General features: G+C 35.9%; 89 protein-coding genes, 1 tRNA gene, 4 pseudogenes and 1 CRISPR repeat array (2 of these 95 cut by a window edge). Of the genes and pseudogenes, 38 read left to right on the forward strand and 56 right to left on the reverse strand.

The annotated features are described in order from the left end of the window. The 5 genes from ACYIAM_RS03420 to hemA all read right to left on the reverse strand — a co-directional run. On the reverse strand, nucleotides 1–860 hold the 5' portion of the coding sequence (locus ACYIAM_RS03420) for a WCX domain-containing protein (RefSeq protein WP_483747251.1). It extends 82 nt beyond the left edge of the window; 860 of the gene's 942 nt are visible here — the first part of the coding sequence; the start codon lies at nucleotides 858–860; the stop codon falls past the left edge of the window. Nucleotides 861–1,350: 490 nt separating this feature from the next. Then, nucleotides 1,351–1,437, reverse strand: a tRNA-Leu gene (locus ACYIAM_RS03425). Nucleotides 1,438–1,535: 98 nt separating this feature from the next. Beyond that, nucleotides 1,536–1,778, reverse strand: coding sequence for a zinc ribbon domain-containing protein (locus ACYIAM_RS03430; protein ID WP_483747252.1), 243 nt, complete (start codon nucleotides 1,776–1,778; stop codon nucleotides 1,536–1,538). A 121-nt stretch (nucleotides 1,779–1,899) separates the two neighbouring features. Then, nucleotides 1,900–2,154, reverse strand: a complete 255-nt coding sequence (locus ACYIAM_RS03435; RefSeq protein ID WP_174797824.1) for a DUF1289 domain-containing protein — start codon at nucleotides 2,152–2,154, stop codon at nucleotides 1,900–1,902. Between the two features lie 36 nt (nucleotides 2,155–2,190). Further along, entirely contained in the window at nucleotides 2,191–3,462 is a 1,272-nt protein-coding gene (hemA, locus tag ACYIAM_RS03440) for a glutamyl-tRNA reductase (RefSeq protein WP_483747253.1), read from the reverse strand. A 163-nt stretch (nucleotides 3,463–3,625) separates the two neighbouring features. On the opposite strand from hemA, the gene lolB reads away from it, so the two are divergent. From lolB to ACYIAM_RS03470, 6 genes are all read left to right on the forward strand, one after another. Then, complete coding sequence (lolB, locus tag ACYIAM_RS03445; RefSeq protein ID WP_483747254.1) at nucleotides 3,626–4,246, forward strand: lipoprotein insertase outer membrane protein LolB; 621 nt, start codon at nucleotides 3,626–3,628, stop codon at nucleotides 4,244–4,246. A 12-nt stretch (nucleotides 4,247–4,258) separates the two neighbouring features. Further along, nucleotides 4,259–5,098: a 4-(cytidine 5'-diphospho)-2-C-methyl-D-erythritol kinase gene (gene ispE / locus ACYIAM_RS03450; protein WP_483747255.1), complete on the forward strand. Its 840-nt coding sequence runs from the start codon at nucleotides 4,259–4,261 to the stop codon at nucleotides 5,096–5,098. 261 nt (nucleotides 5,099–5,359) lie between these two features. Continuing rightward, entirely contained in the window at nucleotides 5,360–6,421 is a 1,062-nt protein-coding gene (locus ACYIAM_RS03455; RefSeq protein WP_483747256.1) for a bifunctional transcriptional activator/DNA repair enzyme AdaA, read from the forward strand. A 229-nt stretch (nucleotides 6,422–6,650) separates the two neighbouring features. Next, nucleotides 6,651–7,202, forward strand: coding sequence for an adenine phosphoribosyltransferase (gene apt / locus ACYIAM_RS03460; protein WP_065587320.1), 552 nt, complete (start codon nucleotides 6,651–6,653; stop codon nucleotides 7,200–7,202). A 269-nt stretch (nucleotides 7,203–7,471) separates the two neighbouring features. Continuing rightward, nucleotides 7,472–8,242, forward strand: a complete 771-nt coding sequence (gene ddaH / locus ACYIAM_RS03465; protein ID WP_483747257.1) for a dimethylargininase — start codon at nucleotides 7,472–7,474, stop codon at nucleotides 8,240–8,242. Nucleotides 8,243–8,294: 52 nt separating this feature from the next. Beyond that, a complete protein-coding gene (locus ACYIAM_RS03470) occupies nucleotides 8,295–9,695 on the forward strand; it encodes a basic amino acid/polyamine antiporter (protein WP_483747258.1) in 1,401 nt (466 codons plus the stop codon). 465 nt (nucleotides 9,696–10,160) lie between these two features. Here ACYIAM_RS03470 and ACYIAM_RS03475 read toward each other — a convergent pair whose 3' ends face one another. Beyond that, a complete protein-coding gene (locus ACYIAM_RS03475; protein ID WP_483747259.1) occupies nucleotides 10,161–10,907 on the reverse strand; it encodes a tRNA1(Val) (adenine(37)-N6)-methyltransferase in 747 nt (248 codons plus the stop codon). After that, complete coding sequence (gene nfi, locus ACYIAM_RS03480) at nucleotides 10,897–11,562, reverse strand: deoxyribonuclease V (protein ID WP_483747329.1); 666 nt, start codon at nucleotides 11,560–11,562, stop codon at nucleotides 10,897–10,899. The genes ACYIAM_RS03475 and nfi overlap by 11 nt, the downstream gene beginning before the upstream one ends. 60 nt (nucleotides 11,563–11,622) lie before the next feature. Between nfi and ACYIAM_RS03485 the strand changes: the two genes are divergently transcribed. Then, nucleotides 11,623–12,204: an IMPACT family protein gene (locus ACYIAM_RS03485; RefSeq protein WP_483747260.1), complete on the forward strand. Its 582-nt coding sequence runs from the start codon at nucleotides 11,623–11,625 to the stop codon at nucleotides 12,202–12,204. Nucleotides 12,205–12,366: 162 nt separating this feature from the next. Here the strand turns inward: ACYIAM_RS03485 and ACYIAM_RS03490 are convergent, their stop codons facing one another. From ACYIAM_RS03490 to ubiG, 5 genes are all read right to left on the reverse strand, one after another. Then, a complete protein-coding gene (locus ACYIAM_RS03490; RefSeq protein ID WP_174797833.1) occupies nucleotides 12,367–12,525 on the reverse strand; it encodes a hypothetical protein in 159 nt (52 codons plus the stop codon). 689 nt (nucleotides 12,526–13,214) lie between these two features. After that, on the reverse strand, nucleotides 13,215–13,493 hold the full coding sequence (locus ACYIAM_RS03495) for a hypothetical protein (protein WP_483747261.1): 279 nt from the start codon (nucleotides 13,491–13,493) through the stop codon (nucleotides 13,215–13,217). A 1,122-nt stretch (nucleotides 13,494–14,615) separates the two neighbouring features. Continuing rightward, the gene (gene guaB, locus ACYIAM_RS03500) at nucleotides 14,616–16,082 is read right to left on the reverse strand and encodes an IMP dehydrogenase (protein WP_483747262.1); all 1,467 of its coding nucleotides are present in this window, start codon (nucleotides 16,080–16,082) and stop codon (nucleotides 14,616–14,618) included. Nucleotides 16,083–16,293: 211 nt separating this feature from the next. After that, the gene (gntT, locus tag ACYIAM_RS03505; RefSeq protein WP_342354070.1) at nucleotides 16,294–17,634 is read right to left on the reverse strand and encodes a gluconate transporter; all 1,341 of its coding nucleotides are present in this window, start codon (nucleotides 17,632–17,634) and stop codon (nucleotides 16,294–16,296) included. Nucleotides 17,635–17,734: 100 nt separating this feature from the next. Further along, complete coding sequence (gene ubiG, locus ACYIAM_RS03510; protein ID WP_174797103.1) at nucleotides 17,735–18,439, reverse strand: bifunctional 2-polyprenyl-6-hydroxyphenol methylase/3-demethylubiquinol 3-O-methyltransferase UbiG; 705 nt, start codon at nucleotides 18,437–18,439, stop codon at nucleotides 17,735–17,737. A 306-nt stretch (nucleotides 18,440–18,745) separates the two neighbouring features. On the opposite strand from ubiG, the gene ACYIAM_RS03515 reads away from it, so the two are divergent. The 10 genes from ACYIAM_RS03515 (at nucleotide 18,746) to ACYIAM_RS03560 (ending at nucleotide 32,065) form a co-directional block, all read left to right on the forward strand. Next, nucleotides 18,746–20,107 carry a sodium-dependent transporter gene (locus tag ACYIAM_RS03515; RefSeq protein WP_202984970.1) on the forward strand — a complete coding sequence of 454 codons (1,362 nt, stop codon included), beginning with the start codon at nucleotides 18,746–18,748 and terminating at the stop codon, nucleotides 20,105–20,107. A gap of 307 nt (nucleotides 20,108–20,414) precedes the next feature. Then, entirely contained in the window at nucleotides 20,415–22,289 is a 1,875-nt protein-coding gene (gene htpG / locus ACYIAM_RS03520; protein ID WP_483747263.1) for a molecular chaperone HtpG, read from the forward strand. 185 nt (nucleotides 22,290–22,474) lie between these two features. Beyond that, nucleotides 22,475–23,311 (forward strand): BglG family transcription antiterminator LicT, encoded by an 837-nt coding sequence (licT, locus tag ACYIAM_RS03525; protein WP_483747264.1) that lies wholly within the window; start codon nucleotides 22,475–22,477, stop codon nucleotides 23,309–23,311. Between the two features lie 196 nt (nucleotides 23,312–23,507). Then, entirely contained in the window at nucleotides 23,508–25,403 is a 1,896-nt protein-coding gene (locus tag ACYIAM_RS03530) for a beta-glucoside-specific PTS transporter subunit IIABC (RefSeq protein WP_483747265.1), read from the forward strand. Between the two features lie 3 nt (nucleotides 25,404–25,406). Then, on the forward strand, nucleotides 25,407–26,801 hold the full coding sequence (locus ACYIAM_RS03535) for a glycoside hydrolase family 1 protein (RefSeq protein ID WP_483747266.1): 1,395 nt from the start codon (nucleotides 25,407–25,409) through the stop codon (nucleotides 26,799–26,801). A gap of 57 nt (nucleotides 26,802–26,858) precedes the next feature. Then, nucleotides 26,859–27,689 (forward strand): histidine phosphatase family protein, encoded by an 831-nt coding sequence (locus ACYIAM_RS03540; protein WP_483747267.1) that lies wholly within the window; start codon nucleotides 26,859–26,861, stop codon nucleotides 27,687–27,689. A gap of 162 nt (nucleotides 27,690–27,851) precedes the next feature. Then, a complete protein-coding gene (locus ACYIAM_RS03545; RefSeq protein WP_483747268.1) occupies nucleotides 27,852–29,180 on the forward strand; it encodes a hypothetical protein in 1,329 nt (442 codons plus the stop codon). Nucleotides 29,181–29,194: 14 nt separating this feature from the next. Next, complete coding sequence (locus tag ACYIAM_RS03550; protein WP_483747269.1) at nucleotides 29,195–29,959, forward strand: histidine phosphatase family protein; 765 nt, start codon at nucleotides 29,195–29,197, stop codon at nucleotides 29,957–29,959. A gap of 140 nt (nucleotides 29,960–30,099) precedes the next feature. Next, a complete protein-coding gene (locus ACYIAM_RS03555) occupies nucleotides 30,100–30,639 on the forward strand; it encodes a methylated-DNA--[protein]-cysteine S-methyltransferase (protein ID WP_174797111.1) in 540 nt (179 codons plus the stop codon). Nucleotides 30,640–30,976: 337 nt separating this feature from the next. Next, a complete protein-coding gene (locus tag ACYIAM_RS03560; RefSeq protein ID WP_483747270.1) occupies nucleotides 30,977–32,065 on the forward strand; it encodes a hypothetical protein in 1,089 nt (362 codons plus the stop codon). A 764-nt stretch (nucleotides 32,066–32,829) separates the two neighbouring features. On the opposite strand, the gene ACYIAM_RS03565 is transcribed toward ACYIAM_RS03560, so the two are convergent. The 9 genes and pseudogenes from ACYIAM_RS03565 to ilvI all read right to left on the reverse strand — a co-directional run bounded on the left by ACYIAM_RS03565 (nucleotide 32,830) and on the right by ilvI (nucleotide 45,344). Beyond that, nucleotides 32,830–33,738: a LysO family transporter gene (locus tag ACYIAM_RS03565; protein ID WP_483747271.1), complete on the reverse strand. Its 909-nt coding sequence runs from the start codon at nucleotides 33,736–33,738 to the stop codon at nucleotides 32,830–32,832. An 80-nt stretch (nucleotides 33,739–33,818) separates the two neighbouring features. Next, nucleotides 33,819–34,760, reverse strand: a complete 942-nt coding sequence (locus tag ACYIAM_RS03570) for a VirK/YbjX family protein (RefSeq protein ID WP_483747272.1) — start codon at nucleotides 34,758–34,760, stop codon at nucleotides 33,819–33,821. A 228-nt stretch (nucleotides 34,761–34,988) separates the two neighbouring features. Next, complete coding sequence (eno, locus tag ACYIAM_RS03575; RefSeq protein ID WP_160431532.1) at nucleotides 34,989–36,290, reverse strand: phosphopyruvate hydratase; 1,302 nt, start codon at nucleotides 36,288–36,290, stop codon at nucleotides 34,989–34,991. Between the two features lie 47 nt (nucleotides 36,291–36,337). After that, nucleotides 36,338–37,975: a glutamine hydrolyzing CTP synthase gene (pyrG, locus tag ACYIAM_RS03580; RefSeq protein ID WP_160431531.1), complete on the reverse strand. Its 1,638-nt coding sequence runs from the start codon at nucleotides 37,973–37,975 to the stop codon at nucleotides 36,338–36,340. Between the two features lie 679 nt (nucleotides 37,976–38,654). After that, nucleotides 38,655–40,772, reverse strand: coding sequence for a TonB-dependent receptor (locus ACYIAM_RS03585; protein ID WP_483747273.1), 2,118 nt, complete (start codon nucleotides 40,770–40,772; stop codon nucleotides 38,655–38,657). 314 nt (nucleotides 40,773–41,086) lie between these two features. Then, a pseudogene (locus tag ACYIAM_RS03590) lies at nucleotides 41,087–41,248 on the reverse strand (MFS transporter TsgA); the annotation flags it as partial. Between the two features lie 88 nt (nucleotides 41,249–41,336). Continuing rightward, nucleotides 41,337–41,990: pseudogene (gene deoD, locus ACYIAM_RS03595) on the reverse strand (purine-nucleoside phosphorylase). Between the two features lie 1,141 nt (nucleotides 41,991–43,131). Further along, nucleotides 43,132–43,626, reverse strand: a complete 495-nt coding sequence (ilvN, locus tag ACYIAM_RS03600) for an acetolactate synthase small subunit (protein ID WP_174797118.1) — start codon at nucleotides 43,624–43,626, stop codon at nucleotides 43,132–43,134. Next, nucleotides 43,626–45,344, reverse strand: coding sequence for an acetolactate synthase 3 large subunit (ilvI, locus tag ACYIAM_RS03605; protein WP_483747274.1), 1,719 nt, complete (start codon nucleotides 45,342–45,344; stop codon nucleotides 43,626–43,628). Before ilvI ends, ilvN begins: the two co-directional genes overlap by 1 nt. A gap of 283 nt (nucleotides 45,345–45,627) precedes the next feature. Between ilvI and ygfZ the strand changes: the two genes are divergently transcribed. Beyond that, nucleotides 45,628–46,503 (forward strand): tRNA-modifying protein YgfZ, encoded by an 876-nt coding sequence (gene ygfZ / locus ACYIAM_RS03610; RefSeq protein WP_174797120.1) that lies wholly within the window; start codon nucleotides 45,628–45,630, stop codon nucleotides 46,501–46,503. 70 nt (nucleotides 46,504–46,573) lie between these two features. On the opposite strand, the gene ACYIAM_RS03615 is transcribed toward ygfZ, so the two are convergent. The 5 genes from ACYIAM_RS03615 to ppdD form a co-directional block, all read right to left on the reverse strand. Then, nucleotides 46,574–47,731, reverse strand: a complete 1,158-nt coding sequence (locus tag ACYIAM_RS03615; protein WP_483747275.1) for a M20 aminoacylase family protein — start codon at nucleotides 47,729–47,731, stop codon at nucleotides 46,574–46,576. An 822-nt stretch (nucleotides 47,732–48,553) separates the two neighbouring features. Continuing rightward, nucleotides 48,554–49,303 (reverse strand): prepilin peptidase, encoded by a 750-nt coding sequence (locus ACYIAM_RS03620; protein ID WP_483747276.1) that lies wholly within the window; start codon nucleotides 49,301–49,303, stop codon nucleotides 48,554–48,556. Further along, on the reverse strand, nucleotides 49,303–50,478 hold the full coding sequence (hofC, locus tag ACYIAM_RS03625; RefSeq protein ID WP_483747277.1) for a protein transport protein HofC: 1,176 nt from the start codon (nucleotides 50,476–50,478) through the stop codon (nucleotides 49,303–49,305). Before hofC ends, ACYIAM_RS03620 begins: the two co-directional genes overlap by 1 nt. Further along, nucleotides 50,475–51,584 carry an ATPase, T2SS/T4P/T4SS family gene (locus tag ACYIAM_RS03630; RefSeq protein WP_483747278.1) on the reverse strand — a complete coding sequence of 370 codons (1,110 nt, stop codon included), beginning with the start codon at nucleotides 51,582–51,584 and terminating at the stop codon, nucleotides 50,475–50,477. Before ACYIAM_RS03630 ends, hofC begins: the two co-directional genes overlap by 4 nt. A gap of 40 nt (nucleotides 51,585–51,624) precedes the next feature. Beyond that, nucleotides 51,625–52,056: a prepilin peptidase-dependent pilin gene (gene ppdD, locus ACYIAM_RS03635; protein WP_065638689.1), complete on the reverse strand. Its 432-nt coding sequence runs from the start codon at nucleotides 52,054–52,056 to the stop codon at nucleotides 51,625–51,627. A gap of 201 nt (nucleotides 52,057–52,257) precedes the next feature. Between ppdD and ampD the strand changes: the two are divergent. Both ampD and ACYIAM_RS03645 read left to right on the forward strand, forming a co-directional pair. Further along, nucleotides 52,258–52,803, forward strand: a pseudogene (gene ampD, locus ACYIAM_RS03640) (1,6-anhydro-N-acetylmuramyl-L-alanine amidase AmpD); the annotation flags it as partial. Next, complete coding sequence (locus ACYIAM_RS03645) at nucleotides 52,786–53,109, forward strand: YqcC family protein (RefSeq protein ID WP_483747330.1); 324 nt, start codon at nucleotides 52,786–52,788, stop codon at nucleotides 53,107–53,109. The pseudogene ampD and the gene ACYIAM_RS03645, both read left to right, overlap by 18 nt. A gap of 64 nt (nucleotides 53,110–53,173) precedes the next feature. On the opposite strand, the gene mltG is transcribed toward ACYIAM_RS03645, so the two are convergent. The 3 genes from mltG to ACYIAM_RS03660 all read right to left on the reverse strand — a co-directional run bounded on the left by mltG (nucleotide 53,174) and on the right by ACYIAM_RS03660 (nucleotide 55,824). After that, nucleotides 53,174–54,196 (reverse strand): endolytic transglycosylase MltG, encoded by a 1,023-nt coding sequence (mltG, locus tag ACYIAM_RS03650; protein WP_483747279.1) that lies wholly within the window; start codon nucleotides 54,194–54,196, stop codon nucleotides 53,174–53,176. A 3-nt stretch (nucleotides 54,197–54,199) separates the two neighbouring features. After that, on the reverse strand, nucleotides 54,200–55,285 hold the full coding sequence (alr, locus tag ACYIAM_RS03655; protein ID WP_483747280.1) for an alanine racemase: 1,086 nt from the start codon (nucleotides 55,283–55,285) through the stop codon (nucleotides 54,200–54,202). 209 nt (nucleotides 55,286–55,494) lie between these two features. After that, nucleotides 55,495–55,824 carry a nitrous oxide-stimulated promoter family protein gene (locus ACYIAM_RS03660; RefSeq protein ID WP_174797128.1) on the reverse strand — a complete coding sequence of 110 codons (330 nt, stop codon included), beginning with the start codon at nucleotides 55,822–55,824 and terminating at the stop codon, nucleotides 55,495–55,497. 71 nt (nucleotides 55,825–55,895) lie between these two features. Here ACYIAM_RS03660 and ACYIAM_RS03665 point away from each other — a divergent pair, with 71 nt between their 5' ends. Further along, nucleotides 55,896–56,726, forward strand: a complete 831-nt coding sequence (locus ACYIAM_RS03665; protein ID WP_483747281.1) for a shikimate 5-dehydrogenase — start codon at nucleotides 55,896–55,898, stop codon at nucleotides 56,724–56,726. Nucleotides 56,727–56,779: 53 nt separating this feature from the next. Here the strand turns inward: ACYIAM_RS03665 and ycaO are convergent, their stop codons facing one another. Then, on the reverse strand, nucleotides 56,780–58,543 hold the full coding sequence (gene ycaO / locus ACYIAM_RS03670) for a 30S ribosomal protein S12 methylthiotransferase accessory factor YcaO (protein WP_483747282.1): 1,764 nt from the start codon (nucleotides 58,541–58,543) through the stop codon (nucleotides 56,780–56,782). 127 nt (nucleotides 58,544–58,670) lie between these two features. On the opposite strand from ycaO, the gene ACYIAM_RS03675 reads away from it, so the two are divergent. Continuing rightward, entirely contained in the window at nucleotides 58,671–59,027 is a 357-nt protein-coding gene (locus ACYIAM_RS03675; RefSeq protein WP_483747283.1) for a DUF4282 domain-containing protein, read from the forward strand. A gap of 97 nt (nucleotides 59,028–59,124) precedes the next feature. Here ACYIAM_RS03675 and tsaD read toward each other — a convergent pair whose 3' ends face one another. From tsaD to coaE, 4 genes are read right to left on the reverse strand one after another with little or no spacing between them, the layout of a single operon-like run. Continuing rightward, on the reverse strand, nucleotides 59,125–60,150 hold the full coding sequence (tsaD, locus tag ACYIAM_RS03680) for a tRNA (adenosine(37)-N6)-threonylcarbamoyltransferase complex transferase subunit TsaD (RefSeq protein WP_483747284.1): 1,026 nt from the start codon (nucleotides 60,148–60,150) through the stop codon (nucleotides 59,125–59,127). Further along, nucleotides 60,150–60,368, reverse strand: a complete 219-nt coding sequence (yacG, locus tag ACYIAM_RS03685) for a DNA gyrase inhibitor YacG (RefSeq protein WP_065638697.1) — start codon at nucleotides 60,366–60,368, stop codon at nucleotides 60,150–60,152. Before yacG ends, tsaD begins: the two co-directional genes overlap by 1 nt. A 36-nt stretch (nucleotides 60,369–60,404) precedes the next feature. After that, a complete protein-coding gene (zapD, locus tag ACYIAM_RS03690) occupies nucleotides 60,405–61,142 on the reverse strand; it encodes a cell division protein ZapD (protein ID WP_174797132.1) in 738 nt (245 codons plus the stop codon). 4 nt (nucleotides 61,143–61,146) lie between these two features. After that, entirely contained in the window at nucleotides 61,147–61,752 is a 606-nt protein-coding gene (gene coaE, locus ACYIAM_RS03695; protein WP_483747285.1) for a dephospho-CoA kinase, read from the reverse strand. A gap of 252 nt (nucleotides 61,753–62,004) precedes the next feature. On the opposite strand from coaE, the gene lexA reads away from it, so the two are divergent. Then, nucleotides 62,005–62,631, forward strand: a complete 627-nt coding sequence (gene lexA, locus ACYIAM_RS03700; RefSeq protein ID WP_160431509.1) for a transcriptional repressor LexA — start codon at nucleotides 62,005–62,007, stop codon at nucleotides 62,629–62,631. A gap of 86 nt (nucleotides 62,632–62,717) precedes the next feature. Then, nucleotides 62,718–63,104, forward strand: coding sequence for a hypothetical protein (locus tag ACYIAM_RS03705; RefSeq protein ID WP_483747286.1), 387 nt, complete (start codon nucleotides 62,718–62,720; stop codon nucleotides 63,102–63,104). 508 nt (nucleotides 63,105–63,612) lie between these two features. On the opposite strand, the gene ACYIAM_RS03710 is transcribed toward ACYIAM_RS03705, so the two are convergent. Then, complete coding sequence (locus ACYIAM_RS03710) at nucleotides 63,613–64,575, reverse strand: hypothetical protein (protein ID WP_483747287.1); 963 nt, start codon at nucleotides 64,573–64,575, stop codon at nucleotides 63,613–63,615. An 841-nt stretch (nucleotides 64,576–65,416) separates the two neighbouring features. Beyond that, nucleotides 65,417–65,804: a CRISPR direct-repeat array (repeat unit 28 nt; unit sequence TTTCTAAACCGCCTATACGGCGTTAAAG). A 401-nt stretch (nucleotides 65,805–66,205) separates the two neighbouring features. Here ACYIAM_RS03710 and yccS point away from each other — a divergent pair. Further along, on the forward strand, nucleotides 66,206–68,350 hold the full coding sequence (gene yccS / locus ACYIAM_RS03715) for a YccS family putative transporter (RefSeq protein WP_483747288.1): 2,145 nt from the start codon (nucleotides 66,206–66,208) through the stop codon (nucleotides 68,348–68,350). A gap of 298 nt (nucleotides 68,351–68,648) precedes the next feature. Here the strand turns inward: yccS and ACYIAM_RS03720 are convergent, their stop codons facing one another. From ACYIAM_RS03720 to yejK, 12 genes are all read right to left on the reverse strand, one after another. Beyond that, complete coding sequence (locus tag ACYIAM_RS03720; protein WP_483747289.1) at nucleotides 68,649–68,936, reverse strand: type II toxin-antitoxin system RelE family toxin; 288 nt, start codon at nucleotides 68,934–68,936, stop codon at nucleotides 68,649–68,651. After that, on the reverse strand, nucleotides 68,933–69,184 hold the full coding sequence (locus ACYIAM_RS03725) for a type II toxin-antitoxin system Phd/YefM family antitoxin (protein WP_483747290.1): 252 nt from the start codon (nucleotides 69,182–69,184) through the stop codon (nucleotides 68,933–68,935). The genes ACYIAM_RS03720 and ACYIAM_RS03725 overlap by 4 nt, the downstream gene beginning before the upstream one ends. A 280-nt stretch (nucleotides 69,185–69,464) precedes the next feature. After that, nucleotides 69,465–71,636 (reverse strand): hypothetical protein, encoded by a 2,172-nt coding sequence (locus ACYIAM_RS03730; RefSeq protein ID WP_483747291.1) that lies wholly within the window; start codon nucleotides 71,634–71,636, stop codon nucleotides 69,465–69,467. Then, entirely contained in the window at nucleotides 71,633–72,817 is a 1,185-nt protein-coding gene (locus ACYIAM_RS03735; protein ID WP_483747292.1) for a VWA domain-containing protein, read from the reverse strand. The genes ACYIAM_RS03730 and ACYIAM_RS03735 overlap by 4 nt, the downstream gene beginning before the upstream one ends. Before the next feature lie 9 nt (nucleotides 72,818–72,826). Further along, entirely contained in the window at nucleotides 72,827–75,382 is a 2,556-nt protein-coding gene (locus ACYIAM_RS03740) for a DUF5682 family protein (protein ID WP_483747293.1), read from the reverse strand. Between the two features lie 16 nt (nucleotides 75,383–75,398). Next, a complete protein-coding gene (locus tag ACYIAM_RS03745; RefSeq protein WP_174797143.1) occupies nucleotides 75,399–76,496 on the reverse strand; it encodes an ATP-binding protein in 1,098 nt (365 codons plus the stop codon). Continuing rightward, nucleotides 76,490–79,015, reverse strand: a complete 2,526-nt coding sequence (locus ACYIAM_RS03750) for a DUF4132 domain-containing protein (protein ID WP_483747294.1) — start codon at nucleotides 79,013–79,015, stop codon at nucleotides 76,490–76,492. The genes ACYIAM_RS03745 and ACYIAM_RS03750 overlap by 7 nt, the downstream gene beginning before the upstream one ends. A 19-nt stretch (nucleotides 79,016–79,034) precedes the next feature. Next, the gene (locus ACYIAM_RS03755) at nucleotides 79,035–80,234 is read right to left on the reverse strand and encodes a hypothetical protein (protein WP_483747295.1); all 1,200 of its coding nucleotides are present in this window, start codon (nucleotides 80,232–80,234) and stop codon (nucleotides 79,035–79,037) included. Beyond that, nucleotides 80,228–83,932, reverse strand: a complete 3,705-nt coding sequence (locus tag ACYIAM_RS03760) for a DUF4132 domain-containing protein (protein ID WP_483747296.1) — start codon at nucleotides 83,930–83,932, stop codon at nucleotides 80,228–80,230. The genes ACYIAM_RS03755 and ACYIAM_RS03760 overlap by 7 nt, the downstream gene beginning before the upstream one ends. Next, nucleotides 83,929–84,309: a hypothetical protein gene (locus ACYIAM_RS03765; RefSeq protein WP_483747297.1), complete on the reverse strand. Its 381-nt coding sequence runs from the start codon at nucleotides 84,307–84,309 to the stop codon at nucleotides 83,929–83,931. Before ACYIAM_RS03765 ends, ACYIAM_RS03760 begins: the two co-directional genes overlap by 4 nt. Nucleotides 84,310–84,441: 132 nt before the next feature. Then, a complete protein-coding gene (gene nfo, locus ACYIAM_RS03770; protein WP_483747298.1) occupies nucleotides 84,442–85,284 on the reverse strand; it encodes a deoxyribonuclease IV in 843 nt (280 codons plus the stop codon). 31 nt (nucleotides 85,285–85,315) lie between these two features. Further along, nucleotides 85,316–86,320, reverse strand: a complete 1,005-nt coding sequence (yejK, locus tag ACYIAM_RS03775; RefSeq protein ID WP_085247806.1) for a nucleoid-associated protein YejK — start codon at nucleotides 86,318–86,320, stop codon at nucleotides 85,316–85,318. Nucleotides 86,321–86,914: 594 nt separating this feature from the next. Here yejK and ACYIAM_RS03780 point away from each other — a divergent pair. Next, complete coding sequence (locus tag ACYIAM_RS03780) at nucleotides 86,915–88,300, forward strand: MATE family efflux transporter (RefSeq protein ID WP_483747299.1); 1,386 nt, start codon at nucleotides 86,915–86,917, stop codon at nucleotides 88,298–88,300. A 98-nt stretch (nucleotides 88,301–88,398) separates the two neighbouring features. On the opposite strand, the gene ACYIAM_RS03785 is transcribed toward ACYIAM_RS03780, so the two are convergent. From ACYIAM_RS03785 to ACYIAM_RS03800, 4 genes are all read right to left on the reverse strand, one after another. Continuing rightward, the gene (locus ACYIAM_RS03785) at nucleotides 88,399–89,091 is read right to left on the reverse strand and encodes a tetratricopeptide repeat protein (protein WP_483747300.1); all 693 of its coding nucleotides are present in this window, start codon (nucleotides 89,089–89,091) and stop codon (nucleotides 88,399–88,401) included. Between the two features lie 256 nt (nucleotides 89,092–89,347). Then, nucleotides 89,348–89,488 (reverse strand): hypothetical protein, encoded by a 141-nt coding sequence (locus ACYIAM_RS03790; RefSeq protein WP_483747301.1) that lies wholly within the window; start codon nucleotides 89,486–89,488, stop codon nucleotides 89,348–89,350. Nucleotides 89,489–89,589: 101 nt separating this feature from the next. After that, nucleotides 89,590–90,471 carry a DMT family transporter gene (locus tag ACYIAM_RS03795; protein WP_483747302.1) on the reverse strand — a complete coding sequence of 294 codons (882 nt, stop codon included), beginning with the start codon at nucleotides 90,469–90,471 and terminating at the stop codon, nucleotides 89,590–89,592. Nucleotides 90,472–90,482: 11 nt separating this feature from the next. After that, on the reverse strand, nucleotides 90,483–91,349 hold the full coding sequence (locus tag ACYIAM_RS03800; protein ID WP_483747303.1) for a YicC/YloC family endoribonuclease: 867 nt from the start codon (nucleotides 91,347–91,349) through the stop codon (nucleotides 90,483–90,485). A gap of 159 nt (nucleotides 91,350–91,508) precedes the next feature. Here ACYIAM_RS03800 and rph point away from each other — a divergent pair, with 159 nt between their 5' ends. From rph to ACYIAM_RS03835, 7 genes and pseudogenes are all read left to right on the forward strand, one after another. Next, a complete protein-coding gene (gene rph / locus ACYIAM_RS03805; protein ID WP_483747304.1) occupies nucleotides 91,509–92,225 on the forward strand; it encodes a ribonuclease PH in 717 nt (238 codons plus the stop codon). A 13-nt stretch (nucleotides 92,226–92,238) separates the two neighbouring features. Continuing rightward, nucleotides 92,239–92,886 carry an orotate phosphoribosyltransferase gene (gene pyrE, locus ACYIAM_RS03810; protein WP_483747305.1) on the forward strand — a complete coding sequence of 216 codons (648 nt, stop codon included), beginning with the start codon at nucleotides 92,239–92,241 and terminating at the stop codon, nucleotides 92,884–92,886. A 310-nt stretch (nucleotides 92,887–93,196) separates the two neighbouring features. Then, nucleotides 93,197–94,293, forward strand: a pseudogene (locus ACYIAM_RS03815) (lactate oxidase). An 889-nt stretch (nucleotides 94,294–95,182) separates the two neighbouring features. Then, entirely contained in the window at nucleotides 95,183–97,870 is a 2,688-nt protein-coding gene (locus tag ACYIAM_RS03820; protein WP_483747306.1) for a T6SS effector BTH_I2691 family protein, read from the forward strand. 1 nt (nucleotide 97,871) lies between these two features. Further along, nucleotides 97,872–98,969: a DUF6708 domain-containing protein gene (locus ACYIAM_RS03825; protein WP_483747307.1), complete on the forward strand. Its 1,098-nt coding sequence runs from the start codon at nucleotides 97,872–97,874 to the stop codon at nucleotides 98,967–98,969. A 44-nt stretch (nucleotides 98,970–99,013) separates the two neighbouring features. Next, nucleotides 99,014–100,111: a DUF6708 domain-containing protein gene (locus ACYIAM_RS03830; RefSeq protein ID WP_483747308.1), complete on the forward strand. Its 1,098-nt coding sequence runs from the start codon at nucleotides 99,014–99,016 to the stop codon at nucleotides 100,109–100,111. 45 nt (nucleotides 100,112–100,156) lie between these two features. Next, nucleotides 100,157–100,408 carry a hypothetical protein gene (locus ACYIAM_RS03835; RefSeq protein ID WP_483747309.1) on the forward strand — a complete coding sequence of 84 codons (252 nt, stop codon included), beginning with the start codon at nucleotides 100,157–100,159 and terminating at the stop codon, nucleotides 100,406–100,408. A gap of 158 nt (nucleotides 100,409–100,566) precedes the next feature. Here the strand turns inward: ACYIAM_RS03835 and ACYIAM_RS03840 are convergent, their stop codons facing one another. The 5 genes from ACYIAM_RS03840 to ACYIAM_RS03860 form a co-directional block, all read right to left on the reverse strand. Further along, nucleotides 100,567–100,929: a hypothetical protein gene (locus ACYIAM_RS03840; protein WP_483747310.1), complete on the reverse strand. Its 363-nt coding sequence runs from the start codon at nucleotides 100,927–100,929 to the stop codon at nucleotides 100,567–100,569. Between the two features lie 110 nt (nucleotides 100,930–101,039). Beyond that, nucleotides 101,040–102,224, reverse strand: a complete 1,185-nt coding sequence (locus ACYIAM_RS03845) for a DUF6708 domain-containing protein (protein WP_483747311.1) — start codon at nucleotides 102,222–102,224, stop codon at nucleotides 101,040–101,042. Continuing rightward, nucleotides 102,224–104,869, reverse strand: a complete 2,646-nt coding sequence (locus ACYIAM_RS03850) for a T6SS effector BTH_I2691 family protein (protein ID WP_483747312.1) — start codon at nucleotides 104,867–104,869, stop codon at nucleotides 102,224–102,226. Before ACYIAM_RS03850 ends, ACYIAM_RS03845 begins: the two co-directional genes overlap by 1 nt. Beyond that, nucleotides 104,856–105,743, reverse strand: a complete 888-nt coding sequence (locus tag ACYIAM_RS03855; protein WP_483747313.1) for a DUF4123 domain-containing protein — start codon at nucleotides 105,741–105,743, stop codon at nucleotides 104,856–104,858. The genes ACYIAM_RS03850 and ACYIAM_RS03855 overlap by 14 nt, the downstream gene beginning before the upstream one ends. A 2-nt stretch (nucleotides 105,744–105,745) precedes the next feature. Continuing rightward, complete coding sequence (locus ACYIAM_RS03860; RefSeq protein WP_483747314.1) at nucleotides 105,746–108,262, reverse strand: type VI secretion system Vgr family protein; 2,517 nt, start codon at nucleotides 108,260–108,262, stop codon at nucleotides 105,746–105,748. 586 nt (nucleotides 108,263–108,848) lie between these two features. Here ACYIAM_RS03860 and ACYIAM_RS03865 point away from each other — a divergent pair. From ACYIAM_RS03865 to ACYIAM_RS03885, 5 genes are all read left to right on the forward strand, one after another. Next, the gene (locus ACYIAM_RS03865) at nucleotides 108,849–109,001 is read left to right on the forward strand and encodes a transposase (protein ID WP_483747315.1); all 153 of its coding nucleotides are present in this window, start codon (nucleotides 108,849–108,851) and stop codon (nucleotides 108,999–109,001) included. A 361-nt stretch (nucleotides 109,002–109,362) separates the two neighbouring features. Then, the gene (locus ACYIAM_RS03870) at nucleotides 109,363–110,904 is read left to right on the forward strand and encodes a type I restriction-modification system subunit M (protein ID WP_483747331.1); all 1,542 of its coding nucleotides are present in this window, start codon (nucleotides 109,363–109,365) and stop codon (nucleotides 110,902–110,904) included. A 2-nt stretch (nucleotides 110,905–110,906) separates the two neighbouring features. Continuing rightward, nucleotides 110,907–112,064: a restriction endonuclease subunit S gene (locus ACYIAM_RS03875; RefSeq protein WP_483747316.1), complete on the forward strand. Its 1,158-nt coding sequence runs from the start codon at nucleotides 110,907–110,909 to the stop codon at nucleotides 112,062–112,064. 20 nt (nucleotides 112,065–112,084) lie between these two features. Next, nucleotides 112,085–113,200: an anticodon nuclease gene (locus tag ACYIAM_RS03880; RefSeq protein ID WP_483747317.1), complete on the forward strand. Its 1,116-nt coding sequence runs from the start codon at nucleotides 112,085–112,087 to the stop codon at nucleotides 113,198–113,200. 12 nt (nucleotides 113,201–113,212) lie between these two features. Next, a protein-coding gene (locus ACYIAM_RS03885) for a type I restriction endonuclease subunit R (protein WP_483747318.1) crosses the window boundary here: on the forward strand, nucleotides 113,213–115,343 show its 5' portion. Its footprint extends 971 nt past the window's final position; the window shows 2,131 of its 3,102 coding nt (coding positions 1–2,131); the start codon lies at nucleotides 113,213–113,215; the stop codon falls past the right edge of the window.

Consider the following 115,343-nt stretch of genomic DNA (forward strand, 5'->3'; position numbering starts at 1 on the left):
AGAATAATTTCGCCATTTTCGATTTCTTCGATTTTTTGTTCATCGCACCAAATTCTTTCTTTGACATAACCAGCCGCTGATTTGGTAAATTGAATTGAAAAAGTACGAGGTTCATGTTCTGGTAAACCAAACGTAGTTTTATTTTGAATGTGATCTGGTACTGATATAGCAACTTTTTGGTTAATAAAATCTAATTTTTTTATTCGGTGGATTGCCAAACAAGTACTGTGTTTTAATTCTGTCGCAACGTTATTTGAAATTGCGCCATAAACGTATAAGGCATGATTCATTGCAATTACTTTTTGCGGAATAAAATAGTGGTTTTTTCCTTGTTGATTACCACTAGCAATATAATGAATGTGGCAAAAAGTCTTATTTTCAATACACGCTAATAAGTCCTCAATAATGCTAACTTTCTCTGAATAATCAATCTTCCCTTTACTAAAAAAAGCAATAGGTTTACTTAGTGAAAAGTGTTCTCTTGTATCTAACTCTAATAACAACATAGAAAGATGCAATAATGTTTGATCAATACGTTCACCAATCTCTGATGGAATAAAGGGTTTGGACAGTTCACGGCACAAACTTAGATATCGTAATTCCTGATAATTTAAACCTAGTGTATTTTTATGATTGATCTGCAGACTATACCAACGACGATTTTTTTCCTTGCCAGAGCAGAAACATTCAGGAAAAGATAACTCGATCTGTTCAGCTAGCCGTATGACTGTTTGAGCAGAACAGTTCAGTATTTCGGCTAAATCTGATTGGTAATGCGGTTTATGATCAGATAGCAAAATATGATACATTTTCAACAGTTTTTGTCCGGCACTAACATTTGAATCTTTCTTTCTGCCCATCGTCTATTTACCTATTATAATCCTTTCCCAAAATAGAAATATTGCGCCATTTTTAATCAATTAATTCTTATAAAGTAATATAATTTTTTGTAAATATAGTATTAACTAAATTCACAAATAGAACTTTATTCGTTATCTGAACAAAAATCCGATAGCTTTTACACCCACGCGTTATATATTAATTATGCGTTAAATTATCAAATTGTTTTTCCAATCTACGGAACAAGAAATAAAAAAGAATTATTATTTTTATTTAATTATTAATGAATAGAGGGATATTGTCATATCGATCTTTTCGATCAATTAATGCTTATTGATCGTTTATTTCGATCAATGATTGCGCTATCACATTCAGTTTCGTGATCGATTTGGGTCAATTGGGATTGATTTCGGTAGAGTCAGTTAACCAAACTAAATATTGTAGAATCGTGTCTTGATGAGATTTTGGACATAAAAAAACCAGCTTTTAGCTGGTGTTCTTTTTTGTACTTGGTGCCAGTGGTCGGACTCGAACCGACACGCTTTTAAGGGCGGCGGATTTTGAATCCGCTGCGTCTACCAATTTCGCCACACTGGCATTAAACGTGTAAATAAGTAAACGTAAGCATTATACTTAGCTTTGTAATATCTGCAACAAGTATTATCGTAAAGTGCTTTATATGCCTAAAAAACAAGCTACCATCTAGATTTCCATGCGGGTAATTTTTTAAGGATTATATAAGCCGTTTGCTTAGCTACAGCATTATCAATATTGTGATTTTTAGCATATTGTAATGTGACTTCATGCCATTTTTCGTTAAATGTTTTCATTGTGCCATCTTTACGAGCACAATGTTTACAATAGCTTTTAGACATATCAAGCAATGGATAATCAGCAATAGCTATCATTGGCATGCCACAAGCAATACACATTTTCATATTCTAAATTCCAATAAAATTAAAAAAGGTGACTCAATAATTGCCATCTTTATATGTACAAAAAATCCTACTCTTAGTTAAACAAGATTACAATATACAGTTAAAAATAGATAAATAGATTTCAGAAATTAAGATCAAATTGTGATGTGATTTGATTCAATTGTGGTTGTCGTTGTTGCTGTAAAACTAGATAACGGCGCCTCAACGCCCGTTGTTTACATAAACGTAAGACTTCTTGCTTTTGGCTATCACTCAAGGTTAACCAGTTAAATCTTTCTTCTCTTGAGCGATAACAGGTAATACAATAGCCTTGCTTATCGGTTTCGCAAACCCGTTTACAAGGACTTGGGATTTCAAAAAACTCAATCTGATCCAATTTATTCCTCGTCTTTTTAGGCAAAGCATTGATTTACTAACGTTCTTTTAAGCCTAAACCTTTACTAAGCACTTTAAAACAGTCAGCACAATCATGTGTAGCAGCATGAAGTAATGTTTGAGTCGGTGCGTGAATTAATTTATTGGTTAAACGATGGGAAAATTCAGTAAAAACATCGTCAATATTAGCGCCTTGCTTAATGGCATTTAAGGCTTTTATTTGTAACTCACGCTTAATACGTTCCGCATTACTACGATACTGCTTAACATAAGTAACGGCATGCCTAGTCTTAAGCCAATCAATAAAATGTTCAGCTTGTTCTTGAATAAGATATTGTGCTTCTTTAGCAGCAACAGCGCGTTGCTCTAAATTACTTTCAACCGTTTTTTGTAAGTCATCAATAGTATAAAGATGCACATTATCAAGCTGATTAACCTCTTCCTCGACATCGCGGGGAACAGCTAAATCAATAAACAGCATTTTGCGATAATTTCTAGCTCGTAAGGTGCGTTCAACCATACCTTTACCTATGATGGGTAAAGGACTAGCTGTTGAACTAATCACAATATCAACATCTTTAAGTCGATTAGCGATATCAGGTAATGAAATGATTTCTGCATCGATACCTACCGCAAGTTTTAATGCCTTTTCACGGGTGCGATTAGCAATAATCACTTGATTAAACCCATGTGGTTTTAAGTAGCGCGAGATAAGTTCTATTGTTTCCCCTGCTCCAACAAGCATAATATTTAAACTAGAAGTATCAACAAAAAGATGGCGAGCAACTAAACAAGCGGCATAAGCAACAGATGCCGTATTAGCACCAATATTGGTTTCACTGCGAACAATTTTTGCCACATGAAATACTGTTTGAAATAGTTTTTTTAATTGGACAGATAAGCAGTTTTGTTTTTGAGCAAAACTATATGCCTGCTTAACTTGTCCTAAAATTTGTGGTTCACCAATGATCATTGAGTCTAAACCGCTAGCAACCGACATCAAATGCTCGATAGCTTGTTGACCATCATGCCAATAAAGTGAGTCTTTATATAGCTCAATATCAAGATGATGAAATTGCCCCAACCAACTTTCTACCGACTGTTTTAATCTTAGATAGTCGGTTTGATGCTCATAACTCAAATATATTTCTGTTCGATTACAGGTAGACAAAATCACACACCCTTCAACCAAAGGATGTTGGTATAAGCTATATAGCGCTTTATCGACAATCTCAGTAGGAAAAGCAAGCCTTTCCCTTAAAGCGACTGGCGCAGTTTTATGATTAACACCAAAAATTGTAATGGACATTGCATCGCTTCTTTTTTGCAGGTTATATTAGATATAATTATTTTATTCAACATTCTTAAACCCCATATTATACATAAAAAACAATAAAAGGTTCTTTTTCTTATTCAGCAAATTATCAGTTATAATACTGCCTTCGTTGACAAAAACAACTAAGAGTTATTCCATGTCTAAAATCAAATATGCTTTTATTATCATGCTACCGTTACTTATCACAGCTTGCCAAACAACGAAATCACAAAACAATGCATCGGTTGCGCAACAATGGCAAGTTCATCAACAAAATCTAAAACAAATAAACGCTTTTCAAGTAAAAGGTAGTATCGCTTATATAAGTGATAAATCGCGTAGTTATGGACGATTTTTGATAACTCAACAATCAACCGATAATTACCAAGTCAAATTAACCTCACCCGTTGGTACCAACATTTTAACTTTAAAAGCTGAACCTAATAATGCTCAATTGATTGATAAACATGGTGAAAGTTACCAAGATATCAATGTTGAAAATCTCATGAAAAAAATATCTAACGTAAATATCCCACTGAATTCTTTACACAATTGGCTAAAAGGATTTTCAGACAATATCAATACTGACAAATTAGACAATTCAGGCCGATTAATATCAACAATATTTGTGCAAAATAATAACAAATGGACATTAAAAATTCCAAGTTACGCAACTTATACCTATAAAAATCAAAAAATTGATTTACCAGCTACTATCGAACTTACGCATGATGACGAAGTTGTCCGTTTAAAAATTAGTGACTGGATTTTACGATAACGGGAAATAGTGATGAAACAGTGGTTATCTCCTGCTAAATTAAATTTATTTTTATATATTACTGGTCGTCGTGCTGATAATTATCATAATTTACAAACGTTGTTTCAGTTTATTGACTATTGTGACACCGTAACGTTTAGCGCACGCAAAGATAACAAGATTAACTTATTAACCGATTTTGCAAACATACCGGCTAATAAAAACTTAATTGTCATTGCCGCTGAACAATTAAAAAATTATACCAATTGCAATGATCTCGGTGTAGATATCACAATTGATAAAAAGATCCCTATGGGGGGCGGATTGGGAGGCGCATCGTCCAATGCAGCGACGGTATTAGTGGCACTTAATCAGTTATGGCAACTTAACTTATCAACTGAAACATTAATGGACATAGGTCGAAAAATTGGTGCCGATGTCCCTATTTTTATTTATGGACACGCTGCTTTCGCCGAAGGAATTGGCGATCAATTTCAGTCTGTAGATATACCAGAATATTGGTATCTAGTCACTTATCCTAATATTGAAATATCTACAGTTAAAATTTTTAATGACCTTGAACTAACTCGTAACACGCCAGTCCAAAATATTACTGATTTGCTTTCATTGCCGTTTAACGAATTGAAAAACGATTGTGAAAGCGTTGTTCGAAAACGTTACCCTAAAGTAGACAGTATCATTGCTTATCTTTCACAATATGGTACCACTCGGTTAACTGGAACTGGTGCATGTGTTTTTACACAATGTGAATCAAAACAACAAGCATTAACCATTCAAGACAAACTTAAAACACTCTCAATCCATAGTGTTGTGGCTAAAGCATTAAACTCTTCACCTTTATACGCAAATTAAAAAAACCTTAATCAAAAAATATTATTAATATGGTTAAGGTTTTTTATAAATAATGCCAATGGTTAAATATTAAATAAACTACATTTGTGCAAAGCGCTAATCTTGCGATCACCAATAATATTTAGGCCCAAATCAGACTAAACAACAAAATAAAAATAGTTGTCTTTTTTTCGGTTGCAACGCTTCGTGTTTATTTAATATGCTACCGGATTGTTAATTCCTCAGTTATTAAATTAACTAAAATTGAGACTTTTAAAAATTATGCTTATTACTAATGTCGACAAAATAAAACAATATTATCAAGCTTTACTGGCAAAGGATGCGCACTATATCGGGATATTTTACGCTGGCGTTAAAACAACATCGATATTTTGTATTGCGACTTGCCGAGCAAAGAAACCAAAATTTGAAAATGTAGAATTTTTTAGTACTTTTAAAGAAGCCCTTGATGCAGGGTATCGTCCTTGTAAAATTTGTAAACCAACAGAAAACGCAAATGAAGCACCACCAGAAGTTGTTAAAGCTATTACATTAATTACACAAAATCCCAAAACAAAAATATCGGATACACAATTAAAAGAACATAAAATAAGTCCCGAAACAGTCAGACGCTGGTTCAAAAAACACTATGGTATCACTTTCCAATCCTACCAAAGAATGTATCGAATTAATCACGCTTTTCAAGAGCTTAAAGTCGGCAAAAATGTCATCAATACCGCTTATGATACAGGGTATGAATCTTTAAGTGGCTTTGGATATACCTATAAAAAAATCACCAAAAATACCCCATTAATAAGCATTAACCAAGACATTATCCTAATTAATCGCTTAACAACGCCATTAGGCCCTATGTTTATATGTTCCACTAATCAAGGGATCTGCTTATTAGAATTTGTCGACAGACGAATGTTAGAAACCGAATTCGAACAGCTGCAAAAACAGTTAAAATTGCAAATAATTTTTGGGGATAACAAGCACATAAAACAAGCAAAAGAAGAAATTGATGAGTACTTTCAAGGGAAAAGACAACATTTTAATGTCAATTTGCATACCCCAGGAACAGATTTTCAGCAAACAGTTTGGGACTGTTTAAAACAAATCCCTTATGGAAAACTAACTACCTATAAAGCACAAGCAGAAAACATTAATAATCCACATGCTATACGTGCAGTTGCAAACGCAAATGGATTTAATCGAGTCGCAATTATCATACCTTGTCACAGGGTCATTGGATCAAATGGTGAATTAATGGGATATGGCGGAGGATTAGAAAGAAAACGCTGGTTAATTGAACATGAAAAAAATCACTCAAATCAAAATTAAATGTATTTGTAAAAATTTAAAAAAAATATAAAGTGTTTAAAAAGAATTTTTTACGGCATGGTATTATTTAATGATTAATCACAATTTTACTAATGACACAAATATACTAATTGATAAGTATTGCTAGATTTTAGCATGATATTACGGTTTCTTTATTGCAACTAAAAAGTTTACAGGTATATAATGAAAAATTAGCAACTCTTATAGAAAAGACTTAGAGAGCATTTAAATGAATCAGTTACAAGAAAAACTTGCATTAATTAAAGACAGCATTCTTACCATTCCCAATTACCCAAAAGAAGGGGTTTTGTTTCGTGATATCACCAGTTTACTTGCTGATCCTATTGCATTTAAAACCACTGTTGAATTATTAATTGAACATTATCGTAATAAAAAAATTGACAAAGTAGTAGGTACAGAAGCTCGAGGCTTTATTTTTGCAGCGCCAATTGCATTAGCATTGGGTGTAGGTTTTATTCCTGTTCGTAAACCTAATAAATTACCTCGTCACGTATTTAAAGAAGAATATCAACTTGAATACGGTACAGACACATTAGAAATTCACACAGATGCAATTAAACCGGGTGAACGAGTATTAATTATTGATGATTTACTTGCTACTGGTGGAACGATCGCCGCAACAGCTAATTTAATTCGTAAAGCTGGTGGTATTGCCGAAAATGCCGCATTTGTGATCAACTTACCAGATTTAGGTGGCAAATCCAAGTTAACGGATATGGGGATTGATTGCTTTACTTTAGTTAATTTTGACGGTGAATAATGATTATTATTAAGGGCACGCTTGGTGCCCTTTTTTCATTTTAAGTACCTTTAATTTCTTTTCCTTTCTGAAAAAACGTAAGTTATTTTTATTGCATACAAAAAATAGATATGCACGCCTCACTGCATCTAAATTCAGATGTACAGATCAAAATAAGAAATCAACAAAAAACCAACCAAAATGAATAAAAATACACTTTACATCTTGATTAAGCATTAAATGTGAATTATTATTCAACATTAAAGCATAATTATCTAAGAGAGGATGAGATGAAAAAATTTAACCATATTATTGCAAGAATGCCCGCCAAATCACTAATTAACGGTTTAACATCAGCCAACTTGGGCAAACCTGATTATCAAAAAGCCTTAGATCAGCACAACAATTACATCCGAGCATTACAACAATGCGATGTCGATATCACAATTTTACCCGCTGACGAACGTTTTCCAGATTCGGTATTTGTTGAAGATGCCGTACTTTGCACGCCATATTGTGCCATTATTACAAGGCCTGGAGCCGAAAGCCGCAGGGAAGAAACTGAAATTATCGCTGACACCATCGAAAGATTTTATCCAAATAAAGTAGAAAGAATTAACGCACCTGGTACAGTTGAAGCGGGCGATATAATGATGGTTGAAAACCACTACTACATTGGCTTATCGGCTCGAACCAATCAAACTGGCGCAAACCAAATGATAGCTATTTTAGAAAAGTATGGATTAACTGGTTCAGTGGTTAAGCTCGAAAAAGTGTTACATCTAAAAACAGGTCTAGCTTATTTAGAGAATAACAACTTATTAGCGGCAGGCGAATTTATCACTAAACCCGAATTTCAACACCTTAATATTATTGAAATTCCTGAGCAAGAAAGTTATGCAGCTAACTGTATATGGGTTAATGACCGCGTTATTATGCCAGCAGGCTATCCAATAACAAAAGGCAAAATCGCAGAGCTTGGTTACCAAGTTATCGAAGTGGATACCTCTGAATATCAAAAAATAGATGGTGGTGTAAGTTGCATGTCGTTACGATTTTAATCGATCGATATTAATTATTAATCATACTAAACTGCATAAATAAGACAACAAGATGAATACACCAGTAAGAAAAAAACTCGGCATTCTGCCGCTCACACTGTTGGTGGTTGGCAGTATTGTCGGAAGTGGAATTTTTAGCCTGCCACAAAACATGGCCGAAGGGTCAGGAACTGGGGGAATTTTAATTGCATGGACAATAACCCTTTTAGGCATGTTAATGCTAACACGGATATTTCAGTATTTATCGATCCGATTTTACAAAATCAATGATGGATTATACGGCTATGTACGAGAAGGATTTGGCGATTATATCGGCTTTAATGCAGCATGGGGATACTGGATATCAGCATGGATGTCGTGTACTAGCTACTTAGTTATTTTATTTAGCGCATTAGGATCTTTTGATAGCTTAAGCTTCTTTGGTCATGGCACCACATTACCGGCGGTTATTGCGGCTATTTTATTGTTATGGATAGTACATTATTTTGTATTGAAAGGAATATATCGCGCCTTTTTATTAAATTGTTTAGTGACATTAGCTAAAATTGTGCCTATCGGTTTATTTATTGTTTGTGTTAGCCTCGCCTTTAAAATCTCTACATTTAAGATCGACTTTTGGGGCACACCGCAATTAGGATCAATTATTGATCAAGTTGAAAACACCATGCTTTATACCGTTTGGGTTTATTTAGGAATTGAAAGCGCAACGGTTTATGCAACGAGGGCCAAAAATATCATCAGTATTAGCCGTGCCACCTTTTTTGGCTTTGCTATTACTAGTTTATTACTTGTTTGCGTATCTGTGTTATCACTTGGCATTGTACCGCAACAAGAACTGGCGCAAATGAAAAACCCATCAATGGCCTTAGTCATTGAACGTATCATTGGTAGCTGGGGTGCGACCTTGATCAACATCGGCTTAATCGTATCGGTCAGTGGCGGATTATTATCGTGGCTAATGCTAGCCGCCGAAATGCTATTTTTAAGCGGTCAAGGCAAACAGCACACGGTGCCAAGTTGCTTTGGTAAACTCAACAAAGCAGGTACACCTTCCAACGCATTATGGTTAACAACAAGCTTAATAACGGTATTAATTATCCTTGCTCATTTCTATCAATCGGGCTATAACACCTTAATCCAGTTATCAACCTCAATGGTGCTAATCCCCTACTTGCTTTCGGCACTTTTTGTTTTCAAATTGGCGATTCAACAAGGCAAAGCCTATTTAATTATAATTGGCGCTTTAGGATCGATTTATGGAGTATGGTTGATTTATGCTGGTGGTACAACTTATTTATTACTTTCCATGATACTCTACAGTATGGGACTATGTTTTTACCTCTATGCCAGAAAAGAACGATCTTTACCAGCATTTAGTTACTTTCACGACAAAGTGTATGCTATTGCAATTATCCTATTAGCTATCATTGCTATTTTATACTTCTTAAGCTGATAATAGTTTAGTCGAGGCTTTTTAACAATCTCAAAAAGCCTCATATGCGCAAAAAATTCGAATATATAAAAGGCATGCAAGCAGTTCAAATAATAAATTATATTTGTATATAACATTACTTTTATGCTTTTACTTGTGATAATAAGTATTTCTTTTATCAAGATTTATTACTTGCTATTAAATAATTTTGATTCACTATGAAATTAAAAATAATAAAATATAACAAAAAATATGCTCTGGATATCTGTAAATTATTTTACAATTCCATAAATCAAACTTAAGCAGATGTTTGCTTAATGGTGTTAAAAATCACAGCTCCAAAAAAAATTATAAAAAAACAGTAGTGCCCAGCAAGGTACAAAAACCGTGGACAAAAGACAACAAGCACTCAATCTATCACAATTACCATGAATTGTTTTATTGTGAGATTAAGTTGCTGTGCTTGTATTGCTCACCATTTAGGCTTTATTTTCGAAACAGATAAAAATCAGCTAATAACGTTCTAAATGCTTGTGAATAGCGCCCATCATTATCTCGCATACACAATTGCTGCTGATCAACCTTATTAGGTTGGATAAATGAAAAAACCATCAACGACAACGAAAAATCTTTGTCTGCACTATATCTAACATTCATCAGTTGGTGTAAATATAACTGATTAGATTCACATAATAACCTAAACTGATTGGATAAATGATAAGGCAAAACTAAACAAAATTGACCTGCGGGATTTAATAAACGCGTAACCGTGCCAATAAGCTGTTGAAAGTTTAAACTTTCGGTATAGCGTGCTAATTGCCTTTGCGGATTACGACAATCAACGGCGGATTCAAAATAAGGGGGATTGGTCACAATCAAATCATAGCCCATGGCATGACTTGACTCAAATTGATTAATGTCGATATGAATCGCATTAACTGTAGTAAACCCAGCTTGCTGGATATTTTGCTGACATTGTGCCACTGCCTGCACATCAATATCAATCGCATCAATTTGACAATTATTATGTTCTAATCGCTGGGCTAACATCAACGCAATTACGCCACAACCACAGCCAATATCTAGTATTTTTTGCGGAACAGAACGAATGGGCGCCCATGCGCCTAACAAACAGCTATCGGTTGTTACTTTCATTGGACTTTTGTCGTGCCCAACAAAAAAACGTTTAAAGGTAAAACCACCTTTTTTTAATGGTAATGGATTATTGTGCATGTTTAAACTTCTTAAACAAAGGTTTATTTGACGCAATCGCATCAGCCCAGCGCGTTGGTTCAGGCAAGCGATAGCCACGTAAACATAAATTAACCCATTTTAAAGCACTATCTTGACTCACTCGGTGACCGGTCGAAATAAATAAAGGATTGCAATTATTTTTACTACATAGCACCCAACCAATCTGCTCTTGCTTATCTTGCAAAGGCGTGACACTACCTGCTTGTTTTGGCAATGGTTTATACTGACCGCACAACTTTTTTTTAGCTACACCAATCGTTGGCATATCTAGTAACAAGCCTAAATGGCTGGCAATACCTAAACGCCGAGGGTGAGCAACCCCTTGCCCATCAACGAACAATAAATCAGGTTTCTGAGTTACCTGCTGCCATGCCTCGATCAGTGCTGGATACTCACGAAAAGATAAATAACCGGGAATATAAGGAAACTGCGTTTTTATTCTAGCAATATGGTATTCAACAACTTTAAAATCAGGATAAGTAATAACAACAATTGCAGCTCTAGTCACATGTCCATCATCCTCAAAGCCTACATCGGTTCCACCAATAAATTTAACCGACTGACAAAACGCATCGGATAATGTAATTTGCTTCGCTAACGTCTGTTGTGTTTGCTTTAATTGCGCTAAATTAATAGACATTTTGATTCTGTTCAGTATTATTATCCACAATAAATTGATTTTACCAGAATTAGCATGCCATATACATTAGCAAATCCCGTTGAACTAACAGAAGAAATAAAAAAAAGTCGCTTTATTGTCAATGCTGCGCCAGTTACATCAGTCGAACAAGCCACCGACTTTATTAACCAAATAAGCGATCCCAACGCCACTCACAACTGCTGGGCATGGAAGATTGGACAACAATATCGATTTAACGACGACGGCGAGCCCACCAGCACTGCCGGTCGCCCTATTCTTTCGGCCATTGAAGGGCAAGATTGCGATCAAGTGGTTGTAGTTGTAACTCGCTACTTTGGCGGTATAAAACTGGGTACTGGCGGGTTAATTCGTGCTTATGGTGGTTCGGCTAGCCACTGCTTGCGACAAGCAGAGCGTATCGAACTTATTGCCCGCATGACGCTACAATTTCACTGTTATTATAACGAATGGCCAATTATCGAAAATCGCCTAAAAGAACTTGATGCCATTATTGAAAATCAAGAGTTTGATGCTGAAGGTGTCAACGTCATAACAGGTATCACACAAGATAAATCCCAATTACTGCAAAAAAATATCAGCGACATCACCCGTGGACGCATTATTATTGAGTTATAAAAAATTCTCGGGTAGACCATTTATTTCATTAAAAATTTTTTGATTTATTTTTTGTTTAAAATCAATGTGTTATAATGTTATTTTGCGTATTTTTGGGAGATGAGTGTGAATCATTGGCGACCTTTCTTGTGCAAGGTACTAACCTCATTTGTCGCTCTTTTTCTATTCCCCAACCTGATCGATAAACCTATCGCATACAGTGTGCACTGGCTCTTGAATAAATGCACTATCAATCATTGGCGGATATTTATTGGACCGCCATGACGATAAAAAGAATAACTGCTGTAATGCTCTGGTTTTGTTAGCATTATTTGTCACCATGTCACTTATTGGCTGAGTCAGTTAAAATGGAAGTTGCGGGGGATTGTTTTTTTATTTTTCCTATTTTTGAATAATTGACACTACTGTTGATACAAAACTTCATAACCACTTAAATCATAATCATCTATTAACTCATAACCGTAAATAGTAAGGACCGCGTTCGGGATAACGTTTATTAGCCGGAAAACCACCATACACAATGATTTGGTCGAGTTTTTAATATGTTAGATTATCAACCTTAAATTAAATTCTACTAATTGATTCATAACATAAAATAACTGATTATAGACTATTAAAAAGCTCTCTCAAAAATGAATTGGATTTTCACTTAATGCTAATTTTTGTTCAATTTCCATTATTACGCCTAATTAGTGATTTTTATGATTCCGTCTGGTCAAGCTGCCAATCACACCTTTGGTGTCCTCGGTCGGGAGGAGAGGCACTTTTTTTGACTTTTAGTTATTAAAGCACACAGTCCTTGCCTCCTCGACACTCCAATTACGCAAGGCCTGCTCTTTACTAGGATTGTCTTTTATTTACACCATAAGCGCGATTCACGACCTAAGGATTAACAAATAAAGACTAAGGAGTAGCGCAAACAATATTTCTATAGTTGCCTTTCCAAATTCTAGACATAGCACCCCACCAGCCAAGTTCACATCGTACGCATAGTCCCTATCCCCCGCCAATCACTTTGTCCAAAGCCAGCTAGCGGGAAAAGCTTGAGCATTATAATGCCTCGGGTATCCCCACTCTGTTAATAATCCACCCCCTATTCGAAACTGGATAAGATTATTAGGTGACGACGGCATGCCACCGACCATACGACCTCGACAATGAGAGCAGTCGTCATAATCCTTACCATCACCCCGTTCAGTACAGACTGCGTTGGTCAGGTCTTCGAGCTGTGTCAAACGATACCCAAAACCAGAACACCAAACTTCTTGCTCTTGAAAGGTACCCCCCACTCTTTCCTCGGATCATATGTATAATCTCCCGCACGGGGCACAAACTACTTCTGCGGGACTAACCAATATTTAATAACCTCGTTTCCCTCACTATCTATACCTATTATCTCAAAGGTCTGCTGTAACCTTGGAACAGCAATTCGACGTGAGTAAGGATTACGCCATTGAAAGTTTACCTCTGGACCTTTTAGCGTAATCTTAAGAAAAACCATTCTATTATTTATATCATTACACACTCTCTTGCTGATCTTGTGGCTGGCTCCCATGTCAATTCATCGGCCTATCCCCTTATGAGAAAGCCCATCAGCTCCCGTAGTTGGAAAATTGAGCTCATATGATACCAGATTGATTGGACTAGGGCTCCATAATCTGGATCCCATATACTAGGTATGGTAAACTCGGATGATCTGTAGTGATCAAGAACAGGTCTTACATACATGATCTCTCCCCATTGTGGCCGTGGTGACGGTGGTAGTATTATTGCATCACTACGATTATCCCCTTGACCATTTTGACCCGCTAATGCCGGAAAATGCCATAAACATAACAATAATAACAATGCCAACAGGACTTTTCGAAATAATTTTGATAGTGATTTGAGAAATAACTTCGAGAATATAAACGAGGCAAGAGAAAAAACTCGTCTGATGCGTCTATTTGATAAATTTAAGGCATAGGATTGCTAGTGTCTAAAATGATAATGCATTACGGTTTACCTGTCAATTAAACTTATGTTTTATCTATATTTTTATATACATTTACTTATTAAATAAGCTAGCTTTTGAAACTGGTGAAAGTATAACCGTTTTAAAAAGCTTAGCTAGTTTTTTGGGGGATTTTTAGTAAAATTAATTAGGCGTGACTTTGATTAAGTTTTATGAAAAAATTTAAAAGATTGAAATATTTAATTTTTATTAAAAAACAAATAAAATCAATGATCTATCTGAATATTTTTGATGATTTAGGGCCTGGGTGGCGATATTTAGCTATAATTTGAGTGGTTGGGTTTCGGGCGTTGTCATTGTTGTGATTTATTCCACTAAAAGCTCAAAATATCTAAAAGCTAACCGAACCACAAGTTATAAAAATATAAAATAAAAAGAGGGAGGAAGCCCTCCTTTTTTATGCACCAGCTCTATAATTAGGTGGCTCTTTGGTAATTAGTACATCATGTACATGGCTTTCCTTCATTCCTGCACCTGTAATACGATAGAATTTGGACTTAGTTCTTAATTCATCAATTGTTGCACAGCCGGTCAATCCCATACAAGATCTTAATCCACCCATTTGTTGGTGAACTATCTCTTTCAATGGCCCTTTATAGGCAATGCGCCCTTCTATGCCTTCGGGCACAAGCTTGTCGGCAGCGTTGTCAGTTTGGAAGTAGCGATCAGAAGATCCTTTTGCCATTGCACCAAGCGATCCCATTCCACGATATGATTTATACGCTCTACCTTGGAATAGTTCAATTTCGCCTGGGGCTTCTTCGGTGCCGGCAAACATTGATCCAACCATCACACAAGAAGCACCTGCTGAGATGGCTTTAGCAATATCGCCTGAATAGCGAATGCCACCATCTGCAATAACAGGGATATTGTGTTTTTGTGCCACTTCAACAGCGTCCATAATAGCACTAATTTGCGGTACACCAACGCCAGTAACAATGCGTGTTGTGCAAATTGAGCCAGGACCAATCCCCACTTTAACAGCGCTAACGCCTGCATCAATAAGTGCTTTAGCACCTTCACTAGTGGCTACATTACCGCCAATTATTTGTAAATCAGGATAAGCCTTTCTTGCTTGGCGAATACGTTCAAGCACACCTTCTGAATGACCGTGTGATGAATCAATTAATAATACATCAACACCAGCTTCAACTAATGCAGCAATGCGTTCTTCGTTCCCTGCTGCTGCGCCAACAGCGGCACCCACGCGCAAGCGTCCTTTATCGTCTTTACAAGCGTTAGGCTTTTGTTCCGCTTTATTGTAATCTTTAACCGTGATCATGCCTTTTAGGTGGAATCGAGCATCAACGACGAGGACTTTTTCAACACGATGTTCATGCATTTTTTGCAGTACGATTTCACGTTGTTCGCCTTCATTTACAGTCACTAAACGTTCTTTTGGTGTCATCACAGCTGTAACAGGTAAAGATAAGTCGGTTGCAAATCGGACATCGCGTGCGGTAATAATACCAACTAGTTCTTGAGTTTCAGTCACAACTGGAAAACCAGCAAAGCCATACTCTTTAGCTAGATCGGTAACTTGCTGTATGGTTGCGGTTGGTAAGACTGATACCGGATTTTGCACTATACCACTTTCGTGTTTTTTAACGCGCCTTACATGATTGGCTTGGTTTTCAATTGACATATTTTTGTGGATAAAACCAATGCCACCCTCTTGCGCTAGTGCAATTGCTAATTCAGATTCGGTCACTGTATCCATTGCGGCTGACAACATTGGAATATTCAATTTAATTGTTTGAGTAAGTTGAGTACTAATATCAGCTGTATTAGGTAATACAGTTGAGTGAGCTGGGACTAATAACACGTCGTCAAACGTGAGAGCTTCTTTAACTATACGAGACATGACAATATTCACCACTGGTTGGATTGTTGATAAAATATTGCCGAGGAATTCTACTTACTTTTAACTCAAAAGGCTAGTGGAATTTCTTTTTTATTGGAATAAAAAGAAAGTAAAAAATCAAATGAATTCGGATTAAATAAAGATAAGCTGAGAATACCTCATCAATTGAATAAGCACTGATGAGGCAAAGTAGTAAATTATTATATTTTTATTAGATAAACATATTAATAGCTAAGCATCCTACTAATCCACAAACTGAAATCACTGTTTCTAATAGTGACCATGATTTCATGGTTTCAGTAATACTTAAGTTGAAGTATTCTTTAAACAACCAAAAGCCAGGATCATTAACGTGTGAAAACACAACACTACCAGCACCTGTTGCAATCACCATAAGTTCAGGGCTTACACCTGTTGAAGCAATTAAAGGGAACACTATGCCACCTGCTGTCAATGCTGCAACAGTTGCAGAACCAAGCGCTAAACGCAATAATGCAGCAATTAACCACGCCATGACAATCGGCGATACATTCGACGAATGCATCATCTGTTCAATGTAAACCTTGACACCACTATCGACAAGCACTTGCTTAAATGCTCCACCACCACCAATAATTAATAGCATCATAGAAATAATTTTGATTGAATCAACCAAAGTTGAATTAACTTCAGCCATGGAACGACCGCGTAAAATCCCAAAGGTAAATACTGCAACTAACACTGAAATTAAAGTTGCAATGACCGGATCACCCAAAAATTCCACATAAGGAAATACTACATGTCCTTTATCTAAAGTCATATCGCAAACTGCACGAATCGACATTAAAATAACAGGAATTAAGGCAGTAAAGACACTCACCGCAAAACTTGGCATTTGATCATCAGTGAATTTTTTAGAGTTATATAAACCCTCTTCAATTGGATGGTTAATTACACGAATAAACGGTAGTCTTGCTAATACTGGTCCAGCTAAAATCACCGTTGGAATAGCGATGATTGTACCGTAGAGTAAAGTTCGCCCCATATCAGCTTGAAAAATTTCAGCAATTGCGGTTGGACCAGGATGCGGGGGTAAAAAACCATGGGTCACCGATAAAGCTGCTGCCATTGGAATACCAATATATAATGGCGATATTCGTAACGTGGCTGCAATGGTTAAGACTAATGGCAATAAAAGAACAAAGCCAACTTCATAAAAAAGTGCAAAGCCAACAATAAAACCAGTCAGTGTGACTGCCCATTGAATTTTTTTATCACCAAATGTTTCAATTAGCGTTGTTGCGATGCGTTGCGCCCCACCACAATCGGCCAGTAGTTTACCTAACATTGCCCCAAACCCCATAATTAAGGCCAAACTACCAAGCGTGCCACCAACCCCATTTTTAATTGACTTGACTACATCCATTACTGGCATACCTTCCATTACACCCACACTGAGTGCAACTAGAATCAAAGCAATGAAGCCATTGACTCGAAGGGGTAACATTAAAATAAGTAGCAACGCTACACCAATAGCAATTATTATTAACGGCATAAATAGTTCCTCTAAAATAAAATAATCCGTGTTATCGGTAACATGTCAAATTATAGAGGATTTTTTAAAAAATACAGTGAAAAATATCCAAATTGAGAATTAGATCACATTTTTAAAACTAATCTGCTTTTTGTGCCGTGATGATATAATTAACATCAACATTGGTTCCTAATTTGAATTCATTTTTAAATAAATGATATTCCATACCAATAATGTCTTTAACATTCAATCGAGCAAGTTCAATCCAGCTCATTAATTCTGATGGGCGAATAAAGCGATTAAAGTCGTGTGTGCCTTTAGGCACTAATCGTGCAATATATTCTGCCCCATAAATCAACAATAACTTGGCTTTATGATTACGATTGATGGTTGATAAAAACAGTTTACCGCCGGGTTTAAGTAATCTTTCGCAGGCTTGAATGATTGAAAATGGATCTGGCACATGCTCTAACAATTCCATACACGTTATGACATCATATTGCGCAGGATTTTGCTCGGCATGTTGCTCAACTGTCTGTTTTTTATAGTTAATTGATAAATTACTTTTCGCTGCATGGAGTTTTGCCACTGCTAATGATTCATCAGCAAGATCTATGGCTGTCACATTCGCACCAAGCTTCGTTAAACTTTCTGATAAAATGCCACCACCGCATCCCACATCTAATATCGCTTTTTGATCTAATAGCCCACACTGTTGTTGCACATAATTCACACGCAATGGATTGATAATATGCAAAGGTTTACATTTTCCATTAGGATCCCACCACTGATCAGCTAATTGCGAAAATTTATTTATTTCATTAAAATCAATGTTTTGAGACATGGCGATTTTTCCATAACCTAAATTGTAAACTAAATTGATAAGCAATCATTTTAAGCCATCACCACTATCAATAAAAGGGGAAAATATAAATTTATCTATACACAAATAATGAATAGGTAGTCAAAAATTTAATTCAAAACATTATAAAATTTAACAGCTAACTTGCTATTTATATTTATAGTTTTAATGATTCCTTGTTTCCATACGCATTTCATGGCATGATTTAGAGCTTTATTCATCTAATAAAAAATTTTAGGCATTTGCTTACACTAAAATTAAACAATTAAGAGTCAAGGAAAAATATTCATGAGTACAGGAACTATGAAAAAAAGCCACTCTCAGTGGAGCTCGCGCATGGGGTTTATGCTTGCCGCAGCTGGTTCTGCTGTTGGGTTAGGTAACATTTGGAAATTCCCATATATGGCAGGTGAAATGGGCGGTTCAGCGTTTGTGCTTACCTATTTGCTATTTATGTTTGTGATTGGTCTACCAATTTTAGTTTTAGAATGGTTAATTGGCCGTCGTGGGCAAAAAAATCCAATTCATACAATGGAAGATGTGGCTATTTCAGAAGGTCGTTCTAAATCATGGCATTGGGTTGGTATTATCGGTGTAGTGGGTTCTTTTTTAATCTTATCATTTTATAGTGTTATTGGTGGTTGGGCGACAGATTACATTGTTTTATCCGCTCAAGGTACTTTCGAAGGTGCTCATGGTGAAGTTACAGGTCAAATTTTTGATAACTTTCTTGGTAACGTAAACCATTTATTAACTTGGCACACCGTATTTATGTTTGCCACTGCATCTATCGTTGCAATGGGCGTGGGCGCTGGTTTAGAGCGAGCCTGCAAAATTATGATGCCAGGTTTAGGGGTATTGCTATTAGTATTAGTTGGATATGCAGCTTATGTGAGTGGTCCATCTTTTGGTAAAGCGTTTAGTTTTTTATTTACACCTGACTGGTCTGCCATTAATGGTACCGCTATGTTAGCAGCGTTAGGTCATGCGTTCTTTAGTCTATCTTTAGGTATGGGTATTATGATGGCATATGGTTCGTACCTTGGAAAAGATGTTAATCTACTATCTACTGCGCGCACTGTGGTCATCTTAGATGTCATTGTAGCAATGCTATCTGGTATGGCTATATTTCCTCTTGTGTTCGCCAATGGTTTACAACCTGGTGAAGGTCCTGGTCTTATTTTTGTTACTTTACCTATTGCCTTTGGTAATATGGCTGGTGGCACTGTTTTAGGTGTTTTATTCTTTATATTCCTAACTTTTGCGGCGTTGACATCTTCAATTTCATTACTTGAACCAACTGTCGAGTTATTAGAAGAAAAAACGCCATTGGGTAGAAAATCAGCAACGATTTTAAGTAGTTTAGTTATTTGGGCTTTAGGTATTGCTTGTTTATTAGCATTTAATGAATGGGCTGATGTCAAACTATTTGGTAAAAATATTTTTGATTTACTTGATTACCTGACCAGTAAAATCATGTTACCACTTACAGGATTAGGCACTGTGGTATTTGGTGCTTGGATGATGAATCAAAAACGCATCCGCGAAGAATTAAATTTAAATGATTTCTGGTTTAGCGTTTGGAGCGTGCTAACTCGTTACATTGTTCCTGTTGCGGTTATCATAATTTTGATTTATGGATTTTTATAAAAGCCATTACAAATTTAGTGTTCAGTTAAAAGCCTTGACCTATCAAGGCTTTATCCTTTTTTTAATGTTATATAACAAAAAACAATCAAACAATAAATAAATTTGTTAACTCCTATTGAAATCTGCTTTTTTAATCCCATATAGCAATACATCAATAAATCAAACCATTAAGTTAATTTTATTCAGTTAATGCTAACAGGCAATGCTCCATTATTTGATGAGCAAAATGCTAAGAGTTTGTTAATAACAAATTCATTTTACAGTTAGGATTAATTGAAATGACTAAATATAATAGAGGAACTAGTCAATGAGTAAGCAAGGCACTGAAACTCGTGGATTTCAATCCGAAGTTAAACAAATTCTGCATTTAATGATTCACTCTTTATATTCAAATAAAGAGATTTTTTTAAGAGAGCTTATTTCTAACGCATCTGATGCCGCCGATAAACTTCGTTTTAAAGCACTTGAAAATCCAGAACTATATGCTGGCGATGGTGAACTTGGTGTGCGTATTTCAACCAATAAAGAAGCTGGTACTTTAACGATTGCTGATAATGGTATTGGTATGACACGTGATGAAGTGATTGAAAACTTAGGTACTATTGCTAAATCCGGCACTAAAGCGTTTTTAGAGTCTATTGGTAGTGATCAGGCTAAAGATAGCCAATTAATTGGTCAGTTTGGCGTAGGTTTTTATTCTGCTTTTATTGTTGCCGATAAAGTTACTGTTAGAACACGCGCAGCCACAGCAAAAGCTGACGAAGCGGTTATGTGGGAATCAGCAGGTGAAGGTGAATATACAATATCTGACGATAATAAAGAAACTCGTGGTACCGAAATCACCTTACACTTAAAAGAAGACGAAAAAGAGTTTTTAGACGATTGGCGTTTACGTTCTATTATTAGCAAATATTCTGATCACATTTCACTCCCTGTTGAAGTGCAAACCACTGACGAAGAAAGCAAAGAAGTTAAATGGGAAAAAGTCAACAAAGCCCAAGCACTATGGACGCGTAGTAAATCAGAAGTGACCGACCAGGAATATAAAGAATTTTATAAACACCTTTCGCACGACTTTGCCGATCCATTAAGTTGGAGCCACAACCGTGTCGAAGGTAAACAAGAATATACTAGTTTACTTTATATCCCAGCAAAAGCGCCTTGGGATATGTGGAATCGCGATAATAAACATGGTTTAAAATTGTATGTACAACGCGTATTTATTATGGATGATGCAGAACAATTTATGCCAAACTATTTACGTTTTGTTAAAGGCTTAATTGATTCCAATGATCTACCATTAAATGTATCGCGCGAAATTTTACAAGATAACAAAATCACCCAAAACTTGCGTAATGCATGTACTAAGCGTGTGTTACAAATGCTTGAAAAACTTGCCAAAGACGATAAAGAACAGTATCAACAATTCTGGAGTGAGTTTGGTTTAGTACTAAAAGAAGGTACTGGCGAAGACTTTGCCAACCGTGAAACAATTGCTAAATTACTTCGTTTTGCGTCAACTCACACCGATAGTGATGCACAAACTATTTCGTTAGATGATTACATTAGCCGTATGCAAGAAGGTCAAGAAAAAATCTACTATATTACCGCTGACAGCTATGGTGCAGCTAAAAATAGTCCTCATCTTGAGCTATTCCGTAAGAAAGGCATTGAAGTCTTATTGTTGTCCGATCGTATTGATGAATGGATGATGAGCAACTTAACTGAGTTTGATGGCAAACAGTTCCAATCTATTAGCAAATCAGACGAATCAATCGAAAAGCTTGCCGATCAAAACAGTGAAGAGCAAAAACAAGTTGAAAAAGAACTTGAACCATTTATTGAACGAGTCAAAACCGCTTTGGGCGATAAGGTGAAAGACGTTAAATTAACTCACCGTTTAACTGATACGCCAGCGATTGTTACCACTGCCGCTGACGAAATGAGTACACAAATGGCTAAATTGTTTGCAGCAGCAGGTCAGAAAGCGCCGGAAATCAAATACACGTTTGAAATCAATCCAGATCATAAACTGGTTAAACGTATTGCCGATACGCAAGATGAAAGCGCATTTAACGATTGGGTTGAACTATTGCTTGATCAGGCTTTGCTTGCTGAAAAAGGTTCGCTTAGCGATCCAAGTAAATTTATTCAAACCATGAATAAATTATTAGCGCAATAGTAAAATAATAACCACTAACCACAGCCCTGATAGGTTAATACTATCGGGGCTTTTTTATACTAACAAAAAAGGTCAACTATATTTTTTTCAAATAGTATGATGTTTATCACATTTTTTTATTTTTTTGCTTCCGATTTTTTTCTAGCGATTCATAATGGGTAGATATAAGGAATTGATCAAACTCAATGAAAATTTATAAAATATTAAATAACAATGTTATTGTTACCCTTGATGCGAAAGGCGATGAATTAATTGTCACAGGTCGTGGAATTGGCTTTAAAAAGCATAAGGGTGATTTAATCGATACGAGTCTTATAGAAAAGCAGTTTTCTCTGGATAATAAAGAAACATACCCAAAATTTGAAGAATTGCTTTCAAAGATTCCCTTTGAAGTATTAACCACCTCCGAAGTTATTATTAATCATGCCAAACAATGTATAGATGGTAAATTACAAGACAGCATTTATATTTCACTGACTGATCATATCCATTTTGCCATTGAGCGTCATAAACAAGGGTTTGACATTCCAAATGGATTTTTGTGGGAGATCAAAAAATTTTACCCTAAAGAGTTTCAGATCGGTTTATATGCTTTAACCATAATAAAAGAGCGATTATCCATTGAACTACCTGAAGACGAAGCCGGTTTTATTACTTTTCATATCGTCAATGCACAATTAAATGACACGATGCCCAATATCGTCAATATGACTAAAATTATGCGTGAAATTCTCAATATTGTGAAATATTATTTTAACTTTGAATATGACGAAAACAGCCTGTCTTATCAGCGTTTTGTTACTCATTTAAAATTTTTTGCTCACCGTATTCTAAGTCACAGCAAACAAACACAACAAGATAACTCCTTGTATGAATTAGTTCGGCAAAAATATGAACTCGCCTATCTTTGTACTAAACAGATAGATTTACATTTAATACAACAATATCAACATCCCCTTTCTGATGACGAAAGCCTATATTTAACGATTCATATTCAAAAACTACGCACTGAACTTAAATAGCATAATGTGAAGTAAATCACACTTTAGCCATTATTATTGTATAAATCTTAACTAGTTTTAAAATTTGTGTTAGTCTAAACTAGTCATTAATTGGATTGTTATTGCAAAGTTAACACGGCTTACTTTGCAAGCAAAACCTAGATCCCAAAAACATCTTGGGATCTAGGTTTTTTTGTTATAAAAATAAGGATAAAGTATGAAAAACAAAGAGCTTGCCGAATCAATCATTCAGCATGTTGGAGGAAAGGACAATGTTATCAGCTTAGTGCATTGTGCTACTCGCTTAAGATTTGTATTAAAAGATGATAGCAAAGCTGATGCAGATACATTAAAAAAACAAGTTGGTGTGATTACTGTTGTACAAAATGGAGGACAATTTCAGGTCGTTATCGGTAATAATGTTGCAGATGTATTTAGTGATATTATGCAATTAACCAACCTTAATGAAAATACTAGCTTGGAGTCTAAATCAGGCAAAAAATTAGGTGTTCTATCTAAATTGATTGATTTAGTTTCTGGTATTTTTATTCCTGCTCTAGCTATTCTTGTTGCAGGGGGAATTTTAAAAGGCTTGGTATCTTTGTTACAAATACTTGATATTATTGCTCCTGAAACATCAACTTATAACTTCCTATTTGCCATTGCTGATGCACCTTTTTATTACCTCCCTATCATCTTGGGTTTTTCTGCCGTGAAAAAATTTGGTGGCAATCCTTATGTAGGTATGGCACTGGGTGGTGCTTTAGTTCACCCCAATATAGTCGGTATGATGAAAGGAACTCTAGAATTACAAACCGAATTTTTCTCTATTCCAATTAATCTTATTCCCTATGCTTCATCAGTATTCCCGATTATTTTGGCGAGCTGGTTCTATTCAGTATTAGAACGAAACTTTAATAAAATATTGCATGATTCGTTTAAAAAATTTATTTCTCCATTGCTTGGGGTCTTAATTACAGTACCTTTAACTTTTGCGGTTATTGGTCCTATTGTATCTATTTTAAGTGATGGAGTTGCCTCGGGCATTATCTATATCTATCAACTTAATTCCGTTATTGCTTCAATGATTTTAGCCGCTGTTTGGCAAATCATGGTGATCTTTGGTGTTCATTGGGGATTAGTGCCATTTGCCATGAATAACATAGCGCTTTATCAAGAAGATTTTATGTTGCCAATTCTGTTCCCTGCTGTCTTTGCTCAAACTGGTGCTGCATTAGCTGTGATGTTACGATCTAAAGATAAACAATTTAAAGGTTTAGCTAGTTCTTCGGTATTGTCTGGCATTTTTGGCGTAACTGAGCCTGCAATCTACGGGGTTAATTTACCATTAAAAAGACCATTTGTGATTGGTTGTTTATCTGCTGCTATTGGCGGTGCTATTGTCGGTTATTATCACACCGTAACCTATTCATTTGGCTTTATTAGTATATTTGCATTTTTACAATTAATCCCACCAGAAGGGATAGATGCAAGATTTTATGCTGTTGTCGTTGCTTCAATTCTTTCATTTACCATTGCGACATTAGCTACTTACTTTTTTGGTATGCCTAAAGATAAATCTCAAACTAATGAAAGCGATACTTCATCATCGAATAATATTACTAATGAAAACATTGATAACCCGAATAATACTACGATTTACAGCCCAATGTCAGGAAAAGTCATTGCGTTAAGTGAGGTTAAAGACCCAACATTTGCTAGTGAGTTAATGGGTAAAGGTATCGCAATCATCCCAACAATTGGGCAAGCTGTAGCGCCTGATAATGGTGAGGTCGTGTCACTATTTAGAACCAAACATGCTATCGGTTTTCAAACTGATGGCGGTGCCGAAATATTGATCCACATAGGCATTGATACCGTTAAACTAGACGGTCAATATTTCGAGGCTCATATCGAAGCTGGTAGCAAAGTAAAAAAAGGCGATCTATTAGTTAGCTTTGACATTGACGCTATTAAGCAAGCTGGTTTTGAAGTGACCACTCCAATTATCATTACTAACAGTGATAGTTATCAAGATATACAATGTCCCGTTGAAGATAATAATATTCAAAGTGGAGAGGCTTTATTAGCGTTATCCCAAAATAAGGAGTAAAACATGTCAACAAAATTTCCTAATGATTTTCTTTGGGGCGGTGCCATTGCTGCCAATCAAGTTGAAGGTGCTTACCGTACAGATGGTAAAGGTTTATCCACATCAGATTGCACACCAAATGGTTTATTTGGTGACATCATTGATCGAAATGAAAGCAATATTACAAGCATAAAAGACAATGCCATTGATTTTTACCATCGCTATCCAGAAGATATAGCCCTATTTGCTGAAATGGGTTTTACCTGTTTACGTACATCAATTGCTTGGACACGTATATTCCCAAATGGAGATGAAGAACAACCTAATGAAGCTGGGCTAGCCTTTTATGACAAATTATTTGACGAAATGGCAACACACAACATCACACCATTAGTCACTTTATCGCATTATGAGATGCCCTATTATCTTGTTACTCAATATGGCGGTTGGGGCAATCGCAAAGTGATCGAATTTTTTACTCGTTATGCTAAAACCGTTTTTGCACGTTATAAAGATAAAGTTAAATATTGGTTAACTTTCAATGAAATCAATATGTCATTGCATGAACCGTTTACGGGTGTAGGCTTGGATAGAAACAGCACCAAACAACAAATTTACCAAGCTATCCATCATCAATTAGTTGCCAGTAGCCGAGCGGTTAAACTTTGTCATCAAATGATCCCTGATGCCAAAATTGGCAATATGCTATTAGGTGCAGTGGCTTACCCGCTTACCCCAAAACCCGAAGATGTTTGGGCAACTCATCAAGAAAATCATGGTTGGTTATTTTTTGGTGATGTGCAAGTTCGTGGTCATTATCCAACTTATATGAATCGCTTTTTTAAAGAAAATAATATTAAACTTGAGATCAACGAACAAGATAAACAAGATCTAAAAGAAACCGTCGATTTTGTTTCATTTAGTTATTACATGAGCTGTTGTGCAACATCCGATGAGTCTCAAAAAACCAAAGGTAATATTTTAGATATGGTGCCTAATCCTTATCTTAAAGCATCCGAATGGGGGTGGCAGATCGATCCAACAGGGATTCGTTTTCTCCTTAATTTACTTTATGAACGTTATCAAAAACCACTATTTATTGTCGAAAATGGCTTGGGTGCCAAAGATAAATTAGAAGCAGACAACACTGTCAATGATGATTATCGAATTAATTATATGAATGATCATTTAGTGCAAATTCGTGAAGCCATTAACGATGGAGTTGAAGTCATGGGCTATACCAGTTGGGGGCCAATAGACCTTATTAGCGCATCAAAAGCCGAAGTGACTAAACGTTATGGCTTTATCTATGTTGATTTAAATCAAGATGGCACAGGTACGTTAAATCGGTATAAAAAGAAAAGTTTTTATTGGTATCAGTCCGTGATTTCATCGAAAGGTGAAAATTTAAAAAAATAAAATGATTTAAGGGGATTATCGTGATTAATCCCCTATTATTTATCCAAAGGATAGCGCATGAAAAAACCAACAACAAAACTTTTATTAACCAACAGTTTTATTATTGTAACTTTACTGACAAGTTGCGCACAACATCCATCTATAGCAACAGATAATAATATTGATGATGACGTCACAATCTATTTTGCCCGTCATGGAAAAACTCTATTTAATACTTATGATTTAGTGCAAGGCTGGGCCGACACACCATTGACGGATCAAGGCATTAAACTTGCTCGCTACCTTGGTGAAGGATTTAAAAACATTCAATTTGATGCTTATTATACAAGTGATGCAGGACGACAACGTGAAACGATGCAAGTGCTTCTTCAACAAAAAGGAGTTAAAGATTATAAAATTCGTGAACTTAAAGGTTTACGTGAAGTTTTTTTTGGTGGTTTTGAAGGTAGACCAAATACTAAAATGGTCTATTCAAGTATGAAACTATCTGGATACAACTCTGTTGATGCCTTTTATAAAGGGTATCAAGCCGGCAATCTTCCTATAGATGTGATGATAGATTCAATTGCAAAAACAGATCCAAGGCACCAAGCCGAAAATTACCAACAGGTTAAAACAAGAACACAAGCAGCGTTACAAACTATAGTACAAAACGCACATAACAACCATGAAAAAACAATTCTTGCTATTTCTTCAGGAATGTCAATGCAGGCTATGATTTCAGATTTAACTGACAATAAAGATAAAAATAAACCACTAGCAAATGCAACTGTCATCAAAATTATTTATAAAAATGGTCAATATACTGTAAGTGAAATTGGCAATATGGAATATGTTAATAAAGGTAAAGCGGCACTAAATCAGCAAAAAATGAAACTAACCGAATAATTATTAATTTCATAATGGCATTAACTTATTAAAAACTTAACTTTAAATTATTGGATTGTTACTGTTTGTTACAGGCAAAACCTAAATGTTAATTAGAGAGTTGTTCTCTGATTTAGTATTTAGGTTTTTTTTTAATATAAAAAACGATTAGGAAAAATAACAATGAAAGTAAAATATCTCACAATGATGCTGCTGGGGATATCAAGCTCTTTGGCATCGGCAAATGAAATAACCAATAATTCAATCTTAGATGACCTATTTTTTAAAAATTCTAAGTTTGAATTTTCTACTCGTAATCATTGGAAGTATTTAAAAGAAAATGCATCCCAGCCCAAAGAAGTACACAGTGCATGGGGACAAGTTTTTACTTTTGATTTAAAGTCAGGCTATTTATTCAACACTATTGGCTTTGATATCACCTATGACAATGTCATAAAATTAGGCGCTAGCGATTATTTTGCAACACGTAATTTACTTTACAATGATGGTAAAAGCTACAACAAACATCATGCGCATGGCTTTAATAAAATTACTCAACGTTATGCAAAAATTAAATTAGGTAATGATGTCATTAATTTCAATGGTAAAGCGGGTTGGCATAGTTTGAAAGATTTTGGTGTAATAAGTTCATCAAAACATCTTACACGAAATAGTTATTTGGGTTATAGTGGTATTCTAAAATATGATGACGTCTACTTTTCATTAGCCTATATCGATAGTACCCTCCCTCGAGAATCTGCTAAAAAATTACATTTTTTAACAGCCGATCGTAAAAAAATCATTGATAATATTTCAACTGCTGAAATCGCTTATAAAGATAAAGAGCTTACGTTGGATTATTCTTATGGGGTTGCCAAAGATTATTTAAGACGCCATGTGATTGAATTATCATATAAACCAATGCAAAAATTAATTTTAGGCGGACAATTTTATGGTAGTTATGCGCTTGATAATTATAATGCCATGAAACAAAACAAAAAAGAGTTTGAAGATCATGCCTGGCATTATGCAACTGATGTAGAATGGAAAGAAGATGACTGGAGTGTTAAAGTTGGTTTAGCTTACACGGATGCCAACAAACACAACGCTATCGGGTATTATAATCGACATTTAGGTAAAAATACCCGTGCTCGTTTTAATGGTTTAGCTGCTGCGGGCGCAGACTATTTACGAGATGGCGAGCTGGTGCTAACCACAGTAATGAGCTATGATTTTGTTAAAGATAATAGTACAGGTCTCTATATGAATTATGGCCAATTTAACTACAAACACAATAAATTAAAAAATGGCGAAATAAACCTTTTTGATATATGGAAACCAACTAGTGGTGTGTTTAAAAATCTCTCTATTTTATCAAAAGTTGGTTATGGCTGGTCTTATAAAACAGTAAGTGCTTCAGATCTTACTCCAAAACTTAGACACGGAAAATACCAACGCTCACCTACACTTTCGGCAGAAACCATTATAGATTATCGATTTAATTTATTATAAATGAGGACAACAAAATGAAAAAAATAACTATATTAATCAGTTCATTAACTATTTTAATATTAAGCATATCACAAGCTTTTGCTGATGATACTTACCTATATGTGACTCGACATGGCAAAACCATGTTTAATAACGTACATCGTGCTCAAGGCTGGTCTGATACGCCACTAACCAAACCAGGGGTTGAAGTAGCCGAGCAGCTAGGACGCGGTCTAAAAGATGTTAAATTTATTTCGGCTTATTCTAGTGATTTAGGTCGAGCACGACAAACTGCCCGCATTGTTTTAGAAACTAAAGGTGACAAAGTTCAAATTAATGAAATGGAAGGATTGCGTGAAACCTGTTTTGGTGATTATGAAGGTGATCTTGATCCTAATATGTGGAATCCTGCTGCAAAATATTTAGGTTATGCATCTGATAAAGATCTAATGGATGACATGGCTAAAGGTAAAGTTACCCTAAAAAAAATGATGAATGCTATTGCCGCAGTTGAAAAATCAGGCGAAGCCGAAGACTACAATAAAGTAAAAACGCGTATGCAAGCATCATTAAAAACCATTGCGGAATCAGCCAAAACGCAAGGTGGCGGTAATGTTTTAGTGGTATCTCATGGCATGGCAATTATGGCTATGGTTGAAGAATGGCTAGATACACCAATCACAACAGGATTAGGCAATGCCAGTGTCACTAAAATTCGCTATACCGACGATGGTAAATTTATTGTCGAAAGCCTTGGCGATATGAGCTACGTTGAAAAAGGCAAAAATCAAGCTAAATAATCTTGAAATATATGGCTCGCTAATGAGCCATATCCCATTTACCATTTAAGGATAATATTAATCAATAAATTTGTAGTATTTATCACCCTAAACAAGCATAATTTGACATCATTTTTATTAAACATAACTAAAAGGTCAACATGTTTTATTTATGCAACTATTCGTCTCAAATAGGATTAATTACCCTAGCCAGCCAGCAAAATAAGTTAGTCGGAGCTTGGATTGAAGGAGAAAAATATTTTGGTCATATACTCAACACACAAACCGAAGAAAAACCTAATTTACCCATTTTTAACTCAACAAAAAAATGGCTTGATGATTATTTTTTAGGAAAGAAACCAGATCTATCTCAACTTGAACTTGCACCAAATGGCACACCTTTTCGACACCTAGTATGGGAAATTTTATGTGAAATTCCATATGGCAAGGTCACAACTTATGGCGATATCGCGAAACAGATCGCGCTTAAAACAAACAAAGCCAGCATGTCTAGTCAAGCTGTAGGCGGTGCGGTTGGACATAATCCCATATCAATCATTATTCCTTGCCACCGTGTTATTGGCACAAAGGGTAATTTAACCGGTTACGCGGGTGGAATAGATAAAAAGATTGCCTTGCTCAAACTTGAAGGTATAGATACGTCTCAATTTATGATTCCAACCAAAGGAACAGCACTTTAGAATGCGAAAGGCTTGTTACACAGCTATGCATTAATGCTAAACAAGCTATAAAAGACAAACAGAAATTTTAGGTTTAAACATTTTTAAATTTTTTTGTTTATTGATTCTAATCTTGGGTAAAGCAACTATTAGGAGGTAGGATTGGGCTATTTTCCAGATAAAGCTTTAATCATTATCTATAAACAATGAATTATTGTTCATTAACAATTGCTTGTTTTTATACTAGAATATTACAATTAATATGCTAGGCTTAAGTTTTTTGCCCCTTTTCAATCTATATAAAATAAGTTACAACATCACATTCAAATAAGAAATTTAAAGAAACGAAATAATAACAATGAAAACAATACTATTTGCTTTGCTTCTAATATTCTCCTTTCCTGTACTGAGTTTTACTTACGCTTACAAAGGCCATATGGAGGATAAAGAAATAACGTTATATTTGAGCACAATAAAAGCTTTTTGGGTCGATAAAGATGATCACAAACAAATACAACATGTTTTATCCTATGATTGTCTGCTAATGGACTCATGCGATGAAATTATCCAGCAAACCAGTTTAAAACTTTATGATGATAAAGATATTTATTTTGATAACAATGATAATCGCCCAAAAATGAAAAACTCAATCAGTTATTTCAAATTTAATCATAGTGGACAAACACTATTTAATCAGACATTAATTGGTTATTGGTTTGATGGTAAAAAAAATCAACAATACCCAGTAAAATTGCAAAAACAGTTTGAAATAAGTGATGAAACAGATGATGAATTTGATCGCCTTGAATTATTACAGGCAGATTCATCAGATGAATTCTACTTTACTGCGGTATTATCAAAACAGAAAAAAGAAAAAATTAAACTGGTTGGTATTAATGTTTATGCCAAAAGTAATCACCAATTATTGCAAAAAATACAGAATTTGAATTATAGCTACAACCAATTTAACAGTATCCATCTAGAAGATATCAATTTTGACGGAAATCTTGATTTAGCCATTAAGAAATATGCTTCAAGTGCCAGAATAGGAGCAAATTATGACTACTATATCAATGACAAAGGAAAATTTATTGCCACAAACTTATGGGGGAGCGATATCTATTTTAATCCTAAAGATAAATCGGCCACAGGTCAAAAAAATTGTTATGATTATAATGAAAAACAGCAAAGAGTCTTAACTACAATACAAAGCATTTATCATTATCAAAAATACAAATATATCAATATAAAAAATAGTTGTCAGTTTAAAAACATGGATACTCAAGAATACAGAAAATGTAATGACGATGAATATAACGCTTGTTTATTAAACCGAAATAATATTATTCGAGAAAACCCGCATGTGATTGGTGAAGATAATATATTGTATAAAAATATGGTATGGTACAAAGGTAAATTCATTGATGGCGTTGTAGATGATGAATGATTATGATGCGGTTTCAGCTAGCGATAGTCTTATATAATCGTTATTTAGTATAATAATATAGTTAGTTAAGTGTAAGAAAACAGCAGGTTATTTACATTTCATGATTAAAATAATCCTCTAAAAACTCATAAAGCCTTTTACTAGAAATCGCTTTATTCGGTTTAACCGTTATAGGAATTACTCTCGTTATTTACAGTAATTCAAGAAATGACACTGTAATGAATATACATAACGCCGTATCCCAGACAAGAGATATGGTGCCCATTCATAATGAAAAATAACCGTCACTGATTTGACTAAATGTTTTATAGTTAGCCGTCCATCCAGATATAATACTAAATGATCTCATGAGGCTAAATAGCATGACTACCATTGTATATAAAACACGAAACAAATAGCATAATTTTTTGTGAGGTGAGTGCTCAATATGAGCATTTACCCAATTCAGATTATATTTTGTAAAAAATATTCAGGATTCTATACCGTTTGGTAATTAATTAAGACTTCGCCGACTCTCATTTATTAAAATGTGTGCACACCATTGTATGAACTAAAATTTCACTAAACCAGCGCCCACAAATGAATGGGTGATCCGAAAGCGTGATTCGTACTTTAATAGAGATAGAACATAATCAGCAAATAGTAACAATTTAAAAGATAAAAACAAAAGTTTGAGCGATTTACAACAAATCGCCTTATGAGTTTTTTAGAAGATTATTTTAATTATAAAGTGTAAACAACCCGATGTTTTTCTGTACATTAAGCTAGAAACCACCATAATTAAATAACGTGATAATTATCGGCATAATCAGTGTCAATAAAAAACCTTGAGCAATAGCTGCCGGTACAATGGCTATCCCCCCACCTTTTTGTAGCATTGGTAGGGTAAAGTCCATTGATGTTGCACCACATAGTCCTAATGTTGTTAATTGATAACGCTTAATCAATGTAGGAATTAAAATAATCGCACACAATTCTCGTAATATATCATTTAAAAATGTGGCACTACCAATAATTGGACCATGGGCTTCTGTCATTAAAATACCTGATAATGAATACCATCCAAAACCAGATGACATGGCAAGACCAACGCGAATAGGCAAGTTTAAAATAAACGAGGCAACAATCCCACCCAATAAAACGCTCATCACAACCAATATGGATGTGGTCATCCCAACTTTATTGAGTAAAATTTGTTTAATCGAAATATTATTACTGCGTAATTGAATTCCGACTAAAAATAATAAAAAAACCAGTACAATTTGAGTAACATTTTCAGCATATTGCCAAATAAATAATGGCAATAACCCACAAATAAACCCAACAATTAATGCAATACACACACGTAATGATTCAAGGATCATCTTAAAATGTGACGTATAAATTTGATTTACATTATCATTTTTGGAGGTAGAAAAAAAATCCAACATCATTAAAACAACAAAATTCCCGCCAAACGTGCAAATAAAAAGAACAATTGCATAATATAAAATAATTTGCAAATTAGTGGCTAAATTATCTAAATGTGCCAGTTCAGCTCCCATAATGAACAAAATAAGGTAAATCATCCAACTCAAAGTTAGATTAATTTTGGACATCCAGCAGTTGTTTTTGATTTTAATTAAATAGCCTAAACCCAACGGTACTAGCGCAATAAGAATACCAAAATACATATTTTATTCCTTAATTATTCCTTGCTTTTATTGTTAAATTATGGGGGCAATTATACGTTTTAATATATTACCACTTATCATTATAATGATGCTAAAGTTTGCTCAATATTAAGTTGAAGCTGATCCAATAACGCATAACGATTACGATATTCTGAGCGTTTTTTACTGGCAATTTCTTCAATTGATTTTCGATTAATTTGATTTGGTAGTATAAATAAACCATTAGTATCTTGTTTTCCATCAAGGGTAAACCAAAAATCGTCATAATCAGACAAAATGCGTTCTTGACGGCTGTTATAGCGCCAATTGTTATAGATATGAGTTTTGTTACCAACAGCAACAATTTGCGTTAATTGATAGTAACGGGCAACAGTTAATGCGGCTTCAACTGCAACGCGTTTAGGGAATAACCCATAGCAGGCTTTAGTTGCTTTTTGTACACGAGTGCGTGCGTCATCGTGTCCTGTGCCTTGTAATCCAGCAATAAAGAGTGTTGGTTTGCCTTGATATTCAACAATTGAAAACGTTAATGTAGCTAAATCAATCCCATCGCTATCATAAAAATAAAGGCTCACTTCGCCTTCTCTGGCAAATTTGTTACGAGCTTGAATGGCAATTTGGATATTTGTTTCATTTTTAACAGCAACATTCGCCAATACAAAAGGTGATTGCGGATTATAAAAAGCTTTAGTTACGCTATCGGGTTGTTTTGCTAAAAAGTCATAATGATAGACCAATGCATCATAACGTGCTTTTTGACTTAAACAAGATGCCAAATAAGGACGTTGCAATTTACACGGTAAATTAGTTTGGCAGGAAAAATAATAGCCAAGCAATGGATACTGTCTTAATTTATCAAGCCATTTGAAAGTAATTGGGCTTAAGAACAAGGTTCTTAAAAAAAACTTATAACGATAGGTCGGATTAAGCCATAATTCGTTTAGCGGTAATTTACCGGTATAGAGCCAGTTAAAGAGTTGCCATTTGCTTTTTGGCTGAGACATATTCGTAATATTATTCATAAGTAGAACTTTAAATCGAGTTAGTTATTTTAACAATTATAGGGCGACTAAATTAATCAATACACATTAGTTATTAATAAGTCATAAAAAAATCAAATAATAAGAGTACAACACAACTTTAGTCGGTGCAACTATTCCTACATAAAGCAGGTTTAAATTATATGAAAATAAAAAACGGTGAACTAGTCACCGTTTTTTTAAGTGATAATTTAGTTTATAAAAAACTAATTATTGACCTTTAACTTCTTTTAAACCATTGAATGCTGCTTTTGAACCTAATGCTTCTTCAATACGAATTAATTGGTTGTATTTTGCAACACGATCAGAACGGCTCATAGAACCAGTTTTGATTTGACCAGCAGCTAAACCAACAGCTAGATCAGCGATTGTTGAATCTTCAGTTTCACCACTACGATGAGAAATAACAGCAGTATAACCCGCATCTTTCGCCATTTTAACTGCAGCAATAGACTCAGTTAATGTACCGATTTGGTTTACTTTAATTAAAATAGAGTTAGCAATACCTTTTTCAATACCTTGTTTGAAGATTTTTGTATTGGTTACAAATAGATCGTCACCCACTAATTGGATTTTGTGACCTAATGCTTTAGTTTGGTATGCCCAACCTTCCCAATCGCTTTCGTCTAAACCATCTTCGATTGATACGATTGGATATTGTTCTGTTAAACCTTCTAAATAATGAGTAAATTCTTGCGCAGTGAATTCTTTATTACCTTCACCTTTTAATACGTATTTACCTGTTTCTTTGTTATAGAACTCAGAAGCGGCACAGTCCATTGCTAAAGTAATGTCTTTACCTAATACATAACCTGCTTTTTCAACAGCTTCTTTAATGCAAGCTAATGCCTCAGCATTTGAACCTAAGTTAGGCGCAAAACCACCTTCATCACCCACTGCTGTATTCATGCCTTTAGCATGTAATACTTTAGCTAAGTTGTGGAATACTTCAGAACCCATGCGAATTGCTTCACGTACTGTTTTAGCACCAACTGGTTGAATCATAAATTCTTGTAAGTCAATGTTGTTATCCGCATGTTCACCACCGTTGATGATGTTCATCATTGGTAATGGCATTGAGTATTGACCTGGAGTGCCGTTAAGATCTGCAATGTGTTGATAAAGTGGAACACCTTTAGCGGCAGCTGCTGCTTTAGCCGTTGCTAAAGATACTGCAAGAATTGAGTTTGCACCTAAGTTAGATTTGAAATCAGTACCATCTAAGTCAAGCATGATTTGGTCGATAGCAGCTTGATCTAATGCATCTTTACCAACAACAGCTTTAGCGATTGGTCCATTTACGTTTTCTACCGCTTTTAATACGCCCTTACCTAAAAAGCGAGATTTGTCACCATCACGAAGTTCTAACGCTTCACGTGAACCCGTTGATGCCCCTGATGGAACGATTGCAAGACCAACAAACCCACCTTCTAAATGAACTTCGGCTTCAACAGTTGGATTACCACGAGAGTCGATGACTTCACGACCATGTACTTTAACGATTTTTGCCATGTTATTTTCCTCTATATGACAGATATATTACAAATGTTAATTCAAAACTATTTTTGTTGCTGCTCTTGATAATCTTTGGCAGCTTTAATAAAACTACTAAATAGTGGGTGCCCATCACGTGGTGTTGAGGTGAATTCCGGATGGAACTGACACGCAACAAACCATGGATGATCTGGAATTTCGATAATTTCGACCAGCTTTCTATCCGTTGAAAGACCTGTCACTTTTAACCCTGCTTTAACCACTTCAGGTAATAAATTGTTGTTTACTTCGTAACGATGTCGATGACGCTCAGTAATCGATTCATTTTTATACATACCGTATACTAATGAATTTGGTTCTAAATGGCAAATTTGTGAACCTAAACGCATTGTGCCACCTAAATCACTATTTTCATTACGTTGTACCACATTGCCGGATTCATCACTCCACTCTGTGATTAAAGCAATGATTGGGCTGGCACAATCTTTAACAAATTCGGTTGAGTTAGCATCTTTAATACCTGCAACATTACGTGCATATTCGATCATAGCCACTTGTAAACCAAGGCAAATACCTAAATATGGGATTTTGTTTTCACGCGCATAGCGAGCTGCCATAATTTTACCTTCAACGCCACGATAACCAAATCCACCTGGAATTAAGATCGCATCTAAGCCTTGAAGTAATTCTGTGCCACGCGATTCAAGATCTTCTGAATCAATATAACGAATGTGCACTGTTAAACGATTTTTTAATCCCCCGTGCTTTAACGCTTCATTCACTGATTTATAAGCATCCGGTAAAGCAATATATTTACCCACCATACCAATGGTTACTTCACCCACTGGGTTGGCTTCTTCATAAATCACTTGTTCCCATTGCGATAAATCAGCTTCTTTACATTCAAGATTAAATCGTTTGCAAACGAAAGTATCTAAGTTTTGCGATTTTAATAACGCAGGTATTTTGTAAATAGAATCGACATCTTTAAGCGAAATAACTGCACGCTCAGGCACATTACAAAATAGCGCGATTTTGGCACGTTCATGAGCAGGAATAATGCGATCAGAGCGGCAAATTAAAACATCCGGTTGAATACCAATTGACAGTAACTCTTTTACTGAATGCTGTGTTGGTTTGGTTTTCACTTCACCAGCAGATGCTAAATAAGGTACTAGCGTTAGATGCATAAATAACGTGTGTTCACGACCCACATCCACCGCTAATTGACGGATCGCTTCTAAAAATGGAAGAGATTCAATATCACCTACTGTACCACCAATTTCAACAATGGCAACATCAAAACCTTTTGCCCCATCAATCACACGTGATTTAATTGCATTAGTGATATGTGGTATAACTTGAACCGTTGCCCCTAAATAATCGCCACGGCGCTCTTTGCGTAACACATCAGAATAAATGCGACCTGTAGTGAAATTATTTTTTCGCGTCATTTTAGTGCGAATAAAACGTTCATAATGACCCAAATCAAGATCGGTTTCAGCACCATCTTCTGTCACAAACACTTCACCATGTTGAATAGGACTCATTGTGCCCGGATCGACATTAATGTAGGGATCAAGCTTGAGCATGGTGACTTTTAAATTGCGGGCTTCTAAAATTGCAGCGAGAGACGCTGCGGCAATGCCTTTACCAAGAGAAGAAACGACACCGCCTGTAACAAAAATATAATTCGTGACCATTAATATTAGACCATTATTAATTTATTAGAACAATATTGCATCGATTTTTAGACATCAAAACCAATACAACATACAAGAATCAGACGGGAATGCAGTATAACAGAATCCGCCTTACCTCACAATTGAATAATGAGTTTTAACTAATTCTTTTAAAAGGGACATTAGCCAAATTTACTCCTATTTGGGTTAGTACCTTTAATAATGCATAAAGAATTTTATTACCCTCATCTAGATCGAGTTATTTTTTTAATTAGCCTTGCTAATTATATCGGTGACAACTTGTTAAGCTTTTTAGTTAGCGTCAACACACCCTTTTGTCATTTTTTAATGTTTTATGTGATCCCAAAAGACCGTTTACTTTAATATTAAATACGCCATTAGATAATGGTTTATTGCTAAAACTGCATTGACAGAAGGAAAAATAGAATTGGTATCAAATGCTATATTGAACTCACTCAAATCATTTAAATTGCAATTTAATGGCTTGATTATCACCGCCAAAATTTAATCTTAAATTATCAGTCTCTCCACTAATAAAAAAAGAGTTGATAAGCTTATGTTTAGTAAAAACATACCTCAATTTATTAACAAAATGCTGAATAAGTAGGCTGAGTTATCTTACTAATAATTACTTACCTCATTTTTAATCCTCAATGAATTCAGCATTTTTTAAATTATGCTACAGCTTATAAGTTGCGGTCAGCAAAAAGGCTCTCGGTGTACCAGGCATACTACTTGAACGCCAATACTCTTTACCTAATAAATTAGTTAATGCTAAAGTCACGTCAAAACGCCGAGATTGATAACCAACTGCTGTATTCCATACGGTATAACCTGGGCGTTTGAATTGATTCTTATTATCGTTATACATCGAGCCTTTATAATTGAGTTCCACTTCTGTAAACCAATTATCGTAAGGTAAATAACGAACGCTTAAATAACCACTATGCTTAGCCGTATTAGGCAAATATTTGTCCCGATTGGCTGGCGTTTTTTTATCTTTATGAACTTTAGCTTGTTGATAGCCAATACCACTATTAACGTACCATTTTGTTGCCAGCTGACCAATAACACTTAGTTCAAAACCTTGGCTACGATCACTCCCTTTAACCTGCCAATTATAAGGGTCATTAACAGCATCAGGCTGATAACGAACATTATATAGTTCAAGATCATAAATGGCAATTTGAGAGGAAAGCTTATCATCTAGCCAGTCACTTTTAATTCCAACCTCATATTGACGCGAATATTGGGGTTTATCATCATAAACTGTTTTTGAGTCGGTCGAAATTGTAATAAGACCTCGCCCGCCATAAGGTGCAAAATTTTTACTATAAGAAGCATAAAAACTCTGCGATTCTATAGGCTGCCAAATTATACCAACTCGAGGACTTAATGAGTGACCGTCATACGAACGGTTTTGGTGTTTTAATTTATCATTTGATGCAAAATTATAATTATCGTAACGTAGTCCTGCTAATAATTTCCATTGTGCTGTCAAACTAATCAAGTCTTGCCAATAAAATCCTTTCGATGTGGCTTTATGATTGGTTTTGGTATTCAATTTACTATAATGAGGCTTTTTGGAATACCAATGCGGATGAAATGGATCAACCACTTCTGGATAAGCGCTGGTTAGGGCTAATCTTGGCTGACGTTTTTCAATGTTATATTCAATACCAATAAGCATATCATGCACAATACTTGCTGTATTAAATTTACCCATTAAATCGGCAGTATTACTGTATGTCTTATTAGCGGTTTCTTGCCAAGCTCGGCGAAATTGCAATTTACCTTGATAATGACAATCTTTACCATTATTCAGTTTGCCATTTAAATGACAATAATTACCTGCATAAATATGATCGAAGTTTTGAGAGGCTTGACGGTATAAATTAGTTAATTTAATAGACCAGTCAGGGTTGAGTTCAAATCCCATGACAGAACGTAATGAACGATAATTATCTTTCACATAATCATCCGGGTGTGCATAGGCCGTTTTAGTCGATACGCCTTTAGGTAAATCATAATAAGCCGGCGCCCTATCTGGCTTACGCCACAAATTATCATAAGTATATTGAACTAACCAATTAAATCCATCTAAGTTGTCATAGAGTATACTTGGCGATACCATTGTATCTCTTTGCTTAATTCCTTTACGAAAACTTCTGTCTGATTGATGATCGACAGTCATTCGTATGGCAAGTTTATCATATAAAACCTGATTGATATCCACCATACCACCATACTTATCCCATGAACCACTACGTAAACTTAAGATCGAAGGTGAATCAAAATTAGCTTGTTTACTAATCATATTAATGATTCCACCACCTGATCCACGTCCATAAAGCACAGATGCAGGACCTTTTAACACTTCAATCCGCTCTATGTTTGCAGTACTTTGCCTAACCTGCCCACTAGCACGAATACCATCGCGATAAATATCACCAGAACTTGCCGAAAAACCTCGAATTTTTATACCTTCATCCCGCATGTCATAGGTTGTATCAACCCCTGGCAATTTATTGACTATCACATTGAGATCATTTTGCCCATAAATTTTTTGTTGCTCAAGGTTAACGGCATTAATTGTTTGAGGAATATCTTTGATATCAAAAGGCATTTTTGTTGCTGTTGATGATTTTTTTATCCGCTGATCATTATTATCCTTAATATTAGCAAAAACCTTCATTGTCTCGATATTAGTATCATCATTAAATTTTTCTTGTGCACCAACAATAACAGACGTGGTACCCAATAAGCTGAATATTGCTAATTGATTAACTAACTTCATTGTTTGTCCGTCCTATCGTTTATGATTTTACTTTATTACTTAAAAACTAGAATAACAACATTATGATAATGATTATCATTTTCATGATCAACTTATATTATATTTTTTAACCACATTACGTGAAAAACTCGCACCATTTACAGTAAATTAAGCAACAACGGTAATGGATAGGGATATACCTTATAACAGGCAAGAGAAACAACACCTATATCATAAAAAAAAATACTCTCACCAAGTTGGCTACACGTTTTGTGGTCAGTCGTCTGACCATGCATAACAAGCTAAAAAAGTCAGATTGCCCCGCCTTAATCAGTAGCACCACCATTCAGTAAAGAAAAGATAAATGCAACTTTATTGACATCAGCATTAAAACATTGTGCAATCGGTTTTATTAACATACCAAATTAGCTGGCAAAACCATCCATAATAAAATTAGCCAGAAAGCTAATTAATGTGAGTGATAGCTTATTGTTCATAATATTATCCTGAAAAATGATTTAGCATGATATTTTAAGATTTTATGGCAACCTGTAAGGCTAGTTTAATCATATTGTTAAATGTTAGTTATCTCTCTTCAGCAGAGGTTTCTTTACCAGTTAGACAGTGGTTAGAAACAGTTAAAATGACTAAAGACTCAATATTGAATTATTGAACAATACCATATAAACCAGCCATCTCCATATCGATGCCTAAAACACTTGATTTTTCTAAAGTACTAATTAACGATTCATCAGGATCATAATAAAGATCATCACTAAAGACATTGCCTGCTTTAACAGGAATATTCATAATTTTGGCAGTTTCATAATCATTGTGTAATAAAGAAAAAGTAGCAGGAGTAGCAATGTTATAACCATTTGCTCTTTTTTGATTAGTCATTGAATCAGTACCAGCAGCAACCGCTAAAATAACATCACGCATTTTTACGCTGTGCTGTGTTGCACCTAAACCACCGATACGAATAATACGCTTTACATTAAAGTCATTGATTAATTCATAGGCATAAAACGTAATTGACGGAATCCCCCATTCCGTGCCCCGTGACTAAAACTGGAATACCGTTATATATTCCAGTATAACCTAACATGTTACGTACATTATAAATTTGCTTTGCATCTGTTAAATAAGTTTCGGAAATAAATTTGCTCGCAAAGGATCACCTAGCATAATAACAGTTTGTGCAAAATCATTTTTCTTTGCATTAATATATGCTGTCATAATATTTCCTAAGCAATTGAAGAATTGACCATAATTACAGTAATGATTTTTCTCTTTTTACTAGGACATAAGTCCGAAGCTCATGTTCTATGCCACATTTTTATAAAATTGTTTGATGGCTAAATCGTTGGATGAATTAAACTAGGTGTGGTGATTTTTGGACGTTTTTACTTTGGTGATAATATAGCTACAGTTACCTTAAACAAATTGGTGTGTTTTTAGTAAATAAAAAAAATAAAATAAAATCAATAATCTTTCTGACTGTTTTTGGATGTGAATTTGTTTCTATAACCTAATTGCTTATGCACTAAAAGCAATAAATAGCATATAAAACCGAAATTCTTACGGCTTTATCAAATAACATAGCCTAAATCAATCCTATACAAATGGTTTAGTTATCATTCTTCGATAAAGCCTTCGTTTTGCTGTAAATAAGTTACAAATAGTCATTATATTATTCGATTTTTATATATACCTAAAATTTTATTCTTGCGTCGATGATTAGCCAACAATTTGTAACAAATTGCAACGCCATTTAAAATCGAGACTAAAGCCATAATCATAACAACAGCAAGACTAACAAAAATTGGTGATACGAATGGAGCGGCAATTTTTAGATCATAATCATTGATTTTAACCACAAATGCATATTTCTCGGTAAAAACGACTTCTGCAACGTTAAAATCTGAAATATGGAGGTACATGTTATAAGGGAAAAGAGTTCAATCCCATCAATCTCATAATAAAAAGAGGTTTCTTCAGTATTCGTATATAAACTATGACGGACACTGTTTCCTGCTATCTTTGATACCTCTAAATCAATTAATAATGATTAATATTTATACGGAAATACTAACCGTTTATTATTCAGATAAGGTTTTAAAAGATCAAATTCGTTTTCGGTTAATTTTCTTATTGATATGCGATCATTAATGACTTCCTTTAAATTTTGCTTATTTGTATGTCTTTTTGAGCTATAACTAACCCAAGAAAATATAGCAAAGCCTATCAAAAAAATCTTAATTAACCAATAAAACTCCATTTTACTATTTTTCCTTATATTATTTTTTCTACTATTTTTAATAACATTAAGGCACATTGTGCGCCTTAATGTTATTAAAAATGCTAATAATGAATATCGCTATTTAACTGTTTTTTCACTACGTGATAAACCAATAATCCCAGAGCGTACAGTTTCGATAATATTACAAGTTTCGCGAATTGAAGCTAAAAATGAGTCTAGTTTTTCACTCGTACCCGATAATTGTACGATGTAATGTGTTGCAGTCACATCGACAATCGATCCCCTAAAAATATCGGCACAACGTTTTACTTCGTCACGCGCATCAGAACCTTTTGCGGCAACTTTTACTAGCATGATTTCACGCTCTACATGTGGCCCTTCGGTTAAATCATGCACGCGATAAACATTAACCAATTTATGCAACTGTTTTTGGATCTGTTCAAGCACATGCTCATCACCCGTCGTTTGTATTGTCATACGATGCATAGTTGGGTCTTCAGTTTGCGCGGTGGTAATTGTTTCAATATTAAAACCACGTTGTGAAAATAAGCCAATTATTCTTGATAATGCGCCGGGTTCGTTTTCGGTTAAAATTGATAATATATAACGCATTAGGTTCTCTCCGTTTTACTAAGCCACATTTCGTTCATTGCGCCACCTCGTACTTGCATTGGGTACACATGTTCAGTAGCATCGGTCATGACATCAACAAAAACCAAACGATTTTTAATGGCTAATGCTTGTTTTAGTTTTGGTTCAAGTTCTTCACGCTTGGTTATAACCATTCCAACATGGCCATAAGCTTCTGCAATTTTGGCAAAATCGGGCAAAGATTCCATATAAGAGCTGGAATGCCGGCCTGCATAAATCATATCTTGCCACTGCTTAACCATGCCTAAAAAACGGTTGTTTAAATTTAACACCAGTACGGGCAAGCCATATTGCAATGCGGTTGATAGCTCTTGAATATTCATTTGAATACTGCCATCACCTGTTACGCACACAACGTTTTTTTTAGGGAATGCTAATTTAACTCCAAGCGCTGCTGGCAAGCCAAATCCCATGGTGCCAAGTCCACCCGATGTAATAAAGTGACGCGTTTTATCAAATGGGTAATAAAGTGCCGTGAACATTTGATGTTGCCCCACATCGGTTGCCACAAAGGCATCTCCTTTGGTCAATTTGTATAATACTTCAATGGCTTCTTGCGGTTTGATGCTTTCACCGTCATGACGATAAGCCAAACAGTGACGAGCTCGCCAATGTTCGATCTGCTTCCACCAATCGATCAACGCATCGAGATCTCGTTCGGCTAAGGACTCATCTAACATTGACAACATAGTTTCAAGAACCACCTTGGCATCACCCACCACCGGAATTGAAGCCAAAATGGTTTTAGAAATTGAAGTTGGATCGATATCAACATGAATAATTTTGGCTTTTGGACAATATTTTTCAACATTGTTGGTGGTTCGATCATCAAAGCGCGCACCAATTGCAAAAATCACATCAGCATTATGCATAGCCATATTGGCTTCATAAACCCCATGCATACCAATCATGCCAAGGTAATGTTTGTCGGTCCCCGGAAAGGCGCTAATGCCCATTAACGTTGAAGCAACAGGTAGATTGAGTTTTTCTGCAAGTGCTTTAATTTCGCTACTTGCGTCGGCAGCAATTACACCACCACCAATAAACAATACAGGCTTTTTAGCAGATAATAATGTGGTTAGGGCTTTTTTGATCTGTTTTTTATGGCCTTGAATAGTTGGATTATATGATCGCATTAAAACAGATTTTGGGTAGTGATAATTATATTTGTTAGCAGGATTGACAATATCTTTTGGCAAATCAATCACTACCGGTCCTTGTCTACCTGTCGAGGCGATATAAAACGCTTTTTTGATGGTTTCTGGAATATCTTTACTGTCTTTAACTAAAAAACTGTGTTTAACAATTGGGCGAGAAATGCCTATCATGTCACATTCTTGGAATGCATCGTTACCAATGAGATTACTGGCAACTTGTCCAGACAATATAACCAGCGGTACAGAATCCATATAAGCTGTTGCAATACCAGTAATGGTGTTAGTTGCCCCTGGACCTGATGTCACCAAAACAACGCCAACATCGCCTGTTGCTCTGGCATAACCATCAGCCATATGCACGGCAGCTTGTTCATGACGAACTAAAATATGTTCAATGCCACCTATAGTGTGAATAGCATCATAAATATCAAGAACACTACCACCGGGATAACCAAATATCTGTTTTACTCCTTGGTCAATCAAAGATTGAATAACCATCTCTGCGCCTGACAGTTTTGCCATGGTTGTTGCCTCCAATGTAACTGATTTGTCATTTTGTGAATCATTTTGCATCAACTTGTAAGCAAAATCAATAAAGTCAATTAGCTAAGTTCATTACAAATAATATTGAACACTCACAATATTAATTTTTGAAATATTATGAATGATATCCATAACCTATCAATTTTATTTAAATATTGCTGATTGATTTTATTGTTATTTTTTTATTTTTTATATACACTCAGCACCTAAGTATTTCTAGTCATAACAGTACTAGAATTCTTCATTACCCAAAGGTACCAATATGAGCAATATTTCATCTAAACCAACCTCACTTGCGGACTGGCAATTAGTTAAAGTTACTGGCGAGGATAACCGTATTTTTCTGCAAGGGCAAATAACCAATGACATTAACCGACTTTCAGAACAATCAACGCTCTATGCCGCTCATTGCGACAATAAAGGCAAAATGTGGAGTACTTTACTGTTATTTCAACGCGGTAACGATATTTACTATATTGAGCGTAAAAGCGTTGTAAAAAAACAAGTTGCCGAACTTGCAAAATATGCTGTTTTTTCTAAAGTGACTATCGAACCAGTCCAAGATTTAAATATGATCGGTTTAGTCGGTGATGCAATTCCCACAGCAATCGCTGAAAAATTAAGTGATATAAGCTGTTTAACTGAAAATAACATCACCTATATCAAAGTACCTTTACCAGAAATGCGGGTTATTATGGTCACGCCAGAACCTATTGCGGGTGATTTAAATCCATGCAGTGAGTGGTTAAAACTTGATTTGCAAGCAGGTTATCCTATTATTGATGATAATAATATGGCAATTTTATTACCGCAAGCCTGTAACTTACAATCTTATGATGCAATTAGCTTTGAAAAAGGCTGCTACTGTGGTCAAGAAATGGTAGCTAGAGCACAGTTTCGCGGTGCTAACACTCGTGGAATGTATGTAATAAAAGGCACTAGTGACGTTCTTCCTAAAATTGGCAGTACACTCGAATATAAACTTACTGGTGGTTGGCGAGAAGGTGGACTGGTATTAGCCGCAGCAAAACTTGATGACAAAGATGGCGTTTGTGTTCAAGTCGTATTGAATAATGGAATTGATTTAAATACGCCATTTAGAGTTTGTGGAAACGACAACAGTCGGATGACGTTTTAATTATTTTTTGACCAACAAGCTGGAATAACATCACGTTTATTCCAGCCGTCTTTGTGTCTATCGTTTTAACTTAGTTCGCAAGTTCTTGGTTAACAATTTCAATAAAATAGCTTACGCCAGTTGTTAACACTTCATCATTGAAATTAAAGGCTGGATTATGTAAGTTGGCTCCTTTACCTGCGCCTAGCCAAACGTACACACCCGGTATTTTTTGCAGCATAAAAGCAAAATCTTCTGATCCCATTGAAGGAAGAGGATCAATAATTACGTTATCTTGCCCGACGATTTTTTTAGCTGCAGTGATAGCGATATCGGCTTGTTTAGCATAATTAATCGTCGCTGGATAACGGCGTTGATACTCAACTTCAGCCTTGGCTTCAAATGTTGTGGCAATACCTGTTGCTATTTGTTTAATGCGACTTTCAGCCATATCTTGCACTTGGGCGCTAAATGTTCTAACCGTGCCTCGAATTACCGCTTCTTGCGGTAACACATTCCAAGTATCACCGCTGTGAATTTGCGTTACGCTAACGACTAACGAACTTAAAGGATCGGCATTACGACTGACAATGCTTTGTAAACCATTAACGATTTGTGTGGCAGTTAGTATCGTATCTTTGCCCAAATGAGGAGCTGCTGCATGAGCACCAACACCAGTTATTTTAATTTCAAAAACATCATACGAAGCCATCATAGGGCCATGGTTAATATAAAAGTGATTTAATTCCATATTAGGCTGATTATGAATGCCATACACCGCTTCAATTGGAAATCGTTCAAATAAACCATTTTCAACCATAACGCGTGCCCCGCCCTCGTTTTCTTCAGCAGGTTGAAAAACAACCACAACAGTACCCGCAAAATCACGATGTTCACTCAGATACTTAGCCGTGCCGAGCAGCATAGCAGTATGCCCATCATGACCACATGCATGCATTTTGCCATGCATGGTTGAGCAATAATCGATAGTATTTTCTTCAATAATATCTAATGCATCAATATCAGCCCGAAGCGCAATCCATCGCCCCTTTTGATTACCTTTAATAATGCCAACAACGCCCGTGGGTGCAAAATCAGTATATAATTCAGTAATACCAAACGATTGCAGTTTGTCGATAATAAATTTGGTGGTGTTAACTTCTTCGAAAGCGGTTTCGGGATGAGCATGAATATGATGGCGCCACGCGATCATGTCGCTTTTTAGTTGATTAATACTATTTGATATCATGAAAGATTCCTTAATTAGTGACTGATTTATAGCATAACATACTGATTTAGCTAGTACTATAACGCGATTTCCACTTTTATAAAAATAACTAATTTTACTATGGATATCAATTTTAGTTATATGTTGCATAGATTGAACAAAATAATAACTTTATGCACTTTTAACACAATATTGATTAATAAAATTGACTGAAACGTAAGGTTTCCTGAAACTTTTTAACAACAATTTCAAGTAACAATCATATGCATGAATTACTTGTGTTATTTACAGTAATTCAAGAAACGGTTGTAATAAATAGGCATCACACCGACTCTCAGACGAAAGATCTAGTCCTTATAGTATAAAGTAAAATCAACGTTCCCAATTGGGATAACTGTTTTATGTTGGTCATCCATTTATAACACTAAAAGACCTCATAGACATTAAATATGGCTGATGCCATTGCATATAAAGCACGAAAACAGACTGCGTATTTTTCTACATGAGTAGTGTGCTCGCTATGGGGTATTTACACATCTGTTCACATTTTAGGCTCTATTTTTTGTAAAAAATATTCAGGATTCTATACCGTTTGGTGATTAATTTAGACTCCACTGTGTTTATTTGTTAAATAACGTATGATAGCCATTGTATCAATCAAAAATTCACAAAAATTACCAGCTCTCAAATTGCAAGCCTGATATGTACTTTAATGGCGATATAGCATAATTAGCACATAGTTAGCGAGTCAAAACACAAAAGATTAAGCGATTTTCGACAAAGTGCCTTATAAGTTTTTAGTAGGTTACTTTAATCATAAAATGTAAACCAGCCGACTTTTCCCTACAAATAATAATAGATCACATAACCCGATATTAATAAAAAAGGACCAAATGGAATAATCTTTGTAAGATTTTGATTGAGCGCATATCGCAAAAAAAGATAATACATAACCCCCAATAACGAAGCAAAAAGTAACAATAGGGGTAATAATGTATAAGGTAGCCAAGCTCCCAATGCGGCAAGTAGTTTGATATCCCCACCACCTAATCCCTCTTTTTTAGAGATTAAATAAAATAATGCGGCAGGTATTTTTAATAATAAATACCCCAAAAAAATGCCCAGTAAAGCGTCAGCTAACCCAAGGTTTGTTATGTTAAAATAGGCAAGCATAACACCTACCCACATCAACGGTTGTGTAAACATATCAGGTAATAAATAATATTTAAAATCAATGAACGCCAGCAGTAAAAAATAGCAACCAAGAAGCATTAAGATGTAACTTTGAAAATGCATACCTTTCTCGACATAGATTATAGTAAATAAACCAGCGACAAATAATTCAACACTAACATAGCGTAACGAAATCTTGGCATTGCAGTTATAACAACGACTTTTTAAGATAAACCAAGAAACAACTGGCAACAATTGCCAAAACTTAAGTTTATTATGACAATGTGGACAAGCGGATCGCTGAACGCTAATACAGCATAAATATTGAAATGTGGACATTGATGGCAAATAACGGCAATAAGCAACATAAACAAAACTCCCCATGCAAAGACCCAAACAGATGATCATAAACATTAGCATTAGTGAATCACCTCACCCATTTGAAAAATAGGCAAATACATCGCTACAATTAAGCAGCCAATAATCAAAGCTAATATAAGCATTAACAATGGTTCAAAAGCTTGCGATAAATTATCAGTTAAGGTCTGATTTTGCTCTTGATAATAGGTTGCTAGCTTATCAAGCATTAAATCTAACGTGCCCGACTGTTCACCCACATGAATTAATTGTGAACATAAATTAGGAAAGTGTAATTGTTGATGCAATACATGACTAAATGAATGGCCTTGCTCAATACCAGCAATGATTTGCGAAATACTATCACGATAAAGACTGTAATAAGTAGTATTACCTGCCGCGGCTAAACCTGTTAATAACGGTATGCCTGCTTTTTGAGTAATTGCAATAGTTTGAAAAATTTGGGTTAAACAACTGGTTTGAATCACTTTCCCCATTAAGGGACATTTGATTACTATCGCTTCAATTTCACGACGATAGCGCACTTTAAAATAGCGTTGATAGCCAAAATAGCCGATAAAAAATACTGTGCACCAAATTAACCAACTTTGTTGTAAATAATTAGAAAAATCGATAACCGATTGTGTGAAAGCGGGCAACTCGGCATCGAAATCCTGATAAATATCCGAAAATTTTGGCAAAACAAATAACAACATCACCAAACTGACACTCATCGCTACAGATAATAAAAACAGCGGATAACGCATCGCTTTTTTTAGACTTTTTTGTAAGTTAATTGATTTTTCAAGTAATAACGCTAACTGGGCAAAACTTTCATCAAGTTGTCCTGTTAGCTCTCCGGTTGCAATAATCTCGCAATACAGCACAGAAAACACCGAGTGATGTTGCTGTAATACTTGAGATAAAAATTCACCTTTAGCAATTTGCTGTTTAATATCAAGTAGCAGATATTGCCAGTGCGGTTTAGTCTGTTCTTGAGCAAGCAACTGTAATGTATCAATGATGGATAACCCAGCCTTTAACATGGTCGCTAATTGTTTAGTAATGATCAGCAGATCGGCACGATTAAAACTGTATGCGGTAATAATATAGCCTGCTTTAATTTTAATGGCGATTTTACCTTGCGACAATAACTGCCGTTTAACAGCTTGTGACGATTTAGCGATGATTTTGTGCTGGTTAAAATCTAAATCATACCAATAATAAAGCCTTTTCATTGCGTATTACCTAATACACGGTTTAATTCAGCTAATGTTGTCATGCCCTGTTTAACTAATTTTTGCCCAGCCGTTTTTAACGAAGTTATATTCGCCGGCAAAACAACTTGATTAGCTAATATTTGTTTTTGCATGTCAGGCGTAATAACTAAAAGTTCGTATAATCCAACCCGTCCTTTATATCCACCAATACACTTTAGACAGCCCGAAGCTACATAATGTGGCACTTGTTCGTTGTCTAACTTAATCTGTTCACTTGCCACCACCTTGCAGTGAGAACACAATTTTCGTACTAGCCGCTGGGCGATGACTAATTTTAAACTTGATGAAAGTAGATAATTTTCAATACCCATTTGATTTAAGCGAGTTATTGCCTCGACACTCGAATTAGTATGCAAAGTTGATAGAACTAAATGCCCTGTCTGCGCAGCTTGAATAGCAATTTCGGCAGTTTCACGATCACGAATTTCACCTATCATCATCACATCGGGATCTTGTCGTAATAAGGCTCGTAATACAACAGCAAATGTCAAACCAGCCTTAAGGTTGATAGCGGTTTGATTAATGCCCTCAAGGGGAATTTCAATAGGGTCTTCAACACTACAAATATTACGCTCGGTTTTATTTAACCGTTTTAATCCGCTATATAATGTAACTGTCTTACCACTGCCGGTGGGTCCGGTAACTAAAATCAATCCTTGTGGGTAGTCCAAAATTTGCTTGAATGTTAAAAGGTCAGCGTCAGTTAAACCCAAATCATTTATTGTTAGTTCAGATTCATGATTATCCATTACTCTTAAGACAATTTTTTCACCATTCATTACGGGTAAAGTTGCCATACGCATTGTGTAACGGTCAATAACCAATTGCCCATCTTGTGGCAATCGATGCTCAGCAATATTTAACTTTGACATAATTTTTAATCGAGCTGTTATCTGTTTGGCTAGTGCAAGCGGTGGCGATAACATATCATGCAAAACTCCATCAATGCGCATGCGAATACGGTAACTGTGTTGATAAGGTTCAAAATGAATATCTGAAGCGCGCTTATCTAATGCTTCAAGCAGCAATTTATCAATGCTTTCAATTAACTGTTCTTCTTGCATAATAACGCTTCCTTATCCATTAATGATTAAATGATGAAGTTTAAAATTTGAAAATATCTTCACAAGCACTGGTTAAACTGGCATCGACTGGCGATGTGGTGCAAACGCGATTCCAATCTAAATTACCATGCGTGGCATTAATTGTTGGTGTCAGTGTGGTGGTTAACCCTGCTAAAGCACTGGTTCCAACTAAGGTAATCACGCCGTTATTGACCGTAATTGATGTGACATAGTTAGATGTTCGGCTTGCTGGTACTCCATTATTACCATTGCTACAATTGGCTAAACTACCTTGCTCAACAGCACAAATTTCGACAGCCGTTTTATACGTTGTCATGGTTTGCAGCATATCAGTCAGTGCGGCTTTTTTAACATATCCTTGATATGCAGGCACACCAATAGCCGTTAAGATAGCAATCACAATAATGGCAATCATAAGTTCAAATAACGTAAAGCCCGATTGATTAGACATAAATACCTCGATAGTTTCTGTCAATGATTTAACACAAGAGCTTTATAGCAAAACAAAAAAATGGAATAATAGCGAAGTGGTAAATTTGGAAATAAAAATCCATTACGCAATTCATTATTACGTTGTATGCTCAATTTTCGCGAAGCAGATCGCAAAACAAACAAATCCATACATCGGTTTATTAGATAAGTTGGAGTCAATATGTCCCTAAAAATTGTTAACGGTTGGTTACAAGGTATAAAACAAGTCGTTTCACCTTTTTATAATGAACGGCCAGCCAATAAACCGATTTCGTTACTTGTTATCCATAATATAAGCTTACCGCCCAATCAATATGGGGGACCTTATGTTGAACAATTATTTACAGGTCAACTCAATCCTAACAAGCATCCGTACTTTGCTTCAATTTATCAACTTGAAGTCTCAAGCCATCTGTTTATTCGACGTGATGGCGAAATCATTCAATTTGTACCATTTGATAAACGCGCTTGGCATGCGGGGAAATCTGTATTTGCAGGACAAGATAATTGTAACGATTTTTCAATTGGTATTGAAATGGAAGGATGCGATAGTGACAACTTTACCAAACAACAATATCAGCAATTAGCGAATGTGACGTTATTATTACAACAAACTTATGCGATCCAAAACATCACTGGCCACAGCGATATTGCCCCAGATCGTAAAACAGACCCTGGCCCCTGTTTTGATTGGCAATATTATCGAAGTTTGTTAGCGAAAAAATCACAAGAACAAAAGCTACTCAATCAAATTGAGCAAATTATTGCAGAGTTACAAAAAATCAATTTATGGCAAATCACACCGCCAAAACCTGATGCCTTTTTAAGTCAACAACCCTTTGCGCTTGACACCATGCAAGCACACGAATGGTTGCAATGGATTTTTATTCCTCGAATGCAAGCACTCATTGATGCCAAAGGTAATCTCCCTAAATTTGCTCTGCATCCTTATTTTGAGGAAGCGCTAAAAGAGCAAGAGCAAGATGTTAATCATCTACTACATCTTATTAAGCAACTTGATGAATTAGCATAAATTAATCACAAAAAATTACCGCATAACTATGCGGTAATTGTTGATTTTAATTTATTTTTTAAGCCTAATGTCCATTGCTGGTTATTCGGCGATACTCACTTACTGCTTGCTGATGGTTGCCATAAGTGCTCGAGAATGTGTGTCCACCCGTGCCATTCGCGACAAAAAACAGATAATTGGTTTTAGCTGGGTGTGCTGCCGCCTCTAATGAAGCAAGGCTAGGCATTGCAATTGGTGTTGGCGGTAATCCATCAATAACATAGGTATTATAGGGATTTTCAGTATCGGTTAAATCAACGCGTCTAATCGTGCCTTTATAGTTATCACCTAAACCATAAATAATTGTTGGATCAGTTTGCAACTTCATTTTGGCATTTAAGCGATTAACAAATACCGAAGCTACATTAGCACGCTCAGAACTAACTCCAGTTTCTTTTTCAATGATTGATGCAATAATTAGTAATTCATAAGGTGATTGATAAGGGAGATTACTATCGCGATTATCCCAGATTTTTTGTAGATTACTTTTCATCGTCATATGTGCACGCTTTAAGATATTAATATCTAAAGTGTCTGCGGTATAAAGGTAAGTATCTGGCGATAACCACCCTTCAATCGATCCTTCAATACCTAATAACTTAGCAATTTCTTCGTCTGTTTTGCCTAATAAAGTTTGCTGAATATAGGGTGTATTTTCAATCACCTTCAACCAATCTTTAGCACGCTTACCTTCAACAAATTGAATTGAAAAATTGCTCTCTTTACCTGACACGAGCAATTGCAAAAATTCTTCAACTGTCATATGCGGGTGTAATTGGTAAGTTCCTGCTTTGATGGATCTTAATGATGGATTTAACTTACACAAATAAGGAAGCAAATAAGCTCTTTGCATTAATTGACTTTCTTTAATTTGCGCAACTAACTGGTACATGGATGTTCCTTTTTTCAAAACAAACATCTGTTTTTCGGTGGTGACTTGCATTTGCTGTTTCGAAAACTGTTGTAAAAAATAATAACCAATACTGATCGAACCACCCACAATTAATATCAGGGTAAGTAAAGTGTATAAAAATATTTTTTTAATCATAATTTATCTACTATAGTGGATTTTTGCGCGTGAAGTTAAGCGCGTGATTAATTCGTAAGCACTAATACCCGTGTGCTTAGCGATTTCTTCAACGGGAAGTTCGGGTCCCCAAAATATGACTTCATCTCCAGGTTTTTCAAGGCTGTTTATTCCCAAATCAACCACAATCATATCCATTGAAACTCGGCCAACAATGGGCACTTTACGGCCATTAATCAAAACGGGGGTATTTTGCGGAATGTTACGTGGATAACCGTCACCATAGCCCATCGCAACGACGCCTAATTTAGTCTCTTGCAAACTACACCAAGTCTGACCATAACCAACCGATTCACCTTGTTTATGCTTTCGCACTGCGATTAATTCGGATTTAAATGTCATGGCGGGCTGTAGCTCGGCAATTGGTGAAGCAAAAGGCGAAACGCCATATAAAGCAATGCCTTGACGCACAACATCACGCTGAGTATTTGGCCATGCCAAGGTACCACCCGATGCGGCAATTGAACATTTGCCAATGAGTGACTTGTCATCAATTGACGCAATAAACTGATCAAACAGTTCAAGTTGCTTTAACGTTTGAGCAGAAGTAAGATCATCAGCCGAACTAAAATGACTCATAATATTGATGGGCTTTCGAACCACATAGCAACTGGCTAAGCGATAAAATTCATCTTTGGCTTCATCAAGACAAAAGCCGAGCCGATGCATACCGGTATCAAGTTTAAACCATGTAGTAATTTGATTTTCAAGGGGGAATGATAGCAATGCATCAATTTGCCATTTGCTGTGAATGGCGGGCTGAATATTAAAATCAATCAAATTATCTATATTATCATGCAGAAAAAATCCTTCCAAAGCTATAATTGGAGTATTAATACCCTTATTCCGTACTAATATTGCCTCGGATAGTCGCGATACACCAAAATAATCTACTTTATCACTTAACAACTGCGCAATTCCCTCTATACCATGCGAATAAGCGTTGGCTTTAATAATTGCAACTAGCTGACTATCAGGGGCTATTTTTTTGAGGTATTCAAGATTATGAATAACTGCTTGACGATTGACTTCAACAACTGCGATAGACATCTCTTGGATCCAAACTCTTATCAAATGGTTATTGTAAATTTTGTTTTCAATAATAACAAATTTTTCTTAGTATACAAATCGGTTGAAATTCGATGCAATTTTAAGCATGAGTATTTTTAATTAAATAAATTGACTAAATTCTAATATCAACTTAATGATAATTGACCATACATTTTGTGTTTTACCACATAAAAATCGTGAACAATAAGTTATTTGTTCACCAAATTCTTATAAATATGCCTAAAGGCCATAATGGGGTGGTAAATCATCATTCTAGGACCAGCATAACGCATAACTTGTTTGATTTTTTGTTTATAATCTTTGCGATAACAATGTTTAGGACAACGCTCACACGTTGTTTTGGCTTCACCAAAACGACACATTGTTAAACGTTGCATAGCATATTGCAATAGATCATTACATTCATTACATAACTGGTGGCGTGAGGTATGATGCTTTTGATGACAATATAAAAAAATCATTGCGCTCACTGTCGATTTTTCTTGCTGAATTTTAGGACCGGTATTGTTTGCAACCATAATGACATACACATTAATAAAGAAAGTGGTAAAATAAAATCATCAAACTATGATTACAAGGATTTATTGTAATGGCAAGAATTATCAATAAAGATACGACTGTTTGCATGTCCCTTTCAGCCAGACCAAGCAATTTCGGTACTCGCTTTCATAATTATTTGTATGAAAAACTCGATCTTAATTACTTATATAAAGCCTTTACTACCAATAATTTAAAAGATGCAATTTATGGCATTAAAGCCTTAGCGATTCGAGGTTGCGCCATTTCAATGCCTTATAAAGAAGCTTGCATTGAGTTTATTGATGAATTAGACGATTCGGTAAAATCTATTCAATCAGTCAATACTATTGTTAACACCAATCATCATTTAAAAGCCTATAATACTGATTATATTGCAGTTGCTAAGCTCATTATAGAAAATAAAATCGATAATACAACGCCATTTGTGTTAAAAGGCAGCGGTGGTATGGCTAATGCGGTGATTGGTGCTTTTTATGATGCAGGATTTAAAAATGGCATGATTGTCGCACGTAACCAAGCAAAAGGCGAAGCATTAGCCAAACGCTACGGTTATAAATGGGTCAAAGATGAACAAGACATATTGCCAAAGCAAGCCAAACTAATTATTAATGTGACCCCAATTGGTATGCATGGAGGCATTGAAGCAAATGAGCTCGCATTCCCCTCAACCATGATAGAAAATGCTGATATTGTATTTGATGTGGTTGCATTACCCGTTGAAACACCTATGATAAAATATGCCCAAAAGCTAAACAAAACGATTATTTCAGGTGCCGATGTCGCGGTGATTCAGGCTCTTGAACAATTTGTGTTATATACTGGCGTAACACCCAACAAAGAATTGGTAAAACAAGCAGGTGAATTTGCAAGGCAAGGCTAAATAGTGTTATTCATTCCACCGAGTATATCGGTGGAATTTAAACAAATAGGTTATCACATCACCTGATGTAATTTGTTATACACAGCTAATAATTTCTGATGCATAGCAAATTGCTCTAAATTATCATTAGTCATTTTATCGGCCGTAGCAGAATCTGCCAAGCCAAAAAATGTTTTTTCACCATTAGCATATTGCCACATATCGTCAACACAAGCTTGACCATACATTTTATTAAATGCTATTTGATAGTTGTTAAACTGTTTTTTGTCACGTTGCAAAATAAAATTAACCAACGTTTGCAAGCAACGATAAGCGTGATTACGTGCTGGGGTAAATATAGACTCATTCATTTCAACCGTCCAATCAATCCATTGTTGTGCTTGCACTAAGTCTTTACCTGCCAATGCCAACATTGCTTTTAATTCACCAACGCGCAATGTAAACCAAGCATTATCGTTACCGGTTGCAATGCCAAGCAATTCACGAACGCGTGCATAATCATCAAGACCTTCGTCATCAAGTTGTTCAATAATGGCTAGGTATTGTTTAGCAGTGCGTTTTTGATAAGGTAACGACAAAATAAGATCACGCAGACCAATTGCCATATTGCTATTGGCAATTAAAAGATCTTCAGGGGGATAAATTTCAGACATGCCAACAGCCAAAATTCGGCAAGCATAAACACCAAGATGCTCATAGTCCATAATTAACACTTCAGTATTGTGACGTGTAAAAATAGCCATTAAATTAGCAAACTCTTGCTCAGTCGTGCCCGAAAAATCCCAATCGACAAATTCATAATCAGCTTGCTCATTAAACAGATCCCATGAAATCAAACCGCTTGAATCAATAAAATGCGTTTCTAAATTGCTAAGATCAGCAATATCATCATTATCAAAACTTGGTGGTGAAAACACATCCAGATCTTTTAAACTGCGCCCTTGTAATAGCTCAGTCACAGTTCGTTCAAGTGCAACGCCAAAATTTGGATGTGCACCAAACGATGCATAACATGTTCCATTTTGCGGATTAAACAACACCACACAAATAACCGGAAACTCACCGCCTAATGAAGCATCAAAACAATACAGTGGAAAGCCTTCGCTTTCAAGCGCATCAATGGCTGCCAAAACCGCTGGATAGCGATGAATAACCTCGGTTGGAATAATCGGTAAGCTAATAGCCTCGGCAATAATTTTATTTTTGGTATAACGTTCAAAAATTTCCGATAACCCTTGTACTCGCGCTTCATTACGGGTATTTCCTGCTGACATACCATTAGATGCATATAAATTAGCAATTAAATTAACAGGCACATAGACCGTTTGCTTGTCAGACTGTTGCTCAAACGGTAATGCACAAATGCCACGCTCGCCATTACTTGATTGTAAATCAATTAAATCAGTTGCCCTTAACTCATGATCGGGATCATAAAACTTAAGGAGTTTTTGAGATAATAACCCTTTAGGGAGGGAATTATCTTCATGAATAGAAAACCATTTTTCGGACGGATAATGCACAAAATCAGCATTTGCAGCCTTTTTACCCAAATAAAAATCTGAAAAAAAGTAATTGGTTGATAATCGCTCAAAATACTCTCCCAAGGCCGATGCTAACGCTGCTTTTTTACTTGCACCTTTACCATTAGCAAAACACAGTGGGCACTTTGTATTTTGAATATGTACTGACCACACATTGGGCACAGGATTGAGCCAAGAAGCTTCTTTCACTTCTAAATCATATTTAGCTAATTGTTGCTGAAAATAGTTAATGGAATCTTCAAGGGCAGCATCTTTGCCCGGAATATAAGTTTTCATAAGTTAATCTCAAAATAATTTTATGTTATAATTGTTGTGCTTTACCGCTTTCAAGAATTTATCACTTTATACGCAAATATAAAAAAATAGAAGTAATAAAATTAATCCACCTAAATAAGGAAATAAAATGAACAAAAAAATAGATTTTAAAGATCTTACCATTAAAGATTTTTTCTTCTTTAATAAAATGTTAACACCTTCTTTTATCACTATCGTGTATTGGATCGCATTAGTTCTTATTGGCATTAGTGCGCTCACTATGATATTAGGTAGTTTTGCTGCATTTGCTTATAGTTTCACTATGGGTTTAGTTGCTTTTTTTACTGGCATTATTACCTTGATTGTAGGCTTTATTTCAACTCGTATTGGTTTTGAATTGATTTGTGTACTATTTAATATTAATCACAATATTCAAAAATTAGCTAACGAAAACACAGATTCCGAAAAACAAGAAGAATCTTCTAGCACCAATACTGTTAATTAATATCATTGATTTAACTATATAGGCAAAAAAGCGGGAACTGATTCCCGCTTTTTTTGCTTTTATTTTAATCAACATGTTTTTAAATCAAAATAATCGGTTAACCAGCATTAAGCTCGCTAAGTGGCCATCTTGGCCTAACATTAATTGCTAAATCTGAATACTGCCTCGCTTTTAAATGAATCATACCCGCATAGGCAATCATGGCCCCATTATCGGTACAAAATTCGAGTCGTGGATAATAAACTTGTCCTTTACGCTGACGCATCAGCTCAGTTAACCTATTACGCAGTGTTTGATTGGCGCTTACTCCACCAGCTATCACTAAATTTTTAAATCCAGTTTGATCAAGAGCTCGTCGCGATTTAATCACTAACGTATCAACCAAAGCATCTTCAAAAGCTCTAGCAATATCGGCTTGAGTCTGCGTATCAATCATATGATTATCACTATGTTGATGAATGATATTGGCAGCGGCTGTTTTAAGACCTGAAAAACTAAAATCCAGCCCAGGACGATCGGTCATTGGCCGAGGAAAATGGAAGCGATTCCCATTACCGTGCTCAGCTAATTTCGACAATTTAGCCCCTCCGGGATAATCTAAACCAAGCAATTTTGCTGTTTTATCAAAAGCTTCTCCTGCTGCATCGTCAATGGATTCACCAATAAGTTCATATTGACCAATACCCATTACACTAATAAGCTGTGTATGTCCGCCCGAAACTAATAATGCCACAAAGGGAAATTCGGGTGGATTATCTTCAAGCATAGGAGCTAACAAATGCCCCTCCATATGATGGACTGCAACTGCGGGAACATCCCAAGCATAAGCCAGCGAACGCCCAATCGATGCACCAACCATTAAAGCACCAATTAAGCCTGGACCTGCTGTATAAGCCACACCATCAATATCTGCTGGCAGCAAATTTGCTTCTTTTAATGCTGCTTGAATTAAGGGTACGGTTTTACGAATATGATCGCGTGATGCAAGCTCAGGCACTACACCACCATAATCAGCATGTAACTTAATTTGCGAATAAAGCTGGTTTGCAAGCAAACCATTGGTATCATCATAAATGGCAATACCAGTTTCGTCGCACGAGGTTTCAATACCTAAAATCTTCATTAATGTTTACCTGCAAAATCGGTAAGATCTTCTTCACTCCAAAGATCTTGTTCGGTGATGTCTTTATCGGCAATGCGATGTTCTTCGGTTGCCCAATCACCTAAATCAATAAGCTGGCAACGTTTGCTGCAAAATGGACGATAAGGACTCTCTTTGCTCCATTCAACTTTTTTTTGACAAGTTGGACAATTAACAAATGTGACTGTATTTTTATTCATTTCAACTCTTTTTTCAAAAATCAGCATTTAACGTCATTAGCAACAAGCTAACTCAAATTCAATGCCATCGTTATTAACGTTATCACTAGCATCAAGCGGTAAAAACCGAATACTATAGCGCGACATATAACCAGACACTTGGGGATAGACATTTTTATCTAACGAAACCCGAATACGAATCAAATTAACATCACCACTCGTTTCTTGAAAAAAGTTATTAGAACAAATAAATGGTTTAAACTCACCCATTTGTCTAATTAACTGCATATAACATGTTAGAGATTTATCAAGAATTGACAAGTGTTGTAACCAATTTTTAACTTGAATATTGCGTCTTTCTTGCGGGATTTTGAGCCATAAATGGAACGAAGGCAAATCAAAACTACAACACCCACCTGGGATCGTTAAACGTTGACGAATAGCAGTGATAAAACGGTCTTCTTTCAATGGCTGTCCTAAGCGCGTTGTCACATAAAATTGAGCTAAAAACTCATCAAACTGGTGGATCAAACTGTTAAGCAAATCATAGTCAACACCATTAAACGTTAACCACAAGGTTAACTTTTGTTTTTGAGATTCAAGCTCTTTCATCAGATCGCTTTTAACATCGTTACGTTCAATAATTTCTAACAACTCGGACAGTGCATGAAAAAAAATCAACGCATTATTCTGATCTAAATGGCAATGCGTATTTAATTGATTTAATAAAAATTCAATACGAAGCCAAGTGCGCATTTTTTCGTTTAATGGATGTTCAAAAATAATATTACTCATCTATCTAAATCTTACCATTAAAGTTATCTAAATATTGTTGATGCAATAAATTAACTTGTGCAGTTAGCGACACCAAATTGTCATCATTGACAATAATATCATCCGCATAAGATAAACGTTTTTTTAAAGACACTTGCGACAATATCATCTTTTTCGCTAATGATTCACTAATATTATCTCTTTTTACTAATCGCGCCAATTGTAGCGACTCTGGAGCATCGATGATCAGCACTCGATCGGCCAAAGTATGCAAATTGTTTTCAATCAATAACGGTACAACCCAAATCACATAGGTAGTGCTTTGCATAGCAATTTGTTTTTGAGTTTCTTGTTGAATAATAGGATGCAACAAATGATTAAGCCAAAGTCGTTCATGGTCATTATTAAATATAATTTCACGTAGCTGACTACGATCAAGTTCACCATTAGCGAGCAAAATTTCTTGACTAAAATGCTTAACAATTTGATTAAACCCATCACTACCAACTTGCACAACTTGCCTTGCAATAAGGTCGGCATCAATAACTGGCACACCTAATTGGGCAAACAAATCGGCAATGGTGCTTTTACCGCTGGCAATCCCGCCACTGAGCGCAACAACATAAGGCATAAGGCAAATTCCAATCTAATAAAAAATTAGGTTATTATAGCATATAAGTATGTTGATTAAATAATGCAAAATACTGGCAGTAATTTAGTTATTAATTAGCATCAAGTGGGGAAATTACTCACCTGATTAACTCATAATAACCACAATGCAAAAATTTACCGCCAAATCAAAAATAAATTAAATAAAATAGTTGTTTTATATCATTAGCTGTATATAATTACATATATCTGTATATAAAAACAGGAATAAGTAATGAGACCGTTAACCGAACGTCAACAACAAATTTATAATTTAATAAAAGACAACATCCAAACCACCGGCATGCCACCCACTCGAGCCGAAATTGCTCAAAAATTAGGATTTCGTTCCGCTAACGCAGCTGAAGAACATCTTAAAGCGCTTGCCAAAAAAGGCGCGATCGAAATGATCGCAGGCTCATCGCGCGGAATTCGCCTTTTACTTGAAAGCCCAGTTGAGCAAAATGAACTAGAGGGATTACCGCTTATTGGGCAAGTCGCAGCGGGTTCGCCAATATTAGCGCAAGAGCATATCGAAAGTCATTACCAAGTTGATCCATCACTGTTTAAACCCCATGCTGACTTTTTATTAAGAGTGCACGGTATGTCAATGAAAGACATCGGCATATTAGATGGTGACTTATTGGCTGTACATAAAACCCAAGATGTTAAAAACGGTCAGGTTGTGGTTGCTCGCATTGACGACGAAGTTACTGTTAAACGACTGTCACGCAAAGGCAAGCATGTTCACCTAATTGCCGAAAACAAAGAGTTCTCACCTATCGAAGTTGATTTAGAACAACAAAATTTTGCCATTGAAGGACTCGCTGTTGGTGTTATTCGTAACGGTTCTTGGATATAAATTTATGGTGTAAATATACACAATTACAAGCATATAGATGTATAGGCAAAGTTAGTATAAAATAACAGTTAACTAACGTGTGGGAGATGACTATGTGGCTATTTTGGTTATACGAATGTTTAGGGCTTATTGCAGTTATAGTGCTCATTTATGGATACTGCCGTTTTAGAGGGATAGGATTTTGGTCCTTTATTTGGAAGTATTTAAAATGGGTCACTTTAGCCGTACTCATTGTTTGGTTAGCTATTGCATTGCTTTGCCAAGGGGATTTATACAATGCAGCTCATTGCTATTTTAGAGGTGAAAGTATGCATGCAAACACCAAATATTCTATCTTTTTAGGCGAATGTCAAGTTGAAACACCTAGTGGCAGTTATGTTCCTATTGAACGAGCTAGAGCGTTACCAGGCTCAAGCCACCATGATAGCGATAACGACAGCGACTCAACAAACGAGTTTTATCCTGTTAATTAACACATTAACATCAATAGAACTACTAAAAATCCAGCAAATGTTATCGCAATTGCTGGATTTTTTATTTTAACCAGTTGAACAATAATGAAATGAATAGATAGAAGAATGTGTAAATCATCAGATAAATTAATTGTTTTACCCATTAACCTGCTAAAAAACCATACAACGCTGTTCTAAATTTTTAAAACCAAAAATGAACGTAAAGCTCACACGTTTATTGATAATACTAGCAGAAAAAACCATACACAATGATTTGTGTCAAGTTTTTTAACGTGCTTGGTTATGGGCTTTAAATTAAATCCTAACAATTGATTCATAACATAAAATGAATGATTATAGGCTTTTAAAAAATCTCTCTTAAAAATATAATAGGATTTTCACTTAATGTTCATTTTTGCTCAATTTCTATTGTTACGCTTAATTAGTAATTTTTATGATTTCGCTTGCTTCTTTAATTGCTTGTTCTTTATTTGTACCATAAGTTCGACCGCGACTTAAGGACTAAAAGCTAAGGTATGGTGCAAATAGCATCATTATCGCCGTCGTAAAAATTTTCGTTTTTTCTGGTTCCAGAAATCCCGCCAGTATCGATCTCCAGCCTGAACCTTCTGTTATCTAACTCATCGCTTACCCAGGCGTCGGAGTAAAAGCCCGCGCCGGTGTACATCAGTATGGAGCCCCAATCCGCCAAAAGGCCTGCCCCTATTCGACGTTCGACTGAATTACTAGATGACGATGGTGTGGCGGTGACGATTCCTTGACAGTTGTATATGGCGTCTCTTGGGGAACACACCGAATTAGTCAAGTCCCTAGCCTGTGACAGGCGGTAACCTAAACGACTACACCAAGATATTTGCTCGGGTTGGCTTTTCCGTCCATCCCCTCGGGTCACAAACCACTTCTGCAACACAAATCCATATTTTACTACCTCATTACCCTCTCTATCTTTACCCACTAACTCAAAGGTCCGTGGTAATCTTGGCTTAGCAATGGGACTCGGATAAGAATTATACCATTGTCTCCTTGCCTCTGGACCTGTTAGCGTAACGCGCATAAATATATGTGAATTGAAAAATTCGTCCTTATCCAGAATATGATCACTCCAACTACTACTACTCCACTGTAGCCAAGCCCAACTATCCCTTGCTGCTATCTTTTTCACTGTAGCGGTGATTCCTTCATGCGTGACTGGCGACCATGTCAATTCATCTTCATCTATATCTCCATATATGATTAAATCAAAATACAATCCATCAGCCCCAGTAGTTGGAAAATTAAGCGCATATGATGCGGGATTGAAGTCTTTAACGATGAATCCCGCATCCCATTGGAAGACATCCGCGGGACCGCTTCCGCTAAGTTCTGTAGTAACAAATTTGACGATACCCCATTGTGTCCAAGGTAATATTATGGCATCACTGCGGTTAACACCTCGACTATTTAATGCCAGCGAATGCCATGAAAACAACAAAAATACTACCGCCAACGCCAACGAAATTTTTTGGGATAATGTTGATAGTAATTTGAGAGATAACTTCGAGGATATCAACGAAGCGAGAGTAAAAATTCGTCTGATGCGTCTATTTGATAAATTTAAAACATAGGTTTGCCAGTGCTGGTGTCTGGTGTCTGGTGTCTAAAATGATAATGCATTGCGATTTGCCTGTCAAGTAAATTGTTGTTTTATTTATCTTTTACGTATTCTTTCGCTTATTAAATAAGCCGTTTTTAAATTGATCAAAGTATAACCATTAAAAAAAAGCTTGGCTAGTTTTTTTGGGGAATTTTTGGTAAAAATTATTTAGGTGTGACTTCGATTCAGTTTATGGAAAGATTGAAGATATTGAAATTTATTGTTTTTATATAAAAAACAATAAAATAAAAAATAAATAAAATCAATATGTTATATAACGTTTTTTTGCCTGATATTGCGTTTTTTTGGTGGCTGGAGCAGTGTTTTCGGACGTTTTATTCATTTGGTGTAAAAAATTGCTACTGTGATAACGTCTGAATAAGGGGATTTTGTGTAAAATTCCCCAATATTATTTATATCATCCATAATACTCATCTTTTCAATACCATCTTCGCTTTACTGAGATGTTCAAATGTGTTCCGACAAAGCATAGCCTCGCTAAACTTTTCTGTTTGGCATGCTGACCTCACTCTTTTGTCGGCGCATTCTGACGCCGGAATAAGACAAATAAAATAATCTCTTATTATTATGGTTTTATAGTTGTCGAGTTAATTTTATATGCATTAACCACCTATTCGGCGTTAAAGCAAATGTATCTTGCTGAGCCTGAGCTGGTGCTTTTCTAAACCGCCTATACGGCGTTAAAGAATGTGGAAATGTAATTGTTAATTATAAGCGATTTCTAAACCGCCTATACGGCGTTAAAGTTGATGATGATTGCCCTGATTGGTCTTCTTCATTTCTAAACCGCCTATACGGCGTTAAAGGTTTGTTACGCTCACATTCCCATTTTTTTGGCTTTCTAAACCGCCTATACGGCGTTAAAGTGGTTTAGCCGTTAAATTTGGCTTTACGGTTATTTCTAAACCGCCTATACGGCGTTAAAGTTAACACCGCAAAATGAACATCAAGAGCATATTTTCTAAACCGCCTATACGGCGTTAAAGTAACTGGATATTTTACGCTTTCGCTCCATTCTTTTCTAAACCGCCTATACGGCGTTAAAGTAGAAATTAATATTCCATAAATCTCGCTGTATAAAGATAAACAACAATTTCAGTTTTGAAAACCCTTTTTTTTGACCTTTTTTCAACTTATTGATTTTATTTTATTTTAAATTAACGGTAAAAAAAGGGTTCTAAGGGTTTTGAAATCAAAACAAACCCGTTAAAATAAAATCAATATCTTTACTAACCTATTTTTGAGTAGCGCTTAGATTGTTTTTTAATGAAAAAAGTGCTTAAAATAAAAAACACAGGCTACCACCCAAAGGCATACTTTTAATTAATTGATTTTATTTGCTTTTTAAAGCTCTTTTATACTCAAAAAATAAACAATGCTTTCCCAAAGCTCTACAATATAGTATCCTACCGGCTATCATTTCAACTCAATCAAAGCCCAATACGCCGTGCAAACATTCATTTTGACTTTACGTAAAGTCTTTTACAGCAGTAATCTTCTTTTTAGTCTACGAATGTTAATTAGTTTAACCGGTTCGACGTTAGTTCCGTGGTATTTTGGACAAACTTCACTCGTTATTCCGCTTACGCTTGGTGTGGTGGCAGCGGGTTTGACCGAGATCGATACGCGTTTATTAAGTCGCTGTATTAATCTAATCCTTACATTGATCTGTTTTGCTACTGCGACTTTTTCGGTCGAGTTGCTATTTAATTATCCTGTGTTGTTTATTATTGGTTTAGTATCTTCGACTTTTATTTTTATTATGCTTGGTTCACTTGGGCAACGTTATGGAGTAATTGCCTTTGGCTCACTTTTAATAGCTGCCTATACCATGCTTGGGCATAATTTATATACCGATAATTATACTTTGCCCTGTTTTTTGTTGCTTGGTGCACTTTGGTATAATGTTGTTTCGTTAATTGAATCCATCATCCAACCCATTCGCACAACCCAACAATCATTATCGATATGTTTTATCCAATTAGCTCAATATCTTGACGCCAAGGCGGCTATGTTTGATCCAGATGAGTCTGACGGTTTTAAAAAACAAACTTTGCAACTAAACAATAGCAATAATCAGTTGATTAGTGCTTTTAATCACACTAAGCGTTCGTTATTTAATCGTTTAAAAAGCTATCGCGGACAAGTTTATATTAGAAAGATGCTTAGCTATTATTTTGTGGCGCAAGATATTCATGAACGCGCCAGTTCAGCGCATGGCCATTATCAAGCACTAAGTGTGCATTTTAAGCATAGTGATATTTTATTTCGGTTTGCACGTATTTTAAATTTGCAAGCCAAAGCTTGTGCCCAACTTGCAATAGCCATTAAATTAAATCAGACTTATCAGCATGATCCGCTATTTTCACGTTATTTTTCGTATCTTGAAGAGGCAATTAACCAGTATCATGCTAGTAATACGGCAAATCTGCTAATGATTAAGGCGATGAAAAGTTTGCATCAAAATTTGCTCTCGATCGATCTATTACTTGCCAATATTGATACTGAACAGCATCTGTCAAAAGATCAAGAAGATAATCAGTTGATTGATGAAGAGTTAACTCGTTTTCATGATATTTTTGCCAAAATTAAAGGCAATTTGACGATTAAATCTGCTCTGTTTCGTCATGCGATTCGTATGTGTGTGGTGTTTTTTGTAGGTTATATGGTCATTTATTTTTGTGACTTGCCACATGGTTATTGGATTATTTTAACCAGCTTATTTGTGTGCCAGCCTAACTATTCCACCACAAAACATCGGTTAAAATTGCGCGTAATAGGCACTATTTTAGGGATCATAGTAGGTATTCCGTTAACGTTTTTATTTCCAAGCGTATCCGAACAGTTAGTGCTAATTATAATTACCGGTTGGCTGTTTTTTCTATTTAAGAATTCGCAATATGCTTATGCTACGGCATTTATTACGTTACTGGTATTTTTTAGTTTTAGTTTGATTGGCGAAAGTAGCATTGCGGTTGCTATTTCACGCATTATTGCGACGTTGATCGGTTGTTTTATTGCTTGGTTTGCCGTGAGCTTTATTTGGCCTGATTGGCAGTTCAGAAATCTACCTAAACTTATCGATCGTGTTTGTCATGACGATAGCCAATACTTGGCGTTAATTGGTCGTCAGTATATGTCTGGCAAAACTAATGACCCGCAATATCGATTAGCAAGGCGTGCAGCGCATGATAGTAATGCGGATTTATCCTCTTTAATTAGTTTGATGACTAAAGAGCCGCATATGAATCCAGCAGTTATTGATCAGGGATTTCGTTTATTAACGCTGAATCATACGTTGATTAGTTATCTTTCGACTTTAGGTGCCCACCGTGATAAGTGTATTTCAAAACAGACGCTCGATCTATTTGATGATTTGTCGGTTTATATTATTAATCTGTTAAACGATAAAAAGATAGATAGCAAATACCAATCTATTAAACAGTCCATTGCTGATTATATTGAGACAATTTCGGTGCTTTCGACTGATGATGAAAAAGCCAATAACGATCTGTTAGTGATGCAACAATTGGCTTTGATTTTGGATATTTTGCCCGAGATTGTCATGCTTGCTAGTGAATTGGAAAATTAAATGGTTCAATAAAAAGTTAACCTTTAAGCCACGCTATTAGCATTCCAACAATAACGTCATTATTATTTGATTGATAAAAATGTTATATACCCAAAATATAAATTGAACCGTATTTTGTATAAAATAATCACTTTCTCAAAAACTTAAAAAAATGCTTTGGTCAAAAATTGCAAATAATCTCACTAGAGAAAATAGTTTTTAGTAGACTTAATTATGGCAGGGATATTTGATTGATTGATAGATTTATTCACACTATTGCACCTGATTTTTGCCATTATGATTAAATGAATATGTCAAATTATTTCAATCGATTACTCGCTTGATTATAAACTTCGTTACGCTCTCTTTTTCCTACAGCTACAACAACAATAATTAACACGTTATCTTGAACTTGATAAACCAATCGATATCCTGATGCCCTTAGTTTTAATTTATAACAATTAGCCATACCTCGTAACTTATTACTTGGTATATGGGGGTTTTCTTTGCATTTTAGTAGTTTTTTTGCAAATTGTTGTTGTATTGTTCGATCAAGTCGTTGCCACTCTTTTTCCGCATCCTTTCTAAACTTGATGGTATATTTCATAAAAAACTTTCCAGATCAACATCAACCAGCGGTTGTTTTTCTCGCTCCTTAACTAAAGCGATTAATTCTTGATCATCAATCATATCAAGCATTTTTTCGTAAAGTTCAGCTGGAACACAGTAAAATGTAGGTTGATTTCGGTTTAATATCGCAACGGGTAATCCTTGCCCCGCATTTATTGTTGCCATTGGATTCTTTTTTAATTCACTGATGCTGGCAGTAATATTACTCAAAATAATATTAGGCATACTTATACATTCCTCTTTTGTTATGCATGTTGAATATAACACCCTAAAGACCTGTTAACAAGTCTTATTAGTACTTGTTACTCTTTAAAATAATTCTAATTTTGTATTATTTACAGTATTAAACGATTTAACTTTAGGTATCAAACTGATGTGTTAGATTGATAACATTCAAAAACCCCGTCAAGCATAAAATAATATTGAACCATATTGAATATTAAACGCTAAAATAAACAATATTATTTTCTATCAGAGTTATGTAATAACGATAAGGTATTTTATATCATAAATCACTAAGCCGTATTGGTAATTGATAGTTTGCCTTTTTTAAGAGATAACATAAGTAAACCGCTTGTAAGATATGAGTTATGGCTATTTGTGGGTGACTGAGAATTTTGCTTAAAACGGTACTTAATGTGTTTAATCCTAAGGTATCGCAATCATATTGGAGCGTGGCTAGTTGTTGTTTTTGCTCTATCAATAATTCAAGTCGTCCAGAACTTGTCACACTCTCAAGTATCGTTAAAAGCGGTTGAATAATTGAGGTTGTAAACGAATCTTTCATATAATGATTTTCACCTAGCTGCTGTTTATGTGCTAAATAGGTATTTGTGATAAATTTTTGTTTAAAGATGGATTTTTTGTTTTTATACCAGAAATCTTCAAAATCAAGGCTTAATGTTTTGATCTCTCCTGTTAGTTGATCTTTGTAAAGCAATGCAAAAGGTTCTAAATCTAAGAAGTTATCATTTTTTACACAGTTAGCAAACACGGTTAAGGGTTGATTGTTAGTTTCTAAAAAACTTGTTAGAACATCAATACGCAATTTTTCATATTCATCCCAAAATATGCATAAAAACAGGCTATTTCCATCATTATCAAGCACTTTCCAAACTAAATTTTGTCTAATTTCGTCTATATAAGGTTTATTTGAGCTGGCTATATGAAGAATTAACATCTCATTAAAAGGAGAATCATCTAAACTATTATCTTGTAAATAGTCGCTCAATATTGACCAATTTTGAAAGCCTGCTTTTGATCTAAAATCATGGTAATTTTCATCACTCCATGCTGTTTCTTGTAAAGTAACAGTCGATCCATGACTCGATAACTCGCCGCTATCCGATACACGAGGTTGATGAAGCTTTATTGCTTTTTGCATTAACATATAGGGAGATGTTTGCCATATTGACATACTATTCCAAACCATTAAGCGATTAAAATTGATATCGTTTTTATAGGATCTAGCTAATGTGGTTTCTTGGTATTGTTGTTTTTCACTATCCCAAAAGTAGAAAGTTGCGCCAATCGCCCCTGTTTTACTTTGCCACCAACGCCCACCTAATGGCAAGAGATCAAGTGTTTGTAATTCTGTTTTATATTGGCGTTTTATTCGACCTCGTAATTTGAATAGTTGCTCACCCTGATGATGTAATAACATTTCGGTATAGGCTTTTACCTGCCCCAAAAAAAGGAGTATATCTTGCTCTTCGACAGTAAAGTGACGTTTGGCAAGTAATTCAACCAATTGGCAAAGATGCCGAAGCATTGCAGCCAAACGAGGTAACCCTTGCGATCTTGCCGACATATTGAGTAATTGTAGCTGTTCAGCTTGGCTATGGCTCACATGAGACAAACCTTGCTTAATAAGTGTATAAATATGCTGTTGAATCTGTTTAATAAGGGTAATTTCATCAGCAGAAAGCTGATCAACCTCGTGCGTTATGCTTTGTCGACATTCTATTGGCCAAGTCCATATTTTGTTATTTTTTTCAAATAGATAAGCAATAACCGCTAAATGTACTGCCATTTTTTGTTTTGTGGGGAATGCTGAAATCATCCCATCAAAGCCAGTGCCTGCCATATAAATAATGGGAGTATCACTCTCTGGTACAATAATTCGTATTTGTGAATCTTGATATTCAATTGTCACTAAGGGATTTTTTTGCCAGTCACAAACCAATTGGTAAGCAGTAAACATATTGGTTTTGCCGGCTTTTTTTAAGAGTTTGCTGGCATCTAATGACAACAATTCTGTTAACACGTTAGCTAAAGGTCTTATTGTTTCAAGCTGTTTTGTACTTATTTTATTATCAGAATTATGCGATTCATTGGATTGATTTAACGGCTTAATTTGATTGTCATCATCGATGTTATTGCTATCGGTAATAGGATCTAAAGATGAAGCATTTGATTGTAGCCATAAAACAGCCGATATAATGTGCTTACAATGCCCGAGAGCGGGGCAATTGCAACTGGCGGCCTGAATACCTTGAGCTGATAACCTGACTTGCTGACCATCCGCTTCGAATTCTAAATAATCTTCATTATTTTTTTCAACTAATGTAACTTTATTAGCCTCGATATCTTTACGCGCACGGCGAACTAAACCAATATTGGCATAAAGTGCCAATGCCTCTTGATCATAATTTAAATAAATATGTTGCCAACTCATTGCATGACCTCCGCTAACCAAGCAGCAAAATGTTCTGGTGTTAATGCGGCAATTTGCATCCCCCGATTAGCTAACTGCTGTGAAATTTGCAAATCATAAACAGGATCAGCATTATCATCTAACGCAGCTAAACCTAACATTTTGACTCGATTACTGTTCATTCTTGAAATGGTTGTATAAAGGTGAATTAGTGCCCCGCCTTCACAAAAATCACTAATTAATACCACAATGGTTCGTTGTGGATTTTTAATTTTTTGTTCAGCATAATTAAGTGCTTTAGCAATATCAGTGCCACCACCTAACTGGACAGTCATTAAAACTTCAACAGGATCATGGGCTAAGTGAGATAGATCAACAATTTGAGTGTCAAAAACCAATAGATGTAAATTAACAGAAGGTAATTTAGCCATAATACTGGCACAAACAGCAGAATAGATAATTGAACTATCCATTGAGGCGCTTTGATCAACACATAAAATAATATCCCATGGTAAGTGCTTATTGGCGCGAGAATTAAAAATCGCATTTTCAATAATCATTTGCTGTTTTTGCTGATCAAAATGTTTCAAATTGGCCTTAATTGTTGCTCGCCAATCGAAATTTTGGTTACAACATATTTTAGAACGACGAAAGCGATTTTTTTTGCCAGCCAAAGCATTAACAAAATTGGATTTGATTTTTTGTAAAATCTCATCAACAACTTTTTGAATCAGTTCTTTAACCGCTAAGTAGACTTCGCTTTTTAATTGTCCTCGCAAATTCATTAATAAACGAACTGAATTCATATTCGCTTCTAACGCGTGAATAACATTAGGATCATCTAAAATTCCTTGCAACTGATAACGGGCAATAGCCTGCTGTTGCAGGCGTTCAAATGTGCTTTTTGGAAACAATTTTCGCGTTTTATTAAGCCAATTTACGGTATTAAATACCGAATTTTCATTGCCACCAGGTGAAATCTTTTTTCGGACACTATTCCCATTATCCTCACTACCTATTTTCAGACCTCGCTTACGGTATTCATTCTGATAAAGATAATTTAATGATTGTTCTAAGTTATGATCATGTTGGTTAAATGTTGCCTGATTAAGATGTTCATCAGCATATTTACCTAATATTAACCGCCAGCGCTTAACATGATTAACATTATTGGTATCAATGATTTTTTTATTGTCACTCATGCTAAATCCTTACTGTTTAAACCAATCTTGTAGCTGTTGTTGCTCAATATGTTGGCAGACAGATAATTCCAAAGAAAGTAATTTTTGTAAGTCTTCGTCACTAAATTTATATTGCTGAAAACTCAGTTTTTCTTTTTGGGCGTTATATTTTTTAGAAATTTTTTCGGCAATCATTGCATTTTGTTTAGGTGTGAGTTGTGTAAATGCAAGCCGTAAATCAGGAAGTATTTTAATAAATTGCTCTTGTTCCCAATGCGCTAATAACTCATCAAGGCTTGTTAATAATTGTGAGGAGTGGATAATTAATTCAGGCGCACATTGCATTATCCCCATAAAATAGCAACTTGCCTGTTCATATTGGGCACCTGAATCAAAAGCCACTTTTATTTTATGATCGAGTTCTGATTGACTGATTTGACAGTCCAAATAAGCAATACTATCAATGGCTCCACAAATCAATGGCGCTTTGTTTAATCGCGGTTGTAAACGATACAAATTTAGGTAAAAATCCTGTTTCAACTTTTTTACATCCAGTTGCTCTGGTAGATTATTGATTAGATTTCTAAATAATAATAATGTTTTTAAATTTTCTTGCTGTTGCTCTGTATCAGGTTGCTTTAATGCATCAAGCAAGAAAAAAGCTTGTTGTGGCAATTTAGCTAGCAACGCTAGCAAAGTTGAGCTAGCATTAAGCGCTAAAAAGTCCCGACCTTGCCATAAATACAGTAAACGATGCCCACAATTTACTACTGACAATAAATTATTATCGACGTCTAGATAAGTTGATAACTTAGCCAATAATTGGGTAAAGTAGGATTGTAATCCCATTAAAGCGGCTTGTATCACCCCTTTTACCGCACTCTGACAAGAGTGTACTGTGCCTTCTTCAGTTAATTGTTCCATCGACTGTTGTAATTTTTGTAAAGCAATCTGTTCAAGTTGGGTGCCTTGCTCTGACAGTTCAATTAGCCTAGCTTCAACCATCGGTGTCCATAGATATTGCCAATCTTCGAACATAATAGTTAATCGCGTACCATACTGATAATTGGGTCCATCAAGACGATTAGCAAATCCAACGTCTAAAAAGGCAAGCAGATGTAAAAACCGGCTTCGTTGCCGATGCTCTGGTTTACGGTAAATATCAATATGCGTGATTTTAGGTAATGTATCGTCCAACTTAAAACGGTATTGTTTAAGTGTTGCATAAACTTGATTGACAAGTGGCGGGGATGCTATGTTGTCAGGAATTTGCCCTAATTGATTTCCCGATAAACTACGATAAACTATTTGCCAAAAATCACTGCGTACATCGTGAATGCTCCCTTTGATAAAAGCCGATTGCATACCATCAAGCAAATCATAACGCCCAGGGCCGTAATGGCCTCGAAGTTCGGCTAATAAGCAGGCTTGTTCAATCGCTGACTTTAAGGGGATAAAGCCAATAGCATCACTATCGCTTTGCTTTTTTCGCAGTTTATCAGCGATAGCTGACAAAAACTCGAGAGCTTGCGCTTGGCGATAACCTTGGGTTGTTTGTGACTGGTTAGGGTTTTGTTCATAAGCTAACATCGATAGCCAAGATTCTTGATAATAAGCAGGAGAGTTCATCCCTGCGGTATAACCATTTAATGCATCAAGACGATCAAAACTATAACGAATAAGCCAAGTTCGATCCTTTTCACTACTTTTTTGCTGTCGATTAAATCGGGTAATATCGGATTTTTTCGGTAAAACAAGCTTGTTTTGCCATAATCCTTCAAATAATGCTAGCGTATGAAATCCACCTGTAACTACCACAATTTTCGCATCGGGTGTTGATTTTTTTAATCGCCCAATGGCAGTTAACATATGCTGCTCTCGCTGGCTAGAGCCTTCTGCTTCGAGTGATGATGAATCGTAATCAAGCCTCGCCATTGCACACCAAATAAAGGTATCTTCAAAAAATGTTTGCCAATCAGCAAGATCGGTAAAATTTCTTAATTCAAATAAATGTTCCCAAACTTCGTCATGATCGCGGCAATGTAATTTTTTAGCTAATTGAGTAATGTATTGACTATGTTTTAAATAGGTCTCAGAAAGTAATGATTTGCTCTGCTGTGGTGTGAATTCTTGAGTCACTTGTTCTGCCCAAGGCAGATCAATAAATTGAATCTTTGCATTGTATTGTTTTGCCAATTGTATTGCTTGCCACTCTGGGGAGTAACTACAAAATGGATAAAATGCAGAGCGAGTAATTTGATGCGGCGGCATGTTCGCCGTATCATCTTCTTCATATTCATCATTCGTCTCAAGAACGATTTGATCTAATTGAAGATCTGTTTGACAAAGTATAGCAATGGGCGGCTCTGTCTTATTATTTAGTAATTCCTCAAGTATTGCTGAAAAGCTAGCAGGTGCTTCAATCAACACATGGGTCGGCTTAATTTGCGTGATCAACTGCCGCAAAGCATAACTACATGCAGGACTATGATGGCGCACAGGAGCAAAATAGATCTGCTCTTGTTGTAATGCATCTCGACATGTTAAAGCATTTTCTAGGCGTTGTGGTAATGGTGATCGAGCCATAATGATTATCTATTTATTATTTCCAGAATTTTTTAGACACCTGATAGAATGAATGCCATACAGGTGAGTTTTTGGCTCGTTCACGCACCACATTATCCATATAAAATTGAATCCGTTTAATATCATCAGCATTATCTTTTAAAACAACGCCAATAAGCTGTTTAGCAATATGCCTACCCTCTAAGGTACCCTCATCAAAATAATAGGCATCTAATGCTGAGGCATACACAATATTGACAGCTTCTGCTGTTGACATCACCGCATCTGGTGTTTTCAGCTTGGTGCCTGCTTGAGTTTGTCCTTGTCTTAACTCTTGAAACGTTGTTACTAATAGTTCAATGACATCGACTGGAATGATTATTTGCGATTTTAGTTCGCCTAATTCCTGATTAAGTTGCATTTGAATTAATTCTATTTCAAAGTTTTTATCGGTAATTGGATTAACGGTTTCAAAATTGAAACGACGTTTTAATGCGGCTGACATCTCATGCACACCACGATCTTGTAAGTTTGCTGTGCCAATAAGATTAAATCCTGGTTTTGCACTAATTTTGGCATTCTGCCCCATTTCGGGAATCATCATTTGCTTTTCAGACATCAAAGACACAAGCACGTCTTGAATTTCGGGTGGACAACGTGTGATCTCTTCAAAACGCACAATTTTACCTTGCTGCATACCGTGGTAAATCGGTGAGCCAACCAATGCCCGTTCAGTTGGGCCTTCGGCTAATAATAAAGCATAATTCCAAGAATATCTGATATGATCTTCACTTGTCCCTGCCGTGCCTTGAATAGTTAGGTTTGAATCACCGCTGATTGCTGCAGCTAACAGTTCAGATAACATCGATTTAGCCGTACCAGGTTCGCCAACTAACATTAAACCTTGTTTACCAAGCAAAGAGACAATCGCTCGATCAACAAGGGGATCGTCGCCAAAAAATTTACGGCTGATGCCGATCTCCTCATTGCCCAAAATAAACGTTCGCACCGATTTTGGTGATAACTGCCAACCTTTAGGTTTATTGTTATGACTATCCAATTTCAGCAACTTATTTAACTCGTTAGCATAACGTTGTTCTGCGCTTAAGCGAATGGCTTGTGTGTGTTTTACCATAATCCTTTCTTCTCCCACTCTGGGTCAAAACCGCTTGAGGCATTAGCCACAGCCATATAATCAGCATAAGCTTCTGCTAGTAATACTGGCGGCACATCGTTGATATCAATTGCATTGCAGTTTCCACCCTGCTTTTTACTAAAATATAGATTGTAAAGTACAGCAGGGATATTCTCTTCTGGCACATAGCTACCACTAAATTCAATATTGATATAAAGCTCAAGCTCACTAAAATATTTATAATAGCCGTAAAAACAAGCACCGTCTTCAATATTGTCTCGTTTGTATCCTTGTTTAATCAATATATTTCGTATAGTAAAACTATCTGTTAGCCAGCCTTTACGATCATCAATAATATTTTCTGTAATATGGCTAACATCAGGCAACGAATGGTTAAACTGTGCAAATAGTAGCGAAACTTTGTAATCTGTAAGATGTTTTTGCCACGTTTTGACCATATCGTTAGTTAACAATGCACTATGCGCGACAGTAATATGGTTTTCCTTACTAAGCTTAATCTCGTCATCATTTAAATCAATTAAACTGCCATCTTCGGTTGGGCGAAAACTCATGATAATTACCCCCGCTTCATTCACTTCAAGCCACACTAAACGTTGAATTAATAGACGCATAATAGGATGGCTATAGAGATATTCTTGCCATGCTAAAACAGACCAACGTCGTTGCAAACACATGGCTTCGTATAGGCGAGCTGTTTGTAATTCAAGCAATTGCTTCAGTGCTTTTTTGCTATTACTAAATTGTTTTTTGGCTTCTTTGACTAATGTTTCATCTTCAGATTTACGCGCTTCGGGCAGTGTTTTAATTTCTTTACCTTCGTCGTTTTTCAATACAAATTTGAATTTATCATCTAATGTGACTGTAAAAATTCGCTCACCATAATCAAGACTCAACACGCCCGATTCATCTAAACCTGCGGTTGGAATGGTGCGATCGGCCAGTTCATCAGCCGTCCACTGTTTTTGCTCAGCAATTTGGTTAATCAATAATTTCGCTTTTTCTTGCACGGACGGCGTTCGATAACGACGTGCAATTGATAATAAAAATTGAATAATCAGCGGATCGTCACTAACAGCTATTGATTCCAGCATAGCTTCAATTTGACCACGCCTGATTTGGTAATTTTTAATATAGTTTTTTATTATCGATACAGCGGCATTACCTTGTATGCCACCAATTAGTGATAATACACCTTTTGATTTAATGGCTGAACCCACTAAGCGAGAAAGTACTTCTTGCTTTATCACTTCGAAAGCTTCGTTTAAAGTCATATTTTCATATTGACCATAATATTCGGGATAACGCTTTGCATAATCTAAATAATCTTTCCAACGTTGTTTTGCTTTTAAATTGGCCTCCATTTCGGCTTCTTCAAGTGTTGGCGTTAACGTGTCTTGCTTAATAAAAGCGTGTAAAATAAATACCCCTAATTCGTGTTGACTTTTGAGGCTTAAAAGGCGGGTATAAATGATTAATAATGGATTAGCAGGCTCTTTTAATTTTATCGCAAGCCAAATCCACCAAGTAATAATTTGAGGTTCGACCACCTTACCACTTTGCCAAGTTAATACTGGGATTAAACTTTCATCAAGCCATTTAGCATCTGCTGGTTTTTTGCCCGTTAAGCCTTTTTGTGCATCATCAAGTAATTTAGCTGGCGTTAAATACTGGTTTATATTTTCACCTAAACGTTCAAGCGAAGCTAATAACGTTGCTTGCACCGATTCAGATTTCTCTTTGTTTAGCGCATTATTTAGTGCTTTAATTGATGATTTCTGTCCTAATTTTACTAGCCACTTGGCAGCTAAAATTCGCTGCGATTGTTTGGTTGACATCAACGCCTCTTCCACTCGGCAATGAATATCAGGCAACACACTTAATGCTTTTTGCGCTAATAAACGTAATGATTGAATTTCACTTAATGCCAGTTCAAGCAGATAAGTCACATATTTAGCGGGTAACTTCGGGAAAAAGGTTAATATTTTTATCCCTCGTTCTTTCTCAAAAAAATAATCACTGTTTTGCACTTCTTGACTTGGCAATAGTCCTAATGCTTCATCAAGATAAACGGAATTTTCGGCAAAAAATGGCCAAACTAAATTAGGATCGACCTCAGTTGTGGTTTCATAATAATAATTCATTAAAAATGCGGCAGCGATAGTGCGTTTCGCATCTGTCACATAATCTATTTTATTCATTACTTCAACTAACTGGCGTAAGTCAGTACGTAACAAGATTTCATGATGAGAAAAACTTAAACCTAAATGAAAGGAATTAGGCTCACGATGACAAATTTTTTCCGCACGTAATAAGTGGTAAAGATTAAATTCAGGTAACGATGACAAACGCCCTTTATTCAAAATAACTTCATAAATTAATTTGTTTTTTATATCCGTCTGATCGATATCACCTTTACCATTTAAACAATCAAAAATCGCATCTAAATCGCTAACAGTAATTGTTTTTAATTGCGCATAACGCTGTTGCTCAGATGTCATTTTGCAATCATACTCTTGGTTATATTGAATTTCCTGCTCTGCTTTTTTTTTGTAGGTGGACTAATACTTCTTGATAGTTTTGTTGCAAAATATCTCGCGCTTTAGAAGGTAAATCAACTTCAACAACCGACTCAAAAGGAGGAATAATTAATTCGATTTCTTGCTGTTTAGCATCCTCATTGCCACTTAATCGTGATAGTGCACCTTCAATGGTTTTAATCACGGTTTTATTGGTCTGCCGAGTTAATACTTCTTCTAAAATCTTGCGATCAACGGATAATCTAGCTAATAAGTTTACCGCATGGCAACGTTGCTTAGGCGTTCCTTGGTCTAATAAAACTTGTAACTCAGTTTGCACTATGTCAATTGGTAAACTTAATAATAAGGTCGTTGCCAACTCACTGATTGCTTTTATGTTACTTATTGATTGTTTTACAAGCAAGTCAATCACATCTTGTTTAAGTTTGTCTTGATTGGCAATATATTGTAATTGCTGTAATTGACCGTCTCTAGAAAGACCTTGTTCAGGCAAGGTTTTAAACCATTCAAGATCATCATAAATATAGGGCAATAGACCATTAATCATAAACACATAATGAAAATATCTTAAATAAGATTCTGGTGTTTGCTGGCGGTCAAAAATAGCAAATAATAGCTGTTTCCCTAGCCCTTTTTGTTCTATTTCAAGCAATTGATGTAATTGCTGGGCTGACCAATTTTGACGTTCAAGAATAATGTGTTCAGCACTTTGTTTATAGCTAAACAAAGTTGAAACCAATCCATCTAAAAATAGATATAAAAACCATAAAGGTAAATTTGGCGTGATGACATCAATATTTTTTTGTTCTGAATAAACGCGACTTTGCTGCATATTTTCAATATAGGTTGCTGCCAATACCTTACCAAAACGGATAATCTGTTCTGGCGTATAGTTATCCGTCCATTGTCGATAAAATAGTGCTCTCGCTTTTATTGGTTGCTTTTTCTCAGTGAAATAATAAATGACATTAGTCGCACCAGGAAAGCCTAGACGTCCATAAACTCGCTTCTCATTATTATACATTTGCGATAATTGATTTAGATCCTCTAAAACTTGAGGATCTTGACCTTGTAAAATATATTTACAAATTCGCTCAGGAATCAATTTATCTAATCCCCGCAAAATCTCAAAACATGCTAATAAATTGCATTCATTGCTGTTAGCGCTATCCTTTACCATAGTAACTTATCCTCCCAATCAGGATCAAAGCCACTACACGCATCTGCAACCGCCATATAGTTAGCATAACCTTCAGCGAGTAACACTGGCGGCAATTTATTGAGTGCTATTGCTCTATCTTTTAAACCTGGCTTTTTACTAAAATAGAGGTCAAAAAGAGCAACAGGGATATTTTCTTCTGGTACCATGCTGCCACTAAACTCAATATTAATATACAGGTTAAGACTAGCAAAATACTTATAATAACCATAAAAACAACCTGCATCTTCAACATTGTCACGCTTATAATCCAATTTGGTTAAGATACCTCGTATCGTGAAACTGTCAGTTAACCAACCTAAACGTTCATCAATAATGTCATCTTTAATTTTACTCATATCTGGTAATGAATGAGTCAATTGATCAAATAGCTCAGAGACTTTGTAATCTTTAAGATGATCTTGCCATTTTACGGTGATATCACTTGGCAACACAGCCGAATGGGCAAGGGCAATGCGATTTCCTTCATTTAGTTCTATTTCGTCATCTTCAGTTGTAATTAAGCTACCATCCTCCGTTGGTCTAAAGCTGCTTATCACCTGTCCATTTTCATCTAATTCAAGCCAAATTAAACGTTGAATAAGCCGTCCTACGATAGGATGTGGCTGTAGGTATTTTTGCCAATCCTCTACTCGCCATTGACGCTGTGTACACATAGCTTCATAAAAGCGGGTAATTTGCATATTGAGCAATTGCGTTAGTTCTTTTTTACTATTGGAAAACTGTTTTTTTGCCTCTTTCACCAAGGCTTGATCTTCGCTTTTTCGGGCTTCTGGTAAGGATTTAATTTCGTCACCATCTGCATTTTTTAAATGCCATTTAAACTTATCATCAAAAGTAGCCGTAAAGGTGCGTTCACCATAATCAAGGGTTAACACACCATTATCATCTAGCCCTGCGGTAGATATGGTGCGATCAGCTAGTTCATCAGTAGTCCAGCCATTGCGTTCTGCAATACTTTCTACCAATAAGCGGGCTTTTTCTTGTACAGATGCAGCACGATAACGGCGGGCAAGCGATAACAAGAGTTGCGTGATCAACGGATCATCACTTTGAGCAAGCGGTTCAAGCATTGCCTCAATTTGCGCTCGTCGTTGTTGATGATCTTTCATAAAACTACGTAATAACGAAACTGCAATATGACCTTTAATACCACTAGTTAATGCTAATAATCCTTTCGCTTTAATGGCAGAACCAAGATAGACTGCCAAAGCCTCTTTTTTTATCTCTTCAAATACTTGTTCAAAAGTAATATTGGCATAACTAGGGTAGTATTGAGGGTATTGCTGGTAGTAGCCAATATATCGCTGCAATCGCTTATCGGCTAATGAATTGGCTTTTGCTTCGGCATCTTCCACCGTTGGCATTCGCGTATCTTGCTTAATAAAGCTTTGTAAAATAAATTCGCCTAATTGCTGTTGGCTTTGCTGACTTAATAAGCGACTATAAATAATTAACAATGGATTAGCTGGATCTTTTAATTTGACCGCTAACCACGCCCACCATTCAATAATTTGAGGATCAACTGCATCACCATTTTTCCATGTTAATGGTGGAATTAGATTTTTATCAAACCAGTCAAAATCAGCAGGTTTTTTACCTTTTAAGCCTTTTTGCGCATCGGTTAATAGTTTTTTAACGGTTAAATGTTGACTAATATCTTCGCCTAATTTTTCTAAAGCGACTAATAAAACAGCTTGTACAGTTTCGCGTTTTTCTTTTTTTAAGGCATTATTTAATGCTTTAATTGAAGATTTTTGTCCTAACTCTGCTAACCAATTAGCGGCGGCAATACGCACCTCTTGCTTTGCTGATGTTAAAGCTTGTTCAACTTGGCAATGAATATTAGTAATCACACTTAAAGCGTTTTGTGCGGCATAGCGTACTTGTTTACTTTCACCCAAAGCTAATTCAAATAGATAAGCAACATATTTAGTTGGAATATTTGGGAAAGTTTGTAATATTTTAATGGTACTTTCTACATCAACATTAAGATAAGACCAGGCTTCTTGTTTGGGAGCAAAACCTAAGGCCTCATCAAGCAAAAATTCGTTTTCAGCAAAAAATGGCCATAATTTGTGTGGTTCATTTTCATAGACATCGTGATAGGTATCTTTGGTTAAAAATGGTACAGCAACGACATAGGGCACATGCTGAGAATAATTGATTTTTACTAATACATCAGCGATTTGTCTAAGATCTAATTTTTTTATAAATTCATTTTTTTCATATAATCTTTCGAAATAATAAACGCCTTTTTCTTTATTAGTTAATTGAGTCGCTCGTAATAGATGAAAAAGCGTAAATTCAGGTAGATTCTGTAACCTTTTTTTGGCTAATAAAAATGTAATATCGATATTTTTATTGATTTTTTTGAGTAACGCCGAATATTCAATCTTACCATTTAAATAGTGATAGACATCATCTAAATCCTGTGAGGTAATCGTTTTTAACGTTTTATAGTATTTTCTTGCCCAATTGTATGGAAGGTTATATTTTTTGTTATCTTCAACTTCTTTTTGTGCCGCTTTTTCACTTTCTATTAAATGTTCTTCATAATTTTGCTGCAAAATATCACGAGCAATAATGGGTAAATCAACATCATCGATTGGCTCAAAATCAGGAATTATCAAAGTTGCTTGTTGTTCGGCTGTATTTGCACTTTCAAGTCGTGATAAAGCACTCTCGATCGCAGCAATGACCGTTTTGTTAGTTTCGTTAGTCAAGGCTTGTTGCAAAATTGTCGGATCAGAAGATATTCTAGCCTGTAATGCGGCAGCATGACTACGCTGCTTAACTGTGCCAGCAGTTAACAAACGTTGTAAATGGGGCTTTACTATTTCGACAGGGGAACTAAGTAACATTTCAGTTGCAAGCTGACTAATTTGTTTGGAGCTATTTAATGACTGCACAGCAATAAAATCAATCAGCGGCATTTTCAGTTCAGGATGTTTTCGAATATATTTTAATTGTTCGACTTGCCCTAATATCGCAATACCTTGATTCGGTAACTGTTTGAATAATTCAATATGCTCAATAATATAAGGCAACAGACCATTAATCATAAAGAAATAATGAAAACAGCTGCTATATGTAATATTTTGGCGGTCAAAAATAGCAAATAATAACTTTTTACCTAATCCTGATTCCTCAATCTCTAACAACTGATACAATTGGTTAATTGACCAATTTTTTCGTTCATCAATCCGCTCTTCATTGTTACAACAAATCGATAACGTAGTAATCAATCCATCATATAGCAGGTATAAAAACCAAGAGGGTAACTCTGGAGTAATAAGTTTAATAAAACGTAAATTACTACATAACGCCGTTAAAACTCGTGCAAAACGGATTATCTGTTCAAAAGTATAATCATCAGTCCAACGCTGATAAAAGGCCATTCTTGCTTTTTCGGATGAATTAAGTTTGTCATAAATATCTGTCCAATAAAAATCACAAGGTCTTCGAAGTAACTCATAAAGTTTATTAGCTGTGTTTGAAGACTGACTCAATTGATTTAAATCAACTAATACATTTATTTCATCACCCTGTAAGATATATTGAGTAATGCGCGCTGGCATGGTTTTATCCAGTTCTTTTACTGGGTCAAATATAGTGGTAATTAATTGTTGTGATGATAATTCATTTATTTTTTTCATATTCCTTTCTTCTCCCATTCTGGATCAAATCCGCTACATGCCTTAGCAACAGCCATATAATCAGCATAACCTTCAGCAAGTAACACACGCGGAACTTTGCTAAGTTCTATAGTATGATAGTGCCAATCCTGCTTTTGGCTGAAACTAACATGGTAAAGCACCACAGGAATGTTTTTTTCGGACACATAGCTGCCGCTAAACTCAATATTAATATAAAATTGATTATCGCTAAAGTATTTATAATAACTATAAAAGCATGCCCCATCTTCGATATTGTTTCGTTGGTAACCGACTTTGGTCAAAATACTACGTAGAGTAAAGCTATCAGTTAACCAACCTTTACGGTCATCAATTGTGTTATTTTTAATTGTATTCACATCACCGATAACAAAAGGTGTTACGATTAAATACACTAAAAGTGTTGCAATATATTATTTTAGCTCTAGGTTAGCTTTTTGTTTATTATTGTAAAATAAGCTTTCTTATACATCCTTGTAAAGCTTTAATAGCTATTGACATTGCTCCTTTAACCAGCTTATTTCTTGCGCCCAGATATCGGGATCAATGGTTTCTAAAATAAGGGGAATTTCATCAATTCTTGGATCTTGCATAATATATTTAAAAGCTGCTTCGCCAATATTGCCTTTGCCTAGGCTATGATGACGATCGACATGACTGGCAAATTCGCTTTTGGCATCGTTTAAATGCATGCCTCGCAAGTATTGAAAACCTACAATTTTTTCAAATTCGGCAAAGGTTTCTTGGCAGGCTTTTTCAGTACGCAAGTCATAGCCAGCAGCAAAGGCATGGCAAGTGTCAATACAAACGCCAACTCGGCTTTTGTCTTCAACTTGGTCAATGATCTGGGCAAGATGTTCAAATTTATAGCCTAAGTTAGAGCCTTGCCCCGCAGTATTTTCAATAACGGCAACCACATTTTGTGTTTTATCAAGTGTGATATTAATCGATTCGGCAATACGTGCTAAACATTCATCAACTGAAATCTGTTTTAAGTCACTACCAGGGTGAAAGTTAAGTAATGTCAGTCCTAGCTGTTCGCACCGTTGCATTTCATCTAAAAAGGCGGTACGTGATTTGTCGAGCTGTTCTCGATCTGGGTGACCTAAATTAATTAAATAACTATCGTGCGGTAAGATCTGTTTGCTAGTAAAGCCATATCTTTCGCAACGTTTTTTGAAGCTGTCAATGATTGTGGGTTCAAGCGGTTTGGCGTGCCATTGTCGTTGATTTTTGGTAAATAGCGCAAATGCGGTTGCGCCAATTTGATAAGCGTTAATTGGGGCATTGTCTACCCCACCTGCTGCACTTACATGTGCACCAATGTATTTCATGTTGTGTCCTAATAACGTTGTTGGTTGATAATTAGTTGGAACCGCTATTGCGTTGTAGCTGATCACGTAAATTAGGTGGTACGCCTTTAATCACTAGGGAGTCAGTTTGCGGATCCCACTTAATGCGTTCACCTAATAAATTCGAATCGAAGCTTAACGTTAATCCCCCACCACTGCCCGAGAATTTTTTAAGCTGACGCAGTGCACTGCGATCAACCGGAAACGTTTCTTCTAAATCATATTCACTGTTTTTAATAAATTCAATAAAGTTATTGTCAACACTGGCAGGTAGTTCGTTGGCTAGATTTTTCAGTTCAATTTCTTCGCCTGCTTGTAATTGGGCTTGGCAGTAGTTGTAAACGTTTTCGCGCGCACTGGTTTTGTCTTGCTTGTCAAATTGCATTTCTTGGCAGTAATCATCAACCGCTTTAACCAGTGTTTTGTTTTGCGCTTTCGCATCTAATCCTTCGCTAGCACCTAAATAGTCCATAAAAAAGTCAGATACTTTGCGCCCTACTCGTCCTTTTAAGAAAGTTAAATAACGTTTTGAGTCGGCTTGGGTTTCCCATTCGGTAATGTCGATGCGGGCAATAATATCGGCATGGGCAATGTCTAAATATTGTGTTTCACTGATATCTAAATCTTCATTAACTAACATACTTAAACAACTATTTAATACGGCAATAATCAAGTACTCAACCGCCAAATAACGGTACTGACAAAATACAACCGTTCCCCCTTCAGCAAAAGGGTATTTAGCCAATTCGTTGCGCAGTTGTTTGGTCGATTCTTGGCTAAAATGTAAAAAGTCTTGATTGCCAAGGCGCAGTTCTTTTAGTGATTGTTCAAATAAGCTATCGCTATTAAATAGTCCATAGGCTTTGCTTTTGTTGTTGTAGATGCGGTTGATATCTTCGATTAGATTAACAACCGCTTGCTCGTTGCCTAACATTGATTCGCGAAGTTGTAATTCGATTTCAGTGTCACTTTTTCTAATTAATTTATGCAGTATGATCTTTTCTATTTGTACGCTCATTGGTGAGGTTCCTATTGGATCGCAATAATCATTAAGGAGGTTATTCTATCAAAGCACCAAAAAAGTGCTATTAACAATTTGCCAGTCTGCTAAACTAACGCAGTAAAATTGCCTTAAATTTATACTGAAACGTATAGCTACCTGAAACTTTTTGACAAGATCTGCATACAGTACCGATAGAAAATTTGGATTATCGCTATAAACTATAATCATAAAAATTTAAAAATAAATAAAAGTAGCAAACCCGTTTATTATTTTAGCTATATTTTCAACAGACAAAGACAAGTATATTATAGCAAGTTTAAATAATGACTATCTTTTATACTGAAACGTATAGTTACCTGAAACTTTTTGACAAGATTTAATATCTCGCAGTGACAATAGACAGATTTGGGTAACCGCTATAAGTAACCATTATTTAAAATTAAGAAATAAGTAAAAATCGCAAACTGCGTTTATTATTTTGATAATATACCAAACAGCAGACATGAGCATATCATGGCTAATTTGAATAGTGATTATGCTCTTTTTATACTAAAACGTATAGTTACCTGAAACTTCTTTACAATATTTAACAGCGGAAAAATAAAAGCAATGGCTCACTCTCTTGATGTTTATAATGATTTTAAAAATAAAAAAATCAGTTCACTATTTTGGCAATATGCACTGCCTGCGGTAATTGGCACAATTGTAAATACGCTGTATAACATTATTGACGGTATTTTTATTGGTCATTGGATTGGTCGTGAAGCATTGAGTGGTGCAGGCATTATTTTGCCTGTTATGAACCTAACTGCAGGCATTGGTATGCTGGTAGGTATCGGCTCGGCGAGCCGGATTTCGATTTTTTTAGGTCGTGGCGAAAACGACAAAGCCGAAAAGGTCGCTGGCACATCGTTTATGTTAACGGCCATTTTAAGTGGCTTAACTTTGGCGTTATTGCTCTATTTTGTCGATCCCGTTTTACATTTTGTCGGATCGAGCGCGACTAATCATGTATATGCTCGAGAATTTTTAGAAGTTTATTTACCGGGTAGTATTTTTATTACGTTAACGTTTAATTATAACAATATGATGCGCGCCAGTGGTTATCCATTTAAAGCAATGGTTACCATGTTTATTAGTGTAATTGCCAATATTATTTTAGCACCGATTTTTATTATTGGTTTAGGCTGGGGCATGCGTGGAGCAGCTTTTGCAACCACGTTATCCATGTTTATTAGCTTCTTATTTGTTATGCAACACTTTATCAGCAAAAACAGTAATATTAAGCTATATCGACGCAATTTCACCCTTAACTTGACCTATATTAAATCGATTATATCAATCGGTATGTCGCCATTTGCCATGCAGGTTGCAGCCTCTATAGTGGTGGTTTTTATCAACTGGCAATTAGTACATTATGCACCACTGTCTAACGTGTCAAGTGATGATGCTATTGCGGGCTACTCTAATGCCAACCGATTGATCACATTAGTGATTATGATTGTTATTGGGATTAATCAAGGTATGCAACCCATTATTGGTTATAATTACGGAGCAAAAAACTATTCGCGTGTCAAAACTACCTTTTTCTATGCCGTCAAAGTAGCGACCGTAATTACCAGTATTGGCTTTATTCTTGGATTTTTTATTCCGGATATTTTAGTTCGTGCATTTAGTGCTGACGAGGATTTAATCTCAATATCAGCCATTGCACTACGCTATACCACACTTTCTTTTGCTTTTATTGGTTTCCAAATGGTGACCACAAGCTTTTTCCAATGCATTGGTATGGCAAAAGTATCGATTTTACTTAGCCTTTCTAGACAGATCCTTATTTTATTGCCAACACTCTATATTTTGCCATTATTCTTTGGGCTTGATGGCGTTTGGGCTTCATCACCAATCGCGGATTTATTATCTGCGGGTATCGCGTTGACTGTACTTATTTGGTATTTTAAATCAATCAAAACAAGAACCCACACAGCAGCTAATTAGAGTTATTTTATATAACATTGAAAAAAGGGGGATGTAGTTCATTTCCCCCTTTGCGTTTAATCGAGTTTTATTGATATTGTAGGTTAAAAGTTTACCCTTTAGTTACAAAGTGGATGATTAACTCCATTTTTACAAGCTTTTTCAATCCATTCCATGGCTTTTTTATGATCTTTTTTTACAACTTGACCATTTTCATACATGACACCCAAATTAAATTGTGCTTGTGGCACACCTTGTATAGCGGCTTTTTCGAGCCATTCTTTTGCTGTAACTATATCTTTTTTTACACCCTCACCTTGTAAATACATAATAGCTAAATTATATTGCGCATTGGCAAGACCTTGTTTCGCAGATTTTTCAAATAGTTCTCTGGCTTTAGACGCATCTTTTTCGACTCCTCGCCCTTCACTGTATAAGATACCTAAATTATATTGAGCATGATCATCATCTTGAGCGGCTGCCTTTTCGTACCACTCTTTCGCTTTTACATAATCTTGCTCAACACCAGTACCATAATCGTAATAAACACCTAAATTAGATTGAGCACTCGCATAACCTTGAGCAGCTGATTTTTCATACCATTCCCTTGCTTTAGCATAGTCTTGTTCGACTCCTTCGCCACGATCATATCGAACACCCAAATCATACTGCGCTTTTGCATCATTTTTTTCGGTTGCCATTTTCATCACTTCATCAAATGGCAAGTCTTTTAGCGAAGTTTTATCGGTATCAGCATTAGCAAAGCCAGCTAAAAGTAGAAATAGTAAGCCTGTAGTTAATAGCTTTTTCATTGTTCTTTCCTCTTATTATCATATCTATTATATTGTTGGTGTTGATGTTTTAATTTATCAAAATAATTGTAATTTAACAAATATCAATAATATATATTTTTATTGATGCGTAAAACAAAATTAAGACTTCATAAGCTTCATTGCATTTAACCTGATTTTATTGGGCTTACTAATTAGGGTGGATTTAGTTTTTACTCGCCAATTATTTCCTCACTTTGGCAAGCTTTTTCAAACCATTTTCTTGCTTTAAACACACCTACATCATAATAATAGCGAATGCCCAAATCGTAGTGGCTTTTGCATCATTTGCGTCAGTAGCCAATTTAATGACATCATCAATCGGTAAGTTTTTGAGTGAGGTATTATTGGTTTGTTTTTTTAGTTTAATTTTTATCAATACCCGTTCAATTTAAAAATAAGTAGAGAATATTTTTTAACGATGAGTAATAAAAAATGAGAAGTGTAATGCCTAGCTTGCTATCCTTGTTTTTTGATAACTTACTTGTTTATATCAATCGTTATTAAAGCAAGACAAATAAGAATAAATAAAATACCGATACACCCCATTAAAGGCAATGTTTCGCCTACTACCAAAATTGCTAAAACTGCCGCTATTACAGGCTCAAGCAGAGTGATAGTTGTTGCGGTACTAGCGGATATTTTTGATAAGCCAAATCCATAACAAAGGTATCCTACAAACATAGGAACTAATGCCATATATATACAAACTGAAATATTCGTTAATGAATCAAATACACCAAAACCAGTGAGCACCATGATGGGTATTAATAATACGCCACCACATCCAAAGGTTGACCCCATGGCGGAAGTGGTTGATATTGTCTTTAACATTAATTGACGCGCTGACCATGAATATAAAGCATAGGTAAATCCAGCTATTAAACCAAGCAAAATACCAAGAATAATATGATTATTTTCAATAGTTATTGAATGATTTTCTGAAAAAGACAATAGTATCATTCCCAAAATGCCAAACATTGCGCCAATCAACCATCGCTTAGTTAAGTGAAAGTCACCTTTCACATATTCAATTATAGCCGAAAGAATCGGCGCCGAGCCAATAGAGACAACCGTACCAATTGTCACACCCGATAATCGCATTGAAGAATAAAAAGCTAAGGGATAAATCATTACGGCAACGGCTCCAACAATAAGAAAATAGATATGTTGAATTAACAAGTCACGCTCTTTGATAATTTGTGGGATAGCTAACACACACTGCAAAATCCCACCAATTCCCATTGCAACTGCACCAATAAACAAAGAAGAAAGTGAAGGGGCAAACGTGGCTACAGTGCCAGTTGTCCCCCACAAAATAGAAGCTAATACAATAGCTAAACTACCAAGATATCTACTCATTAATCAAGCCATTATTCAATATTTTGTACTTGCTCTCTAATCTGTTCAATAAGTACTTTAAGTTCGATTGCACTCGCTGTTACATCCGAATTAATTGATTTAGAAGCGATAGTATTCGATTCTCGATTAAACTCTTGCATCATAAAATCCAACCTGCGACCTATTGCTTCGTTTTTCTTTAAGATTGAGTAAGTTTCTTTAACATGTGTCATCAGGCGATCAAGCTCCTCGGCAACATCAATTCGCTGTGCAACCATTACTATCTCTTGTTCTAGGCGGGAATGATCAAGCTCAATATTAGCTTCAGCCAATTTGCTATTTAAGCGTTCTTTTTGCCATTCCAGTATTTGAGGCATCCAGTTGCGAATCTTATCGACTTCGACGGTAATCGCTTCTAAACGTTTAACAATTAAATCGCTAAGTGCTTTACCCTCACGCTCACGAACGGCTATAAACTCATCGATAGCGAAGTCAAGCAGGGTTAGGATTTCTTGTGATATGCTGTCAAGATTTTGTTCTTTAGCTGATAATACGCCCGGCCAACGCAGTACATCAATAGGGTTGATTTGACCTGATTGATGCGTTGTTTGAATCCAGTTAGCAGCATTTAAAATTTGCTGGGCAAGCTCTTTATTTAACGACAATTCTTGATTCTGCGCTGCAGGATCTAACTCGAAGCGTAAATTACATTCAATTTTACCGCGAGTTAAACGTTTACGCAGTCGTTCACGTATCATTGGTTCAAGTGAGCGAAACTGCTCTGGCAGGCGAATATAGGTTTCTAGATAGCGTTGGTTAACTGAACGAAGTTCCCACGAGGCAGTTCCCCACGGTTGATTTAACTCTTTTCGTGAATAGGCAGTCATGCTGGAAATCATAATAGCATCCTAAATTTGTAAAAAACTTACTGGGCATTGTATCACATATTCTGTATAATACGCTCTTAGCTTAGGCTAAACATCAACCTTATCTTGTTGATGTCCTCCTAAATAATTATTTCAAAAAGATATTTTTAATTGTAACAGCTGGAGAATTGCATGCGCCCGTCTGGTCGATCTGCGGAACAAGTCCGCCCAATCAAAATAACCCGTCATTATACTAAGCATGCAGAAGGTTCTGTATTAGTTGAGTTTGGTGAAACTAAAGTACTGTGTAATGCCACCATTGATGAAAGTGTACCACGTTTTTTAAAAGGTCAAAATCAAGGTTGGGTAACAGCTGAATATGGCATGCTACCACGTGCAACTCATTCACGAACCCAGCGCGAAGCGGCTAAAGGCAAACAAACTGGCCGCACCATGGAAATTCAACGCCTGATTGCCCGTTCACTACGCGCTATGATTGACCTTAAATTATTAGGCGAATACACCATTACGTTAGATTGCGATGTCATTCAAGCCGATGGTGGCACTCGAACGGCATCAATTACTGGTGCTTGTGTGGCGCTTAATGATGCAATCAACAAAATGGTTGCAGAGGGTAAAATAAAGCAAAATCCAATTAAATCATTGGTTGCTGCTGTTTCTGTCGGCATTGTCGATGGTCAAGCGGTCTGTGATTTAGAATACATAGAAGATTCAAACGCACAAACCGATATGAATGTTGTGATGACTGACGATGGACGTATGATTGAAGTACAAGGTACTGCCGAAGGCGAACCATTTAGTCATGACGAATTATTACAACTGTTAGCGCTAGCAAAAAATGGCATCGCAACAATTATTGATGCGCAAAAACAAGCCTTAAAAGATTAATTGGAGAAAATCGATGAAATCATATAAAAGTGAATTTATTGAATTTGCTTTAAATAGGCAAGCATTAAAATTTGGTGAATTCACCTTAAAATCAGGACGCAAAAGCCCCTATTTTTTTAATGCGGGATTGTTTAATACCGGTAAAGATCTGGCTTTATTAGGTCGTTTTTACGCAGCTGCACTCATGGATGCCAACTTAGAATACGATGTTATTTTTGGTCCAGCTTATAAAGGTATACCTATTGTTTCATCAACCGTTGTTGCACTTTCTGAACATCATAATATCGATGTGCCTTATTGCTTTAACCGCAAAGAAGCCAAAGACCATGGTGAAGGGGGCAACTTAGTAGGTAGTTCGATCTATCAGCAACGCGTTATGCTAGTTGATGATGTTATTACTGCTGGTACCGCAATTCGTGAATCGATGAGAATATTAGAAGATAATCAATCAAAACTCGCTGGTGTGCTCATCTGCCTAGACCGTCAAGAAAAAGGTCGTGGTGAACTTTCTGCAATTCAAGAAATTAAACAAACCTATCATTGTGATGTTATTTCAATTATCACGCTTGATGATTTGATCCAATACCTATACAAAGATCCTGCTCGAAAAGATCAAGTAGTACAAGTTGAGGCTTATCGGGCTGAATATGGGATAAAATAAGCTATTAGTATTTGAATATACAATGGCTAATATATAATTATTAAAAAACCTCGAATAATATCGAGGTTTATTTTTTTTAGCAAAAAATAAGCTTTTTATTGAACTTCTTTACAACAAACTAAAAAAATCCAAATAACTGCATTGCTATTTTCTTTATATTTCAGGCTATGATCTGTACTTAAAAAGCTTCTACAAAGATGAATATAAAAAAGTGCTATTTTGTCAAAAATGATTTTTATTTAATTTTAAATAAAAAATAGCTGTGATATAACCGTACTGTTGTATTAACTCTCATAATTAGGAGCGAACCATGTCATACCATACAAGTAATGAAGAACACGCTATAGAGATCGTTAATATTGCTTCCTTAGAAGCATTAGTTAAAGCAAGAATGGAGGCTGGGGCGTTTGGTTATATCCGTGGTGGTGCCGAAGATGAATGGACAATGCGAGAAAATACCTTATCGTTTAATCGAAAAAAAATCGTTCCTCGAGTATTACAAGGTATTGATCACGCAGATTTATCAACAAAATTGTGGGATATCTCATTAAAAACACCCATTATTCAAGCACCGTCAGCAGCCCAAGGATTGGCTCATGAACAAGGCGAAAAGGACACCGCTAAAGGCGTCGCTGCAGCAGGTTCTATTTTCTGTATTAGTACTTATGCCAATACATCTATTGAAGATGCCGCAAATGCCGCGCCCAATGTACCGTATTTTTTTCAACTCTATATGAGTAAAGATGATAATTTTAATCGTTTTATTATCGATAAAGCCGTTAAAGCAGGCGCAAAAGCAATCATTTTAACAGTCGATTCAACGTTAGGTGGTTATCGCGAAGAAGATATCGTTAATAACTTTCAATTTCCACTCCCTATGAAAAATCTCAGTGCTTACAGTCAATCAAACGGCAATGGCGATGGTTCAGGTAAAGGCATTAGCGAAATTTATGCTGCTGCCAAACAAGGTATCGTTCCTTCTGATATTCAAAAAATTAAAGCCATGGCAAATTTACCTGTTATTGTAAAAGGAATTCAATCACCTGAAGATGCATCAATTGCAATATCTGCCGGCGCTGATGCGATTTGGATATCAAATCATGGCGGGCGACAATTAGATGGCGCTCCCGCTTCATTTGAGGTATTGCCTAGTATTGCAACAACTGTTGCCAAACGTGTTCCAATCATTTTTGACAGCGGTGTACGACGTGGTGAACATGTATTTAAAGCATTGGCAAGTGGCGCAGATCTTGTTGCTATTGGATGCCCTATTCTTTATGGTCTAAATTTAGGTGGCGCAGAGGGGTAAAATCAGTCTTTGATCATCTTAACAAAGAGCTGTCTATCACCATGCAATTAGCTGGCACAAAAACAATTGAAGATATTAAAAATACCCTATTAATTTAATGGTAGAAATTACTTGCTTCGGTTACAGTAGTTAAAAAAACGACTGTAATGAATATATATAAAACAAAACTAACGCCATATCATCAACAAGTGCTATGGCGATAATACCCTAGAAAAATAACCGTCATTGATTTGGCTAAACGTATTATGGTCAGTCATCCAACCATTGATAATACCCAAAAACCTAATTAAATATTAACTAACATGATGCCCATTGCATATACAACACAAAAACAAACCGCTTAATTTTTTACTAAGTTGTATGCCCATTATGAAGTAGTTACACAACTGTCACGTTTTAGGCTATATTTTTGTAAAAAATATTCAGGATTCTATACCGTTTCGTGATGAGTTAAAACTTAGAGTATCTTATTTGTTATAAAGTATTTTTCAGCAAAACGCCTTATTGTTATTAGGGGATTATTTTAATCATAAGGTGTAAACAATATAAATAATGCTTACAACTAAACCACAATATTAAATTAAATATTGCAAACCACAAAAAAAAAGTGTAATTTTTGTACTTAATTTAGTTAAAACTATTGATAATTGTAATAAACATTAAAAATATTTTCACACTACAACATTGAATAAATTCGAGCAACAAGTAAATGTAAGGATAATAGAGTTGTTGGCATGTCAATTCCCTCCATTATGTAGCATCATATTCATTAATTTGAATTCTTTTATACATAAATCTTATTGTTTTATCCTATGGTTAGGTTTATTAATTAATAAATATTACCTTTACATTAATACCATGCTCATCACTTCCAATGTTAATCACAATCTTATTAACTATACCTTAAATCCAATAAGTATTCATAAACTAAATTGGCTAAATAACTCATATTAATCTGAGTTAAAAAAGGGGCATAAAGGAGAAAACATGGGAAATCTGGAAAGCTTATTTAATTTAATATTAGCAGCAAAAATCAAACAAAACGATTCAGGCAAACGATGCCCACAATGTCAAGAAAAGGAAGGCGACTTAATTGTACTGCCAACTCGCTTGTCAATTTCTGGCCTCATGGGTAAAAACACAACACTTAAAAATAATCTTAAGGCAGACGTTGAACTGCCGCCTTTACCTAATTTTGCTCAAAAAATGGTATCGAATTTGCCATTGGAACACTCAAAATATTGCATACAAATGTTAAGACAAGGCTATTTATATGTCCTTGTCGATCACAAAAATGGCGAAAAAAAATGGCGTGCTTTTACTTCAAGCCCGTCAGGTTGCTTAATTGAATATAGCAATATGGACTCCATACCAAATACTCCAACAACCTATAGCTGTAACATTGCCACCGACGGAGCCGATGCCTCTTACATCAGTTTCAAAAACAGTAAAGAAATCTTTAAAATTCATTTTTTATTCAGTCCTAACAAAATAACCAATGAAAGGTTAGAGTTTTATCTAACCACGCCTGAATTTGAACTACAAGGCGTAACGCCAGATCAAATTCGTAGTGGTCAAAAATCCATAAAAGACGACGACCTACTATCCAATATTTTAGAGTTTTCAACTGCGATGAAAATAGCCGAACAAGAATCATTTTTACAGAGCAAAAGTCCCTATGATTTTAAAACAGGCGAACGAGACTACGCACGCCAGCAATTACAAGTAATACAATATATTTACGAACAACGCGCTTTTTTTGGTGATAAAAATATCATGCAATACTATTTTCGATATTTATCGCTTTATAAAAAATTAAAAGCACGTCAAGGTGCTGCAATTGTGGTGCCCGATGCTATTGGCATCACCCAAAGTTTAAATAGTCGACGTCATCAAGCCCTTGAAAAAGTAATGAAACCATGGATGGAAGGCAAAGATAATGAAGGCATATCCAACGAACACCGTTTAATCATTTTAAGACAACTATTAGGGTTTAAAGAATCGTTTCATCAGCACCGAATCAAGCAGATAATCAAACAAAATAAAAACTGGGAAAAGTTTTCAAGCTGGGGCAATGACAAAATCACTATCCCTTCTATTGGTGATATGGCAAATAATAAAAGAAGAGAAATCTTCCAAAAAGCCGAAGAAGGATTACTAGAGCAACAAACTAAAGAACTATCTCAAGAAGAGTTTAAAAAATTTTATTGGAATCGTCTATCTCAAGAAAAAATGGACAAATTTGAAAAAGAATTTAATGAGCTCAGTCAAAATGCAGAAGAACTGGCAGAAAAGCGTGCTGATGATTACATAAAATGGTTAAAATCGAGCCAGCTAATTTCTGCATTAGATTTATATGATGACACCCGTCCCATAGATGGCATTATGTTTCAATTACAAATGAGCGTTTGCCTGTGTGGAGTGAGCAGTTCAAAAAAAATTAGGCCAATTCTTGATGAATGGTGGCTTGAGCCTCAAATAACCCAAACCAATTTATGCATGCGCACCTATCTTCATAATAATAAAAATTTGATTAATGATATTAACGAATATCTCGATATCCAACAAAACATCGCGATCAACGAATCGAGTGATGATAATGGACAAATGCCTGATGTAGATAAAGCTATTAGCTTATTAAATAAATTGACCGATCATGTTAATCAAACCGATCGAGTGGTAGAAGTGATGGCAGAACGTGGCTTTCCAATAGCATTGTTATCAGTTACTTTTGCTGATTTAGTCAGAAGCTTTTTAAGAGTAACCACTCAAAAATTTAACCAAACCATTCAAAACCGTTTAGGTAATTTAATTTTTGCAGGTATTAAAACAAAAGCGCTTGAAATGTATGAATCGGGCTACAGCATTAATGGACATACATTTAAAGCCACACCCAAACGAGGCGCTCCACAAATAACACGTGTTGCTCGTAACAATTTTACCAATGCCGATTTAGTTAATACTAAAATTGCCATGATGATATTTGCATTTAGTGGCTACGAATCCGCTAAAAAATTAATCAATGGTCAATGGAACAACCCACGTGAATTTGCCGAATTAACCGCATCACTGCTGGGAAGCACAGCCGCAGGCGTACAAATATTCACCAGCGCCGTGCAATGCTGTATCGAAAACAACCCGAATTCAAGAACCGCAACGGTCACCTATAATGCCTTTGGTCGCTTCTTTTTATGGTCGGCGAGTTTATCATTAATTGCGGGTGGGATATCGGGGGTATTGGATTTTACAGATGCTAATAAAGCTAATAAAGAAAAAAATAAAGTTATAGCTTTTGCTTATTTTGCTAGAGGTCTTGCAACAATAGTGCTAAGCATTTCCCAATTTGTGGTCGTTTTAGGCACGCTAGTGCCATGGTTAGAGAATATTGTCACTAAAAGTATAGAGCGCACCATTTGGGTAAAATTAGCTGAAGCGGGGTTAACCATTGGTCAATTTTCTATTCGTGCTCAAGTCGCAGCTTTGTTTGCTATAGTTAATTATATTTCCTCTTTTATTATTGTTGTCAGCAGTTTATATATGATTATTGTTGATGATAATGCCATGCAAAAATGGTTTGACCGCTGCTGTTTTAGTAATAAACCTGATCGCAAAAAATTTGCTGACTTAGGCGAAGAACTGACCGAGTGGCATCAAGCACTACAGGAGACCTTTTAATATGTACGTTGGTGAATTTTTATTATGGTTTGGTAGCGCTATGAAAACCGAAACTCGCAAAAAATTAAAAATGGGTTATACCAGTGGTGATATGACGCTAAAAGAGGTTCAAAAAGATTACACGCAAGAATCCGTCAGTAATAACCCTCGCCCTATTGGCCCTTACTATGCTTATAACGATCGCTATTTAGAGATCCGTGGTGGCATGTTTGAAAATTTTAGGGGTATTCTGACTTGGATTAGTTTACTTATATTTATGATTCCTTATGTTAGCTGGAATTTAGGATTTGAAATAGCTTTAAATATATATAATCATGAAGATGACGGTATTATATCTGGGATATTTTTTATAATAACATACTTAATTATTACTGTAATTTTATCTTATTTATTGATTCGTTATTTTCGCTATATTTATCGCTTTGAACTGTTTACCATCCGCCATATTCGGGTACGGTTTAATCGAATCACAAGGCAAGTGTATATTCAACGCCCAAAATATTGTGGTGGCACAGTGGTATTTAAGTGGGAACATATTATGCCCGCTAACTTTGGCGAAACCGGCTCAGACATGGGCGGCACCAATATGGTTAACTTAATGACCTTTCACCCCTATAAAACCGGCTTCCCTGTTGCCCAATCGGTCGGCATTGGCAAAAATACCTATAACCCTCAAGACTATAAAGATGAATGGGAATTTATTCGCCGTTATATGGAGCACGGCCCCGAAAACTTGCCAAAACCACGCCTAAGCACCCATTTACCCATGCCTTTTCATGGCTTTGAGGGGCATATAAAGCCCATGATTCATGCAGCTAAAAATGCCCCAACGGCATGGGTGTATTTACTGCTTATTCCTGTATTTTTAATTTTATTACCGTTTTACACTATCGGCTACTTTATTTCGGAATGCCTATGCTGGCAACCTCGCTGGCCAAAAGTAATACGCCAAGCCGGCAAAGTGGGCAAACCGATCCCTAAAGAAACCACCTTATCGGACTATCCCCCTAAGGTACAACAAGCTATATTAGATAGCCGCTTGGAATGGGGTGTGCGTGACGAAAAAACAGGAAAGCTAGTTGATTATGGTAATTCTTAATATAAAAACACTTTTTAAAATAATAACAACAGGATGTAAAATCGATGTACGTTGGTGAATTTTTATTGTGGTTTGGTAGCGCTATGAAAGCCGAAACTCGCAAAAAAATGAAAATGGGTTATACCAATGGTGATATGACGCTAAAAGAGGTTCAAAAAGATTACACGCAAGAATCCGTCAGTAATCACCCTCGCTCTATTGGGCCTTACTATGCTTATAACGATCGCTATTTAGAGATCCGTGGTGGCATGTTTGAAAATTTTCGGGGTATTCTGACTTGGATTAGTTTACTTATATTTTTGATTCCTTGTTTCAGTGGATACTTGGGACTAAATACTTTACTGAAATTGTATAATCATGAGCGTAATAATATCATATCAGGTATATTTTCAATTACATTTCACTCAATTGTAGTTATTTTATTAACCTATTTATGTATCCGTTATTTCCGCTATATTTATCGCTTTGAACTATTTACCATCCGCCATATTCGGGTACGATTTAATCGAATCACAAGGCAAGTGTATATTCAACGCCCAAAATATTGTGGTGGCACAGTGGTATTTAAGTGGGAACATATTATGCCCGCTAACTTTGGCGAAACCGGCTCAGATATGGGGGGCACCAATATGGTTAACCTAATGACCTTTCATCCTTATAAAACCGGCTTCCCTGTTGCTCAATCAGTCGGCATTGGCAAAAACACCTATAACCCTCAAGACTATAAAGACGAATGGGAATTTATTCGCCGGTATATGGAGCACGGACCCGAAAACTTGCCAAAACCACGCCTAAGCACCCATTTACCCATGCCTTTTCATGGCTTTGAGGGGCATATAAAGCCCATGATTCATGCAGCTAAAAATGCACCAACGGCATGGGTGTATTTACTGCTTATTCCTGTATTTTTAATTTTATTACCGTTTTACACTATCGGCTACTTTATTTCGGAATGCCTATGCTGGCAACCTCGCTGGCCAAAAGTTATACGCCAAGCTGGTCAAGTGGGCAAACCCACACCAAAAGAAACCACCTTATCGGACTATCCCCTTAAGGTACAACAAGCTATATTAGATAGCCGCTTGGAATGGGGTGTGCGTGACGAAAAAACAGGAAAGCTAGTTGATTATGGTAATTCTTAATATAAAAAACATTTTTTAAAACAATAACAACAGGATTTAAAATCGATGTACGTTGGTGAATTTTTATTATGGTTTGGTAGCGCCATGAAAGCCGAAACTCGTAAAAAATTAAAAATGGATTATACCAGTGGTGATATGACGCTAAAAGAGGTTCAAAAAGATTACACGCAAGAATCCGTCAGTAATCACCCTCGCCCTATTGGACCTTACTATGCTTATAACGATCGCTATTTAGAGATCCGTGGCGGTATGTTTGAAAATTTTCGGGGGATTTTGACACGGTTTTGTTTTAAATGAGCCACTTTGGCTTGCTTGCATTATCCAACGGTCCAATGCCGATGATGTCAAATCCTATTGTGCAACGATTTCACTACGTGATTTACCGTGTTGATAAAGGCTGACCATTTGGTGTTTAAAATCATCATTGAATGTTCGTCTTTTTCGTTTAATCTTATTCATATTAGATCCTTTTTTAGTTGTGATAAGTTTACCTTACCCCTTAAAAAAGTTGAATGAATTAATGTAGCCGATCCACCAGCATTACAACATGAAAAAGAAACAAAAAATATAGCCAAACTAATCCAAGTAATAATCCCCCGAAAATTTTCAAACATCCCCCCTCGTATCTCTAAATAGCGATCGTTATAAGCATAATAAGCTCCAATCGGGCGTGGGTTATTACTGACTGACTCTTTGGTATAATCTTTGGCGACTTCGCTTAACTTCATATCACCACTAAAATAGCCCATTTTCAATTTTTTACGCGTTGCGGTTTTAATTGCACTACTTAACCAAAATAAATATTCACCAATATACATTAAAATGTCCCCTGAACTGCTTGATAAAACTCACTTAGCTCCTCGGTTAAGTCATCAAATTGATCACGTTTGGGATCTTTACTCAAGCAGCTTTGATCTAACCTTACTAATTAATCCCCTGAGTTCTCTTTTATAGGCTTTTCAGCTTGTTTTGCTATTTTTGTTTTTCTTTTTCGGCTGGCTTTTTTCTTGGGTCTTTTAAATTGACCATAGTCAATAAGTTCGCCTGTTTCGTCATCAATCACGCCCCACTCTTGGCTACTATCTAAAATCGCCTTTTGTACCTCGGGTGGGTAATCTGATAGGGTGGTTTCTTTTGGTAGCGGTTTACCGGGTTGCCCTGCTTGCCTAATCACTTTGGACCAACGTGGTTGCCAGCATAGGCATTCCGAAATAAAGTAACCCACCGTATAAAATGGCAATAAGATTAAAAAGACAGGAATTAACATTAAAAGTATGATCACACTGGGGTTATTTTTCGCTAGATGGATCATAGGGCGAATATGCCCTTCAATACCATGAAAGGGCATGGGTAAATGGGTGCTTAGGCGTGGTTTGGGCAGATTTTGGGGACCGTCTTCCATATAACGTCGGATAAATTCCCACTCATCTTTATAATCTTGGGGATCATAAGTGTTTTTACCGACGCCCACGGACTGTGCAACTGGAAAGCCAGTTTTATAAGGGTGAAAGGAGAACACATTAACTAAGTTGGTACCGCCCATATCCGAGCCTGTCTCGCCAAAATTAGAGGGCATAATATGTTCCCATTTAAACACTGCAGTACCGCCACAATATTTAGGGCGTTGTACATACACTTGCCGTGTTACCCGATTAAACCGTACCCGAATATGGCGAAGCGTGAATAATTCCAAGCGACAGACATAACGGAAGTAGCGGATGCATAAATACAATGAAACTAAAAATATAGTTGAATAAAATATTATTGCAAATATACTCACAGCAAAATTATGATATTCGTGATGATATAATTCAAGTATAGTGTTTAATCCTAGATCTCCACTAGAATAAGGAATAAAAAATATAGCAAAACTAATCCAAGTAATAATCCCCCGAAAATTTTCAAACATCCCCCCTCGTATCTCTAAATAGCGATCATTATAGGCATAATAAGGTCCTATCGGGCGTGGATTATGACTGACCGACTCTTTAGTATAATCTTTGGCGACTTCGCTTAACTTCATATCGCCACTAAAATAGCCCATTTTCAATTTTTTACGAGTTGCGGTTTTAATTGCACTACTGAACCAAAATAAATATTCACCAATATACATTAAAATGTCCCCTGAACTGCTTGATAAAACTCACTTAACTCCTCGGTTAAGTCATCAAATTGATCACGTTTGGGATCTTTACTAAAGCAGCAACGATCTAACCATTTTTGTAATGCATTATCGTCAAAGATGATAATTACGATAGTGGCTAACACAGTAAAAAAAGTTATAAAAAAATTAATACGAGCAAGAAGAATAGCGACCGATTTTATTGTTACTGCTTGCCCTAATAATAGGCCAACTGCTGCCACTCTGACCAACAAGGTTCGTTCAATACTTTGAGTTACAATCCTTTTTAGCCATGGGACTAAAGAACCTAATGCCACAAGGAATTGTGATATACTGAGCGCGAGGGTTGCCATTGCTCTAGCATAATAAGCTATTTCTATTATTTTATTTCGTTTACTTGCTTTTTTACCATCTATAAAATCAAAGTATACGGACATTCCTCCTGCCATTGCCGATAAGGTCGCACCCCATAAAAATATTCGGCCAAAGGCATTACGCGTTGTAATTGTGGTCATCGATTTTGGATCTCTACCGATACAACATTCAACAACACTAGTCCCTATTTGGAATATTGCAGCTATGGTTGTCATCCCTGATGCAACAAGTTCGGCTCGTTCTCGCCAATTTGTCCATTTGCCTTGTGTAATTTTTCGGATTGTGTCATAAGCGCTAAACCCGAAAACGATCATGGCAATTCGGGTATTAACCAGATCGGCATTTTGAAAATGCTCCCTCGCTCTACGGGTTATTTGTCCAGCGCCTTTTGCTGGGTCAGCGGTAAAACTTTTTCCACAAATATTAATGCGTAAACCATACAGCTTTCGCGCCTCTTTATTAATTCTAGACAAAATCATATTGCCAAAAAAGTTAAGAACTCGCTGTTCAGCCTGTGTTGAAGTTACCTTTAAAAAATGTCGTACTAAATCAGCAAATGAGATTGATAATAATGCAATAGGCAAGCCACGTGCCGCCAAGTCATCAATTATGGGACCCGTTTGATTAATATGGTCTGTGATTTTATTAAGTAAATCAACAGCGGTATCAATTGTTGATAGATGGTCAGTATTTGTAATAGGGCCATCGCTGATGATGATTTTTTTTTGCAAATCCAGATACTCATTAATTGTATCGATTATGCTTGTAATATTAAAACTATATGCACGCCAACATAAATTTTCACGGGTAATTTTGGAGGCACTCCACCACTTATCAAATTGTTTTCTTACAGAAGGCGAGCCGCTTGCACCACAGATACATGCACTGACTTGCAGAGTAAACTGAATGCCATCGAGTTTTTCGTTAGAGTCATAAAAATCTAGCGCTAGCAGCAGGTGTGCAGACTTTAACCACTTTATATAATCTTGGCTATGATTTTCTGCCTTTTGTTCGGCAAATTGACTTTTTTCATCAAATTTTTTTTGAAAGGTATCGAGCTTTTCTTGTGATAATCGGTTCCAATATTTTTCTTTAAATTCTTCTTCCGAGGCTTCTTGGGTATAGATATTATCAATGTTTTTCTTATACCGTTCTTGATCTTCATCAATATATCTATTCAAAATTTCTTTCATCTCATCGGATAGCTCTGGATCTGAGCCATATATTCTCAAGTAGTCATAATGTCGATTTTGCTTGTTTATCATTTGTTTAATGCGCATTTGACGGAATGAGTCTTTAAGCCCATAGAGCTGTCTAGAAATTAGTAAGCGGTGTTCGTTAGAAATGCCTTCATTATCTTTAGTTTCCATCCAAGGTTTCATATTTTGTTGTAATGCTTGATTGCGCCGATTATTTAAACTTTGAGTGATGCCGATAGCATCGTTGACAACAATGGCTGCACCTTGACGTTTTTTCAGCTTTTTGTATATCGACAAATAACGATAAAAATTCTTACCTATGGATGCATCATTAAAATTTGTACGCTTGGAGTAGACAAATTCTACGTTCTGTTTTTTTTGATATGCTTGACATCGCTCAGCTGATTGATTACCCCAAAAAGGCGTGTTATTTAAAAATTCCTCTTGGGTTGCTAGCTTTTCTGCTGTCGAAAATTCTAAAATATTGGGTGAAAATTCATCTGGTAATATTGATTTAACTCCATTGCGAATTTCATCGGGTGTTATGCCGTCAAGTAAATAGAGATCCTGATCTTCATATTTCGCTAATAGCTTTGCACTGATTTTATTAGGTGCAAATATAAAATAGATCTTAATGATATTTTCACTTTCTTTAAAACTAATATACGATGCATCGGCTCCATCAAATGCAATATTGCAGGTATAAGTAGGGGGAATATTACTTACGTTTTCAACATTTTTATGTTCAATCAAACACCCCTCTGGGCTAGAGGTAAATACACGCCATTTTTTGCCCGTGTTACGATGTTCTAAAACGTATAAATAACCTTGTCTAAGCATTTGTAAACAATACTTAGAATGTGTTAATGGTATATCTTTAACTTTTTTTTGCACAAAATTGGGTAATGGTGGTATATCATTGCGCGATAGGTAACCAGCTATAGACAAACGAGTTGGTAGCACAAATAAATTACCCTCTTTGTCTTGACAACTAGGACAACGTTTACCTGGATTTTGTTCATTTGTCTTCAATAGCCCTAGTAAATTATCAAGCGATGCCATGCTTTATTCCTTCTTGCCATTCATTAAAATATTGTTTAATTTTATTAATATCCTTATTATTAATAAGGTTAGCACATAGATCTTTATCTATTGATTGAAAAAACGATGGTGGTTGAGCCATGATATAGCTAACCATATAATTGAGTATGTGTTTATCAGGTTGCGTGTAACTTGCCATATACACCCATTCTAACAGCTGATTTAATGTTTTTTTCTGCTCTGTGGTTAATGTGTTATTTTGTTGATTTGTTGTAATGTATTCGTAATAATTATATGTCTGTGCAATATTAAGTTGTTGCCATTGGCGAGAGCTTATTTGATAGTTAATATCAGATAAGATTATTTCTGGTTTATGATGTAGTTCGATATAGTTATCATGCCAATAATACCAATACTCAATTACACCGAATAAGTTATCTAATTGTTGTTGATCAAAAATTCTAACTAAATGATTTAAAACTTTGGGGTCATAAAAACGAAAAAGATAATAGCTTCCATCATAGCGCATAAACATGGCATTACTAATTTGTTTTTGAATATAATTAATAGGATATAGTGAAAATAAGATCGCAATCGCTGCAGATTTTTTATCATTTAAGTTTTGAATAATATCTTCTAAAACCGATGTTGGCTTTGATTGCGCACTTTCGGCTATTGATTGTTTGGATATTGTGCAAAGCTGTAAGCATTCATAATCTGTCGATACAGTATCTTGCCTATCGCGAACAGGAACAATTGACTCAAAATCAAAATAATTTTTTAAAAAGAATTCATCATTGATTTTGGGATCAACAAGTAAATGTAATTTACCAAACTGCATTAAGTGCTGAGTAATTATTTGACTAATTTGGTTATCAGGTATTAAATTTTTCATTATTATCTTTCCACAAAAATAGCATGTTCGTTGGTTGAGTTTTCTTGAACTCCAGAACAAATAGGTGGTAATTTCGATTTAATGTCCATATTCGCCGACCCCATCTTTTGCAATACATTACATTTAAGATAGATATTATCCTGTGTGCCCAGTTCAATGCCTTCGCTGCTGATTTTGATATAAGAGCCACCACAGATTAGCGTTATCTCTTTGGCTGCTGTTATCTGCGTTTTACCATCCACACTATCCACTTTGATATCTTGCTTGGCGGCCATATTGAGGTTGGCGTTTTGAGCTTGCACTTCAATATCGCCTTGGTTGGCAAATAGTTTCATGCCCGCTTTTTGGGCAAATAAGCCAATCGCCTCGCCCGATGAAACAGTGACATTTTTTAAAGCGTTAATGTCGGTTTGATGTTCGCTGGTTAAGGTCAGGCTGTTAGCTGTTGTCAGTTGAATATTTTCAGGGCTGGTTAGAGCTATGCCTTCTTGCGCATAGGCTAAAATGCCACTTTGGGTTAGCTGAGTTAAGTTGGCTTTAAGTTGGTCTTGGCTGTCGGTATCGGCGCTGTGTGCTTCGGACTGGGTAGCGGCATTTTGTAGGGCTTTGGCAATGGATAAGGCATTTTCAATTTGGGCAATGGCCGCTTGCATATCGAGCTGTTTGCCTTGCGCTTTCGGCTGGGTTTGGGTGGTTAAGTATAAGCCTCTATTAGCGGCAATCGCCCCCCATTCGTCGGTGCGCAGTTCAAAGCCCTCACCACGGGGTTGTTTTTTTTCGTTAACTAAGTGACCTAGGTTAAGCTGAGTTTTGCCGTATTCGGTGGCCAGTTTAATATGCTCTTTCCCGCGTTTATCATCCATGCGCAGTTTGTTATTAGCTGGCGTGCGAATCACATTGCGGTGTTTGTTAATGGTGGTAATAGGGTCAGGGTGAGCACTGTCATGCATCGCATGGGCAATATACGGCCTATCGGGATTGCCCTGCATAAAGGCGATAGCCACTTCAGTGCCGTCAATTAAGGGAAAGTGAAAACCATAGGTGTTACCCGCATAAGGTTTGGCTAAGCGTACCCATAAGCTTTCGGTGCCACTTTTCCACTCTTTTAAATCAAAGTTAAATTTAACCCGATAGCGCCCTTGCGGGTCGATATAACCATAGGTGTCATGATTAGGACTGGTGACACGGGCAGGTAATGTGCCACTGACTTGTGGCCAGCGTATGGGCGCAGGGCGATAAGGTTTTAAGGCTTGATAAGGAATGGCGGTAAAGGTGAGTTCATAGGCATCAGTGCGATTACCCTGCCCCTGCACACTTAAAATAATGATACCGTCATTGATATCGGCCAGCGGACTGCCGTTGAGGTTAATCCATTGACCGGGGGCAAGGTTATAGCGGTTACTCTTGCCTTTGAGGATAATTTGCTGGCTAATCGCCTGTTCATGGCGAATACGCGCATACCACTGACCGCTTTCAATCTGATTCTCGTCATGCCTGTTATTCTCATTAAAGTTATTGCCATTATCACGATTATCATTATCATCATCATCGTTACTATCGCCACTATTTTGCCGGTTGTCTTGTCCGTTGCTATCTAAACCTTTATAGTGCTCGGCATAACGGTAGTCAGTGCCATAGGTGGTGCGGTCTTTGGGTTGGCTGTTAACTTCACCCTGTAAATCGGCGAGGGCATCACGGTAGTTATAGTCTTGTACTTTGACTGAACAGGCCACTACTTCACTATGCAGGCTGATATCCCAAACACTTTCAACGCCACTATCTGCCATGCCACTAGGCGGTTTATAGTCGATATCAGCGACCTGCGCATAGCCTTGCTCATAATCACTTAATACCATCACATCACAGTGGTGCTCAGCATGGGTTTCAAAGCGAAACCAAATACCGACATCGGCCAATAAGCGTTGAATAAAGGCAAGGTCACTTTCTTGCCATTGGGTGATAAACTCCCGCTCAGGGTAGCTATCTTTTAGCTCTAGACGGTAATCAATGCCCGTCAAACCATGACTGCGTAGCACTTTTTCAACCACACTGACCACGCTTTGATTTTGAAATATGGCACTATGTTGCCCAATATCTAGCCGTGCTAAGCACGAAGATAACACCACCTGATAATGGGCTTCATCTTTATTGACTGATAACTGACTAAACTCAGTAATCACCCCATGTAAGGTACGTTTATTAGTCAACGTGGGCAAATCACTTAACGAGCGGATAGCGGAAGTTAACGGTTTGTTGATAACGGGATTAAAGGAGAAAGTCGATTTTTGATTAAGAAAGGAATCAGGCGATAAGGTTTTGTCAGTACTAGTAAAGGAGATAACATAACGCCAAGGCTGGTTTAACGACTCATCACCGTCGACATGTAAAACCGACATCGGCGCTTCCAGCCCGTCAACCGTTAAGGTATAGCGATTATGACTAACGCCATCTAAGCCCGCCATTAAATCGCTAAACCCGCCACCAAGCTGACCCAGAAGACGATTAAGTTCGTTTGACATGTTTCCCCCCTGTTATTTCTAAAATTAATACCGTCTACTTTTTATTATGCGATTGGTTTATCGCTATATCATTATTTTTATGCTGACTATTTTCAATGTAAGCGATAATGCAAACAGAGTATAAACGATTTTAACGCAAAATTTAACTTTTTTAATCAATGTCTTTGTTTAATATGAATAATTTCAGTTAGTTAAAACGGTAACTGATAGTGGCTTAACGCCTTTATTAAACAAGCGATTTAAGCAACGTTAGGCTTTATCGATAAAAAATTTAACTTATTAAATTTAAAATAATTTTATTCTGAAACGGTATAGACTCCTGAATATTTTTTACAAAATTAACCTATTTTAATTTGTTTAAGAAGAGTGATAAATTTCAAATAAAGCAAAAACGCATTAATGGATCGGCTACACTAATTCATACAACTTTTTTAAGGGGTAAAGTAAACTTATCACAACTAAAAAAGGAACTAATATGAATAAGATTAAACACAAAAGACGAACATTCACTGATGATTTTAAACACCAAATGGTCAGTCTTTATCAACATGGTAAATCACGTAGTGAAATCGTTGCACAATAGGATTTGACACCATCAGCATTGGACCGTTGGATAACGCAAGCAAGCCAAAGTGGCTTATTTAAAACAAAAGATAATCGTAGTCCACAAGAACAAGAGTTAATCGCTTTGCGCAAAGAGCTTAAACAACTCCGTATGGAAAACAATATTCTAAAGTAAGCAGCACTGATAATAGGGCGAAAATCACTGTCCTAAAAGCAAATCGACCTCGTTATAGTATAACAAAGCTATGTCAATATTTAGGATTATCAAGACAAATAGAATCAAGGAGCGCGACCAGATCGATGTTTTTTGATATGTGAAAAATGGAAGAAATTATTAACCTTAGATTTATTCAAAATAAAGCAATAAAAAAGCCCGCAGATAGAAAAATAACAACAAATCAGCTATGATATGGCACCTATAACAGTTAGCGATAAAATGCCTAATAAGAAAGTAAAAATCGGTTACTTTCTTATTAGGCAATACCTATTTTTTATTTAGGAATTTTGAAAATATGACTTCTAATAACCCCCAATCAATGTCCGGAACGCAACAACGAGATCAACTACAACGCCAAATATGGAAAATTGCCGACGAGGTCCGCGGTGCTGTTGATGGTTGGGATTTTAAGCAATATGTTTTAGGTTCATTATTTTACCGATTTATTAGTGAAAATTTTGCCAATTATATTGAAGGTGGTGAAGAAGGTATCGATTACAGCACATTATCCGATGATGTCATTACCGATGAAGTTAAAAAAGACGCAATAAAAACCAAAGGCTATTTTATTTATCCTAGCCAATTATTTTGTAAAATTGTAGCTCAAGCCAATACCAATTCAAGTTTAAATACTGATTTAAAAAATATTTTTAATGCGATTGAAAGTTCAGCTAATGGTTACCCGTCAGAAAGCGATATTAAAGGATTATTTGCCGATTTTGATACTACCAGTAACCGATTAGGTAATACCGTTGCCGATAAAAACAAACGGTTAGCGGCGGTACTTAATGGTGTTGCCGAACTCGATTTTGGTGATTTTGCCGACAATCAAATCGATCTGTTTGGCGATGCTTATGAGTTTTTGATCTCTAATTATGCCTCGAATGCTGGTAAATCTGGTGGTGAATTTTTTACGCCACCGAATGTATCGAAATTGATCTCACAATTAGCCTTACATAATCAAACAAAGGTCAATAAAATCTATGATCCAGCGGCAGGTTCGGGTTCTTTATTGTTACAAGCGAAAAAACAGTTTGATGAACATATCATTGAGGATGGATTCTTCGGTCAAGAGATTAATCATACCACCTATAACCTTGCTCGAATGAATATGTTTTTACACAATATCAACTATGATAAATTCGAAATTGCTTTAGGCGACACGCTACTTAATCCAAAATTTGGCGACGAAAAGCTATTTGATGCAATCGTTTCGAATCCACCCTATTCAATTAAATGGATTGGCAGTGACGATCCAACCTTAATTAATGATGACCGATATGCACCTGCTGGCGTACTAGCACCAAAATCGAAAGCCGATTTTGCCTTTATTATGCACGCACTAAGTTATCTGTCCGAGTGTGGGCGAGCTGCGATTGTTACCTTTCCGGGGATATTTTATCGTGGTGGTGCGGAACAAAAAATTCGCAAATATTTGGTCGATAATGATTTTGTTGAAACCGTAATCTCGCTCGCACCAAATTTATTTTATGGAACATCGATTGCGGTTAATATTTTGGTGCTTGCTAAAAATAAAACCGTCAAAACGACACAATTTATTGATGCCAGTGGACTGTTTAAAAAAGAGACCAATAATAATGTGCTCACTGATGAACATATTCAAGAAATTATGCAAGTATTTGATAGCAAGCAAGATATCGAATATTTTGCTAAATCGGTCGATAATCAAACCATTGCGCAAAATGACTATAATTTATCAGTCAGTTCGTATATTGAAGCCAAAGATACCCGTGAAGTGATTGATATCACCCAGCTTAATGCCAAAATAAAAGATACAGTAGCTAAAATTGATAGTTTACGTTGCCAAATCGATGCAATTGTGGCGGAGATTGAGGGATGATTATGCGTAATAATATAACTGAATTACTAAAAGGTGTTGAGGTTGAGTGGAAGACGCTGGGGGAAGTGGCTAAAATATCTTCAGGAGGAACACCAAAAACAAATATTTCTGAATATTATGGCGGTGATATCCCTTGGTTGCGAACACAAGAAATAAATTTTGGAAATATTTGGGATACAGGTGTAAAAATTACAGAAAAAGGAGTAAATAATTCAAGCGCAAAATGGATACCGAAAAATTGTGTAATTATTGCTATGTATGGTGCTACAGTTGGAAAAGTAGGTATTAATAAAATACCCATGACGACTAATCAAGCATGTGCAAATATAAATCTTGATAGAAAGATAGCAAATTATAGATATATATTTCATTTTTTATCTAGTAAATATACATATATAAAATCACTTGGTACTGGTACACAAACAAATATTAATGCTCAGATTATTAGAAAACTTGAGATCCCCATCCCCCCTCTACACGTTCAAACCGAAATCGTCCGTATTTTAGACACATTTACAGCCCTCACAGCAGAGCTCACAGCAGAGCTCACAGCAGAGTTTACTGCACGGAAAAAACAATACAACTATTATCGAGATAAATTGTTGACCTTTAAAGAGGATGAGGTTGAGTGGAAATTAATAAGTGAATTTGCTTCTTTAAAAAGAGGGATTCGTGTTACCCGAAACCAATTGTCACAAAAAAATGGTTATCATGTTTACCAAAATAGTTTAACTCCCTTAGGTTATTACGAAAAAGCTAATACTAAAGAAAATACAACATTTATAATAAGCGCAGGTGCAGCAGGCGAAATTGGTTATAGTTCGGAAAAATTTTGGGCTGCCGATGACTGTTTTTATTTTGAATGCTCAAAAAATTTATTAAATAGATATTTATTTTATGTATTAAAAAACAAACAGGAATATATTTCATCTCAAGTAAGAAGATCAAGTATTCCTAGACTACCACGTACGATTATTGAAAAATTAAAAATCCCTATTCCCCCACTCAAGGAACAAGCTCGTATTGTCGAAATCTTAGATAAATTCGATGCGCTCACCAATTCAATCACCGAGGGTTTACCGCGTGAGATTGCATTACGCCAAAAACAATATGAATATTATCGGAATTTATTATTAGACTTTCCGAAAGTGCAAGAATAATAAGATAGAGTTATAAAAAAATGAATGCCACATTAAGGAATATTGCTGAAAAGCTGGATAAAAACAATAGAAAAGTCCAATTAATATATGCATTTAACGGAACTGGTAAAACACGTTTATCTCAAACCTTTAAGAATTTAATTATATCGCAACGTAAAGATGATAAAGAGAATAATGCAGCCTTAACAAGGCACAATATCCTGTACTATAACGCTTTTACTGAGGATTTATTTGCTTGGGATAATGATAAACACCAAGAGGGTGAACATCAGTTAATCATACAACCTAACTCATTTACTGACTGGATTTTAAAAGACCAAGGACAAGACCAAAATATTGTTCGTTACTTTCAATCCTATACTCACCAAAGATTACTGCCACATTTCAACGAGGATTTTTCTGCTATTAGTTTTTCGCTAGCAGGGGATAATGATCAGCGTATTGATAATATTAAAATCTCCAAAGGCGAAGAAAACAATTTAATTTGGAGCATTTTTTTTACACTGATTAACTTAGTTATTGCAGAGCGCAATATTACTGACAAAAGCGAACGCTCGACTAATGAATTTGACCATTTACGCTATATTTTTATTGATGACCCCGTCAGTTCATTGGACGAAAATCACCTTATCCAATTGGCGGTAGATATTGCCCAATTAATCAAATCCAGTGAATTCGAATCCAGTAGAACTGATATTAAATTTATTATTACGACCCATAACCCACTGTTTTATAATGTGCTTTATAATGAATTAGGTTTAAAAAATGGTTATATTTTAAGACGATTTGAGGACGGTAAATTTGCATTAGAAGATAAAAAAGGCGATTCAAATCACTGTTTTTCTTATCATCTTTATTTAAAAGATATTTTACAACAAGCCATTCGCGAACAAAAAATTGAAAAATATCATTTTACCCTATTACGTAACTTATATGAAAAAACCGCCGGTTTTTTAGGCTATCCGCAATGGTCAGAATTATTGCCTGACGATAAACAAGTTTATTTAACACGAATTATCAATTTTACAAGTCATTCAAAATTATCCAATGAAATGATCCCTGAACCTTCCGAGCCTGAAAAGCAGATTGTTGCCTTTTTACTTAATCATCTACTCGAAAATTATAATTTTAAATAACTGGAATAGAATATGACGACTTATACAAAACCAATTGCCGAAACCAATAGCTACATTATTTTAGATAACTACAACAAGCTTGAAGAGACGGCAGCTGTTTATCAGACTGAAACGGATTTAGAAAACGAATTTATTCATGATTTAACTCGACAAGGTTATGAATATTTACCTAATTTAAATACGCATGCAAAGTTATTAGCCAATATTCGCGAGCAATTACAAACACTCAATAAAATGCAATTTACTGATGATGAATGGCGACGTTTTGTATTAGAGTATTTAGATAAACCCAATGAATCGATGATCGATAAAAGTCGCAAAATCCACCACGATCATATTTATGATTTTGTTTTTGATGATGGCCATATTCAAAATATCAAGCTGTTAGATAAAAAAGATGTCACCAATAATAAATTACAAGTTATCCGTCAATTTCAGCAAACTGGCAATTATGCAAATCGTTATGATGTGACGATTTTAGTGAATGGCTTGCCCCTTGTGCAAGTTGAATTAAAAAAGCGGGGTATTGCCATTCGTGAAGCCTTTAACCAAGTGCATCGTTACAGTAAAGAGAGTTTTAATCAAGACAACTCACTATTTAAATATTTACAACTATTTGTTATCTCAAATGGCACCGACACCCGCTATTTTGCTAACACCACTAAGCGCGATAAAAACAGCTTTGATTTTACAATGAATTGGGCAAATGTTAAAAATGAGCCGATAAAAGATCTAAAAGACTTTACTGCCACCTTTTTTGCCAGCCGAACGCTGTTAAATGTGTTACTGACTTATTCGGTGCTTGATGTGAATGACACATTATTAATTATGCGCCCTTACCAAATTGCCGCCACCGAGCGTATATTGTGGCAAATCATTAGCGCTTATCATGCCAAAAAGTGGAGTAGCTTACAAAGTGGCGGTTTTATTTGGCACACAACAGGATCAGGCAAAACATTAACCAGTTTTAAAACGGCGCGGTTAGCCACCGAACTGGAATTTATTGATAAAGTCTTTTTTGTGGTGGATCGTAAAGATCTGGATTATCAAACCATGAAAGAGTATCAAAAATTTTCAAAAGATAGTGTCAATGGCTCAAATAGTACCGCTGGACTTAAACGCAATATTGAGAAAACCGATAATAAAATTATTGTCACCACGATTCAAAAGCTTAATAATTTAATGAAAAGCGACGATAGTTTAGCAATCTATGATAAACATGTGGTATTTATTTTTGACGAAGCGCACCGCTCTCAGTTTGGTGAAGCTCAAAAAAATTTAAAGCGTAAATTTAAAAAGTATTACCAATTTGGTTTTACTGGCACGCCGATTATGCATACTAACGCAATAGGAACACAAACCACGGCAGATGTTTTTGGTCGTGAACTGCACGCTTATGTATTAACCGATGCAATTCGTGACGAAAAGGTACTAAAATTTAAAGTTGACTATAATGATGTGCGCCCTAATTTTAAATCGATAGAGCAAGAACAAGATCTCGAAAAACTTAGCGCTGCTGAAAATAAAAAAGCACTGCTCCACCCAAACCGTATTGAGCAAATCACACAATATATTTTGAATAATTTTAAACAAAAAACCCACCGCTTAATGGGCAAAAGTAAAGGGTTTAATGCCATGTTTGCAGTAAGTAGTGTCGATGCGGCTAAACTCTATTATGAATCATTCAAAAAATTACAAAAAAATGCCAATCAGCCATTAAAAATAGCCACGATATTTTCTTATTCTGCCAATGAAGAACAAGATGCACAGGGTAATTTTGCCGATGAAAGTTTTGAAACCGATGCCTTAAATCAAAGTGCTAAAGAGTTTTTAGCTGCTGCGATAGCAGATTATAATCAGATGTTTAAAACTAACTTTGATGTCAGTTGCGATCAATTTCAAAACTATTATCGTGATCTGTCTTTAAAAGTAAAAAATCAAGAAGTCGATCTATTAATTGTCGTTGGCATGTTCTTAACTGGCTTTGATGCGCCAACGCTCAATACGTTATTTGTCGATAAAAACCTGCGATACCATGGATTAATTCAAGCCTTTTCACGCACCAATCGAATCTATAATGCCACTAAAACCTTTGGCAATATTGTGGCGTTCCGTGATTTAGAACAAGCCACCATTGATGCGA

It is taken from the genome of Gilliamella sp. X-60, from assembly GCF_057063585.1.

Excerpts from the sequence above, each read along its gene's own strand:
- ACYIAM_RS03430 (WP_483747252.1), bottom strand. The coding sequence starts at position 1,778 with ATGAAAATGTGTATTGCTTGTGGCATGCCAATGATAGCTATTGCTGAT.
- hemA (WP_483747253.1), bottom strand. The coding sequence starts at position 3,462 with ATGTCCATTACAATTTTTGGTGTTAATCATAAAACTGCGCCAGTCGCT.
- lolB (WP_483747254.1), top strand. The coding sequence starts at position 3,626 with ATGTCTAAAATCAAATATGCTTTTATTATCATGCTACCGTTACTTATC.
- ispE (WP_483747255.1), top strand. The coding sequence starts at position 4,259 with ATGAAACAGTGGTTATCTCCTGCTAAATTAAATTTATTTTTATATATT.
- ACYIAM_RS03455 (WP_483747256.1), top strand. The coding sequence starts at position 5,360 with ATGCTTATTACTAATGTCGACAAAATAAAACAATATTATCAAGCTTTA.
- apt (WP_065587320.1), top strand. The coding sequence starts at position 6,651 with ATGAATCAGTTACAAGAAAAACTTGCATTAATTAAAGACAGCATTCTT.
- ddaH (WP_483747257.1), top strand. The coding sequence starts at position 7,472 with ATGAAAAAATTTAACCATATTATTGCAAGAATGCCCGCCAAATCACTA.
- ACYIAM_RS03470 (WP_483747258.1), top strand. The coding sequence starts at position 8,295 with ATGAATACACCAGTAAGAAAAAAACTCGGCATTCTGCCGCTCACACTG.
- ACYIAM_RS03475 (WP_483747259.1), bottom strand. The coding sequence starts at position 10,907 with ATGCACAATAATCCATTACCATTAAAAAAAGGTGGTTTTACCTTTAAA.
- ACYIAM_RS03485 (WP_483747260.1), top strand. The coding sequence starts at position 11,623 with ATGCCATATACATTAGCAAATCCCGTTGAACTAACAGAAGAAATAAAA.
- ACYIAM_RS03490 (WP_174797833.1), bottom strand. The coding sequence starts at position 12,525 with ATGGTGACAAATAATGCTAACAAAACCAGAGCATTACAGCAGTTATTC.
- guaB (WP_483747262.1), bottom strand. The coding sequence starts at position 16,082 with ATGTCTCGTATAGTTAAAGAAGCTCTCACGTTTGACGACGTGTTATTA.
- ubiG (WP_174797103.1), bottom strand. The coding sequence starts at position 18,439 with ATGTCTCAAAACATTGATTTTAATGAAATAAATAAATTTTCGCAATTA.
- ACYIAM_RS03515 (WP_202984970.1), top strand. The coding sequence starts at position 18,746 with ATGAGTACAGGAACTATGAAAAAAAGCCACTCTCAGTGGAGCTCGCGC.
- htpG (WP_483747263.1), top strand. The coding sequence starts at position 20,415 with ATGAGTAAGCAAGGCACTGAAACTCGTGGATTTCAATCCGAAGTTAAA.
- licT (WP_483747264.1), top strand. The coding sequence starts at position 22,475 with ATGAAAATTTATAAAATATTAAATAACAATGTTATTGTTACCCTTGAT.
- ACYIAM_RS03530 (WP_483747265.1), top strand. The coding sequence starts at position 23,508 with ATGAAAAACAAAGAGCTTGCCGAATCAATCATTCAGCATGTTGGAGGA.
- ACYIAM_RS03535 (WP_483747266.1), top strand. The coding sequence starts at position 25,407 with ATGTCAACAAAATTTCCTAATGATTTTCTTTGGGGCGGTGCCATTGCT.
- ACYIAM_RS03540 (WP_483747267.1), top strand. The coding sequence starts at position 26,859 with ATGAAAAAACCAACAACAAAACTTTTATTAACCAACAGTTTTATTATT.
- ACYIAM_RS03545 (WP_483747268.1), top strand. The coding sequence starts at position 27,852 with ATGAAAGTAAAATATCTCACAATGATGCTGCTGGGGATATCAAGCTCT.
- ACYIAM_RS03550 (WP_483747269.1), top strand. The coding sequence starts at position 29,195 with ATGAAAAAAATAACTATATTAATCAGTTCATTAACTATTTTAATATTA.
- ACYIAM_RS03555 (WP_174797111.1), top strand. The coding sequence starts at position 30,100 with ATGTTTTATTTATGCAACTATTCGTCTCAAATAGGATTAATTACCCTA.
- ACYIAM_RS03560 (WP_483747270.1), top strand. The coding sequence starts at position 30,977 with ATGAAAACAATACTATTTGCTTTGCTTCTAATATTCTCCTTTCCTGTA.
- ACYIAM_RS03565 (WP_483747271.1), bottom strand. The coding sequence starts at position 33,738 with ATGTATTTTGGTATTCTTATTGCGCTAGTACCGTTGGGTTTAGGCTAT.
- ACYIAM_RS03570 (WP_483747272.1), bottom strand. The coding sequence starts at position 34,760 with ATGAATAATATTACGAATATGTCTCAGCCAAAAAGCAAATGGCAACTC.
- eno (WP_160431532.1), bottom strand. The coding sequence starts at position 36,290 with ATGGCAAAAATCGTTAAAGTACATGGTCGTGAAGTCATCGACTCTCGT.
- pyrG (WP_160431531.1), bottom strand. The coding sequence starts at position 37,975 with ATGGTCACGAATTATATTTTTGTTACAGGCGGTGTCGTTTCTTCTCTT.
- ACYIAM_RS03585 (WP_483747273.1), bottom strand. The coding sequence starts at position 40,772 with ATGAAGTTAGTTAATCAATTAGCAATATTCAGCTTATTGGGTACCACG.
- ilvN (WP_174797118.1), bottom strand. The coding sequence starts at position 43,626 with ATGCGTTATATATTATCAATTTTAACCGAAAACGAACCCGGCGCATTA.
- ilvI (WP_483747274.1), bottom strand. The coding sequence starts at position 45,344 with ATGGCAAAACTGTCAGGCGCAGAGATGGTTATTCAATCTTTGATTGAC.
- ygfZ (WP_174797120.1), top strand. The coding sequence starts at position 45,628 with ATGAGCAATATTTCATCTAAACCAACCTCACTTGCGGACTGGCAATTA.
- ACYIAM_RS03615 (WP_483747275.1), bottom strand. The coding sequence starts at position 47,731 with ATGATATCAAATAGTATTAATCAACTAAAAAGCGACATGATCGCGTGG.
- ACYIAM_RS03620 (WP_483747276.1), bottom strand. The coding sequence starts at position 49,303 with ATGCTAATGTTTATGATCATCTGTTTGGGTCTTTGCATGGGGAGTTTT.
- hofC (WP_483747277.1), bottom strand. The coding sequence starts at position 50,478 with ATGAAAAGGCTTTATTATTGGTATGATTTAGATTTTAACCAGCACAAA.
- ACYIAM_RS03630 (WP_483747278.1), bottom strand. The coding sequence starts at position 51,584 with ATGCAAGAAGAACAGTTAATTGAAAGCATTGATAAATTGCTGCTTGAA.
- ppdD (WP_065638689.1), bottom strand. The coding sequence starts at position 52,056 with ATGTCTAATCAATCGGGCTTTACGTTATTTGAACTTATGATTGCCATT.
- mltG (WP_483747279.1), bottom strand. The coding sequence starts at position 54,196 with ATGATTAAAAAAATATTTTTATACACTTTACTTACCCTGATATTAATT.
- alr (WP_483747280.1), bottom strand. The coding sequence starts at position 55,285 with ATGTCTATCGCAGTTGTTGAAGTCAATCGTCAAGCAGTTATTCATAAT.
- ACYIAM_RS03660 (WP_174797128.1), bottom strand. The coding sequence starts at position 55,824 with ATGGTTGCAAACAATACCGGTCCTAAAATTCAGCAAGAAAAATCGACA.
- ACYIAM_RS03665 (WP_483747281.1), top strand. The coding sequence starts at position 55,896 with ATGGCAAGAATTATCAATAAAGATACGACTGTTTGCATGTCCCTTTCA.
- ycaO (WP_483747282.1), bottom strand. The coding sequence starts at position 58,543 with ATGAAAACTTATATTCCGGGCAAAGATGCTGCCCTTGAAGATTCCATT.
- ACYIAM_RS03675 (WP_483747283.1), top strand. The coding sequence starts at position 58,671 with ATGAACAAAAAAATAGATTTTAAAGATCTTACCATTAAAGATTTTTTC.
- tsaD (WP_483747284.1), bottom strand. The coding sequence starts at position 60,150 with ATGAAGATTTTAGGTATTGAAACCTCGTGCGACGAAACTGGTATTGCC.
- yacG (WP_065638697.1), bottom strand. The coding sequence starts at position 60,368 with ATGAATAAAAATACAGTCACATTTGTTAATTGTCCAACTTGTCAAAAA.
- zapD (WP_174797132.1), bottom strand. The coding sequence starts at position 61,142 with ATGAGTAATATTATTTTTGAACATCCATTAAACGAAAAAATGCGCACT.
- coaE (WP_483747285.1), bottom strand. The coding sequence starts at position 61,752 with ATGCCTTATGTTGTTGCGCTCAGTGGCGGGATTGCCAGCGGTAAAAGC.
- lexA (WP_160431509.1), top strand. The coding sequence starts at position 62,005 with ATGAGACCGTTAACCGAACGTCAACAACAAATTTATAATTTAATAAAA.
- ACYIAM_RS03705 (WP_483747286.1), top strand. The coding sequence starts at position 62,718 with ATGACTATGTGGCTATTTTGGTTATACGAATGTTTAGGGCTTATTGCA.
- ACYIAM_RS03720 (WP_483747289.1), bottom strand. The coding sequence starts at position 68,936 with ATGAAATATACCATCAAGTTTAGAAAGGATGCGGAAAAAGAGTGGCAA.
- ACYIAM_RS03725 (WP_483747290.1), bottom strand. The coding sequence starts at position 69,184 with ATGCCTAATATTATTTTGAGTAATATTACTGCCAGCATCAGTGAATTA.
- ACYIAM_RS03730 (WP_483747291.1), bottom strand. The coding sequence starts at position 71,636 with ATGAGTTGGCAACATATTTATTTAAATTATGATCAAGAGGCATTGGCA.
- ACYIAM_RS03735 (WP_483747292.1), bottom strand. The coding sequence starts at position 72,817 with ATGAGTGACAATAAAAAAATCATTGATACCAATAATGTTAATCATGTT.
- ACYIAM_RS03740 (WP_483747293.1), bottom strand. The coding sequence starts at position 75,382 with ATGGCTCGATCACCATTACCACAACGCCTAGAAAATGCTTTAACATGT.
- ACYIAM_RS03745 (WP_174797143.1), bottom strand. The coding sequence starts at position 76,496 with ATGGTAAAACACACACAAGCCATTCGCTTAAGCGCAGAACAACGTTAT.
- ACYIAM_RS03750 (WP_483747294.1), bottom strand. The coding sequence starts at position 79,015 with ATGACATCTGAGCAACAGCGTTATGCGCAATTAAAAACAATTACTGTT.
- ACYIAM_RS03755 (WP_483747295.1), bottom strand. The coding sequence starts at position 80,234 with ATGGTAAAGGATAGCGCTAACAGCAATGAATGCAATTTATTAGCATGT.
- ACYIAM_RS03760 (WP_483747296.1), bottom strand. The coding sequence starts at position 83,932 with ATGAAAAAAATAAATGAATTATCATCACAACAATTAATTACCACTATA.
- nfo (WP_483747298.1), bottom strand. The coding sequence starts at position 85,284 with ATGAAATACATTGGTGCACATGTAAGTGCAGCAGGTGGGGTAGACAAT.
- yejK (WP_085247806.1), bottom strand. The coding sequence starts at position 86,320 with ATGAGCGTACAAATAGAAAAGATCATACTGCATAAATTAATTAGAAAA.
- ACYIAM_RS03780 (WP_483747299.1), top strand. The coding sequence starts at position 86,915 with ATGGCTCACTCTCTTGATGTTTATAATGATTTTAAAAATAAAAAAATC.
- ACYIAM_RS03785 (WP_483747300.1), bottom strand. The coding sequence starts at position 89,091 with ATGAAAAAGCTATTAACTACAGGCTTACTATTTCTACTTTTAGCTGGC.
- ACYIAM_RS03795 (WP_483747302.1), bottom strand. The coding sequence starts at position 90,471 with ATGAGTAGATATCTTGGTAGTTTAGCTATTGTATTAGCTTCTATTTTG.
- ACYIAM_RS03800 (WP_483747303.1), bottom strand. The coding sequence starts at position 91,349 with ATGATTTCCAGCATGACTGCCTATTCACGAAAAGAGTTAAATCAACCG.
- rph (WP_483747304.1), top strand. The coding sequence starts at position 91,509 with ATGCGCCCGTCTGGTCGATCTGCGGAACAAGTCCGCCCAATCAAAATA.
- pyrE (WP_483747305.1), top strand. The coding sequence starts at position 92,239 with ATGAAATCATATAAAAGTGAATTTATTGAATTTGCTTTAAATAGGCAA.
- ACYIAM_RS03820 (WP_483747306.1), top strand. The coding sequence starts at position 95,183 with ATGGGAAATCTGGAAAGCTTATTTAATTTAATATTAGCAGCAAAAATC.
- ACYIAM_RS03825 (WP_483747307.1), top strand. The coding sequence starts at position 97,872 with ATGTACGTTGGTGAATTTTTATTATGGTTTGGTAGCGCTATGAAAACC.
- ACYIAM_RS03830 (WP_483747308.1), top strand. The coding sequence starts at position 99,014 with ATGTACGTTGGTGAATTTTTATTGTGGTTTGGTAGCGCTATGAAAGCC.
- ACYIAM_RS03835 (WP_483747309.1), top strand. The coding sequence starts at position 100,157 with ATGTACGTTGGTGAATTTTTATTATGGTTTGGTAGCGCCATGAAAGCC.
- ACYIAM_RS03840 (WP_483747310.1), bottom strand. The coding sequence starts at position 100,929 with ATGTATATTGGTGAATATTTATTTTGGTTAAGTAGTGCAATTAAAACC.
- ACYIAM_RS03845 (WP_483747311.1), bottom strand. The coding sequence starts at position 102,224 with ATGTATATTGGTGAATATTTATTTTGGTTCAGTAGTGCAATTAAAACC.
- ACYIAM_RS03850 (WP_483747312.1), bottom strand. The coding sequence starts at position 104,869 with ATGGCATCGCTTGATAATTTACTAGGGCTATTGAAGACAAATGAACAA.
- ACYIAM_RS03855 (WP_483747313.1), bottom strand. The coding sequence starts at position 105,743 with ATGAAAAATTTAATACCTGATAACCAAATTAGTCAAATAATTACTCAG.
- ACYIAM_RS03860 (WP_483747314.1), bottom strand. The coding sequence starts at position 108,262 with ATGTCAAACGAACTTAATCGTCTTCTGGGTCAGCTTGGTGGCGGGTTT.
- ACYIAM_RS03870 (WP_483747331.1), top strand. The coding sequence starts at position 109,363 with ATGTCCGGAACGCAACAACGAGATCAACTACAACGCCAAATATGGAAA.
- ACYIAM_RS03875 (WP_483747316.1), top strand. The coding sequence starts at position 110,907 with ATGCGTAATAATATAACTGAATTACTAAAAGGTGTTGAGGTTGAGTGG.
- ACYIAM_RS03880 (WP_483747317.1), top strand. The coding sequence starts at position 112,085 with ATGAATGCCACATTAAGGAATATTGCTGAAAAGCTGGATAAAAACAAT.